This window comes from Streptomyces griseus subsp. griseus, assembly GCF_003610995.1.
Taxonomy (GTDB): Bacteria; Actinomycetota; Actinomycetes; order Streptomycetales; family Streptomycetaceae; genus Streptomyces.
Genome location: NZ_CP032543.1, coordinates 3,039,251 through 3,154,593, shown reverse-complemented (window position 1 = coordinate 3,154,593; position 115,343 = coordinate 3,039,251). Strand labels below are relative to the sequence as shown.

The following is a 115,343-nucleotide window of genomic DNA, read 5'->3' as shown; positions in this document are numbered from 1 at the left end:
CTCCCTCGACCACGACGAGGAGGTCATGCTCGCGGTCATGGACTGCGACTTCACCGACGCGCTGGACGCCCATTTCGACGAGGACCGCGAGAAGAGCGTGCTGATCGACCGTGGCCGGTGGAAGCGGCGCGATGTCCTCCAGCGGGTGCGGGAAGCGGCCGTCGTGCCGATCCGCCGCTACCTCTGAGGCCACATCCGCGCGTGTGCCCGGGGGCTGACCGGGCAGGTGGGGAGAGCAGCGTCCGTCATGTGAAGGGAAGGGCCCATGAGCGTCTCAGCCGACACCTCGCCGGCACCGGCAGCCGCGGTGATCACCGAGCCCCTGCCCGACCTACAGCTCCAGCTCCTCATCCAGCTCCTGGACGAGGATCCGCGCTCCAGCCTGCCCCTCACCCTCACCCACCCCGGCGGTCTGCTGCACGGCGATGTGATCGGCCACGAGCAGTGGAAGGCCGAGTGGGCCAGGACCCTGCGCCAGGTCGAGGGCGAGGGCGCCAACCTGCTGGCCGAGTTCCCGGAGACCGTCGACCAGGGCGTACGGGAGATGCGGCAGCAGGAGCAGGGCGCGGAGACGGCCCGGCTGCCGCGCTGGATCCATCTGCGGGATGTGACGCTGCTCGGCGGGGCGATGAGCGCGGTCTCGCTGCCGCTGTGGCGCGGACGGCTCTCGGACGTCTCGGGGTGGGCGCTGGGGCGCCCGCAGTGATGTCGTGGATACGTCGCCCTCGATGACGTGGGGCGTACGCGGTCGGCCCCGGCACCTGTGCAGGTGCCGGGGCCGACGTACGTACCTCTCACGCGGTCAGAGGCGGCCGGGCGTCCGGATGCCGAGCAGCGCCATGCCCTGGTGCAGGGTCCGGGCGGTGAGGTCCACCAGGAGGAGCCGGTTCTCCACGACCTCGGGCGCGTTGTCCGGGCTGAGCACCTGGCACTGGTCGTAGAACGTGGTCAGGTGCGAGGCCAGCTGGTACAGATACGCGGCCAGCTTGTGCGGCTCGTAGCCGGAGGCGACCTCGCCCAGCACCTCGCCGAACTGGTCCAGGTGCAGGCCGAGCGCGCGCTCCGCCGGGGCCAGCGCCAGCTCCGGGTGGGCGGCCGGGACCGCGTCGCCCGCCTTGCGCAGGATCGACTGGATACGGGCGTACGCGTACTGGAGGTACACCGACGTGTCACCGTTCAGCGACACCATCTGGTCCAGGTCGAACTTGTAGTCCCGCACCGCCGAGGTCGACAGGTCCGCGTACTTCACGGCCCCGATGCCGACGTACCGGCCGTTCTCCACGATCTCGTCCTCGGAGAGGCCCACCTTCTCGGCCTTCTCCCGCACGACCGCCGTGGCCCGGGAGACCGCCTCGTCGAGGAGGTCCTCCAGCCGCACGCTCTCGCCCTCACGGGTCTTGAAGGGCTTGCCGCCCTTGCCGAGCACCGTGCCGAAGGCGAGCTGCACGGCCTTGACGTCCTCGTTCAGCCAGCCTGCCCGGCGGGCCGTCTCGAAGACCATCTTGAAGTGCAGCGACTGCCGGGCGTCGACCACGTACAGCAGGGTGTCGGCCTTGAGGTGCTGCACCCGGTCGCGGATGGCGGAGAGGTCGGTGGCCGCGTAGCCGTAGCCGCCGTTCGTCTTCTTCACGATGAGCGGGACCTTGTTGCCGTCCGGGCCCTTCACATCGTCGAAGAAGACGCAGAGCGCACCCTCGGAGCGGACGGCGACACCCGTCTCCTCCAGGATCCGGCAGGTCTCCTCCAGCATGTCGTTGTAGCCGGACTCACCGACGATGTCGGGGTCGCGGATCTCCATGTCCAGCTTGTCGAAGACGGAGTGGAAGTAGATCTTCGACTCGTCGACGAAGCCCTGCCACAGCTCCAGCGTCTGCGGGTCCCCGGCCTGGAGGGCCACCACCCGGTCCCGCGAGCGGGCCTTGAACTCCTCGTCGGAGTCGAACAGGGCACGCGACGCCTTGTAGACCCGGTTCAGCGTCGACATCGCCGCCTCACCGTCCGCCGCGTCACCCTCGTGCTTCAGGGCGCCCGGGTGCTCGGTCAGATACTGGATGAGCATGCCGAACTGGGTGCCCCAGTCGCCGATGTGGTGGCGCCGGACCACGCTCTCGCCGGTGAACTCCAGGATCTTGACCATCGCGTCACCGATGACCGCCGACCGCAGGTGGCCGACGTGCATCTCCTTGGCCACGTTCGGCTGGGCGTAGTCGATGACCGTGGTCCCGGCCGCCGCGTCCACCGGCACGCCGAGGCGGCCCTCGGTGTCGGCGGCCCGGGCGGCCAGCGTCTCGATGATCGCCTTGTCCGCGAGCGTGATGTTGAGGAAGCCGGGGCCGGAGACCTCGATCTCCTGGATCAGCTCACCCGCCGGGAGGGCGGCCGTGACCTGGCCGGCCAGCTCTCTCGGGTTGCCCTTGAGCTTCTTGGCGAGCGCCAGGATGCCGTTGGCCTGGAAGTCGGCCCGGTCGCTTCGGCGCAGCAGCGGGTCCGCGGTGCCGGCCTCCGGCAGAGCTGCCGTCAGGGCGTCCGCCAGCTGCTGCTGGAGCGTGGAAGCGAGGGAAGGGACCGAGGCCATGGCTGGCTGCCGTTTCCGTAGGGGGTACGAGGGATTCTCTTGGGTGTCCAAGGGATCTCCCCAGTATCCCACGGGGCGTAAAGCCGTTTTCGCGCTGCGGGGGGTAGCTGGGAGAATGACCGGCAACCCATTGGGACCGACAGACGAGAGAAGGACGTGCCGACCGTGGCCGAGAGTCAGACCAGCACCGAGACCGACTGGGTCTCCCGCTTCGCGGACGATGTCATCGCCGAATCGGAGCGTCGTGCGCCTGGCAAACCGGTCGTCGTCGCCTCCGGCCTGTCCCCGTCGGGCCCGATCCACCTCGGCAACCTCCGCGAGGTCATGACCCCGCACCTGGTCGCCGACGAGATCCGCCGCCGCGGCCACACCGTGCGCCACCTGATCTCCTGGGACGACTACGACCGCTACCGCAAGGTCCCCAACGGGGTGCCGGGCGTGGACGCGTCCTGGTCCGAGCACATCGGCAAGCCGCTGACCTCGGTGCCCGCCCCGGCCGGATCGGCGTATCCGAACTGGGCCGAGCACTTCAAGGCCGCCATGACGGCGGCCCTGGACCAGCTGGGCGTCGAGTACGACGGGATCAGCCAGACGGAGCAGTACACCGCGGGGACCTACCGCGAGCAGGTCCTGCACGCGATGAAGCACCGGGCCGACATCGACGCCGTACTGGACCGCTACCGGACGAAGAAGGACCCGTCCGCCGCCGCCAAGAACGGTAGGAAGCCGCAGCAGCAGAAGAAGGTCGACGAGGCCGAGCTGGAGGCCGCCGAGGGCTCAGGCGCCGCCGACGAGGACGACGGCAGCGGCAACAGCGCCGGCTACTTCCCGTACAAGCCCTACTGCGGCAACTGCGAGAAGGACCTCACCGTCGTCACCTCCTACGACGACGACACCACCGAGCTGAACTACACCTGCTCGGCGTGCGGCTTCGCCGAGACGGTCCGGCTCAACGAGTTCAACCGCGGCAAGCTGGTGTGGAAGGTCGACTGGCCGATGCGCTGGGCGTACGAAGGTGTGATCTTCGAGCCCAGCGGCGTCGACCACTCCTCGCCCGGCTCCTCCTTCGTCGTCGGCGGCCAGATCGTCCGCGAGGTCTTCGACGGCGTGCAGCCCATCGGGCCCATGTACGCCTTCGTCGGCATCTCCGGCATGGCCAAGATGTCCTCCAGCAAGGGCGGGGTCCCCACCCCGGCCGACGCGCTGGAGATCATGGAGGCGCCGCTGCTGCGCTGGCTCTACGCCCGCCGCAGGCCCAACCAGTCGTTCAAGATCGCCTTCGACCAGGAGATCCAGCGGCTGTACGACGAGTGGGACTCGCTGGGCCGCAAGGTCGCCGACGGCACGGTGCTGCCCGCCGACGCCGCCGCGTACTCGCGGGCCGTCCGCACGGCGGCCGGGGAGCTTCCCAGCACCCCGCGCCCGCTCCCGTACCGGACGCTCGCCTCGGTCGCCGACATCACCGCCGGCGCCGAGGACCAGACCCTGCGCATCCTCAGCGAACTCGACCCGGAGAACCCGCTGACCTCGCTGGACGAGGCGCGCCCGCGCCTCGACCGCGCCGAGAACTGGATCACCACCCAGGTCCCGGCCGAGGCCCGCACCATCGTCCGGGACGAGGCCGACAAGGAGCTCCTGGGCTCCCTCGACGACCAGGGCCGCGCGTCGCTGCGCCTCCTCCTGGAGGGGCTGGACGCGCACTGGTCGCTGGACGGGCTCACCACGCTCGTCTACGGCGTGCCGAAGACGCTGGCGGGACTGGAGCCGGACGCCAAGCCGACGCCCGAGCTGAAGGCCGCCCAGCGCTCCTTCTTCGCCCTGCTCTACCGGCTGCTCGTCAGCCGCGACACGGGGCCCCGCCTGCCCACGCTGCTGCTCGCGGTGGGGGCGGACCGGGTGCGCAGGCTGCTGGGCGCGTAACTCCGCGGTCCGTACGGAAAGGGCCGCCGCCCGGGAACTCCTCCCGGGCGGCGGCCCTTTCCTTCTTCCGTCCGTACGCTGCCCGTCAGGCGCTCTGGTCGGCCGTGGCGCGCTGCGCGTAGATCCCCTTGAACTGCGGCATCAGGTCCTGGAGCAGCTGGGTCGAGCGCGGGTGGTGCACATTGCGCCGGTCGGCCAGGTGGATGTCGAGGGTCTCGACGTTCGGGTATTCACCCACCTCGTCCGTGTACGCGCTGAACTCCTCGTACGCGCGGTCGGCGAAGTCGTTGTCCTCCTGGGACCACTCCTCCAGCTGCGGCGCGTCCTCGGGGCCGGGGGCGGGCACGGCGGGCGGCTCCTCATCGGCGGCCTGCGGCACGGGCTGCACGGGCTCCGCCTGTTGCAGGGCTTCCGCCTGTTGCAGGGCTTCCGCCTGCTGCTCGGCCTCCGCCTGCTGTACGGCTTCTGCCTGCTGTACGGCTTCTGCCTGTTGCAGGGCTTCCGGGGCCTCGCGGCGGGGGTGCGGGACCGCGCCGATCGTGCCGACGTTGCCCAGGGGGCGGGTGCGGCCGGGGCCCAGCGGGACGGCGGCGGGGGTGGGCTCCAGGCCCTCGGCGTGGTGCGGGTCGTACGCGCTCGCGTGCGGACCCTCCGGCAGCTTCTGGGCGGCGAACCAGGGGCTGTCATGGGTGGGCGGCACCTGGGTGACCTGCTCGGGGAGGTGGGCCTGCGCCTGGAGCTGTTGCTGGGGCTGTTGGGGGGCCTGGGGCTCCTGTTGGGGCTCCGGCTTCTGGAGCGACATCGGCTGCTGTTGCTGCTGCGGGTGCTGCTGGGCCTGCTCCTGCTGCGGCTCGTAGGGGAGTTGCGGCTTCGGGGCGGGCGGCAGCAGGGCCGGTTCGATCCCGGCGGCGGCGAGTCCGGCCGGGGCGGTCTCGGCGAGCGGGACGCCGTACTTCGCCAGCCGCAGCGGCATCATCGACTCGACCGGCGCCTTGCGCCGCCAGTTGCGGCCGAACCGGGCCTGGAGGCGCGCCTGGTAGATCAGCCGCTCCTGTTCGAGCTTGATGACCTGCTCGTAACTGCGCAGCTCCCACAGCTTCATGCGGCGCCACAGCTTGAACGTCGGTACGGGGGAGAGCAGCCAGCGGGTGAGGCGTACGCCCTCCATGTGCTTGTCGGCCGTGATGTCCGCGATCCGGCCCACCGCGTGGCGGGCGGCCTCCACGGAGACGACGAAGAGGACCGGGATCACCGCGTGCATCGCGGTGCCGAGCGGGTCGGGCCAGGAGGCGGCACCGTTGAACGCGATGGTCGCGGCGGTCAGCAGCCACGCCGTCTGGCGCAGCAGCGGGAACGGGATCCGCATCCACGTCAGCAGCAGGTCCAGCGCCAGCAGCACACAGATACCGGCGTCGATGCCGATCGGGAAGACCAGGGAGAACTGGCCGAACCCCTTGGCCTCGGCCAGCTCGCGCACGGCCGCGTAGGAGCCGGCGAACCCGATGGCGGCGATGATCACCGCACCCGCGACGACGACTCCGATGAGTACCCGGTGCGTGCGTGTCAGCTGCATGGCGGCCACCGGCGCTCCCCTCCCCGACTCTTCTCTCCGTCCGGCATCCGACGTCCGGCGCTGGCACAGCCTGGCACATGTGTACGAGTGCCGTTGCGCGGGGATGGGGGGAGCCCGGCCCCAGGTGGAGGGCCGGGCTCCGGAAAAACCCTGTGTGGCCTGGGAGTTCGAGGCTCCGGGCCGTCTCAGGTCACGACTTGGGCGTGGCCTCCGGCTCGGGCTTCTCGTCGCCCTTCTTGTCGTCCTTCTTGGCGCCCCCGGCCGACGGGGTGGCCTCCGCGCTGCCGGAACCGGCGGTGGCGTCGACCTTGCCGACCGCCTCCTTCGCCGCCTTCTGGGCGCCCTTGAGGATGTCCGCGGCGGAGGGGGTCTTCGCCCCCGCGAAGCCCGCGCCGTTGTAGGTCAGGGTGACGACGACATTGCCGGTACGGGCCACGACCGTGGCGTACTCGAAGTCCTCGTCCGTCTTGTTGAGGTCGTACGTGATCGCGGTGGCCTCGTCGCCGATGCCGGGGGCGGCAGCGGCGGCGACCTTCTGGGCGCCCTCGCTCGCCTTCTCCTTGGCGACCTGCTTCGTGTAGTCCTCGTTGGCGCGCGCGGCGCCGCTGCCGAGCGACTGGTCCGAGTCGAAGCGGGTGAAGGAGACGGAGAGCCAGCGGTACTGCGAGCCCTTGACGCCCTTGTCCTCCAGACCGTTCCACGAGCAGCTGCCGCGCACCGAGAGGTCGCTGGAGCGGCCTGCGGTGCCGCCCTTCTTCTTGGCGTCGGGAACCAGGTCCTCGATGGTCTTCTTCGCGATCGAGGAGCACGCGTCGGGCAGGTCGGTGAACTTCGCCGGCTCCACCGCGGGCTTCGTCGGCTCGGCGGCGGCGGACGACGACGAGGAGCCCGCGCTCTTCTCGGCGTCCGAGCCGGAGCCGGAGTCCGAGGAGCAGCCGGCGGCTACGAGCATCACCGGAACGGCGGCGCAGGCGAGTATGCGGGACAGTCGCGGAGCTGATCGGTGCATGGTTCCTTCACTCGGACGGCACGGAGGTCTCGTTCGTGGTGCCACGTTACGACGGGCGGCGCCCCCGCCGCGTCCTCGTCCCGGACCCGGGCGGCCCGCGGACCGGCCGCCCGGAGGCCCCGTGAGCGGCCCTACTCGCTGATCACCTCGGCCAGCTTCCGGGCCAGTGCCTGGGCCTTGTCCTGCAGTTCCTTGCTGTCGGGCACCTTGGTGACGAGGGCCGGCTGCTCGCCGTACCGGACGGTCACGAGCACGTTCGATGTGCGGAATACCACGCTCACCGTGCGGTGCTGTGCGGTGGAACCTGCCCGGGTGAGGAGATCGTCCAGAAATGCGGCATCCGCGAGCCCGCTGAGCACCCGAGGCCGGAGCTCCTCGCCGGGGGAGCCGGGCGCACCCGGGGTGCCGGAGGCGGAGGCCGAGGACCCGGCGGAGCCCTGCCCGTCGCCGGATTTCCCGCTCCCCTTCGCCTCGCCCTCTCCCCCCGGGCTCCTCGTCGCGCCCTTCTCCGGGGCCAGGCCCGGGGTGGCGGAGCCCGGCAGCTCGGCCGCGTTCTCCTTCTTCACGTACAGCGCGCGGGCGAGGTCGTCGTCGCTCACGGTGGGGTCGTACGACACCACGCGCTCGAAGTCGATCGAGAGGTTCCGGGAGGAGTCCGGGGCGTCGGACTTCCAGCTGCAGCCGACCCTGCGGTCGGTGTCGTACGTGATGGTCGCCGACCCCCGCAGCGCCCTCTCCTGCTGCTGCCGGGACAGCTCCGCGACGCCCGGCAGCAGATCCTTGAGCGTGGAGCCCGGCACGGCACGGCAGGGCGCGGGCAGGGTCCGGTACTTGCCCGGGGCCGCGATGGTGGCGGTGGGGCTGCCCGGCTTGCTGTCGGCGTCGCCGGTGCCGCCGTCCGAGCCGGCGCTGCAGCCGGCGGCGAGCGCCGCGAGGAGCGCGACGCCGGGTACGTACGCCATGTGTCGCACCGTCCCAGGCTCCCTTCGGTACGGAAAACATGTTGCCGCTCGGAGGCGGCCGATGGACACAATGTGTATCGCACGCGCCGCTGTGATTGCCGGTCGGCCGACTCGTTCGCCGACCTTGGGCCCGGTTTTGCGCTTTCAGTCTTTTCGGGGGAATCTCGGGGGAATCGAGGAGTTATGTCGTACGTAGAGGTGCCGGGGGCGAAGGTCCCCATCCGCATGTGGACGGATCCCGCGTCGGTCGAGGACGTGGCGATGCAGCAGCTGCGGAACGTGTCCACGCTGCCGTGGATCAAGGGTCTGGCCGTCATGCCGGACGTCCACTTCGGCAAGGGGGCCACGGTCGGTTCGGTGATCGCGATGCGGGGTGCGGTCTGCCCGGCCGCGGTGGGGGTCGACATCGGCTGCGGGATGTCCGCGGTCAGGACGTCCCTGACGGCGAACGATCTTCCCGGCGACCTGTCACGGCTCCGCTCCAAGATCGAACAGGCCATTCCGGTGGGTCGCGGGATGCACGACGGAGCCGTGGACCCGGGGCGGCTGCACGGGTTCCCGACGGCCGGGTGGGACGACTTCTGGGGGCGGTTCGACGGGATCGCGGAAGCGGTCAAGTTCCGTCAGGAACGGGCCACGAAGCAGATGGGAACGCTCGGATCGGGCAACCACATGATCGAGTTCTGCCTGGACAGTGATGGGAGCGTGTGGCTGATGCTGCACTCCGGCTCCCGGAACATCGGCAAGGAGCTGGCCGAGCACCACATCGGGATCGCGCAGAAGCTGCCGCACAACCAGGGCCTTGTCGACCGGGACTTGGCGGTCTTCATCTCGGACACCCCGCAGATGGCCGCCTACCGGAACGATCTGTACTGGGCGCAGGAGTACGCCAAGTACAACCGCGCGATCATGATGGGGCTCTTCCAGGACGTGATCCGCAAGGAGTTCAAGAAGGCGAAGCCGGTCTTCGAGCAGGAGATCTCCTGTCACCACAACTACGTGGCGGAGGAGCGGTACGACGGGGCGGACCTGCTGGTCACCCGCAAGGGAGCGATCCGGGCGGGCTCCGGCGAGTACGGGATCATCCCCGGCTCGATGGGCACCAGCTCGTACATCGTGAAGGGTCTCGGCAACGAGAAGGCGTTCAACTCGGCCTCCCACGGAGCCGGTCGCCGGATGAGCCGGAACGCGGCCAAGCGGCGCTTCACGGTGCGCGACCTGGAGGAGCAGACGCGCGGTGTGGAGTGCCGCAAGGACTCCGGCGTCCTGGACGAGATCCCGGCCGCCTACAAGCCGATCGAGCAGGTCATGGAGCAGCAGCGTGACCTGGTCGAGGTCGTCGCCAAGCTCAAGCAGGTCATCTGCGTCAAGGGCTGAGGTGAGGGGCGCCGTCGCCGGGGGCGGCGCGCCCCTCACCTGTGCTCGGGGCGTCTGCGTGCCGGGTGGAACGTCCTCGGGGCGCGGAACCTGTCCGGTCTTCAGCCGCCAGAGGCGTACCGAACAGCAGGCCCTGCTGTGGCCCGGTTCGCCGGCTGACGCGGTGTCGTCGTCCAGAGCCGGCGGGACGCGGTCCTCCCCACGAGGGCGGCCCTTGTCCCGTGCAGCCGATGGAGCCGTCCGCGTCGATGGCTCCGCGCATATGGTCGCGGCGGGAGGACTCCACCCGGGCGGGGTGAGCTGGGCGGCGCATGCGGCTACCGGGCAGGTGATCGGCGCTGATCACCCGTACGAGTGGTCGACGGGAGGCAGGGTTCTCAGAGCACGCGGTGGACCTTCGTGTTGGAGGCCTGGGCCCGGGGGCGGACCACCAGGAGGTCGATGTTGACGTGGCTGGGGCGGGTGACGGCCCAGCCGATCGTGTCGGCCACGTCCTCGGCGGTGAGGGGGGCGTCCACGCCCGCGTAGACCTTGGCGGCCTTCTCGGTGTCGCCGCGGAAGCGGGTGGTGGCGAACTCGTCGGTCCTGACCATGCCGGGGGCTACCTCGATGACGCGGACCGGGGTGCCGACGATCTCCAGGCGCAGGGTCTCGGCGAGGACGTGTTCGCCGTGTTTGGCGGCCACGTAGCCGCCGCCGCCCTCGTAGGAGGAGAGCGCGGCGGTGGAGGAGAGGATCACGATCGTGCCGTCGCCGCTGGCGGTGAGGGCGGGGAGCAGGGCCTGGGTGACGTTGAGGGTGCCGATGACGTTCGTCTCGTACATCTGGCGCCAGTCGGCGGGGTCGCCGGTGGCCACCGGGTCGGCGCCCAGTGCGCCGCCCGCGTTGTTGACCAGCAGGGCCAGGGAGCGGAACGCGGTGGCGAACTCGTCGACGGCCGCGCGGTCGGTCACGTCCAGGGCGTAGGCCGTCGCTTCGTGGCCGGCCCCGGTGATCTCGGCGGCGAGCGCCTCGATCCGGTCCTTGCGGCGCGCGGTGAGCACGACCCGGAATCCGGCGGCGGCCAGGGTGCGGGCGGTCGCGGCGCCGATGCCGCTGCTCGCGCCGGTGACGACGGCGATGGGGGTGGCGGTCATGGCGAGCTCCTCGGGCAGCTGATCGGTAACGGGGAAAGGATAGGCAGCCGTTGCCCGGTCGGTCCGGGGTGTCCAAGGTTCGCGATGCGTGAACCACATGATCCGCGTGGGCTGTGCGGGTGGGGCAGAGCGCGTCGCACTCATCGTTACATAAGATTATCGGTTGGTATCCGTATCTTTCGGGCATGGGACTGACGCGTAGAGGACTGCTGATGCCGCTGTCCGTCGCCGCGGCGACGGCGGCGGCGATGACCGTACTGGGGGCGGCCACCTCGGCCGACGCCTCCCCTGAGGCGCCGACAGCCGGGGCGCCCGCCGCTGCGGTGCGCGCCGACGGGGCGTCTGCCGACGTGGTGCCCGCTCCCGGGGCCGCCTCCGCCCCCGCGCCCCGGGCCGACCTCTCCCACCACGGGTCTGTCTCCCTCTGGGGCGACCGCGTCGCGATCCGGATCCGCAGCGAGAACCTGGGGCCCTCCGATGTGACCGCCTCGACCGTCCGGCTGCGCTTCTCCGCACCGCTGGCCGCGAGCCAGGAGCTGCCGTACGGCTGCCTCCGGGGCGGGGAGACCACCGTGCTCTGCGAGACGGGCGGGCTGCGGTCCGCCGGCGGGGCCCGGCAGACCGCACTCGACCTGACGCTCGCGGGCGGCCCCGACGAGGTGGTCGTACGGCTGGACACCGTCTGGAACGGCGGGGCGCGGGACGCGGACCGCAAGAACGACGTGCACGAGGTGCTCGCGCCCGCCACGGGGGACGCGTACGCCTTCTGACCGAGCCCGGTGAGCCTTCGGCTACGCCGCCGTGCCGCCGAACTCCCGTACCGCGTCGGCCACGATCGTCTCCAGGTGGCCGTGGTGCGCGCCCCGCCAGTACACCCGGGCGCACCCCGTGCACTGGGCGAACACGTCGTACGCCTGTTGCGTGCCGTGCTCCAGCTGGTCGCTCACCGTGTCCTTGTCGGCCTCCGCCAGCGTTCCGTTGCAGGCGGTGCAGCGGGTCCACGGGGCGAGAGACGGGGTGAAGCGGCCGAGGACATCGCGGAGTTGTTCCTGGGGGCGGTCGCTGTAGACGTACGCCCCCGCCCAGATCTCCCGGCGGCGCAGCAGCCCGCGGTCCCGGGAGAGCAGGACGCGACGCTCCCGCGCGGAGAGGGCGGCGAGCGCGGGGTCGCCGATGTCCTCGCTCTCGTACGCCGCGTCCACGCCCAGCAGCCGCAACCGCCTCGCCAGCGTGCCGAGATGGACGTCGAGGAGGAAGCGCAGGGGTGCGCCGGGGACCTGCTGGGGGCGGTCGACCGCCCGTACCTCGATGTGTTCGTCCGGCCCCGGGATGTGGGAGCGGGCCACCGGGGCGCCGTCGGCCAGGAGCGCCCCGGCCTCGGTGAGCGGGACGCCGAGGGACTCGATGACATGGCCGAGGGTGGAGGCGCCGTCGGTGGTCAGCGCCGTGGGGCCCTGACGGCGGTCGTGCGGGACGAAGAGCCGCAGCTCAGGGGCTACTTCGAGGGTGATCTCGGGTCCGTTCACCCGGTCAGGATGCCACCGGGGCGGGGCGGGCAGCCAGGGAGTTGGGAGGGGGCTTGGGCGGTGTCGGGGCTCCTACGGCTGTGGCGCGGCGAACGCCGTCGGCGGCACGCCCACCGTCGCGGTGAAGTCCCGAACGAGGTGGGCCTGGTCGCTGTAGCCGAGGTCGGCCGCCAGCCGCGCCCAGTCCACCGCCGGATCGGACTCCGCGCGCTCCAGCGCCTCGTGGATGCGGTAGCGGAGGATGACCCACTTGGGGCCCACCCCGACGTACGTGTGGAAGAGGCGTTGCAGGGAGCGCGGGGTCAGGCCCGCGTCCCGGGCGAGCTGTCCGGTCCGGCGCACCGAGCGGTCCGTGCGCACCCGGTCGACCAGCTCCATCGCCAGCGTGGCCTGCGGGTCGGTCCGGGGCTCCAGCGCGAGCAGGCCGGCGTCCAGGGCGGCGACCCGGGCGTCCTCGTCGGCCGGGTCCAGGACCGCGCCGACGGGCGGGGGCGTACGCAGCACCTCGGCGGCGTCGATCCGGCGCCCGGTCAGGTCGCTCAGGGCGTGGTCCGGCGCGAACGGCCGGAAACCGCCGGGCCGGAACTGCACCCCGCAGACCCTGCCGCGCCCGGTGAGCTTCTGGGTGAAGAGCCCGAGGCCGATGCCCGCCACCTCGGCGTACCCGGCCCGCTCGCGGGCGCTGGCCCCGGCCTCGTACCGCTGGAGGACGAGGTTGACCGACGGGTGCGGGACGACATGGGCGGCGTACGGCTGGTCGAGCTCCCAGTCGATGAGCCAGTAGTGCTCCAGGTACGGGCGGAGCGCCGGGGCGGGCTCGCGGCGGCGGAAGTGGACGCGGGTGAACAGGTCCGGGGCGTCCACGATGCCCCGGGTGTCGCGGCGAGGTCCGGCGGCCATACCCCGATCCTAAGGAGCGCGCGGGGGCCTGTCGCGTTTCTTCAAGACGTGGGCGGCCGGGCGGGGGAGCGTGGGATGCATGACACAGAAGATCAGTGAACTGCTGGAAGCCGCCGCGGGCCGGGCCCTGCCCGTCGTGCGGGGGATCGACGACGGGCAGCTGGGCCTGCGTACGCCGTGCGCGGAGTACGACGTACGGGCGCTGGTGAACCACCTGTTCCAGGTGGTCGTGAACTTCCAGGCCCTCGCGGCCCGTGAGGAGGTGGATTTCAGCCAGGAGCCGGAGTTCGTGACGGGTGGTTGGCGGACCGGGTTCGGGGTGGAGACCGCCCGGTTGGTGGCGGCGTGGGACGCGCCGGGGGCCGAGGAGGGCACGACCGGGCAGATGGGGCTGCCGGCCCGGACGGTGGGGCTGATGGTGCTGGGCGATCTGACCGTGCACGCGTGGGACCTGGCGCGGGCGACGGGCGCGGAGTTCGTCCCGGACCCGGATGTGGTCGAGGAGGTGGGGCCGGGGCTGGCGGCCCTGGCGCCGCAGGCCCGGGAGATGAAGGTGTTCGGTGAGCCGTTCCCGGTGGGGGAGGGGGCTACGGCTTTTGAGCGGGTGCTGGCGGTGACGGGGCGCGATCCGGGGTGGCGTCCGGCCGGGGCTTGAGGCCGGCGGACGGGTCGGCCGGGGCCTCGGCGGCCACCGGGCGGTCATAGAGCGGGCCGAGCGCGGCGTACGCGTCGTCGACGATCTCCTCGGCCCGCAGCAGCATGTCCCGCTCGGCGAGGCGGGCCGCGCGGTGGGTGTACGGGGACGGTGGCGCCGGGTGTCTGCGGCGCCACCAGCAGTCGCAGGCCGCGTAGACGCCACTGGCGGAGACGACTACGGGGATGGAGAGAGCCAGCAGCACATCGACCACGGCGGGCCTCCTGGAGGATCGTCGTCCTCTGCATCGGCGGATCGGGCCGGTGGGCTGAAGATCGGACTTCAGCCAATCATTGGCGCGATTCAACCGAATAGGTGCACGTGGGACGGGGCGTTCCCCCTGCTCCGAGCCGTCGAGGCCGGACGGGGCGGCGTCAGGGCCGGACCAGACGGCCGGTCAGGGCCGGACCGGGCGGCGTCGAGGCCGGTCCGGGCGGCCGTCAGGGCCAGACCAGGCAGTACGCCTGATGTCCCGCGTCGTGCAGGCGGTGGGAGAAGTCCTGCCACTCGTGGAGCAGTTGGTAGACGTTGAAGGCGTCGCGCGGGCCGCCGCGGTCGGGGACCGTGGACCAGATGAAGGCCGCCGCGCCGACGGATTCCTCGCCGACGCCGCGCAGCGGGTCGACGACGGTCATGGGGAGCTTGACCACCGCGTAGTCGGGGTGGAGGACGACCAGCTCCAGCGGGGGGACCTTGTGCAGGGGTATGCCCTGGATGCCGGTCAGCACCATGGCGGCCACCGTCTCCGGCTTGATCTTGGTGAACATGCCGCCCATGCCCAGCTCGTCACCGCCCAGCTCCTCCGGGCGCATCGAAATGGGCACGCGTGCCGCAGTCGCTCCGTCCGGGGCGCCGAAATACTTGTAGGTCACCCCCATTGCGCCACTGCTCCTGCTCCCGGGGGGGCGGTGTGCTCTCCGCGCCCCTGCCCTGTGCGCGCTCGGCCCTTCGCCGGTGCCGCCCTCGCCGGGCAGGCTCGGGCCCCAGGTCGTCGGTCCCTTCGCCCACTCCGCCACCGCGATGCATATCTCATCCACCCGACTACTTCTTAGGAGACACAGCCCCCGCCGCGCAACCCGATCATCGTGTCAGTGACCTCCCCCACGGGCGTGCGGTGAAACACCTGTCCGCAAGACCGTCCGTGCCTCTGACACCATGGCATGTGTGAGCTTTCCCTATGTCGCCCCAGTTTCGCAGACGTGAGGGCGCCGACGCTCTTCCGTGATACGAGGGGAGCGCGCTCCCTGCTCACCGGTGGCCGGGATTACCTTGGATTCTCCGGCCCGGCCTCCCGACACCCGAATCGCAGATCAGGACCAAAGTGGCGTATTCATACGAAGCCCCAGTTTCGCAGTCGCTGTTCGACCGGGCGTCCGTCGTGACGCCCGGCGGCGTGAACTCACCCGTGCGTGCCTTCCGGGCCGTGGGCGGTACGCCCCGGTTCATGGTGTCCGGCACCGGTCCGTACCTCACCGACGCCGACGGCCGTGAGTACGTCGACCTCGTCTGCTCATGGGGGCCGATGATTCTCGGCCACTCCCACCCCGAGGTCATCGCCGCCGTCCAGGAAGCGGTCTCCCGGGGCACCTCCTTCGGTACGCCGGGGGAGGGCGAGGTCGCGCTGGCCGAGGAGATCGTGGCGCGGATCGCACCGGTGGAGCAGGTCCGGCTGGTCTCCTCCGGCACCGAGGCGACGATGTCGGCGATCCGGCTGGCCCGCGGCTTCACCGGCCGGGCCAAGGTCGTGAAGTTCGCCGGCTGTTACCACGGCCACGTGGACGCCCTGCTCGCCGCCGCCGGGTCCGGGCTCGCCACCTTCGGCCTCCCCGACACCCCGGGCGTCACGGGCGCCACGGCCGGGGACACCGTCGTGCTGCCGTACAACGACCTGGACGCGGTGCGGGCCGCCTTCGCCGCGCACCCCGGCGAGATCGCCTGCGTGATCACCGAGGCCTCGCCCGGAAACATGGGCGTCGTCCCGCCCGCCGACGGGTTCAACGCCGGGCTCAAGGAGCTCTGTGCGGCCGACGGCGCCCTGTACATCTCCGACGAGGTCATGACGGGCTTCCGTACGTCGAAGGCCGGCTGGTACGGCGTCGACGGCGTCCGCCCCGACCTGATGACCTTCGGCAAGGTCATGGGCGGCGGCTTCCCCGCCGCGGCCTTCGGGGGCCGCGCCGACGTGATGGCGCACCTCGCCCCGGCCGGCCCGGTCTACCAGGCGGGCACCCTCTCCGGGAACCCGGTCGCCACCGCCGCCGGCCTCGCCCAGCTGCGGCTCCTGGACGACGCCGCGTACGCGAAGATCGACGCGGTCTCCGCCGAACTGCGCTCCCTGGTGGGTGACGCGCTGACGAAGGAAGGCGTCGCGCACACCGTCTCCTCGGCGAGCAACATGTTCTCGGTCTTCTTCACCGACCGGCCCGTCCGCGACTACGACGACGCCAAGAAGCAGGACGCCTTCCGCTTCACCGCCTTCTTCCACTCGATGCTGGAACAGGGCGTCTATCTGCCGCCCTCCGCCTTCGAGTCCTGGTTCGTCTCCACCGCCCACGACGAGCGGGCCGTGGAGCGGATCGCCGCCGCCCTGCCCGCCGCCGCCCGCGCCGCATCGGAGGCCACCGCATGAGCAGCGAGAACAACGGTCGCAAGGACATCACCGTGGTGCACCTGATGCGCCACGGCGAGGTGCACAACCCGGACGGAGTGCTGTACGGGCGGCGCCCCGGCTACCACCTCTCCGAGCTGGGCCGCCAGATGGCCGACCGGGTCGCCGACCACCTGGAGAAGCGCGACATCACCCATGTCGTCGCCTCCCCGCTGGAGCGCGCCCAGGAGACGGCGACGCCCGTCGCCAAGTCGCACGGCCTGGACCTGGCCACCGACGCCCGGCTCATCGAGGCCGGAAACGTCTTCGAGGGCAAGACCTTCGGCGTCGGCGACGGGGCGCTGCGCAAGCCGGACAACTGGAAGCACCTCACCAACCCGTTCCGGCCGTCCTGGGGTGAGCCGTACATCGAACAGGTCGTCCGCATGGTGGGCGCGCTGGACGCGGCCAAGGACGCGGCGCGCGGGCATGAGGCGGTCTGCGTCAGCCACCAGCTGCCGATCTGGATCGTCCGCTCGTTCGTGGAGCGCCGCCGCCTCTGGCACGACCCGCGCAAGCGCCAGTGCACGCTGGCCTCGCTGACCAGCTTCACGTACCAGGGCGACACGATCGTCTCGGTGGGCTACTCGGAGCCGGCCCGCGACCTGGTGCCCGCGCACCTGCTGGCCGGAGCGAAGCCGGTGAAGGGGAAGTCGAAGGCCTTCGGCGCGTAACTCGCCCCGTACGCCGTGAACATACGGGACCGACTGCCACCGCGGTCGGTCCCGTTCTTCGTCGCGGGCTCCGGGCGGGCGGCGTACGCGCACCGTACGGGCGCAGTGCGCGTCCCTGACGGGCGCTGGACGGCATCGCATGGGGCGGCGAGTTAGGTTAGGCTAAGCTAAGTTTGCTGTCATGAGAGCGGTGGAGCAATGACGCGCACGGCCCCGACCACCATTCCCGACCCGAGACCGGCACCGCGGTCCAGCCCGGTGAGGCGGCCCGCCGATGAGTGACCGTACGGACGCGGACGCCGTGCCCCGCCCGGTCACCGGCCCCCGTATCGCCCGGCTCGCCTCCCAGCTCGAAGCCGCGCCGGACACCGCCGCCCGCGACGCCCTCACCGAGGCCTTCTGGGCCGAGGCGACCCGCACCGGCACCCCCCTCGTCGAGACCCTCGACGACGACCCCGGCCACCGGGCCGTCACCTTCCTGTGGCGCGGCCACCGCGCCACCCGCCGGGTCCTGCTGATGGCCGCGGGCATCACCGACCCCGAGCGGCTCGCCGACTCGCTCCTGCACCGGCTGCCGGGCACCGACGTCTGGCACCTCGGCCGCCGGCTACGCGCCGACCACCGCGGCTCCTACCGGATGGTGGCCGACATCTCCGCCGGATCCGCCCCCACCGATCCGGCCCTGTTCCAGCGGCGGCTGCTGGCGCTGCGGGCGCACGGTGGGGCCGACCCGCTCAACCCGGCCCGGATGGCGGCCCGTTGGCGTGACGTACAGGATTCGGTCTTCGCGCTGCCCGAGGCCCCGCCCCAGCCGTGGGCCGGGCGGCGTGCCGCCGTGCCGCGCGGTGGTGTGGAGCGGCACACCGTCGCGGCCGGGGTCCTGGGTGCCGAGCGGGACGTGTGGGTCTACCTGCCGCCGGACGCGGTGCCGTTCCGGCCGGCGTACGAGCCCGGGGAGCAGGGGCGGCTGCCGCTGCTGGTGCTCTGCGACGGGGACATGTGGTTCGACCGGCTAGGCCTCCAGGACACGCTGGACGCCCTGATCGCCGACGGGGTCCTGCCGCCGCTCGCCGTCCTCGCCCCGGACGCCGTCGGCACCGCCACCCGTCGGCTGGAGCTGGGCGGACGGGCGAGTTACGTCTCCTTCCTGGCCGACGAGGTGGTGCCCTGGGCGGGCGCCCGGTGGCCGCTGACCACGCGGGCCGACCGGACGGTGGTGGCCGGTCAGGGGCTCGGCGGGATGACCGCGCTGTACGCCGGACTCACCCGGCCCGAGCGGTTCGGCGGGGTCGTCGCGCAGTCCCCGTCGCTGTGGTGGCGGCCGGGTCTGGAGCCCGGGGCCGTGGCGCCGGACACGGTCGGGACGCCGTGGCTGGCCACGCTCGCCGCAGGACTCCGCGACGGGGTGCCGGGCGGCGCGCGCGGGACCGCCGTCCACTTCGACGTCGGCCTGCACGAGGGGGCCCTGGCGGAACACACCGAGGCCCTTCAGGCGGTGCTCCGCGCCCGGGGCCACCGGGTCACCCGCAACCTCCACAACGGCGGCCACGACTACGCCTGCTGGCGCGGGTTCCTGCCGGACGCCCTGGTGGAGCTGCTGGGGACCGGCCTTGACGTGGACGCGGCAGAGTCGCAGGGTGGGGTGGGTCCGGCCGGCCGTTCGGCCGTGCGCGGCTGAGGGCTGCCCGGAAGTCCCGCCGCAAGGTAAAGCGTAAAGAAAGTCCCCAATTGCACGGAACCGTCGCGTCGCTCAGGGCCTCTCACTGTCCAGCAGTTTGTATGGCCTTGAGATAAAACGACCGCAGATGGGGACGACATGCGCGACATCAATCGAAGGGGACTGCTCGGCGCGGGGCTCGGCACGGCGGCGGCGATCGGGCTCGCCGGCTGCGGTTTCTCCAGTTCCTCCGGTTCTTCGGAGGGTGGCAGTGAGAAGGGCGACACCGGTGCCGGCGGCAAGGGCGACACCGGCAGCGGCGGCAGCGGCGGAAACGACGCGCCGAAGGACAAGGTCCGGCTGATCGGCGACGGCTCCACCGCCGACACCGGAAAGCAGCCCCACCAGCCCACCGCCCCCGTTCCGCTCGAACCCGGCGAGACCCCGCCGCAGTTCGTGATCTTTTCCTGGGACGGTGCGGGTGAGGTCGGCAACGGCCTCTTCCCGCGCTTTCTGAAACTGGCCAAGGACCATGACGCGGCGATGACCTTCTTCCTCTCCGGGCTGTACCTGCTGCCCGAGTCGAAGAAATCCCTCTACCGGCCCCCGAACAACCCGCGCGGCGCCTCCGACATCGGCTATCTCACCGACGGCCATGTGAAGGACACGCTGAAGTACGTACGCCAGGCCTGGCTGGACGGCCATGAGATCGGCACCCACTTCAACGGGCACTTCTGCGGCGGTTCCGGTTCCGTCGAACGCTGGACCCCCGCGCAATGGCAGAGCGAGATCGATCAGGCTGTGTCGTTCGTCACGGAATGGCGGACCAATACCGGCTGGAGCGACGAGGACCCGCTGCCGTTCGACTACCGGAAGGAGTTGACCGGCGGTCGCACCCCCTGTCTGCTCGGCCAGGACAACCTCCTGCCGACCGCGAGCAAACTGGGATGGCGTTACGACGCCAGCTCGCCCGGCGGCCGCCAGACGTGGCCCGTCAAGCGCGGCGGCGTCTGGGATCTGCCGCTCCAGGCCATGCCGTTCCCGGGCCACTCCTTCGAGGTCCTCTCGATGGACTACAACATCCTCGCCAATCAGTCGCAGAATTCGACCAAGGGCATGCCCTCGCGTTATCCGGGCTGGCGCAAGCAGGCCACCGGCGCCTATCTCAACGGTTTCGAGCGCGCCTACACGACCAATCGCGCGCCCTTCTTCATCGGCAACCACTTCGAGGAGTGGAACGGCGGCATCTATATGGACGCCGTGGAAGAAGTGATCAAGAAGACGGCCGGTAAGAAGGATGTGCGCCTGGTCTCCTTCCGGCAGTTCGTCGACTGGCTGGACGTGCAGGATCCCGAGGTCCTCGCCAAGCTCCGCACGCTGGAGGTCGGACAGTCCCCCGCGGGCGGCTGGAACTCCTTCTTTAAACAGGCCTGACAAGGGGCTTTACGGGCACCGAGGGGGGTGCGGGAGATCCCCGGAACTGCCATGCGAAACTTTTCACATGAGCTTTGGCCGCCCGTTCCGACGCCGCTTCACCCTGCTCGCCGCCACCGCCGTGGCCGGTGCCCTGACGCTGACCGCGTGCGGGGACGGCAACAAGGCGCAGGGCGGCGGCAACACCAATTTCGTCACCGGCAGCGGGGGCATCTCCACCGTCGCCAAGGGCGAGCGCCCCGACGCTCCGAAGCTCCAGGGCGAGAGCCTGGACGGCAAGCCCCTCGACCTCGCCGACTACAAGGGCAAGGTCGTCGTGCTCAACGTCTGGGGCTCCTGGTGCGGCCCCTGCCGCCTGGAGGCGAAGTACTTCGCGAAGGTCTCCGAGGAGACCGCCGACCAGGGCGTGCAGTTCCTGGGCATCAACACCCGGGACGCGCAGAAGGACCCCGCGATCAACTTCGAGAAGGACTACGGGGTCACCTACCCGAGCTTCTTCGACCCGATCGGCAAGCTCATCCTCCGCTTCCCCAAGGGCACCGTGAACCCGAAGGCCATCCCGTCCACCGTGGTGGTCGACCGGGAGGGGAAGATCGCGGCCCGCACGCTCCAGCCGCTGGACGCCGAGCAGCTGCACGAGATGATCGACCCGATCATCGCGGAGAAGTGACCCGGTGATCCCGCTCGCCCCCTACAGCGACACCGTCACGCTGGCCTCGTACAACGACACCGTCGTCAGCGGGGCCCTGCTGCTGGCGGTGCCCATCGCCCTGCTCGCCGGGCTCGTCTCCTTCTTCTCGCCCTGCGTCCTGCCGCTCGTCCCCGGCTATCTGAGTTACGTCACCGGGGTCAGCGGCACCGACCTGGCCGACGCCCGGCGCGGCCGGGTGGTGGCGGGCGCCGCGCTCTTCGTCCTCGGCTTCACCGCCGTGTTCGCCTCCACGGGGGCGCTCTTCGGCTACTTCGGCGACGAGCTCCAGATGCACTCCGAGGTGCTCAACAAGGTCCTCGGCGGACTGATGATCCTGATGGGCGTCTTCTTCATGGGGCTCCTGCCCGGGGTGACGCAGCGCGAGTTCCGCCTCCACAAGCGGCCGGTGGCCGGGCTGGTCGGCGCGCCGCTGCTGGGAGCGCTGTTCGGGATCGGCTGGACGCCGTGCATCGGCCCGACGCTCTCCTCGGTGCTGTTCCTCTCCGCCGAGAGCGCCACCGCCGGGCGGGGCGCGATACTGACCGTCGCGTACTGTCTCGGACTCGGCGTCCCGTTCATCCTGGCCGCGGTCGCCTTCCGCAAGGCGCTCGGCGCGTTCGGCTGGGTCAAGCGCCACTACGCGTGGGTCATGCGGATCGGTGGCGGCATGATGATCGTGACCGGACTCCTGCTGCTGACCGGTGTGTGGGCCACCCTGATGCAGCAGATGCAGACCTGGTCCAGCGGCTTCGTTGTGGGGATCTGAGTTCATGAGCAAGGCGAACAGCACGGACACCGGCGCGCGTACCGACGCCACCGGCGGCGGGACCGCGGCCGAGCGCGAGCAGGAGCGCGTCGACCACGCGGCCGGCGAGCGGCTCTCCACCGCCCCCCGCGAGGAGCGCCCCGAGACCGAGCCCGGCACCGGCACCGGCGTCCCCGCCATGGGGTTGGTCGGCTGGATCCGCTGGTTCTGGCGTCAGCTCACCTCGATGCGGGTCGCGCTGATCCTGCTCTTCCTGCTCTCCCTCGGCGCCATCCCCGGCTCCCTGATCCCGCAGACCAGCGTGGACGACCTCAAGGTCCAGAACTTCAAGGACCAGCACACCACGCTCTCCCCCATCTACGAGAAGTTCCAGCTCTTCGACGTCTACAGCTCGGTGTGGTTCTCCGCGATCTACATCCTGCTGTTCGTCTCGCTCATCGGCTGCATCGTGCCGCGCACCGGCCAGTTCGTCTCCCAGCTCCGCAGCCGCCCGCCGGGCGCCCCCAAGCGGCTGAACCGGCTGCCCGCGTACACCACCTGGCGCACCGAGGCCGAGCCCGAGCAGGTCCGCGAGGCGGCCCTCGGCGTGCTGGGCAGGCGGCGCTTCCGGGCGCACACGGTGGGCGACGCGGTCGCCGCCGAGAAGGGCTACCTCCGCGAGGCCGGGAACCTGGTCTTCCACATCGCGCTGATCGTCATGCTGGTGGCCTTCGCCGCCGGGCAGCTCTTCAAGTCCGAGGGCGGCAAGCTGGTCGTCGAGGGCGACGGCTTCGCCAACACGCTCACCCAGTACGACGACTTCAGGTCCGGCTCGCTCTACGACTCCGACACGCTGGCCCCCTTCAGCTTCGTCCTGGACAAGTTCGTCGGTACGTACGAGGAGAGCGGCCCGCAGCGCGGCACGCCCCGCACCTTCGAGGCCCGGGTGACGTACACCGAGGGGGCGGAGGGTCCCGAGCGCAAGGGCGTCATCCGCGTCAACGAACCGCTCGTCGTGGACGGCACCAAGGTCTATCTGATCGCCCACGGCTACGCCCCGGTCGTCACCGTCCGGGACGGCACGGGCAAGGTCGTCTCACGGAACTCCGTACCGCTGCTGCCGATCGACAACAACATCACCTCCACCGGCGCGATCAAGGTGATGGACGGCTACCGCGACAAGAACGGCGACAAGACGCAGCTGGGCTTCAAGGCCTTCTTCGTCCCGACCTTCGCGGGCCACGGCAAGGGCCAGATGTTCTCGCAGTTCCCGGGCGCGGAGTTCCCGGTGCTGGCGCTGAGCGCCTACAGCGGCTCCCTCGGGGTGGACTCCGGGCTGCCGCAGAACGTCTACCAGCTCGACACGTCCAAGATGAAGGAGTTCAAGAACGCGGACGGCGAGCTGCTCAAGAAGATGATGCGGCCCGGTGAGAAGCTGGACCTCCCCGACGGCGGGGGCTCCATCACCTTCGACGGGATCGAGGAGTGGGCCAGCTTCCAGATCTCGCAGCAGCCGGGCAGCGGCTGGGCGCTCGGTGGTGCCGTCGCCGCCATCGCCGGACTCGCCGCCTCGCTGTTCATCCAGCGCCGCCGGGTCTGGGTGCGGGCGGTCCGCGGTCCGGACGGGGTGACCGTCGTGGAGATGGCGGGCCTGGGCCGCAGCGAGTCCGCGAAACTCCCCGAGGAGCTGGGCGACCTCGCGGCCGCCCTCGTCACCACGGCTCCGGTCGCGCCGGAGAAACCTGAAGCGCCGGAGAAACCAGAAGCGCCGCAGAATCCTGACGCGCCGGAGAATCCTGACGCGAACGAGGCCGGGAGCCGGCCCGTACACCCTGCTGAAGCACCTGCCGAAGGGGCTGAGAAGTGAATCTCGCCGCCGCTACCAACGAGAGCCTGGCGCACACCAGCAATGTGCTGATCTATTCGTCGATGGCCGTCTACACCCTGGCCTTCTTCGCGCACATCGCGGAGTGGGTCCTCGGCAGCCGCAGCAAGGTCGGACGCACGGCCGCCGCGCTGTCCGGCTCCGCGGCCGGCGCCGCCGCCCCGGTCGTCGTCGCCCAGGGCGGCTCCACCGCCGTGCTGGAGCGGCCGAAGGTCGTCACCCGTGCCGCCACCGGGACCCGGGACGTGCCGGACGGCCCCGGCGCCGCGGGCGGCACGTTCAAGGGCGACCTGTGGGGCCGGATCGCGGTCTCGCTGACCGTGGTGGCCTTCGCCGTGGAGGCGGGCGGTGTCATCACCCGCGCCCTGTCGGTGCAGCGGGCCCCGTGGGCCAACATGTACGAGTTCTCGATCACCTTCTCCACCGTGGTGGTCGGCGCGTACCTGGTGCTGCTCGCCCTGAAGAAGAACGTCCGCTGGATCGGCCTCCCGCTGGTCACCACGGTCCTGCTGGACCTCGGCATCGCGACCACCACGCTCTACACCGACAGCGACCAGCTGGTGCCCGCGCTCCACTCGTACTGGCTGTGGATCCACGTCTCGACCGCGATCATCTGCGGGGCCGTCTTCTACCTCGGCGCGGTCGGCACGGTGCTCTATCTCTTCCGCGACAGCTACGAGAACAAGCTCGCGGGCGGCGGTACGCCGGGGAAGTTCGCAGCCTCCGTCATGGAGCGGCTGCCCTCCGCCTCGTCGCTGGACAAGTTCGCGTACCGGATCAACGCGGCGGTCTTCCCGCTCTGGACGTTCACGATCATCGCGGGCGCGATCTGGGCGGGTGACGCCTGGGGCCGGTACTGGGGCTGGGACCCCAAGGAGGTCTGGTCCTTCATCACCTGGGTCGCCTACGCCGCCTATCTGCACGCCCGCGCCACGGCCGGCTGGAAGGGCCGCAAGGCCGCCTACCTGGCGCTGGTCGCCTTCGGCTGCTGGCTGTTCAACTACTACGGCGTGAACATCTTCGTCACCGGCCTGCACTCCTACGCCGGGGTCTGAGCGACCGCAACCACGAGGGCGCCCCGGGCCTCGGCCCGGGGCGCCCTCGTACGTCGTCAGCCCAGCGGGGTGTCCAGGACCGCCTTGCGGTGGCTGAACGTCTCCAGGGAGTACCGGCCGTGGTAGCTGCCCATGCCGCTCTCGCCGACCCCGCCGAACGGCAGGTCCGAGACGGTCAGATGGGCCAGCGGCAGCCCGATGCCGACCCCGCCCGACGAGGTCTCGGCCAGCAGCCGCTCCCGTACGGCGGGGGAGTCGGTGAACGCGTACAGCGCCAGCGGCTTGTCCCGGTCGTTGATGAAGGCGATCGCCTCGTCCAGGCCGTCCACCGTGACCAGCGGCAGGATCGGGCCGAAGATCTCCTCGCCCATCACGGGCGCGTCCGGCGCCACATCGGCCAGCACGGTCGGCGCGATGTACTTGCTCTCCCGGTCGTGGGCGCCGCCGGTCACCGTACGGCCGGAGTCCAGCAGTCCGGTCAGCCGGTCGAAGTGACGCTCGTTCACGATCCGCCCGTACTCCGGGTGCTCGGCCGGGTCCGCACCGAACAGCCCCTCCACCGCGCCCGCCAGCGCCTCCGCGAGGGCCGGGGCGGTCTCCGGGTCGGTCAGCACGTAGTCGGGGGCCACACAGGTCTGCCCCGCGTTCAGGAACTTGCCCGAGGCGAGCCGCCCCGCCACGGCCTTCAGATCCGTACCCCGGTCCACGAAGACCGGCGACTTGCCGCCGAGCTCCAGCGTGACCGGCGTGAGGTGTCCGGCGGCGGCCGCCATGACGATCCGGCCGACCGTGCCGTTGCCCGTGTAGAAGATGTGGTCGAAGCGCTGCTCCAGCAGGGCGGTGGTCTCCTCGACCGCGCCCTCCACGACCCCGACCGCGTCCGGGTCCAGGTACCGCGGCAGCAGCCGGGCCACGGCGGCGGAGGTCGCGGGCGCCAGCTCACTGGGCTTGGCCACCACACAGTTCCCGGAGGCCAGCGCGCCCACGACGGGGGCGAGCAGCAGCTGCACCGGGTAGTTCCAGGGCGCGATGACCAGGACGACCCCGAGCGGATCCAGCACGGTGTGCGCGGTGGCACCGGTGGGCGCGAGATGCGGCGGTACGGGGGCGGGCTCGGGCCGCAGCCAGTCCGCGAGGTGCTCCAGGGTGTGGTCGATCTCCCGGACCGTGAAGTCGATCTCGGTCCGGTAGGCCTCCTTGCGGCTCTTGCCGAGGTCGGCGCGGAGGGCGTCCGCCAGGTCGTCGCCGTGTTCGGTGAGCAGGGCGCGCAGCCGCTCCAGCTGGCCGGTGCGCCAGGTGAGGTCCTTGGTGCGGCCGGTGCGGAAGGTGGCGCGGAGGCGGTCGACGAGCTCGGCGGGGGTCTCGGTGGGGGTGGCGGGCATGTGGGGGCTCCTCAGGAGGGTCACGCGTGCCCGTAGAAGAAGGACGCGCGCTGCTTTACCCCTTCGAGGATGGCCGACGCCACCCCTCCCACGCGCCCACCGCGCCGGTCGGAAAGATCACCCCCGCCAGGAGGAATAGCCCGTCACGGAGTGGGCGGGGTCTTGTCGTCGGGGCTGCTGCCGTCCTCGCTGCGTCGCCGCTCCTCCTCGTCGGCGGCCGTCCGCTCGGCGTCCTTGTCGTCCTTGAGGGACTTCAGGAAGTCGGGGTTGTCGTCCGGGGCCACCCACTGCTGCCGCCTGCCGCCCGGCTGCCAGGAGGACAGCCCCGCGCCTCCGGCCGCACTGTGCCGCACCTTGCCGGCGAAGAGCCAGCCGATGGAGCCGACCACCCAGAACAGCAGGATGATGAAGACCCAGGCGATCTTGGGCAGATGCTTGGTGTCCTCCTCCGAGGTGTTCAGGCAGTCGATGAAGGCGTAGATCATCAGCGCCAGCGGCAGGATGAACATCAGGGCTCTCATGGCGCGTCCCCCAGTGGAGCGGGCGGCGGGGCTCGGTGTTCCCCGGTGTCGCGGCCAGGGTACCGGCTGGCCGCCGCGAATCCGGGGCCAGGAGCCGGGGGAGCCCCGGCGGGGCCGCGCGGGCGGGGATGACAAACTGGACCGCATGGCTTACGACGATCTCCGCTCCCTGCTCCGGGCTCTTGAACGCGATGGTGATCTCAAGCGCGTCAAGGCCGAGGTCGATCCTCACCTGGAGGTCGGCGAGATCGTCGACCGGGTGAACAAGGCGGGCGGCCCCGCCCTGCTCTTCGAGAACGTCAAGGGGTCCTCGATGCCCCTGGCCATGAACGTGTTCGGCACCGACCGGCGCCTCCTCAAGGCGCTCGGGCTGAAGTCGTACAGCGACATCAGCGACAAGATCGGCGGGCTGCTGAAGCCGGAGCTGCCGCAGGGCTTCGTCGGCGTCCGGGAGGCCTTCGGCAAGCTCGGGTCGATGGTCCACGTACCGCCGAAGAAGGTGAAGTCGGACGACGCGCCGGTCCAGGAAGTCGTGCTGAAGGGCGACGAGGTCGACCTGGACCAGCTGCCCGCGCTCTTCACCTGGCCCGGCGACGGCGGCTCCTTCTTCAACCTGGGCCTCACGCACACCAAGCACCCCGAGACCGGCGTACGGAACCTGGGGCTCTACCGGCTCCAGCGCCACGACAAGCGCACGATCGGGATGCACTGGCAGATCCACAAGGACTCCGCCAACCACTACCAGGTCGCCGCCCGGCGCGGTGAGCGGCTGCCCGTCGCCATCGCCTTCGGCGCCCCGCCCGCCGTGACGTACGCCTCCACCGCACCGCTGCCCGGCGACATCGACGAGTACCTCTTCGCCGGGTTCGTCCAGGGCAAGCGGATCGAGATGGTCGACTGCAAGACCGTGCCGCTCCAGGTGCCCGCGCAGGCCGAGGTCGTCATCGAAGGGTGGCTGGAGCCGGGCGAGATGCTGCCGGAGGGCCCGTTCGGGGACCACACCGGCTTCTACACCCCGCAGGAACCGTTCCCCGCACTGACCATCGACTGCGTCACCATGCGGAAGCGGCCGCTGCTCCAGTCCATCGTGGTGGGCCGGCCGCCGACCGAGGACGGGCCGCTGGGCCGGGCCACGGAGCGGTTCTTCCTGCCCCTGCTGAAGATCATCGTGCCGGACATCGTGGACTACCACCTCCCCGAGGCGGGCGGCTTCCACAACTGCGCGATCGTCTCGATCGACAAGAAGTACCCGAAGCACGCGCAGAAGGTGATGAGCGCGATCTGGGGCGCGCACATGATGTCGCTGACCAAGCTGATCGTGGTCGTCGACTCCGACTGCGACGTCCACGATCTCCACGAGGTCGCCTGGCGGGCGCTCGGCAACACCGACTACGCCCGGGACCTCACCGTCACCGAGGGCCCGGTCGACCACCTGGACCACGCCTCGTACCAGCAGTTCTGGGGCGGCAAGGCAGGCATCGACGCCACCCGCAAGCTGCCCACCGAGGGCTACACCCGGGACGGGGGCTGGCCGGAGATGGTCGAGTCCGACCCGGAGACGGCGGCGAAGGTCGACCGCCGCTGGAAGGAGTACGGACTGTGAGCAGCGCGGCAGAGGCGGCGGCGTCCGTACCGGGGGCGGCGCCGTCGGGCAGCAAGGTGAAGTCCTTCCTGCGGCTGGTGATGATCGAGCACTCGGTCTTCGCGCTGCCCTTCGCGTACATCGCCGCGCTGACCGCGATGTTCCAGCTGGACGGCACGATCCACTGGGGCGTCCTGCTGCTCGTCACGCTCGCGATGGTGGGGCTGCGGACCTTCGCCATGGCCGCCAACCGGATCATCGACCGGGAGATCGACGCCCGTAACCCGCGCACCGCGGGCCGTGAGCTGGTCACCGGTGCGGTGTCGGTGAAGTCGGCCTGGACGGGGGCGCTCGTCGCGCTGGCCGTCTTCCTGGGCGCCGCCGCCCTGCTCAACCCGCTCTGCCTGATGCTCGCGCCGCTCGCGGTCGTGCCGATGGTGGTCTACCCGTACGGCAAGCGGTTCACGAACTTCCCGCACGCCATCCTCGGGCTCGCACAGGCCATCGGGCCGATCGGCGCCTGGCTCGCGGTGACCGGCAGCTGGTCGTGGGACGCGGTGATCCTGGGGCTGGCCGTCGGCATCTGGATCGGTGGCTTCGACCTGATCTTCGCCTGCCAGGACGTCCAGGCCGACCGGGCCCACGGGGTGCTCTCCTTCCCGGCGCGCTTCGGTATCCCGGCGGCGCTCTGGGGCGCCCGGGTCTGCCATGTGGTCACGACGGGGCTGCTGGTCTGGTTCGGTCTGGCGACGGACGCCGAGGTCTTCTACTGGATCGGCATGGCGATCGTCGCGGTGGCCTTCGTCTACGAGCACCGCGTGGTGCGGCCGCACGACCTGTCCCGGCTGAACCGCGCCTTCTTCTCGGTCAACGGCTTCATCGGCATGGCGCTCTTCGCCTGCGCGCTCCTGGACCTGCTGGTGCGCGGCCTGACCCCGTAGCGCGGCAACGCTCAGACGGTCACCAGGTTGTCCGGGCCCCGGCGCGCGGGCGGCCGGCGGAAGAAGAAGGCCGCCGCCACGCCGCCTATCAGGCCGAAGAGGTGGCCCTGCCAGCTGACGCCCGAGTTGGTCGGCAGCACGCCCCAGAGCAGCGAGCCGTAGACCACGGCGACGCCGATGCCTATCAGGACGTCCCAGGGCCGGCGGTCCACGAAGCCCCGGACCAGCAGATAGCCCAGCAGCCCGAAGACCACACCGGAGGCGCCGAGCGTCACCGTGTACGCCGGGGCGGTCAGCCAGACGCCCATACCGCTGAACAGGATGATCGTCACGACGACGGCGGCGAACCTGCGCAGCCCGCCGAGGGCGGCGATGAAGCCGAGGACCAGCAGCGGGACGCTGTTGGACGCGACATGCTCCCAGCCGCTGTGCAGGAAGGCGGCGGGCACCACATCGCGCAGCTCCGCGATCTCGCGCGGGCTGATGCCGTAGGTGTCGAGTGCGTTTCCGGTCGCCACGTCGATGGCTTCGAGGATCCACAGCAGCGCGACCCAGCCCACCATGATGAGGCCGGCGGTGAGCGCCCGTGCGCTGCCGGTCGTCGTGGAGCCGGTGTTGCGGCCGGTTGTCCAGTAGTCGCCCATGGTCTGCCCCTGCCCCCAGGTTGCCGTCATCAGGGGAACGTCCCGGGCCGCCGCCCGGTTCCGGGTGCGGGGTGCCGGGGTGTGCCGGATAGGCTCGCAGGTGTGGAATCCGAGACTTCAGTGACTCATCAGCAGCGGCGGCCTTGGATTGTCGGGGTATCCGGTGCTTCGGGGACCCCGTTCGCCGCCGCCGTCCTGCGCGGGCTGCTGGCGGGTGGCGAGAGCGTGGACCTGGTGGTGAGCCGGGCCTCGCGGCTCACCCTGCTGGACGAGACCGGCATCGCGTTCCGGGACGGGCACTGGCGCGAGGACCTGCGCTGTTGGCTGGAACGTGGCGCCGACGGGAAGCCGGACGCCTTCACGGTGGGCGATGCGGAGCTGGAGCGCGTACGCCACTGGCCGGCCGGTGATCTGGCCGCCGGGCCGTCCTCCGGGTCGTACCCGGCGAAGGGGATGCTCATCGTGCCGGCCTCGACGGCCTGTGTGGCCGGAGTGGCGCTCGGTCTGTCGAAGGATCTGCTCCAGCGGGCCGCGAGCGTGACGCTCAAGGAGCGCCGTCCGCTCGTCGTCGCGGTGCGCGAGACCCCGCTGAGCGGCCAGACGCTGAAGCAGATGGTGGCCCTGGACGAGGCTGGGGCGGTCGTGCTGCCCGCCTCTCCGGCGTTCTACGCGGGCGCGACGCACATCCAGGACCTGGTGGACTTCGTCGCGGGGCGGGTGCTGGACGCGGCCGGGGTGGAACACCGGCTGTACCGCCGCTGGGAGGGAGAGCTCGGTGGCGGCTCCCGCAGTCCGGCCGAGTAAGGGGACCGAGAGGTCCGGGTCAGCGCTTCTTGGTGGCGCGCGGGGCGTGGGTCTTGTCGACGCGGTGCGCGGCGGCGGGCTGGTGGGCACGCGAGCGGTTGGCCAGGTCCTGCAGCTCGCGCATCCGGGCGTAGGCCATCTCGATCGTGTACACGGTGAAGTTCACTCCTGAAGATTCGAAAGCGTTTCTTGGATGTTCTAGAAGATTTGCAGGGTCTGGACCCTGCATGCCTTAGATTCTACACGTAAACTCGCGGTACTGCTGAACAATGGAAGGTTTCAGTCATATGGACGCGGTGGACAGGCAGCTCATCCAGGCCCTCAGGGAGAACGGCAGGGCCTCGTACGCCGAGCTGGGACGGCTCGTGGGGCTCTCCGGGCCCAGCGTCACCGACCGCATCAACCGGCTGGAAACCGCCGGTGTCATCACCGGCTACCGCGCCACCGTCGACTCGGCCTCGCTCGGCCTCGGCGTCACCGCGCTGATCGGGATCTCCCTCTCGGACGCCGCGGACCACGAGGACGTGGCGCACCGGCTGAAGGACCTCGCGGAGATCGAGGACTGCTGGTTCATCGCGGGCGACGACTCGTACATGCTCAAGGTCCGGGTCGGTGACGTGGACGGGCTGGAGAAGACGATCCGGCGCCTGAGCGGCACGAAGGGCGTCTCCCGGACCCGTACCACGATCGTGCTCTCCACCAAGTGGGAGAACCGGGTCGGGGAACTCCCCGAGGAGTCGTAGGCGCGGAGCGCGTGAAGGGGGCCCCTCCCGCCCCAGGGGTGGGGGAGTACGGTTGGTCCGGTCTGTTTGTACGGAGGAAATGGGAGGCGGCCAGGTGGACGCGGGACTCAAGCGCGAGCTGGAGCAGAAGGTCCGGGCCGGCGAGCGGCTGACCCGCGAGGACGGGATCGCGCTCTACGCGTCCGACGACCTGGCGTGGCTCGGCGGGCTGGCGCACGAGGTGCGCACCCGTAAGAACGGTGACGTCGTGCACTTCAACGTCAACCGCCACCTCAACATGACCAACGTGTGCACCGCCTCGTGCGCGTACTGCTCGTTCCAGCGCAAGCCGGGCGAGAAGGACGCGTACACGATGCGGATCGAGGAGGCCGTCAGCCTGGCCAAGGCGATGGAGGGCGAGAACCTCACCGAGCTGCACATCGTCAACGGGCTGCACCCGAACCTCCCGTGGCGCTACTACCCGCGCTCGCTCAGCGCGCTGAAGGAAGCCCTGCCGGATGTGGCGCTGAAGGCGTTCACGGCGACGGAGATCCACCACTTCGAGACGATCTCGGGCCTCAGCGCCTCCGAGATCCTCGACGAGCTGATCGAGGCCGGTCTGGAGTCGCTGACCGGCGGCGGCGCGGAGATCTTCGACTGGGAGGTCCGCCAGCACATCGTCGACCACCGCACCCACTGGGAGGACTGGTCGCGCATCCACCGCCTCGCGCACGAGAAGGGGCTCAAGACCCCGGCGACGATGCTGTACGGGCACATCGAGGAGCCCCGTCACCGCGTCGACCACGTGCTGCGGCTGCGTGAGATGCAGGACGAGACCGGCGGCTTCCAGGTCTTCATCCCGCTGCGCTACCAGCACGACTTCGTGGACATGAAGGACGGCAAGGTCCGCAACAAGCTCCAGGCGCGCACGACGATGGCGACCGGCGCCGAGGCGCTGAAGACCTTCGCCGTCTCCCGGCTGCTGTTCGACAACGTGCCGCACGTCAAGGTCTTCTGGGTGATGCACGGTGTGCAGACCGCCCAGCTCGCGCTCCAGCACGGCGCGGACGACATGGACGGCTCGGTCGTCGAGTACAAGATCACGCACGACGCCGACGACTTCGGTACGCCGAACAAGCTCGGCCGTGAGGACCTGCTGGACCTGATCCGCGACGCCGGTTTCCGGCCGGTGGAGCGGAACACCCGGTACGAGATCCTGCGCGAGTACCCGGGCCCGGAGGCGGACCGGCGCGAGTCGCCGCAGCCGATGCGGGTCTGACGCCTCGCACATAGGTCCGCCCCTGTACGGAAGAAGAAGCCCCGCTACGTGAGAAGCAGCCCCGGCCGACGTCCCCGGCCGGGGCTTTCCCGCGTTCCGGACAGGGTTGAGCGGGCGGACAGGTAATAGTTACTCTCCTGCTATGCCTCTTACGTTCGAGCTGGATCCCGCGTTCTCGCCCGCCCTGCGCGACGGCATCACCGCCCTGTGGGCCGATGTCACCAACGCGGGTGGTGCCGTCGGCTTCGTCCCGCCGGTCACGGCCGAGGAGGTCCGGCCCGAGCTGCTCAAGCACCTCGTCGCCATCGAGGAACGCCGCACCCGGCTGCTGGTCGGCCGCGACGAGGACGGGGCCGTCGCCGCCACCGCCTTCCTCACCCTCAACACCCACCGGCTGATGAGGCACTGGCTCTGGCTCTACACCGTGATGGTCCACCCCCGCCACCAGGGTCAGGGGTACGGCCGCGACCTCATGGCCGCCACCGCCGACGCCGCCCGCTCCATGGAGGGCATCGAGGCGATCCGCCTCACCTGCCGCGGCGGCACCGGTGCCGACCGCTTCTACGCGGCCTGCGGCTACAAGGAGGTGGGCCGGGTCCCGGGCTCCATCCGGGTCGCCCCGGGCGACGACCGCGACGACATCGTCATGCTGCTGCCCCTGGGGCCGGCGACCGTCTGACCGGGCCCGGCGACCGGTTGGACAGGGCCCCGGGAACCCCCTGAACCCTGAGAATTCGGACCATGCTTCACTGGACGGGCAGGAGTGGTGTCGAGAGTTCATGGGAAGAGAGGGCCTGCCGTGTCCGCTGCCAAGCCGAGCGCGATGATCCGGTACACGGCGTTGCGCCTGTTGATCTTCGTCGGCTGCTTCTTCGTCGCCGGTGTCGCCGTCCACTTCGGGCTGGTGCCCTCCGGTCTCGGCGGCTCCAACGTCGTCTGGGTGATGCTGCTCGGCCTCGTCCTCTCCGCCCCGCTCAGCTTCGTCCTGCTGCGCAAGCAGCGCGACGAGATGTCCGCGCAGATCGTCACCAAGGTCGACCGGACCAAGGCGCGCCTGGACGCCAACCGCACCCGCGAGGACGCTGTCCAGTAGGTCGGTAATCTTCCTCACACAGCGGCCCGTACGGGCCGCGCCCCGCGAACTTCCCGCAGACCCCGGCCTCCGGAGCATCTCGCTCCGGAGGCCGGGGTCTGCGGCGTTTCCGACGCTCTCCGGGGCCTCGGGGGTGGGCCGCCCGCCGTTCCATGGTCAAAGAAAGGCTTTGAGGATCCCAAAGTTCAAGTGTTAACGTGTTCGACGTGAAGACAGCAGTGCGCCTCCGTCACGCCGCGAGCCCTCCGCTCGTGGCGCGCCTGCACGTCGATCTCTGCCGCTGTATGTCCGCGGTCTGTTGCCGCGAGGTCTGATTACGGCATCATGCAGCGGCGCCGCCCTCAGACGCGGGCGCCGCGACCCCGTCCCCGTTCCACCGCACGTCCGTACGCCTGTCCTCGTACGTCCTGATGCGTCCCCCACTGGAGTGTGTCCGTGTCCGCGAATTCCGCGTCCGCCGCCCCCGAGGCCGAGCAGCCGTCCACCGGTTCCGGCCCCGGTCCGCGTATACCCAAGGTCCCGTTCTGGGCCCAGATCGTCGCCGGTCTGGTGCTCGGTGCCCTGCTCGGCTGGATCGCCCGCAGCCAGGACGTCTCCTGGCTCGTCACCACACTGGACAAGATCGGTTCGATCTTCGTCCAGCTGCTGAAGCTGGCCGTCGCCCCGCTGGTCTTCTTCGCGATCCTGGTGTCGATCACCAACCTGCGCAAGGTCAACAACGCCGCCCGGCTGGCGACCCGCACCCTGCTCTGGTTCATGATCACGTCGCTGATCGCGGTCGCCATCGGCCTCACCATCGGCCTGCTGACCAACCCGGGCTCCGGCACCGGCCTCACGCCGAAGGACGGCAAGCTCCCCGAGCGCACCGGCAGCTGGATCGACTTCCTGACCGGCATCATCCCGAACAACGTGATCCAGCCGTTCGCCGAGCTGAACGTGCTCCAGATCGTCTTCCTGGCGGCCGTCGCCGGTATCGCCGCCCTCAAGCTCGGTGAGAAGGCCCAGCCGATCCTGACGCTCAGCCAGTCCATCCTGGAGCTGCTGCAGAAGGCCCTGTGGTGGGTCATCCGCCTGGCCCCGCTCGGCACCGTCGGCCTCATCGGCTACGCCATCGCCACCTACGGCTGGGACCTGATCGGCAAGTACGCGACGTTCACCGCCGACGTCTACATCGGCTGCCTCCTGGTGATGTTCGGCGTCTACCCGCTGCTCCTGGCCACCGTCGCCAAGGTCAGCCCGCTGCAGTTCTTCAAGGGCGCCTGGCCCGCGATCCAGCTCGCCTTCGTCTCCCGCTCCTCGGTCGGCACCATGCCGGTCACCCAGCGGGTCACCGAGCGCCTCGGCGTTCCGAAGGAGTACGCCTCCTTCGCCGTCCCGTTCGGGGCGACCACGAAGATGGACGGCTGCGCCGCGATCTACCCGGCGCTGGCGGCGATCTTCGTCGCGCAGATCTTCGACGTCCAGCTGGGCATCGGCGACTACGTGCTCATCGCCTTCGTCTCGGTGATCGGCTCCGCGGCCACCGCCGGTCTCACCGGCGCCACGGTCATGCTGACCCTGACCCTCTCCACCCTGGGCCTCCCGCTGGAGGGCGTCGGCCTGCTGCTGGCCATCGACCCGATCCTGGACATGGTCCGCACCGCCGCCAACGTGGCCGGCCAGGCGCTGGTCCCGGTCCTCGTGTCGGCCCGCGAGAAGATCCTCGACCACGACAAGTACAACTCGGCCTCGTCCTCCTCGATCGACGCGTTCGGCCCGTCCGACGACGACGGCTGGGACGTGGACCGCGACCGTACGAAGGACGCGGTCCCGGCCACCGTCTAGCGGCCGCCGCCCTCGTACGGCCCGAAGCGCCCTCGACCCGCCTCTCCGGCAGGTCGAGGGCGCTTCCGCTTTCCGCCTGGGCCGCCCGTCTCCCCAGGGGGGTGGGAGGGGGCAGTTCTGGCCAGGGAGATCGGGGAGCGGGCGGGGAAAGGCGGACTTTGTCGCACTTGGTCCCCCGGCCCGCCGTGCGTACAGGCCACAGGTTGGTGGTCCAGACCATTGACTCGATCGGGCTTCTCCTCCTACCGTGTCGCATGCCTGAGGCCGACAGCTCCAGGGGACTCCGGAACGGTTCTCATCCGGCCCCTGACCTGCTTTCTGACGGTCCGTCGGCATCTCCGTCCGGTGCTGTCCGATGCCCTCAGCGGCGTCGGCACCGGCGTTGGCAGCAAGGGGGGCGCAGCGCGTGATCGACACACTCGGCGGAACCACGGCCACCGGAGGCCTCGTACCGAGTCATGGGCAGGAACGGCTCTGGTTCCTGCACCAGTTGGACCCCACGGACGCGTCGTACAACATCCCCCTGGTGCTGCGGCTGACCGGCGCCCTCTCCGTACCCGCCCTCGTCGCCGCGTTCGAGGGGACCGTCGCCCGGCACGAGGCCCTGCGCACCCGCTTCGCGGATGTCGACGGGCGGCCGGTCGCCGTCGTGGACGCGCCCGGGCCGGTGCGGGTCGAGACCCTCGACCTCAGGAGCCGCCCCGGGGACGCCGGACCGCTCCTGGCCGAGCGGACGAACGGCGCCTTCGACCTGGCGGAGGGCCCGCTCCTGCGGATCGCCCTGCTGCGGACCGACGAGGACGAGCACCTGCTCTGCCTGGTCCTCCACCACATCGTCGCGGACGGCTGGTCGCTCAACCTGCTCCGCACCGAACTCGCCACCCGGTACGCCGCCCACCTCGCCGGCCGCCCGGTCGAACTGCCCGAGGTCCTGCCGTACACGGAGTACGCACGGCGGGAGCGGGAGGCCGCGCGGGGACCGGAGGCCGAAGCGGCGCTCGACCACTGGCGGGAGCGGCTCGCGGACGCCCCCGTTCTCGACCTGCGGCCCACCGTGGGCGGCCCGCCGGGCAGCGGGGCCGGCGGTGCCTTCCACACCCGGCGGATCACCGGGGCCGGCGGCGCCGTCGACGCCCTGGCCAGGGAGAAGCGGTGCACGCCCTTCATGGTGCTGCTCGCCGCCTACCAGGTGCTCCTGCACCGCTGGACCCGCCAGGACGACTTCTGCGTCGGCGTACCGGCGGCGGGCCGGGGCGAGCCCGAACTGGAGCCGGTGATCGGCTACTTCTCCACCACCCTCGTGCTCCGCGCCGAGCTGGCCGGTGACCCCGCCTTCGGTGACCTGCTGCGCCGGGTCCGCCGCTCGTCCCTCACCGCCTTCGCCCATGACCGGGTGCCCTTCGAGCGGCTCATCGACGCCCTCGGCATCGAACGCCGGCTCGGCTCCAGCCCGCTCTTCCAGACCCTGCTGACCGTGCACACCCAGGACGGACCGGACAGCGGGGAGCGGGAGTTCGGCGGCCTGGAGTGCGCGGACGTGGACGGTGGCCACGCGGCCAGCAAGGTCGATCTGATGCTGGACCTGCGCCGCGAGGGCGACGACCTGATCGCCGTCCTCGGCTACCGCACCGACCTCTTCGACGCCCCCTGGGCCGCCCGGCTCGCCCGTCACTTCGAGACGCTGCTGCGCGGGGCGCTCGCCGCCCCCGACACCCCGGTCTCCGAACTGGAGCTGCTGACGCCGCCCGAGCGCGACGAACTGCTGGCCCTGGGTACCGGCGCGCCGGAACCGCCGGGTGGCGCGGTGCCGCTGCCGGTCGCCCTGGCCCGGGCGGCCGAGCGGTACGCCGGGCGGACGGCGGTGCGTGCCCCGGAGGGGGAGCTGACCTACCGGGAGCTGTGGGACGCGGCCGGCGCGCTCGCCGTGCGGCTGCGGGCCGCCGGTGTACGCGGCGGTGACACCGTGGGCGTCCTGCTGCCACGCGGCCGGGCGGCGATCACCGCCCTGCTGGCGACCTGGCGGGCCGGGGCCGCCTACCTGCCGCTCGACCTCGACCACCCGCGCCCACGGCTGGACTTCATGATCGCCGACACCGTCGTGCGCGTGGTGGTCGCGGACCCCGCCGCCGAGGGGACCGCACAGCTCGCCGAGGGCGTCGTGGTGGTGGCCCCGGACGGTGCCGGCCCGGGGACCGCGGACTGCGACCCCGGCTGGCAGGCCGGCGCCGGCGACCCCGCGTACGTCATCCACACCTCCGGCTCCACCGGCACGCCCAAGGGGGTCGTCGTCCCGCACGGGGCCCTCGCCGCCCGGATCGCCTGGATGCGCGCGGACTACGGGATCACGGCGGCGGACGAGGTGCTGCAGTTCGCCTCGCTGAGCTTCGACACCCACGCCGAGGAGGTCTTCCCCGCGCTCACCGCCGGGGCCACCCTCACCGTCGCCGGGCCCGGCGCGACCCTGCCCGACCACCTCGCGGACGGGCGCGGCGACCGGCTGACCGTCCTGGACCTGCCCACCCCGTACTGGCACCAGCTGGCCGACGACCTCGACGCCGTCTCCTGGCCGCCCGGACTGCGCCTGCTCATCCTCGGCGCCGACCAGGTCCAGCCCACCGCCGTCGCCGCCTGGCGGGCCCGCTTCGGCGACACCGTACGGCTGGTCAACTCCTACGGCCCCACCGAGACCACCATCATCGCCACCACCGCCGAGCTGGGCCGCGCCGACGCGGTGCACCGCCCGCCCATCGGCAGCCCCACCGGCTCCACCACGCTGACCGTCTGCGACGCGGCCGGGCGGCTCATGCCGTACGGGGCCGCCGGGGAACTCCTCGTCGGCGGCGCGGGCGTGACCCTCGGCTACGGGGGGCGGCCCGGCGCCACCGCGCGCGCCTTCGTGCCCGACCCCCACGGTCCGCCCGGCGCCCGCCGCTACCGCACCGGGGACCTGGTGCGCTGGCGGGCGGACGGGCAGCTGGAGTTCCTGGGACGCATCGACGACCAGGTGAAGGTGCGCGGCTTCCGCGTCGAGCCCGGTGAGGTGGAGGCGGCGCTGCTGGCCCTGGAGGGGGTGGGCGGGGCGGCGGTGATCGCGCGGGACCAGGCGCTGGTCGCGTATGTGGTGGCGGCGTCGGACGCTGCCGGGCAGGCCCGGCCCGAACTGTCACCGGCGGGTCTCCGGGCGGCTCTCGCCGCACGGCTCCCGGCCCACCTGGTCCCCAACGCCGTGATGGTCCTCCCCGCCCTGCCGCTGACCCCGAACGGCAAACTCGACCGCCGTGCCCTGCCCGCGCCCGACCGGCGGCCCGACCTGGGCGGTGGTTACGTCGCCCCGCGCACCGACGCCGAGGAGCTGGTGGCGGAGGTGTGGGCCGAGGTGCTGGGGCTGGACCGGGTCGGTGCGGCGGACGACTTCTTCGAGCTCGGCGGCCACTCGCTCCTCGCCACCCGTGTCGTCGCCCGGATCAGGGCCGCGACCGAGGTGACGGTCCCCCTGCGCACGCTGTTCGTCCACCGCACCACCGAGGCGTTCGCGCTCGCGGTGGAGGAGCTGCTGCTCGCCGAGATCGAAGCCCTGACCGACGAGGACGCCGGGCGCCTGCTCGCCGCCGAGTCCGCAACTCCCAGAATCGGAACGCAGACGGCATGAGCAGCAGCACGGACCAGTACCCCGGTGACACCGCGGCGCCGAGCGGTGCCGACACAGGACCGCCTCCCGCACCCGAGCCCGACGCGGGTCCTCCCCCCGCCCGTGGCCGGGCCGGCGGCGCCCCGCTCTCCGAGGCCAAGCGCGCCCTTCTCGCCCAACGGCTGAAGGGCCGGGCACGGGCCGTACGGGCGGTCCCGAGGCGGCCGGACGGCACCGCGCCACCACTCTCCTTCGCGCAGGAACGCCTGTGGTTCATGGAGCAGTTCGCGCCCGGCACCGCCGCGTACAACATCCCCGTGGCCCGCCGGCTGCGCGGCCCGCTGGACCGAACCGCCCTCCAGCGGGCCCTGGACGCCGTGGTCGCCCGCCACGAGACCCTGCGCACCCGCTACCCGGCCACCGACGACGGCCGACCGGTCCTGGAGATCGCCGACCCCGCCCCCTTCGGCCTGCGCACCGCCGACGCGGACGACGAGGAGCACGCGGCCCGGCTGGTGGACGAGCTCGGCGCCCTCCCCTTCGACCTGGTCACCGGCCCCCTGACACACGGCCTGCTGGTTCGCATCGCCGACGACGACCACGTCCTCCTCCTCGTGGTGCACCACAGTGTCAGCGACGGCTGGTCCAGTGAGGTGCTGGTCTCCGAGGTGCTGCGCGGCTACGCCGCCCAGGTCGCGGGTGGTCCCGACCCGCTGCCCGAACTCCCCATCCAGTACGGCGACTTCGCGCTCTGGCAGCGTGAGCGGCTGACCGGCGGGCGGCTGGCGCAGGAGGTGGCGTACTGGTCCCGTGAACTGGCCGGCGTACGCCCCCTGGAGCTGCCCACCGACCGCCCGCGCCCCGAGCGGCAGACCTTCGAGGGGGCCGGTTACGGCTTCGACGTCGCCCCGGAGCTGCTGGCCCGGCTCACCGCCCTCGGCAAGGAGCACGGGGCGACCGTGCACATGGTGCTGCTCGCCGCCTTCCAGGTGGTGCTCTCCCGGTTCGCCGGGCAGCGGGACTTCGCCGTCGGCTCACCCGTGGCGGGCCGGCCGGAGCCCGAACTCGAAGGCCTCATCGGGATGTTCGTCAACGTCCTGGCGCTGCCCGCCCGGCTGGGCGGTGATCCCTCCTTCACCGAGCTGCTGGGGCGGACCCGGGAGACCTGCCTGGAGGCCTACGCCCACCAGGAGCTGCCGTTCGCCCAGTTGGTGTCCGAGCTGAACGTCGAGAGGGATGTCACCCGCTCCCCGGTCTTCCAGGCGGTCCTGGCGATCCAGAACTACGCCTCGGCCGCGGACGCCGGGGGGACCGGCGAACTCCCGCTGGAAGTCGAGCCGTTCGGCCTCCATGCCGCCGGGACCCGGTTCGACCTGGAGCTCTTCCTCATGGAGGGGCAGGGCGGTCTGCGCGGCGCCTTCAACTACAACACCGACCTCTTCGACGAGTCCTCCATCGCCCGGATCGCCGCTCACCTGGGCCGGCTCCTGCGGGCCGTCGCCGACGACCCCGGCGCGCCGCTCTCCGCCCATGACGGCCTCGACCCGGCCGAGCGGCACCGGATGCTCACCGAGTGGAACGACACGGCCTTCGAGGCCTCCGGCACTCCCGGCGCCGGGACCCTGACGGCGCTGGTCGCCGCGCAGTGCGCCCGGACACCGGAGGCCGTGGCCGTCGAGTTCGGCGGCGACTCGATGACGTACGCGGAGCTGGACCGGGCCGCCGAGCGGATCGCCCGCCGGCTGGCCGGTGCGGGCGCCGGGCCCGGGAGCCTGGTGGCGGTGAGCGCCGAACGCTCGCTCGGCCTGGTCGTCGGGCTCCTCGGCGTCCTCAAGACCGGGGCCGGCTACACCCCGCTGGACCCGGAGTACCCCGCCGAGCGTCTCGCCTTCATGCTGGCCGACAGCGGCGCCGCCATCCTCCTCACGCAAGCCGGACTGCCGGTGCCCGAGGGGTGCGCGGCGCGGGTCCTCCTGATGGACGAGGAGGCCGAAGAGCGTTTGCACGAGGGCGAGTTGGCGGAGCCGTGCGCCGACGACATCGCGTACACGATCTACACCTCGGGCTCCACGGGCCGCCCCAAGGGAGTGCCCAACACCCACCGCGCCATCGTCAACAGGCTGCGCTGGATGGCCCGTCGCTACGAGGTCGGGCCCCAGGACGCCCTGCTCCAGAAGACCCCCACCGGGTTCGACGTCTCCGTGTGGGAGCTGTTCCTGCCGCTGATCACGGGCGCCCGGCTGGTCGTGGCGCAGCCCGGCGGGCACAAGGACGCGGCCCACCTGCGGGACACCATCGCCCGGCACGGCGTCACCGTCGCCCACTTCGTGCCCGCCATGCTGGACGTGTTCCTCGCGGAGGAGGACGTCGAGCGGTGCGTCTCGCTGCGGCGTGTGGTGTGCAGCGGCGAGGAGCTGGCCCCGCACACCGCCCGCGCGTTCACCGCGCGGCTGCCCGCGTGCGCGCTCGCCAACCTCTACGGGCCGACCGAGGCCGCGGTGGACGTGACGAGCTGGGAGTGCGAAGGAGAGCTCGCGACCGTCCCCATCGGCGCGCCGGTCGACAACACCCGGCTGTACGTCCTGGACGCCGAGCTGCGTCCGCTGCCGCCGGGCACCCCGGGCGAGCTGCACATCGGCGGGGTCCAGGTCTCCCTCGGCTACCACCGCCGGCCGGGCCTGACCGCGGCCCGCTACGTCCCCGACCCGTTCGGCCCGCCCGGCTCCCGGCTCTACCGGACCGGCGACCTGGCGCGCTGGCGGGAGGACGGGCAGCTGGAACACCTGGGCCGGATCGACCAGCAGGTCAAGATCCGGGGCCAGCGCATCGAGCCCGGTGAGATTGAGGCCGCGCTGCTGGCCGAGCCGGAGATCGCCGCGGCTGCCGTGATCGTCCGGGAGGACCAACCGGGCGACAAGCGGCTGGTGGCCTATCTGGTGCCGGCGGAGCCGACGGCGTCTGCCGGGGCTGTCGAGGCTCCGGGGGCGTCCGCGCCCGCCGGTGCCGGTGAGCCCTCCACGCCGGACGGGGACGCGGGGGCGCAGGTCTCCGGTGAGACCGCAGGGGCGCCCGCGCCCGCCGGTGCCGGTGAGGCCCTCGTGGCCGGTGTGCCCGAGCCCTGGGAGCCCGACCCCGCCGCCCTGCGCACCGCCCTCCGCCGCACGCTGCCCGACTACATGGTCCCCGCCGCCTTCGTGGCCCTGGAGGCCCTGCCGCTCTCCCCGAACGGCAAACTCGACCGGCGCGCGCTCCCGGCACCGCAGGCCCGCCGGACCGGGGGAGCGCTCGCCGCCCCGGAGACGGAGACCCAGCGGGTGCTGGCCGAGGTGTGGGCGGAGATCCTGACGCTGCCCGAAGTCGGTGTGGACGACGACTTCTTCGACCTCGGCGGCCACTCGCTGCTGGCCACCCAGGTCATCGCCCGCGCCCGCAAGCGGCTGCCCGAGGTGGGGGCCCGCCCGGTCAGCGTGATGGACCTCTTCACCTCCCGTACGGTCCGTGAACTGGCCGCCCTGGCCGACCTGGACGAGTCCGAGCGCGGCCCCCGCCACCTGCTGCACCGGCTGACCCGCCCCGTCCCCGCCGACTCCCGGGTCCTGTCCTACGTCTGCATCCCGTACGGCGGTGGCAGCGCGGTCGTCTACCAGCCGGTGGCCGACGAACTGCCGCCCGGCCACGACCTGTGGTCCGTCGCCATCCCGGGCCACGACATGGGCATCACCGAGGAGCACCTGCCCTTCGACGAGCTGGCCGCGAAGATCGCGGCCGAGATCCGCGAACGGGTCGAGGGCCCCATCGCCCTCTACGGCCACTGCGCGGTCGGCAGCGCGCTGACCGTCGCCGTCGGCCGCCTCCTCGAAGCCGCCGACCGGGAGGTGGAAGCCCTCTACATCGGGGCGCAGTTCCCCTTCGCCCGGCCGCGTGGCCGCATCCTCGGGCTGCTCAGCCGCGTCTCGGCGCTGGATCCGCTGCTCAACGACCGCGTCTACTTCAACTGGCTGCGGTCCATGGGCGCCGAGGTCGGGGACCTCGACGAGGCCCAGATGAAGTTCATGATCGGCAACATGCGCGCCGACTCGCGGGCGGCGGAGGAGTACTTCACCGAGGTGCTGGCCGAGGTGGAGGAGGGCGGAGCCCTGCTGCGCGCGCCGGTCATCACCGTGGTCGGGAACCGCGACCCGGCCACCGACTTCTACCAGGAGCGCTACCGGGAGTGGCAACTGCTGGCGGAGAAATCGGCGTTGGCCGTTCTGGACGAGGGCGGTCACTTCTTCCTGAAGTACCGGGCCCGGGAGCTCGTCGAGATCATCACCCGTACGCACCCGGCTGTCCTGGCCGGTACGGCCTCCCACGAACTGCCGGGCCGGGCCGAGGACGGGCCGTGGTGGTTCCACGGGGTGAGCGGCGGGGACGGTCCGGCCGTGGCCGCCGCCGATGACGTACGGCCGCAGGAGTCCGCACCGGCGGACGGCGACGGCTCCACCGCCGCGCCGACTGAGGCCGCCCCCGGCCCCGCGCCCGGCATGGGCCGGTTCCTGGCCGTCGCCCTGGGCCAGTTGGTCACCATCACCGGGTCCGCGCTCACCGAGTTCGCGCTGCCCGTGTGGATCTACATGGAGACCGGCTCGATGGGCAAGTACGCCCTCTACGCCGTGATCGGGATGCTCCCCGGCATCCTCGTCGGCCCGCTGGCCGGCGCGGTCGTCGACCGGCTGGACCGGCGCCGGGTCATGCTCGCCGCCGGCGCCGTCGCCGGGACCACCCAGGGCGGGCTGCTCACGTTGCTGCTGAGCGGCAGCCTGCACTCCTGGCACATCTACGTGCTCCTCGGCATGCTCTCGGTCGCGCTCACCTTCCAACGGCTCGCCTACGCCTCCTCCGTACCGCAGCTGGTCCCCAAGCGGTATCTCGGCCACGCCAACGGCATCACCCAGATGGCCTTCGGCTTCGCCCAGTTCATCGTTCCGCTGGCGGCCGTGGCACTGATGGCCGGCATCGGGCTCAAGGGCATCCTCATCCTGGACGTGACCGGCTACGCCGTCGCGATCACCGTGCTGATGCTCGTCAAGTTCCCGAAGACGCTGCCCTGGACCCGCCGCGAGTCGCTGGTCGCCGAGATCAGGAACGGCTTCGCCTACTCCTGGAAGAACCGGGGCTTCCGGGCCATGCTCCTCTGGTTCGCCGCGCTGAACATCTTCCTCTCACCGCTCTTCCTGCTCGTCACGCCGCTGGTGCTCTCCTTCGACTCGCTGGAGTCCGTGGCCCGGGTCGCCGTGGCCGGTGGCGCGGGCGCCATCCTCGGCGGGATCGCGATGGGTTTCTGGGGCGGACCCCAGCGGAACCGGATGCAGGGCATGCTGGGCCTCGCCGGGCTGCTGGCGGTGGCCAGTGCGCTGGTCGGCGTCCGGGCCGACCTGTGGATCATCGGCATCGGCGCGTTCGGCATGTCCTGCGCGCTCTCCATGGTCAACGGCGTCTACACGACGATCGTCCAGATCAAGGTGCCGCAGCGGTTCCACGGCCGGGTGTTCGCCCTGAACACCCTGGTCGCCTGGTCGACCCTGCCGATCGGCCACGGGATCATCGCCCCGGCCGGCTCCGCCTTCTTCGGGCCGATGTTCGAGGACGGCGGTTCGCTGACCTCGACGGTCGGAGCCCTCATCGGTACGGGGCCGGGGCGCGGGATCGGCTTCATGTACCTGCTGTTCGGGGCGGCGATGCTGGCCCTGGTCGTGGTCGGCCTGCGGCTGCCGGTGCTGGCCCGCTTCGACCTGGACGTACCGGACGCGCTGCCCGACGACCTGGTGGGCATCCAGGAGCGCGAACGCCGGGTTGCGGCGCGGGCGGTGAGGACGCGGGGCGCGCCGAAGGGCCCGGCGGCCACAGCGGGTCCGGCCGGTGCGGTGGACGGCGGGAGCGACGGTGGGAACACCGCCGAGGCCATGGAGGCCACCCGGTGACCGCCCACCCCCGCCACGCCCCCGCGTCGGCTTCCCGGGCCCACGCGCCCGCCACCCTGTCCGCCCTGCTCGCCCACCGTGCGGGCACCGAGCCGGAGCGCACCGCGCTGATCTGCGGCCCGCGCACGCTGACGTTCGGCGAGTGGTACGAGCGCGCCGGGCACCTCGCGGCCGGACTGCGGTCCCGGGGCCTGGAGCCCGGTGCGCGGATCGTGCTCCGCTACGGCAGCGGCGACTGGACCGCGTACGCCGTCGCCTTCTGCGGTGTCCTGCGCGCCGGCCTGGTGGCCGTACCGCTCTCGGACCGGCAGGCCCCCGCGGTGGCCGCCCATGTCCTCGCGGACAGCAGTGCCTCGGCGCTCCTCCACCCGGCCGGCGCGCACCTCCCTCCCGGTGTGCTGCCCACGGGGGTGTGGGCGGCACCGGACGCGGAGCTGGTGACGGAGGGCGCGGCCCGAACGGCGGTGCTGCGCGCCCCCGACCCCGGCTCCCTCGCCCAGATCCTCTACACCTCGGGTACCACCGGCACGCCCAAGGGGGTCACCGCCGCCCACGCCAACCTGGCGCACGGCTGCACCCTCGACGAGCGTCGCCGCCCCCTGCGCCACTCCCGTCACTTCCTGCACGCCTTCCCGGTCGGCACCAACGCCGGGCAGACCATGCTGGTCAACGCACTCGACTCGGCCGCCACGGCGGTGGCCGCACCCCAGTTCACCCCGGGGCGGTTCGCCCGGCTCATCGAGAAGTACGAGGCGGGCAGTGTCTTCCTCGTCCCGTCCATGGCCATCGAACTGCTCGGCTCCGACTCCGCCCGCCGGTACGCCACCGACAGCGTGCGGCTCGTCGGGTCGACCGCCGCCGCCCTGCCGCAACCGGTCGCACTCGGCCTCGCCCGCGCCTTCCCCCACGCCCAGGTCGTCAACTACTACACCTCCACCGAGGCCGCGCCCGCCCAGCTCACCCTCCTCTTCGATCCCGAACGCCCCGACTCCCCGGGCCGCCCCGCCTCCGCCAACGGCCTGCGGATCACCACCCCGGACGGGGACCCGCTGCCGGCCGGTGAGCCGGGCGAGGTCTGGCTGCGCTCCCCGGCCCTGCCGCGCGCCTACCTCGAACCGGCCGACGGCGCGACGACGGCCGGTCCCGAGGTCTTCCAGGGCCGGTGGGTGCGCATGGGGGACCTCGGGATGCTGGACGAGGAGGGGTATCTGCACCTGCTGGACCGGGAGCGGGACGTGATCAAGTCCGGTGCCTACAAGGTCTCCACGATCCAGGTGGAGGACGCGCTCCACGCCCACCCGGCCGTCGTGGACGCGGCGGCCCTCGGTGTCCCGCACCCCGTGCTCGGCTCGGTCGTCGCCGCCGTGGTCGTGGTGCGCGAAGAGCTGAGCGCACCCGCGCTGCGGACCTTCCTGCTCGAACGGCTCGCCCCGCACGAACTCCCCACCCGCCTGCTGTTCCGCCCCTTCCTGCCCCGCAACGAGGGCGGCAAGATCCTCAAGCGCGAGCTGCGCCTGCTCCTGGACGACGAGGCCCTGCGATGACGACGACCTTCCCCTCCCGACCGCTCAGCCCGGCCCAGCACGGCCTGTGGGTCAACGAACAGGTGCTCGCCCCCGGCGCCGCCCACCACCTCGCGCTCACCGTCCGGTTCCCCGCCCCGCCCGACGCCCGGGCGCTGGCCGACCGCTGCGCCCGCCTCCTGGACCGGCACCCGGTGCTGTGCTCACGGGTCGACCCGGACGGGCCCGCGCTCGTCCCGGCGGCCGGGCCCGCGCCCGTACCGACCGAGCTGACCTGCGCCCCGGGCGAGCTGGACGCCCTCCTCGCGGAGCTGAGCACCCGGCCGTTCGACCTGACCGGCGGACCGCTCGTGCGGTTCGCGCTGGTGACGGCCGGGGACGGGCCCCGGGTGCTGCACGTCGTCGTCCACCACCTGGTCTTCGACGGAACGTCGAAGGACGTCCTGCTCGCGGAGGTCCTCGGCCTGGACACCCACCCCGCTCCTCTCGACGTCACGGTCGGGGCCGCCGAACCGGACGCCCGGCAGGTCTCCCTGGCCCGGGAGTTCTGGGCGGACCGCTGGCACGACCCGGCCCCGCCCTCCCTCCCCGGCCTGGCCGCCTCCGTACCGGACGCCACCCGGCCCGCGCCGGGCGCCGCCCACGGCTTCACCCTCGGCCCCGGACCCGACGCGCGTCTCACCCAGACCGCGCAAGCCCTCGGCGTCACCCGCTTCGAACTGCTCCTCGCCCTCTGGCACACCCTCCTCTTCCGCTACGGGAACCAGGTCCCCACCACCGCCCTGGAGCTGTCGACCCGGCTTCCCGGCAGTCCCGAACACATCGGGCTGCACGTCAACGAGCTGCCGGTCTCCTCCCACCCGGACCCCGAGCGGCCGTTCGCCGACTTCGCCCAGGAGGTCCGTACCGAGCTGCGGGCGGTCTACGGACACCGCCCCGTGCCGCTCGGCCGGGCGGTCACCGCCCTCACCCCGCGCACGGCGCTCACCCCGCTCTCGGTCAGCTACCGCCGCCGCACGGGCTGGGAGGCGGAGGGGGCGCCGGGTTCGGAGATCGACTGGATCGGCTTCACCCACGCCGTACGCAACCTCGCCCACCTCCAGTTGGTGGACGGGCCGCAGGGCCTCGAAGGCTCTCTCCAGTACCGGGCCGAGGCCTTCGCCCCCGGCGCGCCCGCCCGGATCGTGGACCACTTCCGTACGCTTCTCGACGCCGTGGTGACCGCGCCGGGAGCCACCGAGGCCCCGCTCCGCGCGCTGCCGCTGCTGGCGGGCGAGGAGCTGGCGGGGGCCCTGCCCGTGAGCGGTGAGCGGCCAGCCGCCTGCCCGGCGGGTGCCACCGTGGTGTCGATGTTCGCGGAGCGGGTGGTGGCCGACCCGGCCGCCGTGGCCGTGGTGACGCCGGACGGCGGGGAGCTCTCCTACGGCGAACTGGACGCACAGGTAGCGGACTTCGCGGACCGGCTCGCCTCGGCCGGCCTCTCCACCGGGGATCTGGTGGGCGTCCAGGTGCCCCGGTCGGTGCAGGAACTGATCGCTGTCCTCGGTGTGTTGAGGGCGGGAGCGGCGTACGTTCCCCTCGACCCCGGGTACCCGGTGGAGCGGCTGGAGTTCGTCCGGGCCGACGCGGGCCTGGCCGCACTCGTCATCGAGGGTCCGGCGCCGGGCGGGCTGCCGGTCCTCCTCCCCGGGGCGCCGGGGAAGAGGCGCCGTCGCGTCCGTCCCCGGCCCCGGGGGCCCGTCCGGCCGCTCCGGCGGCCGGGGACCCGGCGTACGTCATCTACACCTCGGGTTCCACGGGACGGCCCAAGGGCGTCGAGATCCCGCACAGCGCGCTCGCCAACCTGCTGGCGACGATGGCGGACCACCTCCGGGCGGGCCCCCGGGACCGCTGGCTCGGGCTCACCTCGCTCTCCTTCGACATCTCCACCGTGGAACTGCTGCTGCCCCTGACGACCGGCGCGCGCGTCGTCCTCGTACCGGAGGGCCGGCAGCGCGACGGCGGAGCCCTGATGAAGCTGATCGACGCCCACGAGGTCAGCCACGTCCAGGCCACGCCGAGCAGCTGGCGGCTCCTGCTGGCCGCCGGCTTCGACCACCCGGACCTGGTGGCCATCGCGGGCGGTGAGGCGCTTCCTACCCCGCTGGCGGAGGAACTGGCGCGTGTGTGCGGCCGGTTGGTGAACGTCTACGGCCCCACCGAGACCACCGTGTGGTCCACCCTGGCCCACTTCACCACCGGCGCCCCCGTCGCGATCGGCCACCCCCTGGCCGCGACCCGGGCCTACGTACTCGACGTGCGGGGCGAACCCGTCCCCGACCACCTCCCCGGCGAACTCCATCTCGGCGGCGCGGGGGTGGCCCACGGATACCGGGGGCGGCCGGGGCTGACCGCGCGGTGCTTCGTCCCCGACCCCTGGGGCCCGCCCGGTGCCCGGCTCTACCGCACCGGTGACCTCGTGCGCCGACTGCCGGACGGGCGGCTGGAGTTCGCGGGCCGCCTGGACAGCCAGGTGAAACTGCGCGGCCACCGCATCGAGTTGGGGGAGATCGAGGCCCGCCTCGCCGAACACCCCCAGGTGTCCCAGGCAGTGGTGGTCCTGGACGACGGCACGGACGAGGACGAGGCACGGCTGGTGGCGTACGTCGTCGGGGCGCCGGAGGCTCCGGCCGCCGACGAGCTGCGCCGCCTGCTGGCGCGCACCCTGCCCGCGGTGATGGTGCCCGCGGCCGTGGTCCCGCTGCCCGCACTGCCCCTGACGCCCAACGGCAAGGTCGACCGGTCGCGGCTGCCCGAGCCGCCGAGGCTCCGGCCGGACGCGCCCGCGACGCCCGTGGCCGCCGTGACGCGGGGAAGCGCCGCCGAAGTGGTGCGGGAGATCTGGCAGGAGGTGCTGCGGCTGGACGACATCGGACCCGACGAGGACCTCTTCGACCTCGGCGGCCACTCGCTGACGATCACGGCCATCGCGGCCCGCATCCGTAAACGGCTCGGCGTCGAGGTCCCCCTCGACGTCTTCTTCGACACCCCCACGCTCACCGGCGTCTCCGACGCGGTGGACGGACTCCAGCAGACAGCGGCGGACAGCGCGGCAGTGAGGAAGAGCGGCGATGAGTGACACGACGGTGTACCAGGTGGTCGTCAACGACGAGGAGCAGCACGCGCTCTGGCCCGCCCGGACGGCGCCGCCGGCCGGCTGGCGGGTGGAGGGGTTCCAGGGCTCGGAGGAGGAGTGCATGGCGCACGTCGACCGGGTGTGGCCGGACATCCGGCCGCTCTCGCTGCGCCGCCGTCTCGCGGAGCAGACCGGCCGGGCGGCCGGGGCGGTGGACGGATGACGGCCGGGGCGGAGAGCCTCTCCGTGCTGCGCGCCCGGGTCGCGGAGCTGGTCTCCGGGGCGACGGACGGCGAGGTGACCGAGACCGAGATCCTGGAGGACGGCGGTTCGCTGACCGCGCTGGGGGTCTCCTCGCTGGCGTTCCTCCGGCTGATCGACGCCGTGGAGGAGGAGTTCGGGATCATCCTCGACCTCGACGGCCCGTTCCGCTTCCTGGACGACCTCGACGGCCTGGTGGACCACATCGCCGAGCTGACCGGGGGCGGCGATGACGATGGCTGAGCCGCGTGCGGTGGCCGAACGGGGGGCCCGGACCGGGGCCGGGGCGGACGTCGCGGCCCGTGTCGGGGCGGAGACCGGACCGGCCTCGGCCGGAGTCGCCGAGGAGGCGGCCACCGGAGCGGCCGCCAGGGGCACGGTCCCTGTCGCCGCGGAATCGCTCTCCACCGGGGAACCCGTCGTCGCCGGGGAGTCCGCCGTCACCGAGCCCGCCACGGTCACCGTGGAGTTCGGCGGTGACCGTGACGGGCGGGCGCCGCTGACCTGGGGGCAGCGGGCGATCTGGCACGCCATCCGCCGCACCGCGCCCAACGACCACTACTTCAACATCGGCCGGACCCTGCCGCTCGCCGACCGGGGGCGCCCGGTGACGGTGGCGGAGGCGGTCCAGGGCCTGGCGGCGCTGATGGGGCGTCATGAGGCGCTCCGTACCCGGCTGGAGCTCTCGTCCGACGGCCGGGACGCCGGGCAGCGGCTCGCGGCCACCGGCCTGCTCCCGGTCACCCTCGTCCGCGTCCCGGACCCGGCGGACGCCGCACACGAGGCCCGGGCCCTCGTGGACCGGCTCTCCGCCACCCGCTTCGCCTACTCCTCCGAGTGGCCGGTGCGGGCCGCCCTGGTGGCGGTCGGGGACCGGGTCACCCATGCCGTCCTGGTCCTCTGCCATCTGGCGGCCGACGGCCACGGCGCGGAGGTCCTCGTCCGGGACCTGCGCCTTCTGATCCGCCGGGGTTCGGCCGGACGCCCGCCCGCCGCCACCCCCCTCGACCTGGCCCGGGAGCAGCACGGCGACACGGGCGGGCGGCGCGGTGCGGCGGCCCTGGCGCACTGGGAGGCGGGCTACCGGGCCGCCCCCGCCACGATGTTCCCCGAACCGGTCGCGGCCCCCCGCGCCCCCCGCTTCTGGACCGGCCGGATCGTCTCACCGGCCCTGGCGCGTGCGGTCGCCGCGGTGGCCACCGCCCATCGGGTCAGCGGTTCCACGGTGCTGCTCACGGCGGCGGCGGTGCTGGTGGCGGCCGGGCAGGGGCACCGTACGGCGGCGGTCATGCCGATCGTCGGCAACCGCACGGCCCCCGGCCACCGGGACCTGGTCACCACGCTGTCGCAGGACGGCCTCTTCGTCCTGGACCTGGAGGCGGCCCGTACACCTGATCCGTCCTTCGCCGACCTGCTGCCCGCCGCCTACCGGGCGGCCCTGCGCTCCTACCGGGCCGCCGTGTACGACCCGGTGGAGTGGGACGTGCTCGGTGAGCGGATGCGTGCGGAGCGGGGGGCCGAGGTCCACCCGTACTGCTGCTTCAACGACATGCGGCTGGTGGAGCGCGCGGCCCCGCCCGGTCCCGCGCCCACCGTCGCCCAACTGGCGGAGCTGCGCGGCCGGACGGTCTTCGGGTTCCCGGCCACCCAGGAACGGGTGGCGTGCCGCTACTGCCTGCACATCACCGAGGAGGACGACGCGCTCGCGGTGTCGTTGACCGCCGACACGGCCTATCTCCCGCCGGAGACGATCCGGGCGCACCTGTACGGGATCGAGGAGCTGGTCGTCGCGGCGGCGTGCGGGCGGGCGCCGCTCCTGAGCGGGGTGGCAGAGCTGTTGGACACGGCGGGGAGGGCACGGACGTGACCGGGGGAGACGGCGGCGGCACGGGCGGGACCGGGGGAGACGACGGCGGCACGCGCCCGGCCCCCGAGGCGAGGACGGCAGGCCCCGTCGCGCCCGGTCCCGCCACCGGTGAGCCGCTCCGCGCCCGGGCCGACCGGACCTCCTGTGCCCAGGGCGACGACCTGGCCTTCCATCTGACGGGAGCCGCCGGGGCTGCCGTACGGGTCACGGTCACCGAGGTCATCGGTGAGCAGGTCCGGCTCACCGCCACGCTCCGCGCCCCCGACTGGACGCTGACCGTCCCCGAGGAGTGGCCCAGCTCCCTCTACCGCGCCACCTTCGACGTACCGGAGGAGAACCGGCCCCCACCTGCGAGGCCGAGCACGAGGTCTGGTTCGCGGTGCGCGCCGCCCGCCCCGGCACCGCCTCCCGCATCCTCGTCTCGATCCCCTTCGCCACCTGGCGGGCCTACACCCACGCCGGTCAGCCGCACCGGGGCCTGTACTACGCCGAGCAGCCCTACCGCGCGGCCCGCGTCCCCTTCGACGCCCCGGGAGGCGGCCCGCCCCCCGAGCGCTGGGAGGAGGGGTTGCTGCGCTGGCTCCCCGGCGCCGGCTACCAGGTGGACTTCTGCTCCGGCCTCGACCTGCACAACGGCGACGAACTGCTCTCCCACTACCGCATGCTGGTGGTGAACGGGCATGACGAGTACTGGTCGATGGAGATGCGCGACAGCGTCGAGGCCTTCGCCCGGCGCGGCGGCAACGTCGCCTTCTTCGCGGCCAACACCGCCTGGTGGCAGATGCGTCTGGAGGACGACGGGCGCACCATGGTCTGCCACCGGGACGCGGTGAGCGACCCGATGACGGCGATCGACCCGCGCCGCACCACCGTGGAGTGGTCCAGCGCCCCCGTCGACCGCCCGGAGAACACCATGACCGGCCTCAGCTTCCGTCGGGGTGCGGGCGCCTGGGGCGAGGGCATGGCGGTGATGGGGAAGGAGGCGTACACGGCCCGGTTCGCGGACCACTGGGCCTTCGAGGGCACCGGCCTCACCGACGGCGAACCCTTCGCGCGCGGAGCCCTCGGCTACGAGACGGACGCCTGCGCGCTGGAGTGGACCGACGGGGTGCCGAGGGCGACGGGTGTGGACGGCACCCCCGGTTCCTTCGTCGTGCTGGCCACCGCCGACCTGCGGCACTGGCGCGAGTACGGGCAGGGCGGGGCGGCCACGATGGGCGTCTTCCGGCTCGGCGCGGGCACGGTGTTCAACGCGGGGACGATCAACTGGGGGAGCGTCCTGGCGGACGACCCGGTCGTCGACCGGGTGACCCGCAACGTGCTGGACCGGCTGAGCGGCGCGGCCCCCGGCGGCGGCTGGGACGTGGCGGGCGGGCCGGACGAGGTGCGGGCGCTCGCGGCCTGCGAGTCCGTCCTGTTCGGCGCGGACACCCGGGGCAGGCTGCTCTGCCGGGCGGTCTCCGGGCAGAACCTGCCCTGGCGCCCGGTGGGGACCGCGCCGCGCGTCCTGGCGATGGCCGCGGGGCGCGAGGCGGCCGGCGGGCTGCCGCTGGAACTGTACGCGGCCACCGAGGACGGCCGGCTGCTGCGTCGCGCCCCGGAGGCCGCACCCCACGAGGAGGAGTGGGCCGAGGTGGGCGAGGTGCCCCCGGGGACGACCGGGCTGGCGCTCTGCGACGCCGGGATCTTCGCCGTGACCCCGCACGACGACACTCTGCACCACCTGTCCGCCCTGGCCCCGGACGGACCGTGGCGGGTGCTGGGGGACGCGGGCGGCGCCCTCGCCCTGGCCACGCTGAACTGCCGGCTCTGGGCGGTCACCGCCGACGGCCGGCTGCGCACCCGGCTCCCGGCGGGTCCGGCCGACGGCCCCGTCCCCTTCACGGACGCGGGGGCGCCGGGTCCGCCGCCCGGCCCGCGCACCGCCCTCGCGGCCCACGCCGGAGTCCTGTACGCGACGGTTCCGGGCGGCCCGCTGCTGGTGTGCGGGAGTCCCGCGCTGCCCGCCCGCTGAGGGCTCGCTCACGGCGGCGCGGCCGGGGGAGCCGTACCCTGGCCAGGTGCAGGGTGGCAGGGACGGGGAGGACGTCGGACATGGGTGTGGTGGCGTGGGCGCGGTGAAGAGCAAGCGGATGCCACGCGCCGTGCGGGAGCGGCAGATGATGGACGCCGCGGTGCAGACCTTCGGCCAGCGCGGTTACCGGGCCGCCTCGATGGACGAGATCGCCGAGCTGGCGGGCGTCTCCAAGCCGTTGGTCTACCTCTACCTGCACTCCAAGGAGGACCTGTTCTCCGCCTGCATCCGGCGCGAGGCGCAGGCCCTGGCGGAGGCGGTACGGGCCGGGGTCGACCCGGAGCTGCCCCCCGACGGCCAACTCTGGTCGGGGCTCCGGGCGTTCTTCACCCACACCGCGGAGAACCCGGACGGCTGGGCGGTCCTGCACCGCCAAGCGCGGTCGCACGGGGAGCCGTTCATCGGCGAGGTCCTGGGGATGCGCGACGAGATCGTCGCCTTCGTGACGGGCCTGATCGGCGCCGCCGCCCGCGAGGCGCACCGCGACCCCGCCCTCGCGGACCGCGATGTGGCGGGCCTCGCGCAGGCGTTGGTGGGCGCGGCCGAGTCGTTGGCGGGCTGGGCCAACGACACCCCGGGCGTCTCGGCGAAGGAGGCCGCGGCGACCCTGATGAACTTCGCCTGGGCGGGCCTGGAGAACCTGATGCACGCCCGCCCGTGGCAGCCGCCGGTGGACGACGCGCCGTAGGAGTCCGTACGCGGTTCAGAGCGGCCGGACGCGGGCGCGCAGGAGACAGAACTCGTTGCCCTCCGGATCGGCCAGGACGTGCCAGCTCTCGTTGCCGGTCTGCCCGACGTCGGCGGTCCTGGCGCCGAGGGCTAGGAGCCGCTCCAGTTCGGCGTCCTGGTCGCGGTCGGTGGCGCTGACGTCGATGTGCAGCCGGAGCTGCCCGGTCCGTGGCTTGCTGTTGGGGCTCAGGACGAGGGTGGGCTGCGGTCCGCCGAAGCCGGTGCCGGGCGGCCCGATCTCGATGGACCCGTCGCTCTCCCGGCCGATCTCGACATAGCCGAGGACCTCGCTCCAGAACGCGGCGAGCCGCTCGGCGTCGGCGGCTTCGATGACCAGTTCACTGATGCGGCATGCCATGGCGGCCAGTGTAGGAACCCGGCTTCTCAGAGCGCTCGCGTCACCGTCCCGGTGAGGTGGACGCGCCCGCTCGCGCTCCGCAGGGCGAAGGCGTTCCCGGCCGGGTCGGCGGCGTACGTCACGGTGGTGGGCAGCAGGACAGGAGCCCTGAAGTCGGCTCGTACGGTGCGGAGTTCACCGGCCCGCTCGTCGGGCCGGCCCTCGGCCTCCGCCAGGCAGCGGGCCACCGTCCACATGCCGTGCGCGATGGCCCGGGGGAAGCCGAAGAGGCGGGCGGTGAGGGGGTGGAGGTGGATGGGGTTACGGTCGCCGGAGACGGCTCCGTACCGCCGCCCGAGATCGCCGGGCAGCCGCCACTCGGCGGAGGCGGGGAGTTCGGGAGCCTCCTCCTTCGGGGCCGCTGCCGCCTTCGTCGCGTGCCGCGACAGATACCCGCTGCGCGACTCCCACACCAGCTCGCCGCTCACCCGCGCCTCGGTCACCATGGTGACCTCGGTGCCGCGCCGGTGAGGCGTCAACGCCTGTGCGTAGACAGTCAGTGCAAGCTCCTCGGTGTCCCGCACCGCCCGGCGGGCGGTGATCTCGATCCAGGTGTGGACGAGCCCGACCACGGGCAGCGGGAAGCCCCGCCCGGTCATCAGCCGCATGGCGAGCGGAAAGGCCAGGACATGGGGGTACGTCAGCGGGAGCGGCCCGGTCGCGGGGAAGTCGCAGATCCTGCGGTACGCGGCCAGGGGGCCGGGGGCGGCGGGGGCCGCCGGGCGGGTGAGGCGGTCGGCGGGCAGGGTGGCGCCCGGCCGCCCGGCGCGCCGGAAGGGCGAGGTGACGGCTCCGCGTACGAGGGAGGAGGTGAGGGAGGCCACCGTGCTCACGCCCCCAGCAGACTCTGGCCGCAGACCCGCAGCACCTGGCCGTTGACGGCGGTGGAGCCGGGCTGGGCGAACCAGGCGACGGCCTCGGCGACATCGACCGGAAGGCCGCCCTGGGAAAGGGAGTTCATGCGGCGGCCGGCCTCGCGGATGAAGAGGGGCACGGCCGCCGTCATCTTCGTCTCGATGAAGCCGGGCGCGACCGCGTTGACGGTCACGCCGTGGTCGGCGGCGGCGCGCGGGCCGAGCGAGCGGACGAGGCCGATGATTCCGGCCTTGCTGGCGGCGTAGTTGGTCTGGCCGGTGTTTCCGGCGATGCCGGCGATGGATGCGGTGGCGACGATCCGCCCGCCGGGTGTGAGGGTGCCCGCCTTGAGGAGTGCGTCGGTGGTGCGGAGCACGCTGTCCAGGTTGACCTCGATGACCGAAGTCCAGCGCTCGGCTGGCATGTTGGCGAGGCGGCGGTCGCGGGTGATGCCCGCGTTGTGGACGAGGACGCCGAGCCCGTCGGGTGCGGCGGCGCTGATGCGGTCGGCGGCGTCGGGTGCGGTGATGTCCAGCGGGAGGGCGGTGGCGCCGAGCCGGTCGGCGGTACGTTCCAGCTCCTCGCGGGCCCCTGGTACGTCCAGGGCGATGACCTGGGCCCCGTCGCGGGCGAGCACCGAGGCGACGGCCGCGCCGATGCCCCGGGCGGCGCCGGTGACCAGGGCGGTGCGCCCGGCGAGGGGGGCGGCCGGGTCGGCGACGGGGTCGGGGTCGGCGGAGGTGAGTTCGACGACCTGGCCGCTGACATAGGCGGAGCGCGGGGAGAGCAGGAAGCGGAGGGTGGACTCGGCGGCGTGGGCGCTCGCCCCGCCCGGAATCCGTACGAGTTGCACGGTGGAGCCCCGCCCGATCTCCTTGCCCAGCGACCGCACGAACCCTTCCAGCGCCTGCTGGGCGGCGGCCTGATGGTGGTCGCCGGCCGACGGCACCGCACCGAGGACGACGATCCGCCCGCCCGGCGCTAGGGAGCGGACGACGGGGTGCAGGGCGGCGTGGACGTCCCCGAGCCCGGTGGTGGTGGCGACCCCGGTGGCGTCGAGGACGATCGCGGCGGGCCGGTCGGCGCGGTCGGTGAGGGGGAGCCCCGTCCGGGAGAGCGCCTCCGCCACCCCCGTGACCGCCGGTGTCCCCGCCGTGAGGTGCAGCAGCGGCCCGTCCAGGTGCGGGGTCTCCAGGGTCCAGCGGCGCAGCGGGGCGGGCTGCGGGAGGCCGAGGCGACGGGTGAGGAAGCGGCCGGGTGCTGTGCCGGTGAGGTGCAGATAGCGATCGGCCATTGTCCTGACTCCCTGCTCGGTCGTAGATTTACTCCAGAGTAAGGTTACTCAAGAGTCAGGAGCTGGTCGAGATGAACAATCCCGGACGGACCGCCCCCGGACGGACTCCATGAACATCTCCGCCCCGCGCCGCGTCGCGGTCGTCGGCGGCAGCCGTACCCCCTTTGCCCGCTCGGACGGCCCGTACGCGACCGCCTCCAACCAGGACCTGCTCACTGCCGCGCTCGGCGGACTGGTGGAGCGGTACGGCCTGGCGGGGGAGCGGGTCGGCGAGTTCGTGGCGGGCGCGGTCCTCAAGCACAGCCGCGACTTCAACCTCGCCCGCGAGACCGTCCTCGGCTCGGCGCTGGACCCGCGCACCCCGGCGTACGACATCCAGCAGGCCTGCGGTACGGGCCTCCAGGCCGTGATCGCCGCCGCCAACAAGATCGCCCTGGGTGCGGTCGACTCGGCCATCGCGGGCGGCTCCGACACGGCGAGCGACGCCCCGCTCGGCGTCAACGACGAGCTGCGCCGCATCCTGCTGGCGGCCCGCCGCGCGAGGTCGACGAGGGCCCGCCTCAAGGCCCTCTCGGCCGTACGCCCCCGCCACCTGGTCCCGGACATCCCGCGCAACGCCGAGCCGCGCACCGGCCTCTCGATGGGCGAACACGCGGCCCGCACCGCCCGCCGCTGGTCGGTGAGCCGCGAGGACCAGGACCAGCTGGCCGCCACGAGCCACCAGCGCCTGGCGGCGGCGTACGAACGCGGCTTCCTGGACGACCTCGTCGTCCCGTACCAGGGCCTGACCCGCGACCAGAACCTCCGCCCGGGATCGACCGCCGGCAAACTGGCCACCCTCAAGCCGGTGTTCGGTACCTCCGACCCCAACCCCACCATGACCGCCGGGAATTCGACGCCCCTCACGGACGGCGCGGCGACGGTCCTCCTGGCCTCCGAGGAGTGGGCGCGGGAGCGGGGCTGGGAGCCCCTGGCCTACCTCACCCTCTACGAGACGGCGGCGGTGGACTACGTCGACGGCGACGAGGGCCTGCTCATGGCCCCGGCGTACGCGGTGCCGCGTCTGCTGGAGCGAGCGGGGCTGGGCATCGAGGACTTCGACCTGTACGAGATCCACGAGGCGTTCGCCTCCCAGGTGCTGGCCACCCTCGCCGCCTGGGAGAAGCAGGGCCTGCCGCCGCTGGACCGGGACCGCCTGAACGTGGCCGGCTCCTCGCTGGCGACGGGCCACCCCTTCGCCGCCACAGGAGCACGGATCGTCGCCACGCTGGCCAAGCTGCTCGCGGAACGGGAGGCCCCGGGACGTGGGTTGATCTCGATCTGCGCGGCGGGCGGCCAGGGGGTGACGGCCATTCTGGAACGCCCGTAAGGACTTCTGCGACCTGCCGGACGGACGACCCGGCGACGAAGACCCGCCCGACCCCCCGCCCCTGAGGAGCCGCACGTGTCAACGCCTTCAGCCGCCCCCACGCCCACCCTGGTGGAACCCACGAAGAAGAGAGGCCCGGACGGCCGGGTCCAGGAGGTCTCCGTACCGGCGTTCGCGCCCCCGGTCCTGCGGGGCTCGCTGGCCGAGATCCCGTTCGACAACGCCCGTGAGGCCCCGTCCGAGGCGGTGCTGAGCCGTAAGGACGCCGAGTCCACCTGGCACGACGTGACCGCCGCCGAGTTCGCCGCCGAGGTGCTGGCGGTGGCGAAGGGGTTGATGGCGGAGGGGCTGCGCGCGGGGGACCGGGTCGCGATCATGGCCCGTTCGACGTACGAGTGGACGCTGCTGGACTTCGCGGCCTGGGCGGCCGGCCTGGTGACGGTCCCCGTCTACCCCACCTCCTCCGCCTTCCAGACCCGCTGGATCCTCCAGGACTCGGGCGCGGTGGCGTGCGCGGTGGAGACGAAGGAGCAGGGCCGCCTGATCAGCCAGGAGCGCAAGCAGCTGGGCGATCTGGCGCACCTGTGGCAGTTCGACACGGGGGCGATCGGCCACCTCAAGTCGCTGGGGAAGCACATCCCCGACGAGGCGGTGTCGGCGCGCCGCGCAACGTTGGAACCGGACAGCCCCGCCACCCTGATCTACACCTCGGGCACGACGGGCCGCCCGAAGGGCTGTGTCCTCACCCACGGCAACTTCTTCGCCGAGGTGGACAACGCGATCGAACTCCTCCACCCGGTCTTCAAGTCGGTCTCCAAGGACCCGGCCTCCACGCTCCTCTTCCTCCCCCTCTCGCACGTGTTCGGGAGGATGGTGGCGATCGGCTGCATGCGGGCGAGGGTCCGCCTGGGCCACGCCCCATCGATCCAGACGGAGGACCTCCTGGCCGACCTGGCGGGCTTCCGCCCCACCTTCCTCCTGGCCATCCCGTACGTCCTGGAGAAGGTCTACAACACGGGCCGGGCGACGGCGGAGAAGATGGGCCGGGCCTCGTCGTTCGACCGCGCGGCCCGGATAGCGCAACGCTACGGCAAGGCGGTCGAGGCCGCCGAACACGGCACGGGCCCCGGGCCGGGCCTCGGCCTGCGCGCGGCCCGCGCCCTCTACGACCCCCTGGTCTACCGCCGTATCCGGGCGGCACTGGGCGGCAAGGTCCGCTATGTGATCTGCGGCGGCTCCCCGCTGGGCCGCCGGCTCGCGGCGTTCTACGAGGGCGCGGGCATCGGCATCTTCGAGGGGTACGGCCTCACGGAGACGACGGCGGCCCACACGGTGACCCCGCCCCTCAAACCCCGTCTGGGGACGGTGGGTTGGCCGCTGCCCGGTACGTCGGTACGCATCGCGGACGACGGTGAGGTGCTGCTCCGGGGCGGCCAGGTGTTCCGGGGCTACTGGGACACGGAACGCGCGGAGCCGGTCCCGTACCTGCTGGACGGCGACTGGTTCCCGACGGGCGACCTGGGCGCGCTGGACGAGGACGGCTACCTGACGATCACGGGCCGCAAGAAGGACATCATCATCACGTCGGGCGGTAAGAACGTCACCCCCGCCCCCTTGGAGGACTGGCTCCGCGCCCACCCCCTGGTCAGCCAGTGCATGGTGGTCGGCGACAACCGCTCGTACATCACGGCCCTGATCACCCTGGAGCCGGACGGCCTCCAGCACTGGCGCCAGATGGTGAAGAAACAGGACGTGCCGCTGAGGGAGTTGGTCCACGACGAGGACCTCCGCACGTCCTTGCAGAAGGCGGTGGACGAGGCGAACCGCCTGGTGTCGCGCGCGGAGTCGATCCGGAAGTTCACGGTGCTGCCGGTGGACTTCACGGAGGAGAAGGGCCACCTGACGCCGTCGCTGAAGCTGAAGAGGGATGCGATCGCGCGGGACTTCGCGGGGGAGATCGAGGGGTTGTACCGGCGGTGAGGGGGGTGGGCACAGGTCGGCTCCTTCTCCTCCCGGGCGCTCATCGAGGAGCGGGCCCGCGCCTGCGGTGCCGTGCTGGTCTTCGAGGGGGCCGCCGACGGGGGAGCCCTGAAGACCGCCCGCAAGGGCTGCGGCGCGTTCCAGGTCTCCGTCGCGGGCCGGGCCTCGCACGCCGGGCTGGAGCCGGAAGCCGGGATCAACGCCCTCGTCGAGGCCGCGCACCAGGTGCTGGACATCGCCGCACTCAGCCGTCCCGAGCTCGGGACGACGGTCACCCCGACCGTCGCGTCCGCCGCCCTGGGCGTGCCGACGCCGGACGGCCTGGGAGCGGTCGGCGGCGGTGCCCGCGCCGACCACGAGTACGTCGTCATCGACGCCATGGCCGAGCGCACAGCCGGCGGCCGGGCTGGTGAGGGCCATTCGCCGGGCTCAGGGGCGTCCGGTCCAGGCCTCTCCGGTCAGCGTGTCGGAGTAAATTCGCTACCGCCCCGGCCGCCGAGGACGGAGACTCGCCTCATGGCGGACATGGAGGAGTTCCGGGAGGCGGTCACCGCATGGGCCGCCGGCGACCCCGGCGCCCCCGCCCGTGACCTGGCCGGACAGCTCACCGTACGGACCGCCGTCCTACTCGAAGGCCCGAGCGACGCCGCCGCCGTCAACGCGCTGGCCGAGAGCCGTGGCCGGGACCTCGCCGCCGAAGGGGTCTGCGTCCTCCCCATGGGCGGCGCGATGAGCGTCGCCCGCTTCGCCGGCCTTCTCGGGCCCTCCGGCCTGGGCATCCGCCTCACCGGCCTCTGCGACGAGCGGGAGCGCGGCTTCTACGCGCGAGGGTGGGAGCGGGCCGGGGCGGGGGCGGAGCAGGAGTTCTTCGTCTGCGCGGCCGACCTGGAGGAGGAGCTGATCCGTGCCCTCGGTGTGTCCCGGGTCGAGGAACTCATCGAAGCCGAGGGTGATGTGCGCGCCCTGCGGATCTTCCTGCGCCAGCCGGCCCAGCAAGGCCGTTCCCCGCAGCAGCAGTTGAGGCGGTTCCTCGGCACGAAGAAGGGGCGCAAGATTCACTACGGCCGCGTCCTGGCCGAAGCCCTCGACGCCGGCCGCGTGCCCGCCCCACTCGACGACCTGCTCGCCCACCTCTGACCCGAGGGTTCCCAGGTCACGCGGTCTGTCCAGCCGGCCCGGATTGCGGCACCCTGGAGTCCGTTCAACTCGCGTAGACTCCATGGCACTTCGCACACCCCGCACCCCACTGCACGGTTGTCGACCCGGAGGATCCCCGCCCATGCGCCGCTCTCCCCGAGTACGTTCCCGTACGCGTACGAGCCTCCTCGCCCTGCTCACACTCCTCGGCGGACTGCTCACCGTCACCGCCACCGCGTCCCCCGCCGCCGCAGCGCCCAACTTCAAGGCGCCGTACGCCTGCGGCCAGCAGTGGACCTACAGCCACCACTCCGCCGAGGTCAGACGGGCCCTGGACTTCGTCCGCACCGACGGCGGCGCCACCGCCGGCTCCCCGGTCCTCGCCTCCGCCCCCGGCACGGCCTACCGCCACTCCCAGCCCAGCGGCGCGGGCAACTACATCTCCATCGACCACGGCGGCGGCTGGCAGACCTACTACTTCCACCTCAACGCCTTCTCCGTCGCCAACGGGGCCCAGGTCGGCCAGGGCCAGCAGATCGGCACCACCGGGTCCACCGGCAACAGCTCCGGCGCCCATATCCACTACGAGCAGCTCCTCAACGGAGTCGGCCAGAACATCGTCATCAACGGCCAGTCGCTGAGCCCCTATCCAGGCTCGTACTACGCCAAGTACCTGACCAGCGACAACGGTTGCGGCGGAGGCGGAAGGTCCTGGGTCGACACCTTCGCCAACGCCACGGGTTACGCCGCCCCCAACACCGCGGACGCGCAGGGCACCCTCAACGCCGGCACGAACTACGTCTACTGCAAGGTGTGGGGCGCCCGCGTCGGGACGGCGACCCAGTTCAACCACTGGTGGCTGCGCACCGACCTGGACTCGGTGTACCCGGGCAAGAACGGCCGCAACGCCTACGTCTCCGCGTACTACCTCTCCCGCTGGGGCAACGACGAGGCCCGTGACAACAACGGCGCGGTGATCCCGAACTGCTGACCGCACCCTCCCCATGATCCCGTGCACGGGAGGGCCGCGGCGGCTTCCTTCCCGTGCACGGCCTGCCCGACAGCGCCTGGGTGAAAGTCCTCTTACAGCGGCGACAACGGCGGGACGTGCGTCGAGACCCAGCCGATGCCGGATGTCCCTGGTGACCGCATAGCCCCCGGTCATGCGGTCACTGGCCGTGGGCTACCGCCCGTGACCCGCAGGCATCGGTACCCAGTGGACCATCCCCCGGCGCAGAAGCCGACGGTGATCGGCGATCCGGTCGTCCGGCGGTACGAGCGGGACCCGCACGGTGACCATGGACCAGCCCTCGTCCTCCACGACCACCTCGGGGCACTCGCGCTCGCCGGTCAGTCGGATGAACAGGGACGGGCCGCGGCTCATTTCCCTCCGGGCCGCGTCCTCGCCGACGTCCGGCCGGTCCAGGACGGCATGGAGCACCGGATCGGCGCCCTCGGCCTCGCCCTCAACGCCCTGGTCTCCTGTCACACCGGGTGTCAGCCGCCCGGCGTACGGTCTGGGCATGGCTAGTCAGAAATCCTCCGGGCAATCGATACATGACTTCGCGACCTGGCAGCCCGTGCTGAGGCTCTTGCGGGCCGCCAAGGCGGACAAGACCGGTGCCGAGCCCATACACGTGGCGGGTCGCATCGGGCGAGGCGGTTGGAGTCTGGCCCTCCCGCGCCCGTTGCCGCCACCCGGTCGAGCCTCCCAGGCCGAGGACATACAGGACGAGCTCGACGCGGTGGAGCGGGTGCAGACCGCGATGGTCGGTGTCGACGACGTCTCATTCTCGGCGGAGATCGAACCTACCGGGACGACCGTGCTTCGTCTGCTCGGCTCCAGCCCGGCGGTGGAGCCCGGGATCGGAACCCCTCATCCTGGCGCACTCATCCTGGTCGAAGACTCTCTTCCCGAGCCTTGGCGCCGCCTCCCCGATCCGACGCGTGAAGCGAGGCCGGCCTCCTCGGCGGACCCGATCGTGCTGGAGCGGACGCTGCGGGAACGGCTACCCGACGCCATCGGCGCGACGGAGGAGGAGATCGCCGCCGCCGAAGCACGCCTGGGCGTCCGCCTGCCAGAGGAACTCAAGGTGCTCTACCGGGTGACCCGGGCGCGCTGGGAGGACTGGGGCGACGACCACGAGACCGCAGATGCCGTCTTCGAAGCGGTGCGCTGTGAGCTCTCCTCCGTGGACGACCTGTACATCGCCGAGGCCTCGACCCGCGACTGCCGCTGGGAGCACGCCGCCATGGAGGCGGTCGTCACGCGCCCCGACGCCCTGGTACAGGGCGTCGTCGGGTCACCCGGGTGGATCGTTTTCGGCGAGAACGGCGGAGGAGACCAGTTGGCGGTCGACCTGACGCCAGGCCCGCGCGGACACACCGGGCAGATCATCCTGCTCAGTCACGAAGAGAGCATCGGGGCCGAGTTGCTGGCCGACTCACTCACCGACTGGGTCCAGGACCGGGAGGCGCACGAGCGTAGGCACCGCACAGACGAGTCACCGTTCGTGGCCTACGTCAACCACGCGAGCATCACGAGCGTCCGGGAAGCCGCCCACCCCGGCCTGGAAGTCCTCTCGATAGGGGTGTGGGACGGCGCACCCTTCAGCCTCGCCCCGGTCTTCGGGCTGCCCCGCCTGCGCACCCTCACCGCGTACGCCGGAACGCTCGCCGACCCGCTGGAGATCGCCGAGCTCACCGGCCTGGAATTCCTGGAACTCGGCCCGCAGGATTGGCGCGTCCTTCTGGACTCCGGCGCCGTCCCCCGGAGCCTGTCGGCTGCGTCCATCAAGGCGTACGGCGACCAGGACCCCCTGCCCATCGTGGCCATCGCCAACGAGATTCTGGCTCTCTGGGACCGGCCCCAGATCATCCAGACTGTTCTGGAGGGAAACCTCGGACCCCTTGCATAGGGTCGCAAGGCCAGGATTCCCACTCCTCCAGCTGAGGCGGTCGAGGACCTCCTCCGCGCCGCCCGGCAGCTCGACTCCCTCGACTCGCTCACCGACACCGGGGTGGAGCGGCTCGTCGTCGAGGGGTAGGCGAGGTGGCGACGAGGGGGGCTTCGGGGCAGTTTCCGGGCGCCCCCTCACTCGAAGAACTTCAGGCTCCACCCCGTGTCCGCGTTGGGCCCCGGCACGTTCGCCCGCGAGTACGTCGTGTTCCCCCACCACACGAACGACCCGGTGTACCAGTACCGGTTGGCCCAGGAGTACGGCGTGCCCTTCGGGACCGCGTGGAACATCGACGGGAACCTCTGGCCCGCCGGCGGGCTCGTGTCGATGTCGCCGTTCAGCAGTACGAACGTGTGGTGGCCGGGGCCGTTCACGTACAGCGTCGGGTCCCAACCCGCCATCATTGTGGACCGGTTGGAGCCGAACAGGCAGCCGTTCGACTTGTACCAGTCCCATACGTTCGTGGGGTCGCCGCCTGCCCGCAGCCGCAGGTCCGCCAGGCAGTACTGCTCGCTCCAGCTGCCGTTGGCCGAATAGACGATGTGCAGCTGGCCGTTCGGGTCCTTGATGGCCTCCGGGCTCTCGTTGATGAACGGGTCGCCCACCACCCGCTCCCAGCTCTCGCGCGGCTGGGAAATGATGTACCGGGCGCCCGTGGGCTGCGTCGGGCTGCTCATGCGGGCGATGTAGAGGTTCTGCTCCACGTTCGTGTCGCCCGCCCAGCCCGACCAGACGAACCAGCGCTGCCCGTTGAAGGTGAACAGGGTGCCGTCGATCGCCCACTTGCCGTCCGGCAGGGCGAGTTGCGTCTCGGCGCCGTAGCCGCTGTCGGAGGTGGCGGAGCTGATCACGAACATGCGGTGCGCCGCGCCCCGGCCCGCCGTGAAGTAGATGTAGTACCGGCCGCCGTCCATCACGATCTCCGGGGCCCACACCTCGCCCCGGTCGCGGGTGTCCGACCAGACCTGGCGGGCGGGGGCCGTGGCCAGGCCGTCCGTCGACGACGCCTGGCGTACGGCGATGCCTCCGCCGGTCGACTGGACGCCTACGTACGTGCTGCCCACCCGCAGGACGCTCGGGTCGGCCGCCCGCAGACTCGTCTGGCCCTGCGGGGCCAACTCGGCCGCGGACGGAGCGCCTTGGGCTGTGGTGGGGGAGGAGAGGAAAAGGGCGGCCATGAGGACGCCGGCCAGTGCCAGGACGCCCAGGGCGGAAGAGCGGCGGAACGGACTCATCGGTTGGGCTCGCTCCCTCGTGTGCCTCCGGTGGTTGGTGCTCGGGCTGGGGCGCGGGAGCGAATGGAGGCTGCGGGGGTGGGGGGCGGCCCTGCCCGGTGCGCTCGGCCAGGTGGGGTTTACATCGATGGAAGAGCGCTCTCGCAGCATCCCGCCGGCGGGTGAGAGTGTCAACGGGCCGTGCGCGAAGTTGTGTTGGGCCCCGGGTCAGTGCGGCCAGATCGGCGGGTCCGTGACGAAGTGGCCGCCCACCCCCGCGTGCGCCGGGTTCGCCGGGTCCAGCTCGCCCTGCTCGGCCACCAGCTTCGCCGCGTACGGCTCCGAGTCGTCCTGCGGGGCGTAGCCCAGTGCGCGCGCCGTCGACAGGTCCCACCACAGGCGGGTGTTGGCGGACGAGCCGTAGACCACCGTGTGACCCACCGCCTCGGCGGTCAGCGCCGCGTGGAACAGGCGCGCCCCGTCGGCCGGGCTCATCCAGACCGACAGCATCCGTACGGAGGTCGGCTCCGGGAAGCAGGAGCCGATCCGGACCGACACCGTCTCCAGGCCGTACCTGTCCCAGTAGAGCTGTGCCAGGTCCTCGCCGAAGGACTTCGACAGGCCGTAGAAGGTGTCCGGGCGGCGCGGGGTGTCGATCGGGACCGGCGGGTCGCCGGGTCGGGGGCGCGGGGTGTAGCCGATCGCGTGGTTTGAGGATGCGAACACGATGCGGGCCACGCCCTCCTCGCGGGCGGCCTCGTAGAGGTTGTACGTGCCCTCGATGTTCGCGCGCAGGATCTTGTCGAAGGTCGATTCCAGGGAGATGCCCGCCAGGTGGATCACCGCGTCGACCCCGCGCACTGCCGCGCGTAGTGCCTTTTGATCCGCCAAGTCAGCGGTGATGGCGGTTGGTTCGCCCTTGACCGGGACCAGGTCGAGGAGCCGGAGCTCGTATCCGTACGCCGGCAGCAAGGCCCGCATCAGGGTGCCCAGGCCGCCTGCGGCGCCGGTCAGCAGGATGGTGCGGGGGACAGGCATGCGGGGTCTCCTCGGTGCGGAGCGCCGGGGGTCCGACCGGCTCTCGCCCTCGGCGGCATCGTCAGTATCGCGGACGTTGTCCACATGCGTGAGCAAGCTAGGAGAGTGTCGACGGGCACGTCAACCCCTGTGAGGGTGCCCCTGTCGGCGGTCCGCACAGGGCTGGGGGCTGATCCGCCGGCGCCAAGGCCCGGCCGTGGGGCGGAGGAGCTCCCCGCGCGACGTGCACCCCTGAACAGCGGCTCTGTCGTCCTGGCACACCGGCCCCTAGCATGCTCGGCATGTTGCTCAACGGGGGAATCTCAGGCGACGTCATCGTGCCGTTGCTGCTCATCGGCGGAGTCATAGCCCTGCTCGTGCGGTACGAGGGGCGCAAGGACCGCCTCGACGCCGTGACCAGCTCAGGCTGCGGAGGCTGCCTGATCGTGGTGCTGCTGTTGTTCCTGGTGCTGGTGGCCCTCGGAGGCGCCGCCGAGCGCTAGCCGCCCAACATCGATCACCGCTCACCCACTACCGATCGCAGGCCGCAAGGCCGATCCCGAGCCGCAGGCCCAGGCGTACGGCCCAGGGCCCAGGCGTACGGCGCGGAACCGCAAGCCCGCCCGTACGCCGAAAGGGCCCCACCGCAGCGAGCGATGGGGCCCCTCCTGGTCACACACGTACGCCTCAGGCGTCGGAGCCCACCTTGCGGCGGCGCACCACGAACATCGCGCCCGCACCGAGTGCCAGGGCCGCACCGCTCGTCAGGGCGAGCTGCGTGGTGGTGTCGGAGGAGCCGGTCGCGGCGAGGGTGCCGCCCGTGGTGTCCACCGGGACGCTCGAACCCGAGCCCTGCGGGGTGGCTCCGGAGCCTGCGGCCGGGGTGCTGGTGCTGGGCGTGGGGGCCGGCTTGGCGCCGGGCTTGCCGGTCGCCGCCTTGATGTCGAACTCGTTGACGGCCGCGTCGGGCGTCAGGCCGCAGGAGCCGTCCTTGTTGAAGTAGTCACCCGCGATGAAGGTGAGGCCCTGCCCGGCCGGCGTCTTGGCATCGACGTCCAGGCGCAGCTTGATCTCCGCCTGCTCGCCGGGCTTCAGCGCACCGATGGCGTCGATGTAGAGGTCACCGTCGACGGTCTGCCACTTCGGGGACTTCTCGGTCGACCACTTCAGCTTCAGGTAGGTGGCGATGTCCTTGGAACCGCCCTTGTCGGTGGCGTGGAGGCTCGCGTACGTGAGGACCTTCTCCATCTCCTTGTCGCTGCCGTTGGCCACCCGCACGGAGAAGGCGGTCCTGGTGCCGGCGGTGACCTTGGAGGGGAAGCCCTTCACGACCGTGGTGAGGCCGGGCTCGTCGACGCAGTCGCCGCCGCCCGGGTTCTCCTCCTCTTCCCTCTTTGCGCGCTCCAGGGCCGCGTCGGCGGCCGTGGAGGCGGCCAGCGCCTTCTTCGTGGCGTCCTGCGCCGTGCTGAGGGCCCTGAAGGCCTCGACCTTCGCATCGTCGGAGAGCTTGCGCGCCGCCTTGGCGTCGGCCTCGGCGGTGGTGGCCGTCGTCGCCGCGGCCTCGGCGGCCGTCTTGGCGTCGGCGAGGGTCTTCTCCGCGCCGGCCCTCTCCGCCTCGGTGGCCTCCTCGGTCAGGGCGTCGAGGACGTCCTGCGCGTCCGTGACCGCCGTGTCGGCCTTGAACTTCGCGGTGGCGGCGTCGTCCGCGGCCTTCCGGGCGGCCTTGGCCGCCACGGTGAGGGGCGCGGTGTCGGAGACCGCGTCCTCCACGGCCTGGTAGGCGGCCTTCTCGGCCGCGAAGGCTTCCTCGTACGCCTTCTGCGCCTCGGCCGCCGCCTTTTCGAGCTCCTTGACGGTCGGCTTGGCCGGCGTCTGTGCGCCGGGCTTCGTGTCGGCGAACGCGGGCGTGACGGAGAGTATGACGGCAGGCGTCGTCACGGCGACGGCGACGGCCGTGGCGAGAATGCGGCGAATCTTCACATGAGCCCTTTGTGATCCGGGACGAGGAATGGGAGCGGCCGTCCCGGCAGTAGGGATCATGCGGGTGGCCTGCGGTGATGGTAGGGCGGACCTATGGGCGTACGGGGGCAATTACCCCGTCGCGGCGGACGGGCCGGTGCCGCTCCTGCCAGACAGAGAGAGCCAAAAGGGGCAGTTGCTCTCCGGTGCTGTGCTTTTCCTGTGATCAACGCCATGGAAAAGGGATTCGGGAATCCGTGTCGCTGGTGCGCCTGCATTTTCCGTCCACCCAACCGGAGCTGCGCATGCACATTTACCAAGGGGGAGTGCGGGCGGTGCCGGCACCCTCACCCCTTGTCTGATGGACCGTCAGGTACGACGATGGCGGCCGTCACCCGGGGCGGGGAGCGCCCCGGGGCGCCAGGGGAAGGAGGCCGCCGTGCCGGTATCGCCACCGTCACCGCCACGCCCGCCGTTGCCCACACTGCCGTCAGCCGATGGGCCGCTGACGTACGGGATGCAGCTCCCGGTCCAGTCGCAGAGCGTCATCTACGCCGAGCCCTGGGAGGCGGCGGCGACCCCCGCCGACCTCGTCCGGATCGCCAGGGCCGCCGATCTCGGCGGCTTCGCCTACATCGCGAGCTGCGACCACATCGCCATCCCGCGCCGGCTCGCGGAGGGGATGAGCACGGTCTGGTACGACCCCGTCGCCACGCTCGCGTTCCTCGCCGGGACCACCGAACGCGTGCTCCTGATGAGCCATGTCGCCGTCGTCGGGCTGCGCCACCCGCTGATCACCGCCAAGCAGTACGCCACCCTCGACCACCTCAGCGGCGGCCGGCTGATCCTCGGCGTCGGCGCCGGGCACGTACAGGAGGAGTTCGAGGCGGTCGGGGCGGACTTCGACGGGCGCGGGCGGGTGCTGGACGAGACCATCGACGCGCTGCGGGCGGCGCTGGGTCCGGAGGAGTACCCGGAATTCGCCGGGGAGCGGTTCTCCTTCACCGGCCTCGGCCAACTGCCGCGCCCCGCTCGGGAGAAGGTGCCGATCTGGGTGGGCGGCTCCTCGCCCGCCGCCATACGCCGGGCTGCCGTACGCGGGGACGGCTGGCTCCCGCAGGGCGACACCCGCGACCAGCTGCCGGCGCAGATAGCCCGGTTGCACGCCCTGCGGGAGCGGGCCGGGGTCCAGGAGCCCATCGTCATCGGCGCGATCACCGAACCGCTGTACGTCGGTGGGCCCGGGTGGTCCGTCGGGCGCCGCACCCTCGCGGGGAAGCCGGAGGAGCTGGCGGAGTCGCTGCGGGAGTACGCGGCGATCGGCGTGCACCAGATCCAGGTGCGGTTCCGGAGCCGGGACATGGACGAACTGACCGACCAGATGGCGGCGTTCGGTGCGGACGTGGCCCCACTACTCGCGGCATAGGGAGAGCGTCATGGGCAAGCTGGACGGGCGGGTCGTGCTGGTCACCGGGGCGGCGCGCGGGCAGGGCGAGCAGGAGGCGCGGCTCTTCGCGGCGGAGGGCGCGCGGGTGGTCATCGCCGATGTGCTGGTGGAGCAAGGGGAGGCGCTGGCAAAGGAGTTGGGGGAGGGGGCCGCCCGGTTCGTGCGGCTGGACGTGGGGCGGGAGGAGGAGTGGGCCGAAGCGGTGAGCGTGGCCCGGGACGCCTTCGGGAAGATCGACGGGCTCATCAACAACGCGGGCATCCTCCGCTTCAACGAGCTGGTCCACACCCCGCTGGAGGAGTTCCAGCAGGTCGTGCAGGTCAATCTGACGGGGGCATTCCTCGGCATCCGGGCCGTGGCGCCGGAGATCGAGGCCGCGGGCGGCGGGACGATCGTCAACACGTCCTCGTACACCGGTCTGACGGGTATGGCGCTGGTGGGCGCGTACGCCGCGACCAAGCACGCCGTCCTGGGGCTGACCAAGGTCGCCGCCGTGGAGCTGGCGGGCAAGGGGATCCGGGTCAACGCCATCTGCCCGGGGGCCGTCGACACGGCGATGAGCAACCCGGCCCTGCTGGACCCGGACGCCGAGCTGAGCCGGTCGGAAGCGGCGCTGGACGCGTACTACCGCAAGCTCGTGCCGATGGGGCGGATCGGCCGGCCCGAGGAGGTGGCCGCGCTGGCCCTCTTCCTGACCGCCGAGGACTCCTCGTACATCACCGGGCAGCCGTTCGTCATCGACGGGGGGTGGCTGGCGGGGGTGAGCCTGTTCTGATCGCGGCGTCTGACAGTCCGTCAGGTATTGACGGGTCGCGGTGGCGGTGGAACAGTCGGTCGCATCACAATCTGACGATGCGTCAGAAAAACTTGAGGACGGTGAACCTCCGTGGAATTCGGGCTCTTTGTTCAGGGGTACGTGCCCGCCGCGCGCGCCGAGGTGGACCCCGAGGCAGAGCACAAGGCACTGATCGAGGAGACCGAGTACGTCATCCAGGCGGACAAGTCCGGCTTCAAGTACGCCTGGGCCTCCGAGCACCACTTCCTGGAGGAGTACTCGCACCTCTCCGCCAACGACGTGTACCTCGGCTATCTCGCGCACGCCACCGACCGCATCCACCTCGGCTCGGGCATCTTCAACCCGCTCGCGCCCGTCAACCATCCGGTGAAGGTCGCGGAGAAGGTCGCGATGCTGGACCACCTCTCCGAGGGTCGCTTCGAGTTCGGCACCGGGCGGGGGGCGGGGAGCCACGAGATCCTCGGGTTCATGCCGGGGATCACCGATATGAACCACACGAAGGAGCTGTGGGAGGAGACGATCGCCGAGTTCCCCAAGATGTGGCTCCAGGACGAGTACGCCGGGTTCCAGGGCAAGCACTGGTCGCTCCCGCCGCGCAAGATCCTGCCGAAGCCGTACGGGGGTGCGCACCCCGCCATGTGGTACGCGGCCGGTTCGCCGTCCTCGTACGCCATGGCGGGGAGGAAGGGGCTCGGGGTACTGGGCTTCAGCGTGCAGAAGGTCTCCGACATGGAGTGGGTCGTCGAGTCCTACAAGAACGCGGTCAAGGACGCGGAGCCGGTGGGGGCGTTCGTCAACGACAACGTGATGGTGACGTCCACCGCCATCTGCGCCGAGACGCATGCCAAGGCGGTGGAGATCGCAGTGGGGGGCGGGCTGAACTACCTTCAGTCGCTGCTGTTCCGCTACCACGACACGTTTCCCCGGCCGGAGGGGATTCCGGAGTGGCCGCAGCTGCTGCCGGAGTACACCGAGGAGATCGTCGAACTCCTCATCGCGGAGGAGCTGATGATCTGCGGGGATCCCGATGAGGTGCTGAAGCAGTGCCGGCGGTGGGATCAGGCGGGGGCGGATCAGTTGAGCTTCGGGTTGCCGATCGGGATCAGTCCGGAGGACACGATGACGACGATTCGGCTGATCGGGGAGCACGTGATTCCGAAGATCGATACGGATCCGGTGCATCGGACCTCGCGGTTCCGGGCCGCGGGCTGAGGTTCTCCGCCTGCCCGGGGCCTGGCCCCGAGCCCGGCTCCTCCATCGCCGGAGGGGCTTGTTCCCGGGGCTCCGCGCCGGACCCCGCGCCTCAGGCGCCGGCGGGGCCGGGACGGGGCGGCGTCTTCCCGGACCGTCGCCCGGTGAGCCGGGGTACGTACCGCGGCCGAAAGCGTACGTACCCCGGCTGTCCCACCGCGCCGAAGAGGGAAACCACCAACGCCCAAGAGGGAACCCACCAACAGAAGGAACCCACCAACGCCCAAGAAGGAACCCACCAGAAGGGACTCCGTCATGCTCGACCACCTCATCCGCCGCGCGACCGTCGTGGACGGCACCGGCGGTCCCGCCCACACCGCCGACGTCGGCCTGCGCGGCGGCCGGATCGCCGTCATCGCCGAGCCGGGGACCATCACCGAGGAGGCCGTGACCAGTGAGGACGCCGACGGGCTCGTCCTCGCCCCCGGTTTCGTCGACCCGCACACGCACTACGACGCCCAGCTCTTCTGGGACCCTTACGCCACCCCCTCCATGAACCACGGCGTCACCACCGTCGCCGGAGGCAACTGCGGGTTCACCCTCGCGCCCCTCCACCCCGACCGGCCCGAGGACGCCGACTACACCCGCCGGATGATGTCCCGGGTGGAGGGGATGGCCCTCGCCGCCCTGGAGGAAGGCGTCGACTGGACCTGGTCCACCTTCCGCGAGTACCTCGACGCCCTCGAAGGCCGGATCGCCGTCAACGCCGGGTTCATGGTCGGGCACTGCGCCCTGCGGCGGCACGTCATGGGCGCCGAGGCCGTCGGCGGGCAGCCGACCCCCGCCCAGATGGACGCCATGCTCGCCCTCTTCCACGACGCCATGGACGCGGGCGCCTGGGGGCTCTCCACCACCCAGTCCTCCACCCACGCCGACGGTGACGGCGAACCCGTCGCCTCCCGGCACGCCCTCCCCGAGGAGCTGCTCGCCCTCTCCCGGGCGGTCGGCGAGCACGAGGGGACCCAGCTCGAAGCGATCGTCGCCGGGTGTCTGGACCAGTTCTCCGACGAGGAGATCGACCTCTTCGTCGACATGAGCGCCGCCGCCGGACGCCCGCTCAACTGGAACGTCCTCACCATCGACGCCGCCGTCCCCGAACGCGTACCGCGCCAGTTGATACCGAGTGAGCGAGCCCGCCGCGCCGGCGGCCGGATCGTCGCCCTCACCATGCCGATCCTCACGCCCATGAACATGTCCCTCGGCACCTTCTGCGCCCTCAACCTCATTCCCGGCTGGGGCGAGATCCTCGCGCTCCCCGTCCCCGAACGCGTCGAACGCCTCCGGGACGCCGGCACCCGCGCCGAGATGCTGCGCCGCGCCGACAGCAAGGAGGCCGGGGTCTTCCGGCGGCTCGCCGACTTCGGCCGGTACGTCATCGGGGACACGTACAGCGCCGCCAACGAGGGGCTCAGCGGGCGCGTCGTCAACGACATCGCGGCCGAACGGGGCCAGGACCCCTTCCACTGCCTGGTCGAGATCTGCGCAGCCGACGACCTGCGTACGGTCCTGTGGCCCATGCCCACCGACAACGACCCGGACTCCTGGGCCCTGCGTCGGCGCACCTGGGAGCACGAGGACGTCATGCTCGGCGGCTCCGACGCGGGGGCGCACCTGGACCGGATGTGCGGAGCCCCGTACACCACCCGCTTCCTCGGCGACTGTCTGCGCGGGCGCAAGCTCCTCCCGCTGACCGCCGCCGTCAAGATGCTCACCGACGATCCCGCCCGGCTCTTCGGGCTGCGCGAGCGCGGCCGGGTCGAGGAGGGCTTCCACGCCGACCTCGTCCTCTTCGACCCCGAGCGGATCGACGCCGGTCCCGCCACCCTCGTCCACGACCTGCCGGGGGACAGCCCGCGCCTGGACTCCAAGGCCATCGGGATCGTCTCCGTACGCGTCAACGGGGTCGAGACCCTGCGCGACGACAAGGTGACCGGGGCGGTGCCGGGGACGGTGCTGCGCTCGGGCCGCGACACCCGGACGGTGAGTACGGCGTGAGCTCCACCGGACCGCAGAAGCTCTTCATCGGCGGTGCGTGGGTCGAACCCGCCGACGGGCACTACGAGGTCATCGACCCCGCCACCGAGGAGGTCGTCGGCCTCGCCCCCGAGGCCGGTCGCGCCCAGGTGTACGAGGCCGCCGCAGCCGCGCGGCAGGCCTTCGGCCCCTGGTCACGCACCCGCCCCGAGGAGCGCGCCGCGATCCTGGACCGCGCCGCCGACCTCGTCCAGCGCGACTTCCTCGCGCACGCCGAGATCGCCCGGCGGGAGAGCGGAGCCACCGCCTCCACCGCCCGGGGCATGCAGGTCGGGGTCGGTATCGCCCGCTTCCGCCGGTACGCGCGCGGCGCCCTGGAGCCCGTCGAGGAGGCCGTCGCGCCGCAGGTCAACGAGGCCGGGCCGATGGGGAAGGCCGGGGTCTTCGGGGCGCTGGCCGTCCGCCAGCCCGTCGGTGTGGTCACCTGCATCACCTCGTACAACAACCCCTGGGCCAACCCCGCGGGCAAGATCGCGCCCGCCCTCGCGATGGGCAACACGGTCCTCGTGAAGCCCGCCCCGCAGGACCCGCTCTCCGTCTACCGGATGGCCGCCGCCCTCGCGGAGGCGGGCGTTCCGCCGGGGGTCGTGAATGTCGTCACCGGGTCGGGCGCGGAGGCGGGGGAGGCGGCCGTCGACTCCCCGGACGTCGACATGGTCAGCTTCACCGGCTCCACCGCCGTCGGGCAGCGCATCGCCGAGGTGTGCGGGCGAGGCATGAAGCGGCAGCTGATGGAGCTGGGGGGGAAAGGTGCCGCGCTCGTGCTCGAGGACGCGGACCTCCACTCCGCCGTCGCGGGCATCGGCACCACCTTCTCCTTCTACAGCGGACAGATCTGTACGGCTCCGACCCGCGTCCTGGTCCACCGGTCGCGGCAGGACGAGCTGATCGCCCTGCTGGCCGCGTACGCGAACGCGCTCACCGTGGGCGACCCGGCCGACCGGTCCACCGTCGTCGGCCCCGTCATCTCCGCCGCCCACCGCGACCGCGTGGAGGCGTATGTGGAGCTGGGGCGGAAGGAGGGCGCGCGGGTCGTCGCCGGTGGTGCCCGCCCCGCCCACCTGGACCGGGGCTTCTATGTCGCTCCCACCCTCCTCGCCGACTGCACCCCCGACATGCGGGTCGTCCGCGAGGAGATCTTCGGGCCGGTCGTCGTGGTCGTCCCCTTCGACGACGAGGAGGAGGGCGTCGCGCTCGCCAACGACAGCGACTACGGCCTCATCGACTACGTCTGGTCCGGCGATGTCGCCCGCGCCTTCCGTATCGCCCGGCGGCTGCGGGCGGGCGGGGTCGGCGTCAACACGGTCGGGCGGAACATGGAGGCCCCGTTCGGCGGGTTCAAGAAGAGCGGTGTGGGCCGGGACGTGGGCTCGTACGCGCTGCATGCCTACAGCGAGACGCAGGCGATCGTCTGGCCCGGCTGACCACGCTCCCACGAGGCGTGGGAAAATTTTGAATCTGGACATAACGGACGGCGCTGCGATTACCGTACGTGGTCACCACTCTATGACCGGCGCACATTGCAAGGCGTGATCTGCGAATGACCTTGAATTCATGAAGTGTTCATCGAGGTTCGGTCGGTGTAACCAAGGTGGAGGCGTTGGAGTCTCGACCTCCGGATGTGGATATCGCAGCGCATAACGTCCCTCTCATGACTCAGCTGGACGCGCGGCCGCAGGCCGGAGACACGGTACGGGGAAGCGCCCCGGCCGACGGTGGTGACGGAGGCGTACGCCGCAAGGGCCTCGGCGGGAACTCCGTCGGCCTGATGGGCAGCGCCGTCATCGGTGTCTCCACCGTCGCCCCCGTCTACTGCCTGACCTCGACCCTCGGCTCCACCGCCGGTGAGGTCGGCGTGCAGATGCCCGCCGTCTTCATCGCCGGGTTCCTGCCGATGCTGCTCGTCGCCTTCGCCTACCGCGAGCTCAACAAGGTCATGCCGGACTGCGGCACCTCCTTCACCTGGACGGTGAAGGCGTTCGGCCCGCGCGTCGGCTGGATGTGCGGCTGGGGCCTGGTCATCGCGACGATCATCGTCCTGTCCAACCTGGCGGGCGTCGCCACCTCGTTCTTCTGGCTGCTGGCGGGCGAGGTCACGTCCAGTCCGGCGGTCGCTGCCCTGGACGACAACAAGGTCGTCCACATCGGCACGTGCCTCGCCCTGATCGCCGCCGCCACCGCGATCAGCTACCGGGGGATGACCGCCACCAAGGGCATCCAGTACGCCCTGGTCGGCCTCCAGCTCGCCGTGCTCGCGCTCTTCGTGGCGATGGCCCTGAACAAGGCGGGCAGCGGCGGAGCGGACTTCGCCACCTCACTCGACTTCTCCTGGTCCTGGCTGAACCCGTTCGCCGTCCAGTCCTTCGCGGCCTTCACCGCCGGCCTCTCCCTCTCCATCTTCATGTTCTGGGGCTGGGACACCTGTCTGACCGCCAACGAGGAGACCACCGGCAGCGACAAGACCCCCGGCCGCGCCGCCCTCATCGCCATGGTCGTCCTGGTCGGCGCCTACCTGGCCACCGCCGTCGCCGCCCAGATGGCCGTCGGCTCCGGCACCACCGGGCTCGGCCTCGCCAACCCGGACACCGGTGAGAACGTCTTCGCCGCCCTGGCCGGGCCGATCATGGGCTCCGGGCTCGGCGTGCTGCTCTTCGTCGCCGTCCTCGCCTCGGCCGCCGCCAGCCTCCAGACCACGTTCATCCCGGTGGCCCGCACGGTCCTCGCGATGTCGACGTACGAGGCGATGCCCGCCTCGTACGCGAAGGTCCACCCCCGCTTCAAGACACCCGGCCGGGCAACGGTCGTGGCGGGCATCGGGACCGGCGCCTTCTACACCGTGATGACCCTGGTCAGCGAGCATGTGCTGATCGACACCATCTACGCGCTCGGCCTCATGATCTGCTTCTACTACGCGCTGACCGCCTTCGCCTGCGCCTGGTACTTCCGCGCCGAACTGCGCCGCTCCACCCGGGACCTGGTCTTCAAGGGCCTCTTCCCGGCGGTCGGCGGACTGCTGCTCGCCGCCGTCTTCGCCAAGACCCTCTACGACATGTGGGACCCGGCGTACGGCTCCGGCTCCTCGGTCCTCGGCGTCGGCTCGGTCTTCGTCATCGGGGTGGGGCTGCTGCTCCTGGGCGTGGTGCTGATGGTCGCGATGGAGCGCCGCAGCCCGGCGTTCTTCCGGGGGCAGGTGCTGACGAAGGAGACCCCGGCCCTCGTGGTCGAGGACTGAGGTCTCCGGGTCCTGCGCGCGGCGCCGTCACGGGCGCCAGTAACCCAGCGCGTTCACCCGGTCCTTGGGCAGGCCCAGCTCCTTGCGGAGGTACGCCGACAGGGTCCGGGTGGTCGACGTGTCGCAGGCGACCCAGACGTACGCGTCCGCGTGGTCCTCGCCCAGCAGCCCCGGCAGGGCCGCCTTCACCTCGGCCACCAGGTGCGCACCGCCCTCGCGGCGCTCCACGTGGTGCAGGGTGTGGTGGGCCCCGTCGAGGCGGAACGGCAGTTTCCGGTCGGCCTCGTCCGAGGACTCGAACCAGATGGTCGCCGGGGTCTCCGGGGCCGCGTCCAGCAGCGAGTTGATCGCGGGGAGCGCGGCCGGGTCACCGATCACGAAGAGCCGTTTCGGCGCCGGGTCGGGCAGCGTGAAGCCGGTGCCCTGGAGTGTCGCGTCGATCGTGTCGCCGGCCTCGGCTGCCTTCGCCCAGTCGCAGGCGGGGCCCTCGTGGAGGGCGAATTCCAGGCTGAAGGTCCCGGCCCCGGGGTCCGGGTCGACCAGGGTGTAGGCGCGCTGGTGCGGCTTGCCGTCCTTCTCGAACCAGAGCCGCACCCACATCGTGGGGTGCGCCCCGCCGGTCGCGGCCAGCAGCCCTCCATCGGTCACGTGCACCCGCCGGAACCGGTCGGTGACGTGCTCCGCGCCGGTCACGGTGAACGTGAAATCCCGGCCCCGGAACAGTTTGAGAACGACGCCTTCCCAGCCATGCCCCACGGTGTCTCCCACCTTCCCCTGGTGCCCCGGCCTACCGCCCGAAGGCTCACTTTGGTTAGGCTAACCTAAATTCCGAGGGTCGGGGAGTGGCTGAAAACCACCGGAGCAGGGGATGGGCCAGACGATGACCGCCGATGTCGACACCGAGAGACCGGGTGCGGGCGCCGAGGGCGGCTCCGGGCCCCACGAGGACTTCGAGGACTGCGAGGGCTTCGAGGTCTTCCGGGACGACCGGGGGATACCCCACCTGAAGGCCGGCAGCGCGCTCGCCCTCGCCCGGGCGCAGGGCCACAACGCCGCCCTGGACCGTGCCTGGCAGCTGGAGACCGAGCGCCACCGGCTGCTCGGCACGACCGCCGCGTACCTCGGTGCCGAGGCCCTCGACTGGGACCGGTTCGCCCGGCGGGCCCGGCTCGCCGACACCGCCCGCCGCTGCTACCGGCGGCTCGCGCCCGAGACCGCCGCCTGGGTGGACGCGTACGTCGACGGGGTCAACGCGGGGCTTGCCGAAGGGGCCTCCCGTGCACCGGAGTTCGCCGCCGCCGGGCTCGCTCCGGGCCGCTGGGAGCCCTGGACCCCGCTCGGCGTCTGGCTCTCCACGCACGTCCTCTTCGCCGGGTTCCCCACCAAACTCTGGCGCGAGGAGGTCGCCCGCAGGCTCGGCGACGACCGCGCGACCCTCTTCGCCACCGACGGCCCCGGCACCTCCGGCTCCAACGGCTGGCTGCTCACCGGCGCCCGCACCACCACCGGGGCCCCGGTCATCGCGGGCGACCCGCACCGCTTCATCGAGGCCCCGGGCGTCTACCAGCAACTCCGTCTCGCCTGCCCCGAGTTCGACGTGCTGGGCCTCGCCGTCCCCGGTGTGCCGGGCATCGCCCACTTCGGGCACGCGGGGGGCGTCGCCTGGGCGATCACCAACGCGATGGCCGACTACCAGGACCTCTACCGGGAGCGGCTGCGTCGCACGGCGGACGGCGGGGTGGAGGCGCTCGGGCCGGACGGCTGGTACCGGGTCCACGCCCACACGGAGGCCGTCGAGGTGGCCGGGGGAGAGCCGGTGACGGTCGAGGTCGTGGAGACGGACCGGGGGCCGGTGATCATCGGGGACGTGACCGGTGAGGCCGGGGACGAGGTCGCGGACGCGCCCGTCATCAGCCTCCGCCACCCGCCCCGCGTCAGGGGCGACCTCGGTTTCGACGTGCTGCCCGCGCTGCTCCGGGCCCGTACGGTCGCCGATCTCGACACCGCCCTCGACGGCTGGGTCGAACCCGTCAACGTGGTCCTGGCCGCCGACACCACCGGGGCCACCCTGCACCGGGTCGCCGGACACGTCCCCGTACGCCCCTACGAGAACCGGCTCCGGGTCGTCCCCGCGCACGATCCCGCGTACGCCTGGCGCGAGGGCGCCGAGCCCACGCCCCGTACCGAGGTCGACTCCGCCACCGGCACCGCCGTGATGGCCAACGAGCGGGGCCTCGCCGCCCCGCTCGGCATCGAGTTCGCACCCCCGCACCGGGCCCACCGCATACGGGAGTTGCTCGGCGTACCCCCGGGTGAGGGCGCGAGCGGGCTCACCGGCCCGCCCTGGTCGGCCGCCGACATGGCCGCCGTCCACACCGACACCCGCCTCGCCTCCTCCCGCCGGCTCCTCTCCCTGCTCGCCTGGGCCCCCGGCCTCGGCCCCGAGGCCGAACGCCTCCGGGACCGGCTGCTGCGCTGGGACCGCCACATGGAGGCGGACAGCACCGACGCCACCCTCTACTCCCGGCTGCGCGCGGACGTCGTCCACCGGCTGGCCGCCCACCCCGCCCTGCGGGCCGTCACGGGCGACGCCGACCCCGGGCGCTCCGCCGCGTACCCGCCCCTCTTCCGCCCCTGGCTCGCCGCCGTATCCCGGATCGGCTACGCCCTGGAGACCCTGCTGACCGTCGGACTCCTGCCGTACGAGGACCGGTTGGCGATCGTCGCCGCCTCGGCCGAAGCGGTGGCCGCCACGCACGCGGAGAGCCCTTGGGGTCAGGTCCACCGGGTCTCCCCCTGGCGGGCGCTGCCGGACGCGACGCCCGAGGAGGAGTGGCCGGGGCTCGGGGGCGACCACGACTGCGTGCTCTCCACCTCCAGCGTCCCCGGCATCACCGACCTCTTCGCCCGGGGCCCCGCCGCCCGGTACGTCTGGGACCTGGCCCGCCGCGAGGACAGCCTCTGGGTGGTGCCGTTCGGCGCGTCCGGAGTGCCGGGCTCCGCCCACCACCGCGACCAGAGCGAACTGTGGGCGAGCGGCCGGCTGTCCCCGGTGGTCACCGACTGGAGCCTGCTGCACCGCACCGAACGCCGTACCGGACTCCGTACCGCACCCCGCATCGAACCCCCTGCCGGACTCCGTACCGAGGAGAGCACCACCATGAACCCCGCCCTGCGCCCCGCCGTCCACGAACAGAAGGTCGAGGGCTTCGGCGTGGTCCGCATGGTCCCGGTCGACCCGGCGGCCGACGCCGAGCTGCTGCACCGGTGGGTCACCGAGGAGCGCGCCCGGTTCTGGGGCATGGCCGACCACACCCGCGAACAGGTCCGGGAGATCTACGAGTTCGTCGACTCGCTCCCCACCCACCACGCCTACCTGGCGCTGCGCGACGGCGCCCCGGCCGCGCTCCTCCAGACGTACGAACCGGACGCCGACCCGGTGGGCGAGTGCTACGACGTCCGGCCGGGCGACCTCGGTATCCACCTGCTGATCGCGCCCGCCGAGGGCGACGGGGCGGTGAAGGGGTACACCGACACCCTGCTCACCGCCTTCGTCGCCTATGTCTTCAGCGACCCGGCGCACCTGCGGGTCGTCGTGGAGCCCGACGCCCGCAACGAGAGGGCGATCGCCCGGATGGTGCGGATCGGGTTCGAGCTGGGCCCGGAGATCGAGAAGCCGGAGAAGACGGCCCGGCTGGCGTTCCTGTCGCGGGCGGTGGCGCTGAGCCTGGCCTGATGGCCGAGCGCCGAGCGCTGTCCCTGTGCCCTTGCGCCCTGCGTGCCTAGGGGCTCATGGGCCGTTCCGGGCGTGTCGGGGATGAGGGGGAATACATGCAGTTCTCGCGTCTCGCCAAGGTGACCGCCCTTTCCGTGACGCCGTTCGCGCTCGTCGCGGGCGGATTCCAGGAGACCGCTCTCGCCTCGGGCTCCACGGTCTCCTCCGACCGGACCGCACCGGCGTTCGCCGTGTCGCAGCTCTCCGCCAAGTCGTACGGCGGGCTGAAGGACGTGACCGGCTTCGGCGCGGGCGGCGCCCAGGGCAAGGCCCTTGAGGCCCAGGGCCTCGGCGTCGTACGGGCCGTCTCCGGCGAGACCGCGGTCGTCGACACCTCCTCGGCCGGCGAGGGCATCACCGCCGCGGCCGGCCAGGGCTTCGTGGAGCTGTCCTGGAAGGTTTCGAGAAGGTGGACGCCCCGCCGGCCGGCTGCGACTACACCCAGGGCTACCAGTACGGCGGCGACGGCCGCTCCAAGTTCGACCGGAAGTCGGACAATTACCGCGCGGCCCTGCACGCCACGGTGACGTGGAGCAACAAGAAGGTGGTGGGCAACAAGTCCGTCAGGCCCACCCACGTCCACAGGAAGTCGGCCGGCAAGAAGGTCGCCACGAAGACGGCCACGGACAAGCACATGACCGCCAAGAAGCTGGGGTCGGGCAAGAACTCCGTGGGCATCCGGTTCGTCATGCACGCCGCCAACCCATTCCGCAAGGGTCTCGGCGCCTGCCCTGCCTGATCGGCTCGGTCCTGTGCACGGAGGCGGACCTGACGGGCCGCACGGCAAGTTCTGACCTCCGGAACCCCTGCCATCGAGGCGCGAGCCCTCTGCACCGCACGCGCGGCTACAGGGGGCTCGTCCCGTCCGGGTTCAGCTCGCCGCCCTCCCGGAACAGCCGCCGCGCCACCACATGGCCGCGCCCGGCTGCCATCCGGAACCACGGCTCCGCCTCCGCCAGCCCTCGCGCTCCTGGACCAGCCGGCCCAGCTCCCACATCGACTCCACGTCCCCGGCCCGCACCGCCTGCCGCAGCATCCGCTCCGCCGCGTCCGGCCGCCCCTGGCTCCGCGCGTCCAGGGCGAGCGTCCGCAGCCCCCGCACCGCCCGGGCGTCCCCGGCGGCAGCGGCGGTGGCCAGCTCGCGGGGGTCCGGCGGGCGGCGGTAGCGCTGGGCGATCAGCAGCAGGACACCGGCCACCCACATGATCCAGCTCAGGTTGATCAGCGTGTCGTTGCCCAGGAACACGCCGGTCAGGCTCAGCACCCCACCTGCGGGCAGCAGGAAGAACCCCAGTCCCATCCCCATCCCACGTCCTTTCCCCGCGGCCCGCCGGCGGGCGGCCGGCCACCGTGGCCTCAGGCTATGGGCGACATGGTCTCGGATTTCACCGACGCACGGCTTACCTTGGCCCTTCGCACGGACGACGCACGGACGACGGAGGTGCTCTCGATGCGGATCGCCACAACGATCTTCCTCACCGACGAGACGGTGACACCCGTGAGGCTGGCGCGCGAGCTGGAGCAGCGCGGGTTCGCGGGTCTCTACCTGCCCGAACACACCCACATCCCGGTGAGCCGCCGCACCCCCTACCCGGCGGGCGGTGACCTCCCCCGCGAGTACGGCCGGACCCTGGACCCCTTCGTGGCGCTCGGCCAGGCGGCGGCCGTCACCGAACGGATCGGGCTCGGCACCGGGATCACGCTGGTCGCCCAGCACGACCCGGTCGACCTGGCCAAGCAGGTGGCGACCCTGGACCACCTCTCCGACGGCCGGTTCACGCTCGGCGTCGGCTACGGCTGGAACGTGGAGGAGGCCGCCGACCACGGGGTCGAGTGGTCCGCGCGCCGGGAGCTGGCGCGCGACCGGATGGCGCTGATGCGGGCGCTGTGGTCGGCGGAACCGACGGCGTACGAAGGGGAGTTCGGGTCGGTCCAGGCGAGCTTCGCGTTCCCGAAGCCGGTGCAGGCGCCGCGCGGCCCGGTGGTCGGCCCGCGCACGCTGATCGGCGGTGGGGCGGGCCCGAAGCTGTTCGCGGCGATCGCGGAGCACGCGGACGGCTGGCTGCCCATCGGCGGCCGGGGCCTGACGGAGTCCGTCCCGAAGCTGCGGGCGGCCTGGGAGGCGGCGGGGCGCGACCCGAAGGGGCTCCAGGTGGTGCCGTACGCCGTGCTCCCCGATCCGGGGAAGCTCGCCCACTACGCGGAGCTGGGCATCGAGGAGGTCGTGCTCCAGCTGCCCCCGGCGGGGGAGCGGGAGGTGCTGCGGGTCCTGGACGGGTACGCGGCGTACCTCTGAGCCTTCCTTTCCCGGTCCCGCCCCGTGCAACCGGGGGCGTCGGCAGGGCATCCTTACCCTCAGGGATCGCATACGCGGGCACGGTCCGCACGCGCTTTCGTGCGTGCGGGCGGTGGACCCGCCTGGGTGGGGAGTGGAATGAACAGGCCGTTGCGGCACATAGCCATCTTCTGCGGGCTGCTGATGCTGGGGCTGCTGCTGCGGGCGAACTGGCTGCAGCAGGTCGACCGCGTGGAGCTGTCCCAGCACGAGAAGAACGCCCGGGTCCGGTTTGAGCGGTTCTCCTCCCCGCGCGGCGACATCATCGTCGGCGGCAAGGCGATCACCGGCTCGAAGGAGACGGCCAGCAGGGACTACACCTTCCGGCGCACCTGGAAGGAGGGCCCGATGTACGCGCCCGTCACCGGTTACGCCTCCCAGGCCCAGGGCACCTCGCTGCTGGAGCGGACGTACGACAGCGTCCTCAGCGGCCAGGACGACCGCTTCGCCTTCCGGCACGCCAAGGACGTCCTCACCGGGCAGCCGAGGCGCGGCGGCAACGTGATCACCACGATCGACGCCAAGGCGCAGAAGGCCGGCTACCAGGGGCTGACCGACCTGGGCGCCCGGGGCGCGGTCGTCGCCCTCGATCCGCGTACGGGGAAGGTGCTGGCGCTGGTCTCCACACCCTCGTACAACCCGGAGGTCTTCGCCGGGATCTCGTTCAAGGAGAGCGACCGCTTCAAGTCCCTCCTGGAGGACAAGGGCAAGCCGCTGGCCAACCGGCCGCTGCGTGAGACGTTCCCGCCCGGCTCCACCTTCAAGATCCTCACCGCGGCGGCGGCGCTGGAGCACGGGGTGGTCTCGGACGTGGACGCCCCGACGAAGGCGGTCTCGCCGTATCCGCTGCCGCTCTCCCGGAACAAGATCGGCAGCGAGGCGGGGGACGCGGTCTGCGACAAGGCGTCGATGAAGACCGCCATGCAGTATTCCTGCAACAACGTCTTCCTCGACGCGGCGGCCGAGCTGGGCGAGGACCGGATGCGGGAGACGGCCGAGAAGTTCGGCTTCAACGAGGACGTGTACGCCGAGGAGTTCGGCGACATGCTCGCCACGAAGAGCCTCTACCCGCCGAAGCTGGACAAGCCCGGGACGGCTCTCACCGGTATGGGCCAGGGCAGCCTGACGAGCACCCCGATGCAGATGGCGATGGTGACGGCGGCCCTCGCCAACGACGGCAAGCTGATGCAGCCGTACATCGTGGAGGAGCTGCGCGGCCCGGACCTCTCCATGCTGGAGAAGAACGAACCGGCGGAGATGAGCCAGGCCGTCTCGCCCGAGACGGCGAAGAAGGTCCAGGAGATGATGGAACACACCGCGAAGGAGGGCAGCGCGCAGCGCGCCCTGATCGACGGTGTGACGGTCGGCGGCAAGACGGGCACCGCCCAGCGCGGGGTGAACGTGCGCGACGAGGTCCCGTACGGATGGTTCGTCAGCTACGGCAAGGCGGACGACGGGCGTTCGGTCGCCGTCGCGGTCTTCATCGACCCGACGGACATGGACATCTCCCGCTCGGACATCTCCGGTGGCCGCCTCGGCGCGCCGATCGCGAAGAAGGTCATGGAGGCGGCGCTGGGGAAGTGAAGTAGGGCGCAAGGGGCTTGAATTGGTCCGTGCGTTGGCCTAGGCCAACGCACTCCAGCCCCCGTACCCTCATCCGTAGCCAGTGGCACACGCCCCCCACCCCGGTTGCATGCTGGCGCGGGCACCCCCACCGAACTCTGCCCCGAGCAGCCAGGGTGAACTCCCCCACTCGCCGCCTCCAGGAGGCCACGGTGAAAGTTCGCACCAGAAGCTCGGCGCTCATCGGCGCACTGTTCCTCGCAGCATCCCTCACGCTGACCACGGCATCGGCCGACGAGCCCCCGACCGCCCCCTCGGCGGAGGTCGTCCTGACGGAAGTGGCCAAGGCGCAGGGCCCCTCCGCGGGCGCGGCCGGCCCGGACGGCAAGGTCTGGATAGCCGAACGCGCAGGCACGGTAAGGGTGCTGGGTGAGGACGGCCTGGGCGCCCCGGTCCTCGACATCTCCGACGAGACCACCACCGACGGCGAACGCGGCCTGCTGGGCGTGGCGTTCGACCCGGAGTTCGCGCACTTCTACATCTCGTACACGGATCTCGAAGGCACCAGCACCATCGACGAGTTCGCGGTGCAGGGCGGAGAACTCCAGCCCGACACACGGCGGACGGTTCTCACCCAGGAGCAGCCGTACCCGAACCACAACGGCGGCGACATCAAGTTCGGCCCCGACGGCTACCTCTACATCGCGTTCGGCGACGGCGGCTCGGGCGGCGACCCGCACGGCAACGGCCAGAACCTCGACACACTGCTCGGCAAGCTGCTCCGCATCGACCCGAGCGGCGGGGAGCCGTACGCCATCCCGTCCGACAACCCGTTCGTGGCGGAAGAGGGCGCGAAGGACGAGATCTGGGCGTACGGGCTCCGCAACCCGTGGCGCTTCTCGTTCGACGCGGGCACGGGCGACCTGCTCATCGGCGACGTGGGCCAGAGCGAGTGGGAGGAGATCGACTGGGCCCCCGCGAGCAGCAAGGGCGGTGAGAACTACGGCTGGTCCTCGATGGAGGGCAACCACCCGTTCCGCGGCGGCACGGAGCCGGCGAACCACGTGCCGCCGGTCCACGAGTACGACCGCAGCGGCCTGGGCTGCTCGGTGACGGGCGGCTTCGTCTACCGGGGCGAGGCGATCACCGCCCTCGCGGGGAGCTACGTCTACAGCGACTACTGCGACGGCACGCTCCGCACGCTGACCATCGAGAACGGCGAGGTGACGGACGAGGGCGACCTGGGCGTCCAGGGCGGCGAGGTGATCTCGTTCGTGGAGGCGGGTGACGGGGAGCTGTACGTGCTCGCTATCGGCGGCACGATCTCGCGGATAGACCCGGCGTAGAGGGCTGAGCCTGCGGGCCCGTCCTTTCGGCCCGTCCGGCCCATCCCTTCAGCCCATCCGGTGTCTGTGGAGGGGCCCGGGGCCCTTCCGCCCTGTCGAGCCCGGCGTTTGAGGGCGGGGACCGGGCCCATTCCAGCCCGCCGATCCCGGCGTTTGAGGACGGACCCGGGCCCATTCCGCCCCGCCGACGCCGACGCCGACGACTGAGGACGGATCGGGGCCCATTCCAGCCCGTCCGGCGTTTGAGGACGGAAGCCTTGCTGGGGTGGGCCCGGGGCTCAGAGGCCCCTGAGGTACGAGACCTTCGCAGCGCGCCCGGAACCCACCGCCCCGCTCCCGTCCTCAGACGCCGGACGGGCCGGGTGGGGCCCGCTCACGCCCTCGGGGGGACGGCCCTCCGGCGCCGGACGGGCCGGGCCAAGGTCCCCGGGCGTCGGGCGGCCCGGCGCGGCTCCCGCCACCCCCACCAGCTCCGTCAACGCGTTGACCCGGAAGTCCGCCGTTCCCACGACATCCGGATGCTCCGCCCACCAGTGCCCGTACGCCCCCCGCCGCAGATGCGCCGTCCGCAGCCCCGCCGCCGCGGCGGGAAACAGGTCGTCCGCCGGGTGGTCGCCCACGTACAGCGTCGCCCCCGGCTCCGCCTCCGACGCCTCCACCACCCGTGCGAAGAACGCCGGGTCCGGCTTCCGTACGCCCCACTCGTCCGAGGTCACCACCAGGTCCGCCGGCAGGTCCAGCGCCCGCAGCAGCTCCCCGGCCCGCACCGTCCCGTTCCCCGCCACGACCACCCGTACCCCCGCCGCCCGCAGCTCCGCCAGCGCCGGCCGTACGTCCGGGTAGAGGTCCGACTCGTCGAGGTGCTCCCCGCGCCCGGCGGCCGCCCGGGCGCGGTAGGCCTCCTCGACGTCCATGTCCGGCCGCAGCACCCGCAGCGCGTCCGTCGCCTCGCGGCCCTGGGCGACCGCCGCGCCCACCAGCGCGCTGAGCGTGTGCGCGGGCACGCCGAGCCAGTTGGCCCAGGACGCCCAGTGGCGGTCGTCGCGTACGAGGGTTTCGCCGATGCCGAGCACGATCGTTTCCATCATCGTGCCGACACTAGGCGTGAGGATGCCGTGGCAGGGCGCTCATTCGGTGAGTCGGCCCGCACGAGTGACCAGGAGCACCCCGTGGCCTGCGCAGGGAGGCCCCGGGCCCTGGTCACGTGCGGGCGCCTCGCTCGTATGCTCGGTTCATGACCGATCCTGATCCTCAGAGCGGACGCCCCACCTCCAACGCCATGCGGCGCGCGCTGAAACGTGCCCGTGACGGTGTCGCCCTCGACATCACCGAGGCCGCCGTCCTGCTCCAGGCGCGCGGCGACGATCTGACGGACCTCGCGGCCTCCGCCGCCCGCGTCCGGGACGCGGGCCTTGAAGCGGCGGGCCGGCCGGGCGTGATCACGTACTCGCGCAAGGTCTTCATCCCGCTCACCCGCCTCTGCCGTGACAGGTGTCACTACTGCACCTTCGTCACCGTCCCCGGCAAGCTCCGCCGCGCGGGCCACGGGATGTTCCTCTCGCCCGACGAGGTGCTGAAGATCGCCCGTGAGGGCGCGGCGATGGGGTGCAAGGAAGCCCTGTTCACGCTCGGCGACCGTCCCGAGGACCGCTGGCCCGAGGCACGGGAGTGGCTGGAGGCGGAGGGGTACGACGACACCCTCGCGTACGTACGGGCCATGGCGATCCGGGTCCTGGAGGAGACGGGCCTGCTGCCCCACCTCAACCCGGGCGTCATGACCTGGACCGACCTCCAGCGCCTCAAGCCCGTCGCCCCCTCCATGGGGATGATGCTGGAGACGACGGCGACCCGCCTCTGGTCCGAGCCGGGCGGCCCGCACCACGGCTCCCCGGACAAGGAACCGGCCGTACGGCTGCGCGTACTCGAAGACGCGGGCCGCTCCAACGTCCCCTTCACCACCGGCATCCTGATCGGCATCGGCGAGTCGTACGAGGAGCGCGCCGACTCCCTCTTCGAGCTGCGCAAGACGGCCCGCGCCTACCACGGCATCCAGGAAGTCATCGTGCAGAACTTCCGCGCCAAGCCGGACACGGCGATGCGCGGGATGCCCGACGCGGAGCTGGAGGAGCTGGCCGCCGCCATCGCGGTGGCCCGGCACATCCTCGGCCCCTCGGCCCGCATCCAGGCCCCGCCGAACCTGGTGGACGCCGAGTACGCGCTGCTCATCGGCGCGGGCATCGACGACTGGGGCGGGGTCTCGCCGCTGACCCCCGACCACGTCAACCCGGAACGCCCCTGGCCGCACATCGACGAACTGGCGCAGAAGACAGCGGACTCGGGCTTCACGCTCCGCGAACGCCTCACCATCTACCCGGAGTTCATCCAGCGAGGGGAGCCCTGGCTCGACCCCCGCCTCCTCCCGCACGTCCGCGCCCTGGCCGACCCGGAGACGGGTCTCGCCCGCGAAGGGGCACTCCCTGTCGGGCTGCCCTGGCAGGAGCCGGACGAGGGCTTCACCTCCTCCGGCCGCACCGACCTCCACGCCACCATCGACACCGAAGGCCGCACCGGCGACCGGCGTAACGACTTCGACGAGGTGTACGGGGACTGGGAGGCGCTCCGTGAGGCGGCGGCCCCCGGCATGGTCCCGTCCCGCATCGACGCCGACGTACGCCAGGCGCTCAGCCAGGCCGCCGACGACCCGACGAAGCTCACCGACGACCAGGCCCTCGCCCTGCTCCACGCGGACGGCCCGGCGCTGGACGAGCTGTGCCGGATCGCGGACGCGCTGCGCCGGGACGTGGTCGGCGACGACGTCACGTACATCGTCACGCGGAACATCAACTTCACCAACGTCTGCTACACCGGCTGCCGCTTCTGCGCCTTCGCCCAGCGCCGCACGGACGCCGACGCGTACACGCTCTCCCTGGACCAGGTCGCGGACCGGGCCGCGCAGGCGTGGGACGTGGGCGCGGTCGAGGTCTGCATGCAGGGCGGCATCCACCCGGATCTGCCCGGGACGGCGTACTTCGACATCGCGCGGGCGGTGAAGGAGCGCGTCCCGGGCATGCATGTGCACGCCTTCTCGCCCATGGAGGTCGTCAACGGTGCGACCCGCACCGGCATGTCGATCCGCGACTGGCTGACGGCGGCCAAGGAGGCGGGACTCGACTCGATCCCCGGTACGGCGGCGGAGATCCTGGACGACGAGGTCCGCTGGGTCCTCACCAAGGGCAAACTCCCCACGGCCACCTGGCTGGAAGTCATCAGGACCGCGCACGAGGTGGGCCTGCGGTCGTCCTCGACGATGATGTACGGGCACGTGGACCAGCCCCGCCACTGGCTGGGCCACTTCCGTACGCTCTCCCGACTCCAGCAGGAGACCGGCGGGTTGACGGAGTTCGTCACCCTCCCCTTCATCCACACCAACGCCCCGGTCTACCTGGCCGGCATCGCCCGCCCGGGCCCGACCGACCGCGACAACCGCGCGGTCACGGCCATGGCGCGGCTGCTCCTCCACCCGCACATCACCAACATCCAGACGAGCTGGGTGAAGCTCGGCACGGAGGGCGCGGCGGAGATGCTGCGCTCGGGCGCGAACGACCTGGGCGGCACGCTGATGGAGGAGACCATCTCCCGTATGGCGGGGTCGAGTTACGGCTCGTACCGCTCCATCCAGGATCTGAAGGCGATCGCCGAACTGGCGGGCCGCCCGTCCCGCCCCCGTACGACGCTGTACGGCGAGGTCCCGGCCGAACGCGTCGCGGCGGCCACGGCTTCGGACGGGCACCTGCCGGAGCTGCTGCCGGTGGTGCCGAGCTGAGGGGTGGGGGAGGGGAGGGTGCAGGGGCTTGGGCTCCTGCACCCACGCCTGGGGGTCACGAGCGGCAGCCCTCGGCCTCCATGGCGATCGGCAGTTGGGAGCGCAGGAACCCTTCGAGCAGGCGACGGCGTTCTGCGGTGTCCTTGGGGTCCTCCACGCCGTCGATGGACAGTACGTACTGCATCTTCTCGCCCTTGTACGTGCACGCCTGCAGGGCCATTGCCCCGTGGTCCGCGATGGTGGCACCGTCGCCGATGTCGGCCGGTGCCGGATTGCCCAGCCGCAGCATGACCGACTTCTTGACTTCCAAGGGCTTGACGAACGGCTCGACCACGTCCCCTCGCAATCCGACCTGTTCCTGCCCATCGACCGCGAACTCGCAGCGGAACTGCTTCGGTTCCGAGAAGGCGCCGTCGGACTTCAGGTCATCGCCCCTGGGCAGGAGCCGGCCGATCAGTTCGGGGTCGAACTCTGTGCCGCAGGCCTCCGAGATCTTGAAGGCCTCGGGTTCGCCGCAACCGGTGGCCCCCACGAACAGCGCGACGAGCAGCACAGTGCCGCCCACCGACCGCAGGACGTTCTTCCTCATCGATCTCATCACCCTCCGCCCGCCAGACCGCTGGCGCGGTTGTTCCCGTCGTACGCCGCACCGTTGATCTCGGTCGTGAGCGTGTAGCGAGTGTTGGAGTGGCCGGGGTTCGCCTTGGCCCACTCGTCGGCAAGCGCCTGCAACTGCTGCTCCCTGCCCTGGAAGACTTCCTTGTTGTCCTGCACGTGAACGGCGTCGATCCGCTTCTGTTCCTGCGTCTGCCATTCGTAGGCCACCGCGTCGATCCCCCGCTGGGCGATGTCGCCGACTCCCGGTACGAAGTTCGCGATGCTGCCGAATCCGTGGTAGAGCCACTTCGCATCCCAAGCGGGATCGTCCTTGTCCATCACCAGGGCCTGGTAGCGGGCCTGTTCCAGGAAACCGACGGTGGCGCCCCCGCGTAGCAGCGTCTCCTTGGGGTCCTTCGGGCTGTCCTCGTGGATGTCCCTGACGATCTCCCGGTTCAATCCCTCGTTGAGCATGCCGTAGGCGTTCTGATCGCGGGAGATCTGCTTGGAGACCTCCAGCAGCTGGTCCCGGTCCAGCAGTCTCGCGTCCTTCGGGTCATCGGCCAGCGCACTGGTGGAGTGGTGCACCACGTCCCCGTGGTTCGTCAGGACGATGGCCATGTCGTCCCGTAGCTCCGCGGGGAAGTCGTCGCCCCGCTCCGCGAGGTACTTGAGCGAGCTGTCGAGCACCTGCCGGTGCGCTCCGGTGTGCTCGACCGGCCGCGCGGACCTGTCGTCCGGGTCGACCCCGGTCGCGGCTGCGACGAGGGCGTCACCGGTCGCCTCGTAGCTCGCGTTCGGGCCCGTGTAATCGCTCGCGGACTTCCCGTACCCCAGGGAATCGGGCACCACGTCGTTGAAGGGCTTGCGGTCCTTGAGGACGTGCTGGGCGTTGTCCTGCGGGTCGGTCGAGCTGAAGAAGTCCGTTGCCGCTTCGGGGTTGTGGGCCAGGGCCTTCATGAACCCGGTCATCGGATCCGTACCCGCGTCGTTGGTGTCGCCGTAGTGGAGCTGGTCGATCTTCGCGTATGACGGGAGCCTGTCCCAGGGCAGCACGTCCTCACGGCGCTTGCCGCCGGGTCCCGGGTCCTTGACGTCCCCGGTGTTCTCCTTCTCGAACGAGACGAGCGCGTTGCCGTAGTCGTTGAGGAAGCCGCCCTCGTACGTGCCGTGGCGCATGAGGTTGCTCATCGCCTGGAACCCGTGGACGCGGGTCTGGCCGGTGCCCTTGCCGTTGCCGACGTCCTCGCCGCCGAGGGCGACGACCCGCTCCTTCCACGCCTCCATGCCCTCGCTGGTGGAGTGGGATGCGGTGGCCAACGTGGTGCCGAGCTGCTCCTCCAGCGTGCCGAGCAGCTCCATGCGCTTCTCGCGGTCCTCCCGCGTGCCGGCGGTACCGCCGTCGCGGTTCTCCCAGCTGTCCAGGTCCACGGCCCCGGCGAAGAACTTCAGCGTCCCTTCCGGGCCGAGGCCGAGGGCCACGCGCTCGGCGAGGACGGGGTCGTTCGGGTGGGCCTTCAGCAGGGTGTTGAAGCGCTCCAGCTGCTCGTTGGTGATCTTGCTGGGGTCCAGCTTGCCGAGGGCGATGAGCTCGTCTGAGTCGTCGATGGACTTCTGCGCCGCGTCGAAGCTCTTGAAGCCGTTCGACTCGAATCCGTGCTTGTCCTTGGCGTGGAAGCGCAGCGCCGTGGCGGCCGTACCGTCGGTCTCGGCCGCCGCGGTCAGGATGGCGCTGATCTCCCTGGCCACCGCGTCGATCTCCGCCTGCGTCGGCGGTTCGATCTTCGCGTCCCCGGCCGCCTGCGGCGAAGGGACGGCGGCGTTCACCATGCCCTTGTCGTTCACGTAGATGTTCTTCTTGGCGGCCCGGCTCACCGCGTCGGCCAAGTCGCCCTTGTGCTGGGTCAGTTTGGTGTGCGCGCCGCTCAGGATCGTGTGCACGCTCCGTGCGACGGTGACGACGTCGCCGAACTCCCGCGCCGTGACGGTGACGAAGTCCTTGGTCACCGTCGCGTTCTGCCCCTTCCAGTCGGCCGCCTTGGCCTTGCGGTCCATGTCCGCCGCGCTGACCGCTCCGCCACCGCCGTCGGCCACCTTGACCAACTTGTCGATCATCGTCTGCCAGTCCGTCACCGCCGCCTGGAGCTGGCTCAGCCGCAGATCGTTGAGCTCTTGGAAGGTGACCATGCCGTTCGCCCCCGTGGTTCGCCGTGCTGGTTACGTGTAGTAGTCGCGGATACGTGAGACGGAGAGGTCGTCCCCGTCGGCGGTGCGCAGGTCCGTGGCGATCTTGACCTCGTCCTTCGCGCGCTCGGCGCGCGAGTAGTCGAGGTGGTTGGAGATGTGCGCGCAGGCCTGCTTCAGCGTTCCCGACTTCGTGATCCAGGCGTCATGCAGTTCGGTCAGGGCGGAGCCCATGTCCAGTCCGTCGTTGAAGAGCTGGACGGACGCGTCGAAGGTGTTCTGCCGGGCGTGGTCGGACGCGGTCGAGAACTGCTGCCGCAGACCGTACGCCAGGTTGCCCAACGCCCCCAGGACGTCGTTGTGGACGACCAGGTCCCCCTGGCCGCCGCCCCCGCCGCTGCCTTCGGGTGCGACCTGGTTCAGCCGCATGGACGCATCCTGCCCCGCCCTGGCCTTCGCCTGCTCCCACTCGTCCCACGCCATAGGTCCTCCGTGAAGCCGTACGCCGATTCTTCTTCCGCCGTGAGGCTGCCTCTTGCTCCACGTTATCTTCGCTCCTTGATCGTTTGCTGAAGGGGTGCCGGGCGGGCACCTGGGAGCCGGTCTTCCGTTTCTATCTGTCATGACCCGGGCAATTCTTGCGGTGGTCATCCCTGCCGTCACGTGCTGTTGAGACAGGAGCGAGAAAACATGCGAACCCTGCCGATACCGGTATTCGCCGGCAAAGTCCGTCGCCAGGCGCACACGACCGCGAACGCCTCTCTTCACCCGCGCAACCGCCGGGCCACCCGCACTGCCACCGTCCTCGCCGCCGCCGGCCTCCTCGTGCTCGGCACCGCGTCCGCCGCCCATGCCGACCCGCCGCAGCACCTCCCGCAGAACGCCGGAGGGTACGAGCAGAGCTTCTCGCCCGCCTTCGACTACGACGGAGACGGCTGCTACGCCACCCCCGCCATCGGTCCGGACGGCACCCTCGCGACCGGGCTCAAGACCACCGGCGCCATCAACGGGAGCTGCCGGGACCAGTGGGATCTGGACAACTCCCAGACGTACGCCCGCTCCAAGTGCAACAACGGCTGGTGCGGCATCGTCTACGCGAGCTACTTCGAGAAGGACCAGGCCGTCCACGGCAGCGGCCTCGGCGGGCACCGCCACGACTTCGAGCACGTCGTCTCCTGGGTCAACCAGGCCTCGAACCAAGTGGAATACGTCTCCACTACCCAGCACAGCAAGGTCAAGACCTATCCCCGCTCCCAGGTGCGGTTCGACGGATCGCACCCCAAGGTCGTCTACCACAAGGACGGCCCCAGCACGCACTTCTTCCGCCTCGCCAACAACAACGACGAGCCGCCCGAGAACCACTACGGCAACTGGCGCTACCCCCCGATCGTCGACTGGAACGGCTTCCCCACCACCGCCCTGCGCGACAAGCTCATGAACGCCGACTTCGGCGCCGCCACCATCAAGGTCACCGACAAGGACGACCGCTTCCGCAACCTCCTCAACAACTCCAAGCCTGGCGGCATCCCGTTCGATCCCTGGGCCTGAGCCCTGACCGAAGCCCCTCGCCGCCGCCCGTGCTCCGGGCTCCGTGCTCCGGCCGGCGAGGGGGCGCGGCTCGCCCGCTACCCTATTGACTTTCGATAGCTATCGATCGACACTCGATAGATGCACAGTCTCCTGGTGGCCATCCTCCGCATGGGCATCGCGGCAGCGGTCCTCTTCGGTCTCTTCGCCCAGGCCGTCATCATCCCGACGACAGCCGCCGACGAGGTGGACCTCTTCCCTCCGTACGAGCCCTACGCCCTGCCGTACGCCGTCGCGTCGATCCTCGGCGTCGCCTGCGTGCAGGTCGCCCTCGGTGCGGTCTGGATGCTGCTCTCGATGGTCGAACGGGACGCCATCTTCACGCGCTCCGCGTTCCGTTGGGTCCACACCGTCATCGGTGCGGCCGTGGTGGCGACCGTGATCGCCCTGGGGGCGGCGGTGCACCTGGCCTTCGACGCCATCCCGTCACCCGACGACGGGATGAACGTCGAGGGTGCGCTGCTCGCCGCCCTGGCGTGCGGGGCGGTGGGGGCGGCGTTCTCCATGCTCATGGTCATCATGCGCACGCTGCTCGGCAAGGCGATGGACATGCGGTCCGAGCTCGCCGAGGTCATCTGATGGCGATCGTCGTCGAGATCGACGTGCTGCTCGCCGAACGGCACATGTCGGTAGGCGAGTTCGCGGACGCCGTGGGTATCACGCCCGCCAACATCGCCGTCCTCAAGAACGGCCGGGCGAAGGCGGTGCGGTTCGCGACGCTGGCGGCGATCTGCCGCGTACTGGAGTGCCAGCCGGGGGACGTGCTGCGGTACGTCCCCGACGAGTGACCGCCGCACCGTCGGCCTTCGGCGTTCAGCGCAGGGCGGGTTGGAGGTGGTCCGTCTCCCCGGGAGCCGGGTGGCCGGGTGCTCCGTCTGCCCGCTGCCGCTGAGGCTCTTCTCGAACTCCGTCGCCGCGTGCGCTCTCGGAGCGAAGAGCGCGACGAAGGCCATCACCGCGTTCCAGCAGCCCTGGAGCCACCGCGAGCCGTCGGCGGGCGGGGTGTCTGCTGCGGCGGTTGCCTCTTCCGTGTGCGTAGCGGCCACGGTAGGAGGCGGACGCCGCGTGATCATGAGCGTTCGTGTTCAGGGGCGGTTGCGCAGGCGCGAGCGGGCGGGGCGACGGGATGAGGCAGGCCGGATGCGAACTCCACGGAGGCCGCCCAGGCGGGAGCGGCTGCCGGATGCCGGGGTCCGCTGACAGACTGGGCCCCATGTCCGCGACCCCGCCCCGCCGTCTCTCGCTCCAGCAGATCGTCGAAGGGCAGCGGCGCGCCGCCTTTGTTGGGCGGGAGGCCGAACTCGGCCTCTTCCGGAGGAACTTCGCCATCCCGCCCGAGGACCCCCGGCACCGGTTCGTCTTTCATGTGCGGGGCAACGCGGGGGTCGGTAAGACCTCGCTCGTACGGGAGTGGCAGCAGGCGGCCGTGGAGTTCGGGGCGCTCACCGCGGCCGTGGACGAGGGGGCCGAGTCCGTTCCGGAGGTCCTAGCCGCCGTTGCCACGCAATTCGGCGAGCAGGGGACCCCGTTGAAGGCGCTGGAGCGGATGCTGGCCACCTACCGTCGCGCTCTGCACACCGCGGCCGACCGGCTCGCGGCCGAGAGGGACGACCCCTCGCCAGGGGCCCTTGCCGCCGCGCAGGCCGGGCTCATCGCCGTGGGGACGATACCCGTCGTCGGGGCGCTGGCCGGGGGCGTCGACCCGGTGGTCGTGGCGCGGGGCGCCGGTGGGCTGCGGGCCGTGTTCGGAGGGCGGGCGCGGCAGCAGGAGGAGGCGCGGCTGTTGGCCGATCCCGTACGGGAGTTGACGCCGGTGTTCGTCGCCGAGCTGGGGCGGGTCGCGGACTCCGTGCCGTGGGTCGTGCTGTTCCTGGACACGTACGAGCGCACCGCGCCCCTGCTGGACCGGTGGCTGGCGGACCTGCTGCTGCCCGGGCGGTACGGGGAGCTGCCCGCGAACCTGGTCCTCACCCTGGCCGGGCAGCGGCGGCTGGATCCCGCGCACTGGGGCGACCGGGGCCGCCTGGTGGCCGACGTTCCGCTGGGGGCGTTCACGGAGGCGGAGTCGCGCCAACTCCTGTCCGGGCGCGGGGTGGTGGAGGAGTCCGCCGTGCGGGAGGTGCTGCGGCTCTCCGGCGGCCTGCCGGTCCTGGTGTCGACGCTCGCGGCCAACCCCGGCGCGGCCGGTGAGGCGAACGCGACCGCCGTCGAACGCTTCCTGGCCGGCGAGCGTGACCCGGACCGCCGGGCGGCCGCCCTTGCGTGCGCGCTGCCACGGCGGTTCGACGAGGACCTGGTGGCCGTGGCCGCGCCGCGCCCCGTCCCCGGGCTCTACGACTGGCTGCACGAGCTGCCGTTCGTCGTCGCGCCGCACTCGGGCCGCTCCCGCTACCACGGCGTCGTACGCGCCCCGATGCTCCGGCTCCAGCGCACCGGCTCCCCGCAGCGGTGGGCGGCGGCCCACGACCGGCTGGCCGACGCCTTCGCCGAGCGGCGGGAGGTGGCGGCCGAGGGCGTCGACCCGGACCGGCTCTGGGCCGACGAGCCGTGGCGCCGGGCCGCCCTGGACGTGCTGTACCACCGGCTCTGCGCCCGCCCCCGCACCGCGCTGCCCGACGCCCTGCGCGCCGGGATCGGGGTGTGCGGGCAGCAGCCGTCCGCCGCCCGTCACTGGGCCCGGACCCTGGTCGAGGCGGGCGAGGACGCCGACAGCGCCGTACTCCGCGACTGGGGCCGGGACCTGCTCGCCGCCCTCGCCGACCACGGCCCCCGCCCCACCGCCGTACTCGGACTCCTGCTCACCCGGGCCGAGTTGACCGACACCGACAGGGCGGCCGCCCTGGTGGCGCGGGCCTGGGACCGCTTCGGGGCCCGGGAGTTCGAGGCCGCGCTCTCCGACCACGGGCGGGCCATCGCGGTGGAGCCCCGCAGCGAACGGGCCTACCAGGGGCGGGCGGTGATCCTGCGCGCGCTCGGGCGGTACGAGGAGGCCCTCGCCGATCTGGACCGGGCCGAGGAGATCGCCCCGGCCTGGGCCTGGGCGGTGCGGGAGCGGGGGGAGACGTACCGGCGGATGGGGCGGCTGGAGGAGGCCCTGACCGTGCTCGACCGGGCGCACGCGATGGACCCGGCCGACGCGGTGCCGCTCGGCAGCCGGGGCCTGGTCCGGCACCGGCTCGGCCGCAACGAGGAGGCGCTGGAGGACTTCGACCGGGCGCTGGGGCTGTGGCCGGAGTACGCGTGGGCGCTGGTGCGGCGGGCCCGGGTGCGTACGGCGCTGGGCGACCCGGTGGGTGCCCTCGCCGACCTGGACCGGGCCGAGGAGCTGACGCCCGGGCTCGCGGGGACGCAGGGGGAGCGGGGCGAGGTGTGCCGGGCGACGGGGCGGTACGAGGAGGCCGTGGCCTGCTACGGGCGAGCGCTGGCCCTGGACCCGGAGTACGCCTGGGCCCACGGCAGCAGGGCGCTGGCGCTGGAGGCCCTGGGGCGGATGGCGGAGGCGCGGGCCGACCTGGACCGGGCGCTGGAGCTGGACCCGGAGTACGGGTGGGCGCGGGCGCAGCGGGAGCGGCTGGGGGAAGCGACCGGGGCGTGACCCCCCTCCTGCGGTGGGCGGTGGCCGCCGGGGGAGGTGACCGGGGCGTGAACCCTCTCTCTCGGTGGGCCCGGATCGGGGACGCGGCGGGCCGTAGGGTCGGGGCATGCGTGATCTGCGGGTGGTGCTGATCGGCGGGACCTCGAACACCGGGAAGTCGACTGTCGCCCAGGCGGTGGCCGAGCGGCTCGGGTCCGAGCACCGCTCCACGGACGGGCCGGCCCGCCACCCGGGACGGCCCTGGCGGACCCCGGACCACGAGGTGCCGCCCCATGTGGCCGAGCACTACGCGACCCTCACCACCGGCGAACTCGTCGCCTCCGTCCTCGCGCACTACGGACGGCTCTGGCCGCGTATCGAGGAGTTGATCGCCGCCCACGCCCGGCCCGGCGCACCGGGTCTCGTCCTGGAGGGCTCGGCCCTCCTGCCCGAGCGGGTCGCCCGGCTGGCGGTCCCCCGTACGGGTGCCGTGTGGCTGACCGCCGATGACGCGGTCCTGCGCGACCGGGTGCGGGCGGCGGGGCGCTACGAGGAGGCGACGGCCGAGGAGCAGCTCCTCATGGACCGGTTCCTGGCCCGTACCGTCCGCTATCAGGCGCTGACGGTGGACGCTGTCGAGACGCTCGGTCTGGACCGGGTCCATGTCGGAGGGGGCTGGGCGGTGGGGGAGGCGGCCGACGCCGTGCTCGCCGTGGCTGCGGCCCAGGTGGGTCCCGGCCGTTCGCGCCGCCCCGGCGGAAGCCCGTTCGGCACGGACTAGGAGACCTGCGACCTGGGCGGCCCCGTCATGCGTGAGGATGCCCACCGTGCCGTGCCATGGCGAGGTGGCGGGGGAGACGGCCGGACCGCAGGGAGGCTGGCCCCCGGCTCCTGGGGCGGAACCCCCTCCCCGCCGGCCCAAAAGCGACCTGCGGGACGTCCGTCGACATACCCGCACGTACCCCGGCCGTGCGGACGGTCGCCCCCTCTACCCCCCGTTCCCGTTCGATTACAGTGCTGGGGGCGGTCGCCCGCAGAGGCCCGCACAGGCGGTGACCATGCGGTGGCGGGAGGCGGCGGGGTGAGTACAGGGACCACGGCGGTCTGGGGACGGGCCGAGCAGCAGGACTTCCGCAGCCGGGTCCGCGGGGCGCTGCTCGGCGGGGCCGTCGGGGACGCGCTCGGCGCCGGGGTCAGCGGGCTCGCGCTGGAGGAGATCCGTGCGGCCCACGGCGCCGAAGGGGTCACCGACTACGTTCCCGCGCACGGCAGACGCGGAGCCGTCACCGCCCTCACCCAGCTCACCCTCTTCACCGTCGACGGGCTGATCCGCGCCCAGGTCCGCCGCGACACCGGCGCCTGGCACCCGCCCACCGATGTGCACCGTGCCCACCTGCGCTGGGCCGCCACCCAGCACGACTGGGGGCCCGACGAGCGGCGCAAGGACAACGGGTGGCTGGCGGCCGAGGAGTGGCTCTACGCCCGCCGCGGGCCCACCCGGGAGTGCCTGGGCGGCTTCGGCGACACCGTCATGGGCACACTGGAGCGGCCCAAGAACCCCACCGCCCGGGACGCCGGTGCGCTGACCCGGTCCGCGCCCTTCGGGCTGCTCGTGGGGTGGGAGCCGCAGCTCGTGCTCCAGCTGGCCGTCGAGTGCGCGGCGCAGACCCACGGCCACCCCGCCGCCCAACTCGGCGCCGGAGCCTTCGCCGTACTCGTGCACGGGCTGGCGCGCGGGGAGACCCTGGACGCCTCCATACAGCATGCGATGGCGCTGCTCGGCGAGCGCCCCGGCCACGAACCGGTGACCGAGGCCCTGCAACAGGCCCTCGGGTCGGTGCGGCAGGGCATCCCGGGTCCCGCCCTCATCGAGGCGCTGGGCGCGGGCGACGCCGCCGAGGAGGTGCTCGCCGTCGCCGTGTACTGCGCCCTGGTCAGCGAGGACGTACGGCACGGGCTGCGGCTCGCGGTGAACCACGGCGGGCCCTCCCGCGCCACCGGGTCCGTCTGCGGGGCGCTGCTCGGCGTGCTGCACGGCGAGACCGAGCTGCCGCCGGCCTGGCTCGCGGAGCTGGAGGGGCGCCCCACACTCCTCGAACTGGCCGACGACTTCGCGATGGAGATGACCCAGGGCCCGGCCCTGCACAGCCCGACCGCCGCGGCCCCGGGGTGGCTGGCCCGCTACCCGCGCGGCTGAGGCGGCCTGTCGGCGGGCCCGGCCGGGCTTCCGCCTCGCATCCGTCAGCGCATCAGCTCCCCGGCGTTGACCAGCAGGGACTGGCCGGTGATCGCCCGGGCCCGGTCGGAGGCCAGGAAAGCGACGGCCTCCGCCACATCCCCGTCCGTGGCCAGCTCCGGCAGGGCCATCCGCTCGGTGAGCCGGGCCAGCACCTCGGACTCCGGTACGCCCTCGGTGTGCGCGGTGAACCGGACGTACGCCTGCACCGGCGGCCCCCACATCCACCCCGGCAGCACGGTGTTGACCCGGATGCGGTTCGGGCCCAACTCCCTTGCCAGGGAGTACATCGCCGAGGTCAGCGCCCCCTTCGACGCCGCGTACGCCGCCTGCCACACCTGGGAGGGCGCGGCCACCGCCGACTGGGTGCCGATCACCACCACCGAGCCGCCGCGCTCCTTGAGGGCGGGCAGGCAGGCCCGGGTCATCCGCAGCGTACCGAGCAGGTTCACATCGAGGACCGACTGCCAGGTGGTGAAGTCCGCGTCCTGGAGCCCGCCGAAGTAGCTGTCCCAGGCGGCGACATGGACCACCGCGTCGATCCCGCCGAACCGTTCGACCGCCAGCGCGGCCAGCGCCTCGCACTGCGCCTCGTCGGTGATGTCGGTCGCGAGGTGGGCGGTGTGCCGGCCCTCCGGATCGATCTCCGCCGCGCTCCTGGCCAGGTTCGCCGCTGTACGTGCCCCGAGCACCGCGCGACCTCCGTCCCGTACGACGGTCTCCGCGACCCGGTGGCCGAGCCCCGCGCCGACGCCCGACACGATGACGGTCTTTCCCGTGAGCAGCATCCCGGCGCCTCCCGGCCCTGGAAGTTTCTCTGACGGAGCGTCAGAGTAGGTGCCCGCAGGGGCCGATGGAAGGGGAAGGGGTGCGGGAGATGGCGGACGAGGGCGAGGGGACGCGGGGCGCGGGCTATGCCGAGCTGGCGGCGGTGGGGCCGTACGGGGTGCACCCCGGGCACGCCCTGATCACCATGGTGGAGCCGCATCCGGGCCATGAGTACGCGTACAACCGCTGGTACGAGGACGACCACTACTACGCCGGGGCGACGGCCATGCCGTGGATGTTCGCCGGGCGGCGCTGGGTGGCCACCAAGGACCTCCAGGAGCTGCGCTACCCGGCGGAGTCGGCGGTCGCGCGGCCGGTCGGGACGGGGTGCTATCTGTCGACGTACTGGGTGACCGAGGGCCGCTACGACGAGCACATGAAGTGGACCGTCGCCATCAACAGGCGGCTCAACCGGGACGGCCGGGTCTACCAGGACCGTACCCATGTCTTCACGGCCTTCCAGGACCACGAGGCCACCGTCTACCGCGACGGGGCCGCCGGGCCCCGGGACTTCCACGCCCTCGACCACCCGTACGCGGGCCTCGTCCTCCAGGTCGTCGACGCCGAAGGGCCCGAGCAGCGCGCCGAGTTGCTGGAGTGGCTGAGGTCCCGGCATCTGCCGAAGCGGCTGAGCGGGTCGCCGGCGGCCATGGTGACCGTCTTCCGGCCGACGCCCCTGCCCGGCGACCGGATGACGTACGTGAAGCAGGTCGAGGGGGTGGAGACCCGGCTGACGCTGCTGTGGTTCCTCCAGAAGGACCCCCGTACCTGCTGGAAGGCGCACTTCACGGGGCTGGACGCGGCGGTCGCGGAAGCGGGGCTGGGGCGGGTCGAGCTGGTCGCGCCGTTCGTCCCGACCGTGCCGGGGACCGACCGGTACGTCGACCGGTTGAGGTGACGGCCGCCGGGTGCGGGGCGGCATGCCGAGCCCCCTCGGCCAGGACGGCGAACCGGTCGAGAGGGCTCCATCAGGTGGTGCGGTGTTGCTGTTGTTGCGGTGCTGCTCTGCTGCGGCCTGCGTTGCGGACAGGCGGCTTTCGGACGGCAGGCGAGCGCCCTTGGCCGGAGGTTCGGTCAGGCGTCGACCGGGCTCGTGGCGACATCGCGCACGAACGCGTTCCACGCACCGGGGACGAAGGTGAGCGAGGGGCCCTCGGGGGCCTTCGAGTCACGCACGGCGATGGACAGAGCGACCGGGGACTTGACCTCGACGCACGCGCCGTTGCCCCCGGAGTACGACGACTTCGTCCACATGTCCGTAGCACCCTGAAGAATTGCCATGTTCACTCCGGTTCAGAGAGTTGGGTGAGTCGCACCAACCTGATTCCGGTTGGCGTGATCGACGCTACTCGCCAAGCCGCTTCCGTGAGATGGCCGTTCACTCGACCGGGTGTTATTTAGCCGGTAACTCTTACGTTGTGAGTCGGCGGCGGTGTATCGTGCCGCCGCCGCTCACTCGACGCCGTTCGGGTGTCCTGATCCGACTGGTGTCGGCCGTGTTGGCCGGTGTCAGCTCGTGGTCGGCCGGTATCGGCCGGTGTCAGCTCGTGTACGACTTGGCGATCTTGGTGATGAACTCCCGCGTCTGCTCGACGTTCAGAGCCTGCGCCCGCAGGTGCTCGTACATCACGCTGTAGCGCTGCACGTCGTTCGCCTTCTCCAGATAGAGGTCGCTCGTGACGCCCTCGATGTAGACGACGCTGGAGTCCGCGGCGTCCGGGAATTCGAGGATCGCGTACTGCCCGTTGATCCCGGGGTGCGCGCCCATCTCGAACGGCAGCACCTGCACGGTCACATGCGGCAGATGCGACTGCTCCACCAGGTGCTCCAGCTGGTCGATCATCACCTGGTTGTCACCGACCCGCCGGCGCAGCGCCGACTCGTCGATCACGGCCCACAACCGGAGCGGGTTCTCCGGTGCGTTGACCCGGTCCTGGCGCCGGGACCGTACGTTGACGCGCTTCTCGATGTCCGACGGCGGCGCCTCGGGCAGCGCGCCGCTGATCAGCGCCTCCGCGTACGCCCGGGTCTGGAGCAGGCCCGGAACCATCTGGGGCTCGTAGACCCGCAGGGACTCCGCGTCCGTCTCCAGGCCGATGTAGACGCTGTACGGAATGTCGCCGAAGGCGTGCCACCAGCCCTGCTGGCGCGAGTCCTTGGCCATCTGCATGAGCGAGTCGACGATGCGGACGTCCTCGACCTCGTACACCCCGCAGAGGTCACGCACGTCGCGCTGGCTGATGGAGCGGCGGCCGTTCTCCAGGCGGCTGATCTTCGACTGCGAGACCAGCAGGCGCTCCGCCACCTCCTCGGCCGTCATGCCTTTGAGTTCGCGCAGGCGGCGCAGTTCCTGGCCCAACCTGCGTCGCCTGACTGTGGGATTGACGTTGGACGGCACGGAAAGTGCACCTCCGGCTATGTAGCTGTGCGTATCTACTGCTCAGCAGATTGCCACCCCTTGCCCCGGCCGCGCTGGGAAACGGCCACAAGCAGGTGCATGCGGTATAAGCCCCCGGCCGCGCACCGGAGCACACACCGGCGCGTGCGAGAGCGTGCGCTACGGCGCGCAAGCGCACGGGGCAGCCGGTCGAAACCGGCTGCCCCGTGCGTGGTGCGGCTCCCGAACCGGGTCCTGTGACGACGGTACGGCGGTGTGCGATTGTCCGCGCGGTCCTCTGCACGGGTCCTGCTCGGGCCCTCCGGATCAGCTCGCGGCGATGTGCGCCATGCCGCTCCGGCGTGCCTGTGCTTGCGGCTGCAACGGAACGCCCGCTGCCTGCTGCGTACGGCGTGGCTGGACCGCCACCCCGTTCTGGACGTCCATCACGGCGTGCGCCACGAGGCCGCCCATGGGGTCGTGCCTGATCAGATCCCGGAGCCGGGAGCGCGATGAACGCCCCTCGTTCCCGGGGTACAGGTGCTTGCCGAGTCCGACCGCGTGGGCCAGTGCGGCGAGCGCCGCGGTCCGCGGGTCCGGTGGTACGCCGGTGCGGATCGCGCTGTCCAGCCGGACTCTGATGTCCCGGCTGATGGCTGTCTCCGTCGCCTGGTAGCGAGTCGTCGGCAGCACTCCGCACATCTGGCCCGCCACGGCATGAACCATGCCGCACCGCTCCAGATGGGCGAGATAGATCTGGCGCAGCCCCAGCCGGGGCCCGCCGATCCAGTGGACCGCCCGGACCGGGCTGCCACGACGGCGCAGCAGCTCCAGTGCGGAGTCCAGTGTCGGATCTCCGGTCGGCCGTGGCATCACCACGGCGATACGATCCCCGTCAGGGGCTATCCGTCCTGCCAGAGCCAGCTCCACTAGCTGTGCCCCGGCCAGGCCGAGGTCGAGCGACTGCGGCTGCGCTGTGGTACCCGTGGTCGGGTCCAGAGCGAGCAACAGAAGCTCCTCCGGGATTGTTCTGCGGCTCCTGCCCATCCATGCCTCCCCGCGTGGATGTCTGACAGGGTGACCCCTCTCACATTCATCTGTCGAGAGCGCCTGACTGCTTTGTACGGGAACCGGTAGGTATGTCGTTCTCGTCTAGCAGCTCGGCCAGGGGTTCACACAGGACACTGGTAGATGGTTCGGACAGCGCGGGGGTTGCCCCGCGGCGCATGAGGAGGCATCGGTGGCGGGCGAGTCCCCCGACAAAACGGAGCAGCGGAAGTCGTCGGGGACGGCTGCGGAGGAACGCGACCCGCGCTTTGCGGTGTTCCGCGAACCCGGTGCGGACGGGCCCGGTGCGGACGCGGCCGGTGCGGATGCCGCCGAGGGCGTGGCTGCCGACGAGGTGACGTCGGACACGGCTACGGCTGTTTTCCGGCCGCGGCTTCCGGAGGACGAGGCGGGGCGGCGTACGTCGGAGGTGTCGGCCGAGGCGCCCGCCGGTGAGCCTGCCGGGGAGTCCGCTCCGGCTGAGGGGGAGTCGGAGTCCGGCTCGGCTGAGGACAAGCCTGGGTCCCGCTCGGCTGAGAAGGAGCCGGCGTCCGCTGGGAAGCCCGCTTCCCGTGAGACGGAGCCTGCTTCCGCCGAGGAGGAGCCCGCGCAGGCCCCTGAGGGCGCTGTAACGCCCCAGAAGCCCGCAGAGGACCCCGAGCACCCCGAGAGCCCTGACGTGACCGCGGAGGCCCCTGAGGGCGACGCGGCCGACACGGCCGGCGCCGCTGCGGATGAGGCGGAGTCCGACGAACCCGAGCCCGGTGACGTACGGCTGCGCGCTGCGGTGACCGCGTGGGTCGATGCGGCGGCCGAGGGCGAGGGTGATGGGGAGGGCAAGGGCGAGGCTGGGGCCAAGCCCGAGTCCGGCGGGGAGCCCGAGCCGGCCGATGAGCCGAAGGCCGTCGAGGAGCCCGAGGCCAAGGAGCCCGAGGCCGCTGGTAAGTCGGTGGCCGCCGGGAAGCCGGAGTCCGCAGCCGACCCCGAGCCCGACTCCGAGCGCGACCCCGAGCCCGATTCTGGCGCCGACGAGGCCCCCGGCCCCGCCGCCGAAACCGGCGACGACCTGCGAGGAACCGACCAGCCCACGGCCGTCTTCAAGGCGCCCGCGCCCGCCAAGCGGGTCGACCGGCCGACCACCGCGCTGAAGCTGTCGCCGCAGGAGCTCCAGGAGCTCCAGGCCGCGGGCGACAAGCCGCAGAAGGACGAGCCGGAAAAGGGCAAGCCGGAGAGCGCCGTCGAGCGCACCAGCACCTTCGTGCCGCTGCGCTCCGACGACGTACGGCCCGCCCCCGCGCCCCGCGCGCCGGAGACCGAGGCGTCGACGGGCAAGCCGGACACCGACGCGGCGACCCCGGCATCGGCTTCGGCCACCCCGGCCGCGGCCCCCGCCCCCGCCGCCCCGTCCTGGGCGGCCGCCGAGCGGACCCGGCAGCAGCCGTTGCCGCCCAAGCCGCCCCTCGACCTGCTCGCCGAGCTGACGAACACCCCGCCGCCGGCCGAGACGCCGGTCCGCACGGCGGTCCGGCGGGTCAAGATCTGGACCCCTCTGGTCCTCCTCCTGCTGATCGTCTTTGCGATCGTGCAGGTGATGCGCCCGCTGCCGGAGCCGTCCCTGGAGCTCACGGCGGAGCCGGCGTACACCTTCGAGGGCGGCGAGACGAAGCTGTCCTGGCCGGGCCAGGGCCAGTCCGCCGTGCTGGTGGACGGCGTCGGGTCGCTCGGTTCCGAGGGGGCGCAGAAGCCGGCGCCCATCGCCAGCGTCGCGAAGGTCATGACCGCCTACGTGATCCTTGAGGGCCACCCCCTCAAGGGCGACGAGCAGGGCGAGACGATCACCGTCGACCAGAAGGCTGAGGACGAGTCCAAGCGCCCCGACGAGTCGACGGCGCCCCTGACCAAGGGCCAGCAGCTCACCCAGCGGCAGATGCTCCAGCTGCTGATGATCCCCTCGGGGAACAACGCGGCGCGGCTGCTCGCCCGCTGGGACGCGGGCGGCGAGGACAAGTTCATCGACAAGATGAACGACGCGGCCAAGGACCTCGGGATGACCAACTCGACGTACACGGACCCGAGCGGCCTGGAGAAGACCACCGTCTCCACCGCGGCCGACCAGCTCAAGCTGGCCCAGGCGGTCATGGAGAACGACGTGTTCCGGGAGATCGTGGACATGCCCGAGGTTGAGATCGAGGGCATAGACGGCAAGATCTACAACAACAACACGCTGCTCCTTCAGGATGGTGTGAGCGGCATCAAGACCGGCTCCTCCACCCCGGCGGGCGGCAACCTGCTCTGGTCCGCGAACACCAAGGTCGACGGCAAGGTGCTCTGGATCTACGGAGCGGTCATGGGGCAGCAGGCCGGTACGGGCAGGGTCTACGACAGCCTGGAGCTGTCCCTGCAGAACAGCCTGAAGCTGATCAAGGACGCGCAGAAGGCCCCCACCTCCGCAACCGTGGTCAAGAAGGGCGACGTGGTCGGGTATGTGGACAACGGGTTCGGCGCACAGACCCCGGTGATAGCGACCAAGAACCTCAAGGCGGTGGGCTGGCCCGGCCTGGAGGTGGAGCTCAAGGTCACCGACAGCGGCAAGGGCATCGCGCACTCCGCGAAGGCCGGCAGCGAGGTCGGCATGGTGACCGTGGGCACCGGCACCGGGAAGGTCACGGCGCCGGTGGTGCTGCAGGACGACCTCACCGAGCCGGCCTTCGGCGACAAGCTGACCAGGATCGGCTGAGCGCGCGGCGGCAGGGACGGTCGTGGAGCGGGGTGAGCGACGCCGCTCACCCCGCTCCACGTCACGGGTATGTGTCGGAGGTACGTGTTAGCGTCCCCGGACAACTGAAGGGCGCCGGGACGCGTCCTGAAAGGCGTACGGGGCCGGCGGGAAGACGGGGAGAGCCGTAGTGACCACCGCGGAGCCGAGACCCGGCCGCGAGGCGGACAGCACCACCGGGGAGATCGCCGACGGCGCCACCCCGCGCACGCTGCTGCCGTCCCCCCGTACGCCGGAATCCGGAACACCGGAATCCGGCGCGCCGGCACCCTCCGCGGCCGGAGCGCCGGAGACGGGAACGCCGGACTCCGCGGCGCCGGAATCCGGAGCATCGGAACCCGGGACGCCCGCCCCCTCCGAGCAGACCCCCCTGAACTCCGAGCAGGCCACCACCCCCCTGACCCGGCGGCTGCTGCGCCACCCCGTCACCATCGCCACGGCGGCCGCGGCCGTCACCCACGTCCTGTGGTTCCTCTTCTTCGCCAACAGCGGCGGCGACATCGCGGCGCAGGACGCCTGGGCCGAGTTCGTGGGCCGGCACCCGGGCACCGCGTACAACCTCGCCTGGTACGGGGGCATGCACCCCGTCTCGTACAGCGTGGTCTCGCCGTATCTGATGTCGGTGCTCGGCGTCCGCTCCACGATGATGATCGTGGGGACGGTCTCGGCGGCGCTGACCGCGCTGATCCTGGTCCGGGTGCGGGCCGTGCGCAATCCGCTGGCCTGCTCGCTGGCCGGGGTCTTCGCCTATCTGTGCAACGCGCTGTCGGGGCGGGTGACGTTCGGGCTCGGCATGATGTTCGCCGTCGGTGCCGTCGCCGCGGTCTTCTGCTGGCCCCACCGCTGGCGGTACAAGCGGTGGGCCAAGGCGGCCGTCGCCGCCCCGCTCGCCGGCCTGGCCACCGCCTCCAGTCCGGTCGCCGGGCTCTTCCTCGGGGTGGTCGCGGCCGCGCTCTTCCTCCACAAGCGGCGCCCCGGCGCGTACGCGATCGGGCTCGCCCCCGTGGCCGTGGTGGCGCTGTCCTCCCTCCTCTTCCCGTTCTCCGGTACGCAGCCGATGTCGCTGGGCACGGTGTCGCTGCCGTTCCTCTTCTCGGTCCTGGTCTTCGTCCTCGTACCGCGCGACTGGTCCACGGTCCGCACCGCCGCCGCGGTCTACGGCTTCGGCACGGTGCTCACCTACTTCGTCGACTCGCAGATCGGGTCGAACGTGACCCGTATGGCGATGCTGTTCGCGGGGATCGTGCTGCTCGCCGCCCTGCCGTACACGAGGCCGCGCAGCCGCCGCTGGTACGCGCTGGTCCTGGCGTTCGCCGGGCTGAACTTCTGGATCGGCTTCAAGGGCGTCGACGACATCGTCCGTACCACCCCGGACGCCTCCTGGGCCCGTTCGCTGGCCCCCCTGGTCAACCAGCTCCAGCAGGTCGGGGCCGAGCGGGGCCGGGTCGAGGTGGTTCCCGCGAGCAGCCACCGGGAGGCCTCGGCGCTGGCCACGTACAACCTGGCCCGTGGCTGGAACCGGCAGGCCGACATGAAGCGCAACCCGCTCTTCTACGACGACACGCTGAACGCGGTCAACTACCGCCAGTGGCTGGACCGCTGGGCGGTCCACTACGTGGTGCTGCCCACCGGCCGGCCGGACGGCGGGGCTCAGAGGGAGACGGAACTCGTCGGCAAGGGGCTCTCCTACCTCCGTGAGATATGGGGCGACGAGAACTGGAAGCTCTACCGCGTCCTGGAGCCGACCCCGCTCGCCGATCCGCCCGCGACGGTGGAGAAGGCGGGCGCGAACGAGCTGACGATCCGTGTCGAGTCGGCGGGCCGGGTGCTGATCCGGATCCCGCACTCGCGCTGGCTCGCCCTCGTCGACGAGCAGGGCAGGAGCCTGGAGCGGCCGGAGGAGACCGAGGAGTCCAAGCTGCGGACGCAGGAGGACGAGACGGCCCCCAGGACCTTCGACAACATCCACGGCTGCCTGAACAAGGTCGAGGACGAGGGGCCGTACGGCGACGAGTGGACCGAACTCCTCGCACCGAAGCCGGGGGTGTACCGGCTGGCGGCCCCGTACCAGCTGCCGCCGGGGACGCCCTGCCCGGAGGAGCTCAGCTGAGCGGGCGGCTCGCGTGAGCGGAGGGGACCGGCCGGGCGGAGGCGCTCGGCCGGGCGGAGAGGGCCGGTCGAGTGGAGGGGTCGGCTGAGCGGAGAGGGCCGGCCGAGTGGAGAGGGCCGGCCGAGTAGAGGGGGCGGGCTGAGCCGAACCGGCCCTTTCTGCAAGGGCGTTGCATGTCCGGCCCCTGCAACGGCCGCGATTCCGGTACGTCCCTGATCCCTGTACGGGCCATCGGTCGTGGGCCCTCCCTCTGCGGGCGCCACCCTGGCAAGGTGTCCTGTCATGAAGTGCCAACACTGCGGTGGTCAACGCGGCGCCCTGCCGGGGATGGTCTGCCCCGGCTGTGGAGCGGCCCGTTCCGGGGCAGCGGCCGGCGAAGGCTCCTGGGTCGCGAACGAGACCTTGACCGGCCGTGTCTCGACCTTGCCCCGACGACGTAAGGCCTTGCTGACAGCGGGAGTCGTGGTGGCCGCCGGCGGTCTGGCGACGGTGGCCGCGCTGCTCCTGTCGGGCGGCGGAAGCGTGGCTGGCGGCACGAGCCGTACGGACGCGGCGGGCCGGACGGGCGCCCTGCCGGACCGGATCGGGGGCGGGGCGCCGACCCGTATCGGCCCGGGTGAGGACGCCACGGGCGAGCCTGCACCCGAGGAGCCGCCGTCGGAGGAGCCGGAGGCCCCGGTTCCTCCCCCTGAGGAGGGCGGCCACCGCTTCACGGGGTGGGCCGGCCCGGGGTGCACGGTGGGGGAGTACCGGGAGTACGGCCGCTTCGAGAAGGGCGAGGCGGGCTGGTACGGGGTCGCCTCCGGGGGCTTCACCGGCGGCGGCTGCGACGGCCGGTTCAGCGCCGTCCCGATGTCGGGCAGCCCCACCGAGGACCGGGGCTCCACCGCCACCTGGTCCTGGCACCTCGGCGAGGGGTTCAGCGAGTGCGCGCTGACGGTGTTCGTGCCGGAGGGCCGCACCCGCGACGTGGCGGGCGACCCGACGGTGTACCGGGTGCTCTCCGATCCGGCCGACGCGGACAGCGCGTACACCGGGTTCGCGGTGCGTCAGACGCAGCACCGGGGGAGCCCGGTCGAGGTGGGCAACTACCCCGTGAAGAGCGACACGTTCGCGGTGCTCCTCATCGACCGGGGCCGTGACTGGGGGGCGGCGGACCGGGTGGGGGCGCACCACGCGGCGGCACAGATGGGGGTGGTGTGCAGGTGAGGGTGCGCGGCGGAGGAACCCCGTACGCCGGTGGCGCGGCCTGCACTCCAGCAGAGGACCCCGTACTCCGGCGGCCGGACGAACGACGTTGTGCCGCCCCGGACCCACCTGGTTCACTCGCCGGATGACCCTCCACTCCGCGTCCCTCGACTCCGCGACCCTCGTACGCACGCTGATCGCCGCCCAGTTCCCGCAGTGGGCGGACCTCCCGGTGGAGGCGGTCGACGCGAGCGGGACGGCGAACGCGATCTACCGGCTGGGCGACGACAAGACGGTACGGCTGCCGCGTACGGAGAGCAGCGCGGCGGACGTGCCGACGGAGCACCACTGGCTGCCCCGGCTGGCCCCGCAACTGCCCGTACCCGTCCCGGCGCCGCTGGCTCAGGGGGCGCCGGCGGAGAACTTCCCCTGGGCCTGGTCGGTCCGCACCTGGCTGGAGGGCGCGAACCCCGCCCCCGGCGAGCGCACTTGGGCACCGGAGCTCTTCGCCGCTGACCTGGGGGAGCTCGTCCTCGCGCTGCGCCGCATCGACGTCACGGACGCCCCGCCGTCGTACCGGGCCGAACCCCTCGCCTCCCGGGACGCCGGGACGCGGAAGGTGATCGCGGAGCTGGACGGTGTCCTCGACGCCGGGGCGGCGGCCGAGGCCTGGGACAAGGCGCTGACTACCACGCCCTTCACCGGCGCGCCCGTGTGGGTGCACGGGGACCTCCAGCCGGGCAACGTCCTGGTCGCGGACGGCCGCCTCGCCGGAGTGATCGACTTCGCCTGCATGGGCCTGGCCGACCCCGCCGTCGACCTGATCGCGGCCTGGTACCTGCTGCCGGCCGGGGCCAGGGAGACCTTCCGTACGGCGGTCGGGGCCGACGACGCGAGCTGGGAGCGGGGTCGCGGCTGGGCGCTGTCCATAGCGGTGATGGAGCTCGCCGCCTACCGGGAGTCGAACCCGGTGATGGCGCGGAACGCGTGGTGGGTGCTCGGGGAGATCCTCGCGGGGTGACCGGCGGAGGGGCCGGGCCGAGGAGGAGCTGACCCCCCTGCGAACAGGGGTGTCAGCCGTAGTGAGTGCGAACGCCCGGGCTCATAGCGTCTGTTGCATGAGATACGCAGAGAAGATCAGGATCCCCCACAGCCCGGCGGCCCGCACCGCCGCAGCCGCAGGGCTGGCACTCGCCGTAGGTCTCACAGCGCCACCGGCCCTGGCGGCGCCCACCCGCGTACGCCACGACGCCCCGTCCCTGATAGTCGCCGCCACCGGAGACCCCCGCACCACGTACCGGGGCAGCGTGGCCCTGCACGACCAGCTCCCCAGCTCCGGACTCCTCACCCTCCAGGGAGCCAACCGCCACGCGCTGTACGGGGAGTACGGCAACGCCTGCGTGGACACCGAGGTCAACCGCTACCTGGCGACGGGCAAGCTGCCCAGGAAGGACGAGACCTGCGTCAAGTAGGCGGCCGCCCACTCCTCACCCGGCTGAAGGGTCCCCCACTCAACGGCGACGGCCCCGGACGGGGAGTCCGGGGCCGGGTGAAAGCTCTCCCTGGGGGGATAATCCCCAGGTCAGAGCCGTAACGCGTTGTGCCCCCGGCAGGATTCGAACCTGCGACACCCGCTTTAGGAGAGCGGTGCTCTATCCCCTGAGCTACGAAGGCCGGGATCTGTACAAAAATGTGTCTAAAACGGCGCAATGCATGGAGCCGATTCTTGACATGTTTTGGACAGGTTGGTGATCGACCTGTGAGGGTCTGCTCGCCGCCGCCAGTGTAGCGGGTGGCGTGCTCGATGTACGGGGTGTGTGGCGGGCTGGGGATCTTGTCCTGGGGTCGGGTGCTGGGGTGGGGTGGCCTGCGGAGGGTGTCAGGAGTGGAGTGCGTTGAGTGCTCGGGTGATCGAGTTGTTCAGCCAGGCGTAGCCGAGGTAGATCAACAGGGCTCCCCGGGCGCCATATGCCGGGACTCGCTCATGGGGGTAGGCCTGGTCGAAGCGGGAGTGGATGGACTCGCTGTCCTGGCGGAAGCCTTTCAGGCGGCGGCCGGCGGGGGTGCTGGGAGGTACCTGGCGGAGATGTTCGGTGCGGTTGAAGCGCTGCTTCTTCGTCTTCGGGTCGACCTGCCTGTCCTCGTCGGTCTCGTCGACGCGAATCCGGATCTGGTGTGTCTTGGTGGGGCAGGGGATGGTGATGCGGTGGTAGAAGCGGGTGCTGTTCTTTCCATCACGGCACTCGAGTTCTTCGACGGGCAGAGGCGTGTAGAGCGTCTCGTTGCCGTCGATGAAGCGGCGCTCGCACACTCTGCCCTCGGCGACGTAGAGGTCGTGGGAGCAGGAGCCGTCCTTGTGGCGCAGGAGCGACTGGGGCGTGAGCCCGTCGTGCTGTGGGGTGAACACGACGAGGCCTTCGGCGATGAGGGGTGCGCGGTGCTTGCCGCGCAGGGCGGCGTCGTAGGTGACGGCCTTGGTGCCGCGGGCGCGCTTGAGGATGCGCTTGACCATGGCGACTAGGGCGACGCCTTCCGATTCGCGTTCGGGGTCTTCCTTCACAGATTTGTGGCGGATGGATTCCAGGGCGAGGATCACGCGGCTGTGAGGGGTGGCGGCCAGGCGCACGGCGGTGGAGAGGAACTTGTTGCCGTAGACCTGCTTGCCGCCGCCTTCGATGCAGATGCCGGCGTCTTCGTCGACGCGGCGCTGGCGGATCTCGCCGGTCCTCTTGTCGACCGTCTCGTGTTCGGAATGCCCGGAGGGAGGTCTTGCGACGGTGGCGTCGCCGTGGAGGACCTGCTGGCGCTCGGGGCGGACGCGGCTGGTTCTTTTGCTGGTTTCGCAGAGCATGCCGTGCGCCAGGGCCTGCTCAATCCACAGGTCGCTGCTGATGTCACGGATCTTGTCGTGAGCGGGCTTGAGGTGCCGCCGGAAGTAGTGATTCCAGTTGCTGCGGGTGGGGCCGGTCGGCCTCAGTGCGTCTGCGGCCTCGTCGCCCAGGTGTGTGCGGATTGCTGAGCGGATGCGCTTCCACCAGTCCTCATCCTGGAAGTGGGCAGCGGTCGCGCGTGCGGAGCCGAAGACGGAGATCGAGCACAGGAAGATCAGGTAGATGACGGGGGGATGGTGCGGAGGTCGGCCGACCGGTCGGGGCCCGGGCAGGGTATCGGCCGCGGCGTAGAGGTCCGGGTTATTGATCAGGTAGGCGAAACGGCGGTCGGTGATCAGGTGCGGGGCTTGCGGCCCGTGCAGTTCTGGTGGGTCGCTCTTCGCTCCGAAGGTGTCGTCGGGGATCGTTCCGTAGATGTACGGCGGCGAGGTGTTCTTGGGCTTGCGGGTGGTCTTGGACGTGCGCTTGGGGCGCGTGGCCCTGTGGGGTGTCATCGCGGATCTCCGCCGATCTTCCAGGCCAGTCCGGCGAGGTCGGCGGCGTTGTCTAGGGACGAGAGGCCGAGCCTTCGGGCGACTTCGGAGATCTGGCCGGTCTGCAGCAGCACCTGGCGGGCGACGTAGCGGGTGATGTCGCGGGGTTCGACCCTGCGGGCGGTGGTGGCGAGGCCCGAGAGCCGTGCGATGTCGTTGAAGCCAGCGCCGACGCTGGCCTGCGCCGCGTACGGGGTGGAGGAGTCGCTGGTGACGAGGCGGCGCTGGCCCGGCCGGTGCTCGGCTAGGTAGTCGGTGCGCAGGCGGAGGGCGCGGACGGCCCAGGGGCTGAGCGGGCAGGTTCGGGGGGTGGTGCGCGAGCTGCCTTCGGTGGTCACGGTGGCTAGTGCGAGGTCCAGGTCGCCGGGGGTCGCCTGAGCGGTCTCGGCGCTACCGAGGCCTGACAGCAGCAGGGCCAGCAGGGCAGCATGCCGGGTCGCAGGCATGCCGCGTTCGGAGTGGAACTGGAGTTCCTCGATTTCCGCGTCGGTCAGTTCGGCGCCTGTGCTGCGAGGCGGCCGCGGGATGGGAGGGGAGTCGAGCAGGGGCACGGCCTGGGTCATGCCGAGGGCCCGGGCGTGCGCGAAGAGGGAGGCGAGGGCGGAGCGGCGCTGCCGCCGTGTGCCGTCTTTCGGAACGAGGGTGATGTTGTCGTGGCGGTCGCGGCCGGGCGCGTCCATGAACGAGTCGGTCAGTTGTCCGGTGACATCGTCCATTCGGTGGATACCCTGGGCGTCGGCGAAGACGTCGAACCGTTCACTGATCTGGATGTAGAGGTCGACTGTCTCGATGGCCATGTCGCCGTCGGCTGCCTGCTGCAGCCACTGACGGCTGACTTCGAGCAGCACCCGGCGGATGGTGGGCCTAGCCATGCCGGACCAGCCCCTGAAGAGGGCCGGAACTCGCGCGAACGTGGGCGGGCCCGCGATCGATCGCGCTACGGTGGTTGTTCCTCGCCTTGTGTGAGGACATGCCGAAGCCCCTTCCTGCACGGCGCTGCCGGGCGGGTCGTCGGGTGGAGGTGGGAGTCCGGCAGCGCCGCACCGGCCAAGGAAGCTGGCGCTGCCGGACTGTTTTTGTGTCCCGGGGCCTAGGTGACGCGATGGCCCCGGAGTTTGGCGGTGAGGGCCGTGACGGCCGTCAGGTGACTGTGGAGTTCGAGGACCTCCGCCGAAGTCAGATGAGTCAAGTCCGCCAGCAGAACCGGTGGCAGCAGAAGCGA

General features: G+C 71.9%; 92 protein-coding genes, 1 tRNA gene and 6 pseudogenes (2 of these 99 running past the window's edge). 65 read left to right on the top strand and 34 right to left on the bottom strand.

What is annotated here, in order from left to right; genetic code table 11:
* Positions 1 to 187, top strand: the 3' end of a protein-coding gene (locus D6270_RS14195; protein ID WP_202419498.1) for a phospholipase D-like domain-containing protein. 1,061 nt of this gene lie to the left of the window's left edge; the window shows 187 of its 1,248 coding nt (coding positions 1,062-1,248); its start codon lies beyond the left edge, outside the window; it ends in the stop codon at positions 185 to 187.
* 78 nt (positions 188 to 265) lie between these two features.
* On the top strand, positions 266 to 706 hold the full coding sequence (locus D6270_RS14190) for a GvpU-like protein (RefSeq protein WP_109165060.1): 441 nt from the start codon (positions 266 to 268) through the stop codon (positions 704 to 706).
* Between the two features lie 96 nt (positions 707 to 802).
* Here the strand turns inward: D6270_RS14190 and argS are convergent, their stop codons facing one another.
* Complete coding sequence (gene argS / locus D6270_RS14185; RefSeq protein ID WP_151414677.1) at positions 803 to 2,575, bottom strand: arginine--tRNA ligase; 1,773 nt, start codon at positions 2,573 to 2,575, stop codon at positions 803 to 805.
* A 156-nt stretch (positions 2,576 to 2,731) separates the two neighbouring features.
* Here argS and lysS point away from each other — a divergent pair, with 156 nt between their 5' ends.
* Positions 2,732 to 4,495: a lysine--tRNA ligase gene (gene lysS, locus D6270_RS14180; RefSeq protein ID WP_204117119.1), complete on the top strand. Its 1,764-nt coding sequence runs from the start codon at positions 2,732 to 2,734 to the stop codon at positions 4,493 to 4,495.
* Between the two features lie 85 nt (positions 4,496 to 4,580).
* Here the strand turns inward: lysS and D6270_RS14175 are convergent, their stop codons facing one another.
* The 3 genes from D6270_RS14175 to D6270_RS14165 form a co-directional block, all read right to left on the bottom strand.
* Complete coding sequence (locus D6270_RS14175) at positions 4,581 to 6,077, bottom strand: DUF2637 domain-containing protein (RefSeq protein ID WP_109165062.1); 1,497 nt, start codon at positions 6,075 to 6,077, stop codon at positions 4,581 to 4,583.
* 181 nt (positions 6,078 to 6,258) lie between these two features.
* Positions 6,259 to 7,077, bottom strand: coding sequence for a DUF3558 domain-containing protein (locus D6270_RS14170; protein ID WP_109165063.1), 819 nt, complete (start codon positions 7,075 to 7,077; stop codon positions 6,259 to 6,261).
* Between the two features lie 131 nt (positions 7,078 to 7,208).
* Positions 7,209 to 8,039, bottom strand: a complete 831-nt coding sequence (locus tag D6270_RS14165) for a hypothetical protein (RefSeq protein WP_109165064.1) — start codon at positions 8,037 to 8,039, stop codon at positions 7,209 to 7,211.
* A gap of 183 nt (positions 8,040 to 8,222) precedes the next feature.
* On the opposite strand from D6270_RS14165, the gene D6270_RS14160 reads away from it, so the two are divergent.
* Positions 8,223 to 9,416 (top strand): RtcB family protein, encoded by a 1,194-nt coding sequence (locus tag D6270_RS14160; RefSeq protein WP_109165065.1) that lies wholly within the window; start codon positions 8,223 to 8,225, stop codon positions 9,414 to 9,416.
* A 377-nt stretch (positions 9,417 to 9,793) separates the two neighbouring features.
* On the opposite strand, the gene D6270_RS14150 is transcribed toward D6270_RS14160, so the two are convergent.
* Complete coding sequence (locus D6270_RS14150; protein ID WP_109165066.1) at positions 9,794 to 10,552, bottom strand: SDR family NAD(P)-dependent oxidoreductase; 759 nt, start codon at positions 10,550 to 10,552, stop codon at positions 9,794 to 9,796.
* A gap of 185 nt (positions 10,553 to 10,737) precedes the next feature.
* On the opposite strand from D6270_RS14150, the gene D6270_RS14145 reads away from it, so the two are divergent.
* Complete coding sequence (locus tag D6270_RS14145) at positions 10,738 to 11,322, top strand: hypothetical protein (protein ID WP_376202270.1); 585 nt, start codon at positions 10,738 to 10,740, stop codon at positions 11,320 to 11,322.
* A 21-nt stretch (positions 11,323 to 11,343) separates the two neighbouring features.
* On the opposite strand, the gene D6270_RS14140 is transcribed toward D6270_RS14145, so the two are convergent.
* Positions 11,344 to 12,078: a Mut7-C RNAse domain-containing protein gene (locus D6270_RS14140; RefSeq protein WP_109165068.1), complete on the bottom strand. Its 735-nt coding sequence runs from the start codon at positions 12,076 to 12,078 to the stop codon at positions 11,344 to 11,346.
* Positions 12,079 to 12,150: 72 nt separating this feature from the next.
* Positions 12,151 to 12,978, bottom strand: a complete 828-nt coding sequence (locus D6270_RS14135; protein WP_109165069.1) for an AraC family transcriptional regulator — start codon at positions 12,976 to 12,978, stop codon at positions 12,151 to 12,153.
* 79 nt (positions 12,979 to 13,057) lie between these two features.
* Between D6270_RS14135 and D6270_RS14130 the strand changes: the two genes are divergently transcribed.
* Positions 13,058 to 13,633, top strand: a complete 576-nt coding sequence (locus tag D6270_RS14130; RefSeq protein ID WP_109165070.1) for a TIGR03086 family metal-binding protein — start codon at positions 13,058 to 13,060, stop codon at positions 13,631 to 13,633.
* On the opposite strand, the gene D6270_RS14125 is transcribed toward D6270_RS14130, so the two are convergent.
* Both D6270_RS14125 and D6270_RS14120 read right to left on the bottom strand, forming a co-directional pair.
* Entirely contained in the window at positions 13,566 to 13,886 is a 321-nt protein-coding gene (locus tag D6270_RS14125) for a hypothetical protein (RefSeq protein WP_109165071.1), read from the bottom strand. The genes D6270_RS14130 and D6270_RS14125 overlap by 68 nt on opposite strands.
* A gap of 226 nt (positions 13,887 to 14,112) precedes the next feature.
* Positions 14,113 to 14,550: a hypothetical protein gene (locus D6270_RS14120; protein WP_003968390.1), complete on the bottom strand. Its 438-nt coding sequence runs from the start codon at positions 14,548 to 14,550 to the stop codon at positions 14,113 to 14,115.
* Between the two features lie 443 nt (positions 14,551 to 14,993).
* On the opposite strand from D6270_RS14120, the gene hemL reads away from it, so the two are divergent.
* The 8 genes from hemL (at position 14,994) to ccsB (ending at position 24,460) form a co-directional block, all read left to right on the top strand.
* Positions 14,994 to 16,301 carry a glutamate-1-semialdehyde 2,1-aminomutase gene (gene hemL / locus D6270_RS14115; protein WP_204117120.1) on the top strand — a complete coding sequence of 436 codons (1,308 nt, stop codon included), beginning with the start codon at positions 14,994 to 14,996 and terminating at the stop codon, positions 16,299 to 16,301.
* Positions 16,298 to 16,993 carry a histidine phosphatase family protein gene (locus D6270_RS14110; protein ID WP_109165072.1) on the top strand — a complete coding sequence of 232 codons (696 nt, stop codon included), beginning with the start codon at positions 16,298 to 16,300 and terminating at the stop codon, positions 16,991 to 16,993. Before hemL ends, D6270_RS14110 begins: the two co-directional genes overlap by 4 nt.
* 274 nt (positions 16,994 to 17,267) lie before the next feature.
* The gene (gene fes, locus D6270_RS14105) at positions 17,268 to 18,671 is read left to right on the top strand and encodes an enterochelin esterase (RefSeq protein WP_109165073.1); all 1,404 of its coding nucleotides are present in this window, start codon (positions 17,268 to 17,270) and stop codon (positions 18,669 to 18,671) included.
* A gap of 138 nt (positions 18,672 to 18,809) precedes the next feature.
* Positions 18,810 to 20,084 carry a hypothetical protein gene (locus tag D6270_RS14100; RefSeq protein WP_109165074.1) on the top strand — a complete coding sequence of 425 codons (1,275 nt, stop codon included), beginning with the start codon at positions 18,810 to 18,812 and terminating at the stop codon, positions 20,082 to 20,084.
* Positions 20,085 to 20,151: 67 nt separating this feature from the next.
* A complete protein-coding gene (locus D6270_RS14095) occupies positions 20,152 to 20,754 on the top strand; it encodes a TlpA family protein disulfide reductase (RefSeq protein ID WP_109165075.1) in 603 nt (200 codons plus the stop codon).
* 4 nt (positions 20,755 to 20,758) lie between these two features.
* Positions 20,759 to 21,541 carry a cytochrome c biogenesis CcdA family protein gene (locus D6270_RS14090; protein WP_109165076.1) on the top strand — a complete coding sequence of 261 codons (783 nt, stop codon included), beginning with the start codon at positions 20,759 to 20,761 and terminating at the stop codon, positions 21,539 to 21,541.
* Positions 21,542 to 21,545: 4 nt separating this feature from the next.
* Positions 21,546 to 23,387, top strand: a complete 1,842-nt coding sequence (locus D6270_RS14085) for a cytochrome c biogenesis protein ResB (RefSeq protein WP_109165077.1) — start codon at positions 21,546 to 21,548, stop codon at positions 23,385 to 23,387.
* Positions 23,384 to 24,460 carry a c-type cytochrome biogenesis protein CcsB gene (ccsB, locus tag D6270_RS14080; protein ID WP_109165078.1) on the top strand — a complete coding sequence of 359 codons (1,077 nt, stop codon included), beginning with the start codon at positions 23,384 to 23,386 and terminating at the stop codon, positions 24,458 to 24,460. Before D6270_RS14085 ends, ccsB begins: the two co-directional genes overlap by 4 nt.
* Before the next feature lie 56 nt (positions 24,461 to 24,516).
* Here the strand turns inward: ccsB and D6270_RS14075 are convergent, their stop codons facing one another.
* Together D6270_RS14075 and D6270_RS14070 are read right to left on the bottom strand one after the other, a co-directional pair.
* Positions 24,517 to 25,842: an aldehyde dehydrogenase family protein gene (locus D6270_RS14075; protein ID WP_109165079.1), complete on the bottom strand. Its 1,326-nt coding sequence runs from the start codon at positions 25,840 to 25,842 to the stop codon at positions 24,517 to 24,519.
* A 143-nt stretch (positions 25,843 to 25,985) separates the two neighbouring features.
* The gene (locus D6270_RS14070; protein WP_204117216.1) at positions 25,986 to 26,351 is read right to left on the bottom strand and encodes a PLD nuclease N-terminal domain-containing protein; all 366 of its coding nucleotides are present in this window, start codon (positions 26,349 to 26,351) and stop codon (positions 25,986 to 25,988) included.
* Between the two features lie 157 nt (positions 26,352 to 26,508).
* On the opposite strand from D6270_RS14070, the gene D6270_RS14065 reads away from it, so the two are divergent.
* Together D6270_RS14065 and mqnP are read left to right on the top strand one after the other, a co-directional pair.
* Entirely contained in the window at positions 26,509 to 27,966 is a 1,458-nt protein-coding gene (locus tag D6270_RS14065) for a menaquinone biosynthesis decarboxylase (protein ID WP_109165081.1), read from the top strand.
* On the top strand, positions 27,963 to 28,886 hold the full coding sequence (mqnP, locus tag D6270_RS14060; RefSeq protein WP_109165082.1) for a menaquinone biosynthesis prenyltransferase MqnP: 924 nt from the start codon (positions 27,963 to 27,965) through the stop codon (positions 28,884 to 28,886). Before D6270_RS14065 ends, mqnP begins: the two co-directional genes overlap by 4 nt.
* Before the next feature lie 11 nt (positions 28,887 to 28,897).
* Here mqnP and D6270_RS14055 read toward each other — a convergent pair whose 3' ends face one another.
* Complete coding sequence (locus D6270_RS14055) at positions 28,898 to 29,530, bottom strand: rhomboid family intramembrane serine protease (protein ID WP_109165083.1); 633 nt, start codon at positions 29,528 to 29,530, stop codon at positions 28,898 to 28,900.
* A 120-nt stretch (positions 29,531 to 29,650) separates the two neighbouring features.
* Between D6270_RS14055 and D6270_RS14050 the strand changes: the two genes are divergently transcribed.
* A complete protein-coding gene (locus tag D6270_RS14050) occupies positions 29,651 to 30,334 on the top strand; it encodes a UbiX family flavin prenyltransferase (protein ID WP_109165084.1) in 684 nt (227 codons plus the stop codon).
* A gap of 19 nt (positions 30,335 to 30,353) precedes the next feature.
* On the opposite strand, the gene D6270_RS32515 is transcribed toward D6270_RS14050, so the two are convergent.
* Positions 30,354 to 30,500 (bottom strand): hypothetical protein, encoded by a 147-nt coding sequence (locus D6270_RS32515; protein ID WP_158070726.1) that lies wholly within the window; start codon positions 30,498 to 30,500, stop codon positions 30,354 to 30,356.
* A gap of 121 nt (positions 30,501 to 30,621) precedes the next feature.
* Here D6270_RS32515 and D6270_RS14045 point away from each other — a divergent pair, with 121 nt between their 5' ends.
* The 16 genes and pseudogenes from D6270_RS14045 (at position 30,622) to D6270_RS13980 (ending at position 54,368) form a co-directional block, all read left to right on the top strand.
* Positions 30,622 to 31,077, top strand: coding sequence for an Lrp/AsnC family transcriptional regulator (locus D6270_RS14045; protein WP_030803885.1), 456 nt, complete (start codon positions 30,622 to 30,624; stop codon positions 31,075 to 31,077).
* 94 nt (positions 31,078 to 31,171) lie between these two features.
* Positions 31,172 to 32,335: an aminofutalosine synthase MqnE gene (mqnE, locus tag D6270_RS14040; RefSeq protein ID WP_109167452.1), complete on the top strand. Its 1,164-nt coding sequence runs from the start codon at positions 31,172 to 31,174 to the stop codon at positions 32,333 to 32,335.
* Between the two features lie 142 nt (positions 32,336 to 32,477).
* The gene (locus D6270_RS14035; protein WP_109165085.1) at positions 32,478 to 33,014 is read left to right on the top strand and encodes a GNAT family N-acetyltransferase; all 537 of its coding nucleotides are present in this window, start codon (positions 32,478 to 32,480) and stop codon (positions 33,012 to 33,014) included.
* 120 nt (positions 33,015 to 33,134) lie between these two features.
* A complete protein-coding gene (locus D6270_RS14030) occupies positions 33,135 to 33,428 on the top strand; it encodes a DUF4229 domain-containing protein (protein WP_109165086.1) in 294 nt (97 codons plus the stop codon).
* A 435-nt stretch (positions 33,429 to 33,863) separates the two neighbouring features.
* Positions 33,864 to 35,252, top strand: coding sequence for a dicarboxylate/amino acid:cation symporter (locus tag D6270_RS14025; protein ID WP_109165087.1), 1,389 nt, complete (start codon positions 33,864 to 33,866; stop codon positions 35,250 to 35,252).
* A gap of 355 nt (positions 35,253 to 35,607) precedes the next feature.
* Positions 35,608 to 38,901 (top strand): non-ribosomal peptide synthetase, encoded by a 3,294-nt coding sequence (locus D6270_RS14020; protein WP_109165088.1) that lies wholly within the window; start codon positions 35,608 to 35,610, stop codon positions 38,899 to 38,901.
* On the top strand, positions 38,898 to 44,840 hold the full coding sequence (locus tag D6270_RS14015; protein ID WP_109165089.1) for a non-ribosomal peptide synthetase/MFS transporter: 5,943 nt from the start codon (positions 38,898 to 38,900) through the stop codon (positions 44,838 to 44,840). The genes D6270_RS14020 and D6270_RS14015 overlap by 4 nt, the downstream gene beginning before the upstream one ends.
* Positions 44,837 to 46,384: a class I adenylate-forming enzyme family protein gene (locus tag D6270_RS14010; RefSeq protein ID WP_109165090.1), complete on the top strand. Its 1,548-nt coding sequence runs from the start codon at positions 44,837 to 44,839 to the stop codon at positions 46,382 to 46,384. The genes D6270_RS14015 and D6270_RS14010 overlap by 4 nt, the downstream gene beginning before the upstream one ends.
* Positions 46,381 to 47,952, top strand: a pseudogene (locus tag D6270_RS33065) (condensation domain-containing protein); the annotation flags it as partial. The gene D6270_RS14010 and the pseudogene D6270_RS33065, both read left to right, overlap by 4 nt.
* 185 nt (positions 47,953 to 48,137) lie before the next feature.
* Positions 48,138 to 49,076: pseudogene (locus tag D6270_RS33060) on the top strand (amino acid adenylation domain-containing protein); the annotation flags it as partial.
* 3 nt (positions 49,077 to 49,079) lie between these two features.
* On the top strand, positions 49,080 to 49,481 hold the full coding sequence (locus tag D6270_RS33055; protein WP_264081546.1) for a phosphopantetheine-binding protein: 402 nt from the start codon (positions 49,080 to 49,082) through the stop codon (positions 49,479 to 49,481).
* A complete protein-coding gene (locus tag D6270_RS14000; RefSeq protein WP_109165092.1) occupies positions 49,474 to 49,701 on the top strand; it encodes an MbtH family protein in 228 nt (75 codons plus the stop codon). The genes D6270_RS33055 and D6270_RS14000 overlap by 8 nt, the downstream gene beginning before the upstream one ends.
* Positions 49,698 to 49,982 (top strand): phosphopantetheine-binding protein, encoded by a 285-nt coding sequence (locus D6270_RS13995; RefSeq protein WP_109165093.1) that lies wholly within the window; start codon positions 49,698 to 49,700, stop codon positions 49,980 to 49,982. Before D6270_RS14000 ends, D6270_RS13995 begins: the two co-directional genes overlap by 4 nt.
* A complete protein-coding gene (locus tag D6270_RS13990) occupies positions 49,975 to 51,606 on the top strand; it encodes a condensation domain-containing protein (RefSeq protein WP_225976848.1) in 1,632 nt (543 codons plus the stop codon). The genes D6270_RS13995 and D6270_RS13990 overlap by 8 nt, the downstream gene beginning before the upstream one ends.
* A 161-nt stretch (positions 51,607 to 51,767) precedes the next feature.
* Positions 51,768 to 53,620: pseudogene (locus D6270_RS13985) on the top strand (N,N-dimethylformamidase beta subunit family domain-containing protein).
* A 118-nt stretch (positions 53,621 to 53,738) separates the two neighbouring features.
* Complete coding sequence (locus tag D6270_RS13980; protein ID WP_202418951.1) at positions 53,739 to 54,368, top strand: TetR/AcrR family transcriptional regulator; 630 nt, start codon at positions 53,739 to 53,741, stop codon at positions 54,366 to 54,368.
* A 15-nt stretch (positions 54,369 to 54,383) separates the two neighbouring features.
* Here D6270_RS13980 and D6270_RS13975 read toward each other — a convergent pair whose 3' ends face one another.
* The 3 genes from D6270_RS13975 to D6270_RS13965 are packed head-to-tail and all read right to left on the bottom strand — an operon-like array spanning position 54,384 to position 56,955.
* The gene (locus tag D6270_RS13975) at positions 54,384 to 54,767 is read right to left on the bottom strand and encodes a VOC family protein (protein WP_109165095.1); all 384 of its coding nucleotides are present in this window, start codon (positions 54,765 to 54,767) and stop codon (positions 54,384 to 54,386) included.
* A 26-nt stretch (positions 54,768 to 54,793) separates the two neighbouring features.
* Positions 54,794 to 55,630 (bottom strand): MaoC family dehydratase, encoded by an 837-nt coding sequence (locus D6270_RS13970; protein WP_109167454.1) that lies wholly within the window; start codon positions 55,628 to 55,630, stop codon positions 54,794 to 54,796.
* A gap of 5 nt (positions 55,631 to 55,635) precedes the next feature.
* Positions 55,636 to 56,955, bottom strand: coding sequence for a 3-oxoacyl-ACP reductase (locus tag D6270_RS13965; RefSeq protein WP_109165096.1), 1,320 nt, complete (start codon positions 56,953 to 56,955; stop codon positions 55,636 to 55,638).
* A 109-nt stretch (positions 56,956 to 57,064) separates the two neighbouring features.
* Here D6270_RS13965 and D6270_RS13960 point away from each other — a divergent pair, with 109 nt between their 5' ends.
* From D6270_RS13960 to D6270_RS13945, 5 genes and pseudogenes are all read left to right on the top strand, one after another.
* Positions 57,065 to 58,324: an acetyl-CoA C-acetyltransferase gene (locus D6270_RS13960; RefSeq protein WP_109165097.1), complete on the top strand. Its 1,260-nt coding sequence runs from the start codon at positions 57,065 to 57,067 to the stop codon at positions 58,322 to 58,324.
* A 75-nt stretch (positions 58,325 to 58,399) separates the two neighbouring features.
* Positions 58,400 to 60,304, top strand: a complete 1,905-nt coding sequence (locus D6270_RS13955; protein WP_109165098.1) for an AMP-dependent synthetase/ligase — start codon at positions 58,400 to 58,402, stop codon at positions 60,302 to 60,304.
* 72 nt (positions 60,305 to 60,376) lie between these two features.
* Positions 60,377 to 60,577, top strand: a pseudogene (locus D6270_RS33050) (peptidase dimerization domain-containing protein); the annotation flags it as partial.
* Between the two features lie 243 nt (positions 60,578 to 60,820).
* The gene (locus tag D6270_RS33045) at positions 60,821 to 61,441 is read left to right on the top strand and encodes a TOPRIM nucleotidyl transferase/hydrolase domain-containing protein (RefSeq protein ID WP_225977052.1); all 621 of its coding nucleotides are present in this window, start codon (positions 60,821 to 60,823) and stop codon (positions 61,439 to 61,441) included.
* A gap of 142 nt (positions 61,442 to 61,583) precedes the next feature.
* On the top strand, positions 61,584 to 62,432 hold the full coding sequence (locus tag D6270_RS13945) for a M23 family metallopeptidase (protein WP_109165100.1): 849 nt from the start codon (positions 61,584 to 61,586) through the stop codon (positions 62,430 to 62,432).
* A 192-nt stretch (positions 62,433 to 62,624) separates the two neighbouring features.
* Here the strand turns inward: D6270_RS13945 and D6270_RS13940 are convergent, their stop codons facing one another.
* On the bottom strand, positions 62,625 to 62,966 hold the full coding sequence (locus D6270_RS13940; RefSeq protein ID WP_109165101.1) for a DUF5959 family protein: 342 nt from the start codon (positions 62,964 to 62,966) through the stop codon (positions 62,625 to 62,627).
* Here D6270_RS13940 and D6270_RS13935 point away from each other — a divergent pair.
* The gene (locus D6270_RS13935) at positions 62,965 to 64,359 is read left to right on the top strand and encodes an SMI1/KNR4 family protein (RefSeq protein ID WP_162600274.1); all 1,395 of its coding nucleotides are present in this window, start codon (positions 62,965 to 62,967) and stop codon (positions 64,357 to 64,359) included. The two genes, D6270_RS13940 and D6270_RS13935, sit on opposite strands and share 2 nt — an antisense overlap.
* Positions 64,360 to 64,535: 176 nt before the next feature.
* Here D6270_RS13935 and D6270_RS13930 read toward each other — a convergent pair whose 3' ends face one another.
* Positions 64,536 to 65,636: a glycoside hydrolase family 43 protein gene (locus tag D6270_RS13930; RefSeq protein WP_109165103.1), complete on the bottom strand. Its 1,101-nt coding sequence runs from the start codon at positions 65,634 to 65,636 to the stop codon at positions 64,536 to 64,538.
* Between the two features lie 207 nt (positions 65,637 to 65,843).
* The gene (locus D6270_RS13925) at positions 65,844 to 66,653 is read right to left on the bottom strand and encodes an NAD-dependent epimerase/dehydratase family protein (protein ID WP_109165104.1); all 810 of its coding nucleotides are present in this window, start codon (positions 66,651 to 66,653) and stop codon (positions 65,844 to 65,846) included.
* Positions 66,654 to 66,934: 281 nt separating this feature from the next.
* On the opposite strand from D6270_RS13925, the gene D6270_RS13920 reads away from it, so the two are divergent.
* A complete protein-coding gene (locus tag D6270_RS13920) occupies positions 66,935 to 67,135 on the top strand; it encodes a hypothetical protein (RefSeq protein WP_158650517.1) in 201 nt (66 codons plus the stop codon).
* Positions 67,136 to 67,319: 184 nt separating this feature from the next.
* Here the strand turns inward: D6270_RS13920 and D6270_RS13915 are convergent, their stop codons facing one another.
* Positions 67,320 to 68,612 (bottom strand): peptidase, encoded by a 1,293-nt coding sequence (locus D6270_RS13915; RefSeq protein WP_109165106.1) that lies wholly within the window; start codon positions 68,610 to 68,612, stop codon positions 67,320 to 67,322.
* Positions 68,613 to 69,108: 496 nt separating this feature from the next.
* Between D6270_RS13915 and D6270_RS13910 the strand changes: the two genes are divergently transcribed.
* The 6 genes from D6270_RS13910 (at position 69,109) to D6270_RS13885 (ending at position 77,351) form a co-directional block, all read left to right on the top strand.
* On the top strand, positions 69,109 to 70,017 hold the full coding sequence (locus D6270_RS13910; RefSeq protein ID WP_204117217.1) for a TIGR03619 family F420-dependent LLM class oxidoreductase: 909 nt from the start codon (positions 69,109 to 69,111) through the stop codon (positions 70,015 to 70,017).
* A gap of 10 nt (positions 70,018 to 70,027) precedes the next feature.
* Positions 70,028 to 70,813 carry an SDR family NAD(P)-dependent oxidoreductase gene (locus D6270_RS13905; RefSeq protein ID WP_109165107.1) on the top strand — a complete coding sequence of 262 codons (786 nt, stop codon included), beginning with the start codon at positions 70,028 to 70,030 and terminating at the stop codon, positions 70,811 to 70,813.
* A gap of 111 nt (positions 70,814 to 70,924) precedes the next feature.
* Positions 70,925 to 72,046, top strand: a complete 1,122-nt coding sequence (locus tag D6270_RS13900) for an LLM class flavin-dependent oxidoreductase (RefSeq protein ID WP_109165108.1) — start codon at positions 70,925 to 70,927, stop codon at positions 72,044 to 72,046.
* A 294-nt stretch (positions 72,047 to 72,340) separates the two neighbouring features.
* On the top strand, positions 72,341 to 74,080 hold the full coding sequence (locus D6270_RS13895) for an N-acyl-D-amino-acid deacylase family protein (RefSeq protein ID WP_109165109.1): 1,740 nt from the start codon (positions 72,341 to 72,343) through the stop codon (positions 74,078 to 74,080).
* Positions 74,077 to 75,543 carry an aldehyde dehydrogenase family protein gene (locus tag D6270_RS13890; RefSeq protein ID WP_109165110.1) on the top strand — a complete coding sequence of 489 codons (1,467 nt, stop codon included), beginning with the start codon at positions 74,077 to 74,079 and terminating at the stop codon, positions 75,541 to 75,543. Before D6270_RS13895 ends, D6270_RS13890 begins: the two co-directional genes overlap by 4 nt.
* A 227-nt stretch (positions 75,544 to 75,770) precedes the next feature.
* Positions 75,771 to 77,351, top strand: coding sequence for an APC family permease (locus D6270_RS13885; protein WP_109165111.1), 1,581 nt, complete (start codon positions 75,771 to 75,773; stop codon positions 77,349 to 77,351).
* Positions 77,352 to 77,378: 27 nt separating this feature from the next.
* Here the strand turns inward: D6270_RS13885 and D6270_RS13880 are convergent, their stop codons facing one another.
* Positions 77,379 to 78,107 carry a siderophore-interacting protein gene (locus tag D6270_RS13880; protein WP_109165112.1) on the bottom strand — a complete coding sequence of 243 codons (729 nt, stop codon included), beginning with the start codon at positions 78,105 to 78,107 and terminating at the stop codon, positions 77,379 to 77,381.
* Between the two features lie 124 nt (positions 78,108 to 78,231).
* On the opposite strand from D6270_RS13880, the gene D6270_RS13875 reads away from it, so the two are divergent.
* From D6270_RS13875 to D6270_RS13865, 3 genes are all read left to right on the top strand, one after another.
* Positions 78,232 to 81,087, top strand: a complete 2,856-nt coding sequence (locus tag D6270_RS13875; RefSeq protein WP_391040328.1) for a GNAT family N-acetyltransferase — start codon at positions 78,232 to 78,234, stop codon at positions 81,085 to 81,087.
* A gap of 95 nt (positions 81,088 to 81,182) precedes the next feature.
* Entirely contained in the window at positions 81,183 to 81,653 is a 471-nt protein-coding gene (locus D6270_RS32510) for a hypothetical protein (RefSeq protein ID WP_158650516.1), read from the top strand.
* Complete coding sequence (locus tag D6270_RS13865) at positions 81,650 to 81,865, top strand: hypothetical protein (protein WP_158650515.1); 216 nt, start codon at positions 81,650 to 81,652, stop codon at positions 81,863 to 81,865. The genes D6270_RS32510 and D6270_RS13865 overlap by 4 nt, the downstream gene beginning before the upstream one ends.
* A 106-nt stretch (positions 81,866 to 81,971) precedes the next feature.
* Here the strand turns inward: D6270_RS13865 and D6270_RS13860 are convergent.
* Positions 81,972 to 82,426 (bottom strand): annotated as a pseudogene (locus D6270_RS13860) (sel1 repeat family protein).
* Between the two features lie 150 nt (positions 82,427 to 82,576).
* On the opposite strand from D6270_RS13860, the gene D6270_RS13855 reads away from it, so the two are divergent.
* The 3 genes from D6270_RS13855 to D6270_RS13845 all read left to right on the top strand — a co-directional run bounded on the left by D6270_RS13855 (position 82,577) and on the right by D6270_RS13845 (position 86,370).
* A complete protein-coding gene (locus D6270_RS13855) occupies positions 82,577 to 83,422 on the top strand; it encodes an LLM class F420-dependent oxidoreductase (protein ID WP_109167457.1) in 846 nt (281 codons plus the stop codon).
* Between the two features lie 138 nt (positions 83,423 to 83,560).
* Complete coding sequence (locus D6270_RS13850; RefSeq protein WP_109165116.1) at positions 83,561 to 85,045, top strand: peptidoglycan D,D-transpeptidase FtsI family protein; 1,485 nt, start codon at positions 83,561 to 83,563, stop codon at positions 85,043 to 85,045.
* 191 nt (positions 85,046 to 85,236) lie between these two features.
* Positions 85,237 to 86,370, top strand: a complete 1,134-nt coding sequence (locus tag D6270_RS13845) for a PQQ-dependent sugar dehydrogenase (RefSeq protein ID WP_109165117.1) — start codon at positions 85,237 to 85,239, stop codon at positions 86,368 to 86,370.
* A gap of 278 nt (positions 86,371 to 86,648) precedes the next feature.
* Here D6270_RS13845 and D6270_RS13840 read toward each other — a convergent pair whose 3' ends face one another.
* The gene (locus D6270_RS13840; RefSeq protein WP_109165118.1) at positions 86,649 to 87,455 is read right to left on the bottom strand and encodes an HAD family hydrolase; all 807 of its coding nucleotides are present in this window, start codon (positions 87,453 to 87,455) and stop codon (positions 86,649 to 86,651) included.
* A gap of 149 nt (positions 87,456 to 87,604) precedes the next feature.
* On the opposite strand from D6270_RS13840, the gene D6270_RS13835 reads away from it, so the two are divergent.
* Positions 87,605 to 90,193, top strand: coding sequence for a bifunctional FO biosynthesis protein CofGH (locus D6270_RS13835; protein WP_109165119.1), 2,589 nt, complete (start codon positions 87,605 to 87,607; stop codon positions 90,191 to 90,193).
* A gap of 55 nt (positions 90,194 to 90,248) precedes the next feature.
* On the opposite strand, the gene D6270_RS13830 is transcribed toward D6270_RS13835, so the two are convergent.
* The 3 genes from D6270_RS13830 to D6270_RS13820 are packed head-to-tail and all read right to left on the bottom strand — an operon-like array spanning position 90,249 to position 93,457.
* Positions 90,249 to 90,782 (bottom strand): hypothetical protein, encoded by a 534-nt coding sequence (locus tag D6270_RS13830; RefSeq protein ID WP_109165120.1) that lies wholly within the window; start codon positions 90,780 to 90,782, stop codon positions 90,249 to 90,251.
* Between the two features lie 8 nt (positions 90,783 to 90,790).
* Positions 90,791 to 92,977, bottom strand: coding sequence for a hypothetical protein (locus D6270_RS13825; RefSeq protein WP_109165121.1), 2,187 nt, complete (start codon positions 92,975 to 92,977; stop codon positions 90,791 to 90,793).
* Between the two features lie 30 nt (positions 92,978 to 93,007).
* Entirely contained in the window at positions 93,008 to 93,457 is a 450-nt protein-coding gene (locus D6270_RS13820) for a hypothetical protein (protein ID WP_109165122.1), read from the bottom strand.
* A gap of 207 nt (positions 93,458 to 93,664) precedes the next feature.
* On the opposite strand from D6270_RS13820, the gene D6270_RS13815 reads away from it, so the two are divergent.
* From D6270_RS13815 to D6270_RS13785, 6 genes are all read left to right on the top strand, one after another.
* Entirely contained in the window at positions 93,665 to 94,522 is an 858-nt protein-coding gene (locus D6270_RS13815) for an NPP1 family protein (RefSeq protein WP_109165123.1), read from the top strand.
* 120 nt (positions 94,523 to 94,642) lie between these two features.
* Positions 94,643 to 95,140: a DUF2975 domain-containing protein gene (locus D6270_RS13810; RefSeq protein ID WP_109165124.1), complete on the top strand. Its 498-nt coding sequence runs from the start codon at positions 94,643 to 94,645 to the stop codon at positions 95,138 to 95,140.
* The gene (locus D6270_RS13805) at positions 95,140 to 95,349 is read left to right on the top strand and encodes a helix-turn-helix domain-containing protein (RefSeq protein ID WP_109165125.1); all 210 of its coding nucleotides are present in this window, start codon (positions 95,140 to 95,142) and stop codon (positions 95,347 to 95,349) included. Before D6270_RS13810 ends, D6270_RS13805 begins: the two co-directional genes overlap by 1 nt.
* Before the next feature lie 425 nt (positions 95,350 to 95,774).
* Positions 95,775 to 98,156 (top strand): tetratricopeptide repeat protein, encoded by a 2,382-nt coding sequence (locus tag D6270_RS13795; protein ID WP_109165126.1) that lies wholly within the window; start codon positions 95,775 to 95,777, stop codon positions 98,154 to 98,156.
* A 106-nt stretch (positions 98,157 to 98,262) separates the two neighbouring features.
* Positions 98,263 to 98,916 (top strand): P-loop NTPase family protein, encoded by a 654-nt coding sequence (locus tag D6270_RS13790; RefSeq protein ID WP_204117121.1) that lies wholly within the window; start codon positions 98,263 to 98,265, stop codon positions 98,914 to 98,916.
* A gap of 300 nt (positions 98,917 to 99,216) precedes the next feature.
* Complete coding sequence (locus D6270_RS13785) at positions 99,217 to 100,332, top strand: ADP-ribosylglycohydrolase family protein (RefSeq protein ID WP_109165127.1); 1,116 nt, start codon at positions 99,217 to 99,219, stop codon at positions 100,330 to 100,332.
* A 44-nt stretch (positions 100,333 to 100,376) separates the two neighbouring features.
* On the opposite strand, the gene D6270_RS13780 is transcribed toward D6270_RS13785, so the two are convergent.
* The gene (locus D6270_RS13780; RefSeq protein WP_109165128.1) at positions 100,377 to 101,159 is read right to left on the bottom strand and encodes an SDR family oxidoreductase; all 783 of its coding nucleotides are present in this window, start codon (positions 101,157 to 101,159) and stop codon (positions 100,377 to 100,379) included.
* An 89-nt stretch (positions 101,160 to 101,248) separates the two neighbouring features.
* Between D6270_RS13780 and D6270_RS13775 the strand changes: the two genes are divergently transcribed.
* On the top strand, positions 101,249 to 102,097 hold the full coding sequence (locus D6270_RS13775; protein ID WP_109167459.1) for a hypothetical protein: 849 nt from the start codon (positions 101,249 to 101,251) through the stop codon (positions 102,095 to 102,097).
* Between the two features lie 176 nt (positions 102,098 to 102,273).
* On the opposite strand, the gene D6270_RS13770 is transcribed toward D6270_RS13775, so the two are convergent.
* The 3 genes from D6270_RS13770 to D6270_RS13760 all read right to left on the bottom strand — a co-directional run bounded on the left by D6270_RS13770 (position 102,274) and on the right by D6270_RS13760 (position 104,623).
* Positions 102,274 to 102,480 carry a DUF397 domain-containing protein gene (locus D6270_RS13770; protein WP_093692008.1) on the bottom strand — a complete coding sequence of 69 codons (207 nt, stop codon included), beginning with the start codon at positions 102,478 to 102,480 and terminating at the stop codon, positions 102,274 to 102,276.
* A gap of 259 nt (positions 102,481 to 102,739) precedes the next feature.
* On the bottom strand, positions 102,740 to 103,597 hold the full coding sequence (locus D6270_RS13765) for a helix-turn-helix domain-containing protein (protein ID WP_093692006.1): 858 nt from the start codon (positions 103,595 to 103,597) through the stop codon (positions 102,740 to 102,742).
* A gap of 306 nt (positions 103,598 to 103,903) precedes the next feature.
* Positions 103,904 to 104,623 (bottom strand): GOLPH3/VPS74 family protein, encoded by a 720-nt coding sequence (locus D6270_RS13760; RefSeq protein ID WP_109165129.1) that lies wholly within the window; start codon positions 104,621 to 104,623, stop codon positions 103,904 to 103,906.
* Positions 104,624 to 104,816: 193 nt separating this feature from the next.
* On the opposite strand from D6270_RS13760, the gene D6270_RS13755 reads away from it, so the two are divergent.
* The 5 genes and pseudogenes from D6270_RS13755 to D6270_RS13735 form a co-directional block, all read left to right on the top strand.
* The gene (locus D6270_RS13755; RefSeq protein ID WP_109165130.1) at positions 104,817 to 107,360 is read left to right on the top strand and encodes a D-alanyl-D-alanine carboxypeptidase; all 2,544 of its coding nucleotides are present in this window, start codon (positions 104,817 to 104,819) and stop codon (positions 107,358 to 107,360) included.
* 169 nt (positions 107,361 to 107,529) lie between these two features.
* Complete coding sequence (locus tag D6270_RS13750; RefSeq protein ID WP_109165131.1) at positions 107,530 to 109,509, top strand: DUF8823 domain-containing protein; 1,980 nt, start codon at positions 107,530 to 107,532, stop codon at positions 109,507 to 109,509.
* Between the two features lie 327 nt (positions 109,510 to 109,836).
* Positions 109,837 to 110,718, top strand: coding sequence for an adhesin (locus D6270_RS13745; RefSeq protein ID WP_109165132.1), 882 nt, complete (start codon positions 109,837 to 109,839; stop codon positions 110,716 to 110,718).
* A 124-nt stretch (positions 110,719 to 110,842) separates the two neighbouring features.
* Positions 110,843 to 111,718 carry an aminoglycoside phosphotransferase family protein gene (locus D6270_RS13740; RefSeq protein ID WP_109165133.1) on the top strand — a complete coding sequence of 292 codons (876 nt, stop codon included), beginning with the start codon at positions 110,843 to 110,845 and terminating at the stop codon, positions 111,716 to 111,718.
* Between the two features lie 208 nt (positions 111,719 to 111,926).
* Positions 111,927 to 112,169 (top strand): annotated as a pseudogene (locus D6270_RS13735) (alpha/beta hydrolase); the annotation flags it as partial.
* Positions 112,170 to 112,298: 129 nt separating this feature from the next.
* Here D6270_RS13735 and D6270_RS13730 read toward each other — a convergent pair.
* The 4 genes from D6270_RS13730 to D6270_RS13715 form a co-directional block, all read right to left on the bottom strand.
* Positions 112,299 to 112,371 (bottom strand) — tRNA-Arg (locus D6270_RS13730).
* 205 nt (positions 112,372 to 112,576) lie between these two features.
* Positions 112,577 to 114,082, bottom strand: coding sequence for a hypothetical protein (locus D6270_RS33040; protein WP_225976846.1), 1,506 nt, complete (start codon positions 114,080 to 114,082; stop codon positions 112,577 to 112,579).
* Positions 114,079 to 114,993, bottom strand: coding sequence for a site-specific integrase (locus tag D6270_RS13720; RefSeq protein ID WP_109165134.1), 915 nt, complete (start codon positions 114,991 to 114,993; stop codon positions 114,079 to 114,081). Before D6270_RS13720 ends, D6270_RS33040 begins: the two co-directional genes overlap by 4 nt.
* 218 nt (positions 114,994 to 115,211) lie before the next feature.
* Positions 115,212 to 115,343 carry the 3' portion of a hypothetical protein gene (locus D6270_RS13715; protein ID WP_109165135.1) on the bottom strand. The gene runs 741 nt beyond the window's last position, so 132 of the gene's 873 nt are visible here — the last part of the coding sequence; its start codon lies beyond the right edge, outside the window; the stop codon is at positions 115,212 to 115,214.

Bases quoted from the DNA above. Each gene is read 5' to 3' on its own strand.
- D6270_RS14190 (WP_109165060.1), top strand. From the start codon at position 266: ATGAGCGTCTCAGCCGACACCTCGCCGGCACCGGCAGCCGCGGTGATC.
- argS (WP_151414677.1), bottom strand. From the start codon at position 2,575: ATGGCCTCGGTCCCTTCCCTCGCTTCCACGCTCCAGCAGCAGCTGGCG.
- D6270_RS14170 (WP_109165063.1), bottom strand. From the start codon at position 7,077: ATGCACCGATCAGCTCCGCGACTGTCCCGCATACTCGCCTGCGCCGCC.
- D6270_RS14165 (WP_109165064.1), bottom strand. From the start codon at position 8,039: ATGGCGTACGTACCCGGCGTCGCGCTCCTCGCGGCGCTCGCCGCCGGC.
- D6270_RS14160 (WP_109165065.1), top strand. From the start codon at position 8,223: ATGTCGTACGTAGAGGTGCCGGGGGCGAAGGTCCCCATCCGCATGTGG.
- D6270_RS14150 (WP_109165066.1), bottom strand. From the start codon at position 10,552: ATGACCGCCACCCCCATCGCCGTCGTCACCGGCGCGAGCAGCGGCATC.
- D6270_RS14145 (WP_376202270.1), top strand. From the start codon at position 10,738: ATGGGACTGACGCGTAGAGGACTGCTGATGCCGCTGTCCGTCGCCGCG.
- D6270_RS14135 (WP_109165069.1), bottom strand. From the start codon at position 12,978: ATGGCCGCCGGACCTCGCCGCGACACCCGGGGCATCGTGGACGCCCCG.
- D6270_RS14130 (WP_109165070.1), top strand. From the start codon at position 13,058: ATGACACAGAAGATCAGTGAACTGCTGGAAGCCGCCGCGGGCCGGGCC.
- D6270_RS14120 (WP_003968390.1), bottom strand. From the start codon at position 14,550: ATGGGGGTGACCTACAAGTATTTCGGCGCCCCGGACGGAGCGACTGCG.
- D6270_RS14110 (WP_109165072.1), top strand. From the start codon at position 16,298: ATGAGCAGCGAGAACAACGGTCGCAAGGACATCACCGTGGTGCACCTG.
- fes (WP_109165073.1), top strand. From the start codon at position 17,268: ATGAGTGACCGTACGGACGCGGACGCCGTGCCCCGCCCGGTCACCGGC.
- D6270_RS14100 (WP_109165074.1), top strand. From the start codon at position 18,810: ATGCGCGACATCAATCGAAGGGGACTGCTCGGCGCGGGGCTCGGCACG.
- D6270_RS14095 (WP_109165075.1), top strand. From the start codon at position 20,152: ATGAGCTTTGGCCGCCCGTTCCGACGCCGCTTCACCCTGCTCGCCGCC.
- D6270_RS14085 (WP_109165077.1), top strand. From the start codon at position 21,546: ATGAGCAAGGCGAACAGCACGGACACCGGCGCGCGTACCGACGCCACC.
- D6270_RS14075 (WP_109165079.1), bottom strand. From the start codon at position 25,842: ATGCCCGCCACCCCCACCGAGACCCCCGCCGAGCTCGTCGACCGCCTC.
- D6270_RS14070 (WP_204117216.1), bottom strand. From the start codon at position 26,351: ATGTTCATCCTGCCGCTGGCGCTGATGATCTACGCCTTCATCGACTGC.
- D6270_RS14065 (WP_109165081.1), top strand. From the start codon at position 26,509: ATGGCTTACGACGATCTCCGCTCCCTGCTCCGGGCTCTTGAACGCGAT.
- D6270_RS14055 (WP_109165083.1), bottom strand. From the start codon at position 29,530: ATGGGCGACTACTGGACAACCGGCCGCAACACCGGCTCCACGACGACC.
- D6270_RS14045 (WP_030803885.1), top strand. From the start codon at position 30,622: ATGGACGCGGTGGACAGGCAGCTCATCCAGGCCCTCAGGGAGAACGGC.
- D6270_RS14035 (WP_109165085.1), top strand. From the start codon at position 32,478: ATGCCTCTTACGTTCGAGCTGGATCCCGCGTTCTCGCCCGCCCTGCGC.
- D6270_RS14020 (WP_109165088.1), top strand. From the start codon at position 35,608: ATGCCCTCAGCGGCGTCGGCACCGGCGTTGGCAGCAAGGGGGGCGCAG.
- D6270_RS14015 (WP_109165089.1), top strand. From the start codon at position 38,898: ATGAGCAGCAGCACGGACCAGTACCCCGGTGACACCGCGGCGCCGAGC.
- D6270_RS33055 (WP_264081546.1), top strand. From the start codon at position 49,080: ATGGTGCCCGCGGCCGTGGTCCCGCTGCCCGCACTGCCCCTGACGCCC.
- D6270_RS14000 (WP_109165092.1), top strand. From the start codon at position 49,474: ATGAGTGACACGACGGTGTACCAGGTGGTCGTCAACGACGAGGAGCAG.
- D6270_RS13995 (WP_109165093.1), top strand. From the start codon at position 49,698: ATGACGGCCGGGGCGGAGAGCCTCTCCGTGCTGCGCGCCCGGGTCGCG.
- D6270_RS13990 (WP_225976848.1), top strand. From the start codon at position 49,975: ATGGCTGAGCCGCGTGCGGTGGCCGAACGGGGGGCCCGGACCGGGGCC.
- D6270_RS13980 (WP_202418951.1), top strand. From the start codon at position 53,739: ATGCCACGCGCCGTGCGGGAGCGGCAGATGATGGACGCCGCGGTGCAG.
- D6270_RS13975 (WP_109165095.1), bottom strand. From the start codon at position 54,767: ATGGCATGCCGCATCAGTGAACTGGTCATCGAAGCCGCCGACGCCGAG.
- D6270_RS13965 (WP_109165096.1), bottom strand. From the start codon at position 56,955: ATGGCCGATCGCTATCTGCACCTCACCGGCACAGCACCCGGCCGCTTC.
- D6270_RS13960 (WP_109165097.1), top strand. From the start codon at position 57,065: ATGAACATCTCCGCCCCGCGCCGCGTCGCGGTCGTCGGCGGCAGCCGT.
- D6270_RS33045 (WP_225977052.1), top strand. From the start codon at position 60,821: ATGGCGGACATGGAGGAGTTCCGGGAGGCGGTCACCGCATGGGCCGCC.
- D6270_RS13945 (WP_109165100.1), top strand. From the start codon at position 61,584: ATGCGCCGCTCTCCCCGAGTACGTTCCCGTACGCGTACGAGCCTCCTC.
- D6270_RS13935 (WP_162600274.1), top strand. From the start codon at position 62,965: ATGGCTAGTCAGAAATCCTCCGGGCAATCGATACATGACTTCGCGACC.
- D6270_RS13940 (WP_109165101.1), bottom strand. From the start codon at position 62,966: ATGCCCAGACCGTACGCCGGGCGGCTGACACCCGGTGTGACAGGAGAC.
- D6270_RS13930 (WP_109165103.1), bottom strand. From the start codon at position 65,636: ATGAGTCCGTTCCGCCGCTCTTCCGCCCTGGGCGTCCTGGCACTGGCC.
- D6270_RS13925 (WP_109165104.1), bottom strand. From the start codon at position 66,653: ATGCCTGTCCCCCGCACCATCCTGCTGACCGGCGCCGCAGGCGGCCTG.
- D6270_RS13920 (WP_158650517.1), top strand. From the start codon at position 66,935: ATGTTGCTCAACGGGGGAATCTCAGGCGACGTCATCGTGCCGTTGCTG.
- D6270_RS13910 (WP_204117217.1), top strand. From the start codon at position 69,109: ATGCAGCTCCCGGTCCAGTCGCAGAGCGTCATCTACGCCGAGCCCTGG.
- D6270_RS13905 (WP_109165107.1), top strand. From the start codon at position 70,028: ATGGGCAAGCTGGACGGGCGGGTCGTGCTGGTCACCGGGGCGGCGCGC.
- D6270_RS13895 (WP_109165109.1), top strand. From the start codon at position 72,341: ATGCTCGACCACCTCATCCGCCGCGCGACCGTCGTGGACGGCACCGGC.
- D6270_RS13885 (WP_109165111.1), top strand. From the start codon at position 75,771: ATGACTCAGCTGGACGCGCGGCCGCAGGCCGGAGACACGGTACGGGGA.
- D6270_RS13875 (WP_391040328.1), top strand. From the start codon at position 78,232: ATGACCGCCGATGTCGACACCGAGAGACCGGGTGCGGGCGCCGAGGGC.
- D6270_RS32510 (WP_158650516.1), top strand. From the start codon at position 81,183: ATGCAGTTCTCGCGTCTCGCCAAGGTGACCGCCCTTTCCGTGACGCCG.
- D6270_RS13855 (WP_109167457.1), top strand. From the start codon at position 82,577: ATGCGGATCGCCACAACGATCTTCCTCACCGACGAGACGGTGACACCC.
- D6270_RS13850 (WP_109165116.1), top strand. From the start codon at position 83,561: ATGAACAGGCCGTTGCGGCACATAGCCATCTTCTGCGGGCTGCTGATG.
- D6270_RS13840 (WP_109165118.1), bottom strand. From the start codon at position 87,455: ATGGAAACGATCGTGCTCGGCATCGGCGAAACCCTCGTACGCGACGAC.
- D6270_RS13835 (WP_109165119.1), top strand. From the start codon at position 87,605: ATGACCGATCCTGATCCTCAGAGCGGACGCCCCACCTCCAACGCCATG.
- D6270_RS13830 (WP_109165120.1), bottom strand. From the start codon at position 90,782: ATGAGGAAGAACGTCCTGCGGTCGGTGGGCGGCACTGTGCTGCTCGTC.
- D6270_RS13825 (WP_109165121.1), bottom strand. From the start codon at position 92,977: ATGGTCACCTTCCAAGAGCTCAACGATCTGCGGCTGAGCCAGCTCCAG.
- D6270_RS13820 (WP_109165122.1), bottom strand. From the start codon at position 93,457: ATGGCGTGGGACGAGTGGGAGCAGGCGAAGGCCAGGGCGGGGCAGGAT.
- D6270_RS13815 (WP_109165123.1), top strand. From the start codon at position 93,665: ATGCGAACCCTGCCGATACCGGTATTCGCCGGCAAAGTCCGTCGCCAG.
- D6270_RS13810 (WP_109165124.1), top strand. From the start codon at position 94,643: ATGCACAGTCTCCTGGTGGCCATCCTCCGCATGGGCATCGCGGCAGCG.
- D6270_RS13805 (WP_109165125.1), top strand. From the start codon at position 95,140: ATGGCGATCGTCGTCGAGATCGACGTGCTGCTCGCCGAACGGCACATG.
- D6270_RS13795 (WP_109165126.1), top strand. From the start codon at position 95,775: ATGTCCGCGACCCCGCCCCGCCGTCTCTCGCTCCAGCAGATCGTCGAA.
- D6270_RS13790 (WP_204117121.1), top strand. From the start codon at position 98,263: ATGCGTGATCTGCGGGTGGTGCTGATCGGCGGGACCTCGAACACCGGG.
- D6270_RS13780 (WP_109165128.1), bottom strand. From the start codon at position 101,159: ATGCTGCTCACGGGAAAGACCGTCATCGTGTCGGGCGTCGGCGCGGGG.
- D6270_RS13775 (WP_109167459.1), top strand. From the start codon at position 101,249: ATGGCGGACGAGGGCGAGGGGACGCGGGGCGCGGGCTATGCCGAGCTG.
- D6270_RS13770 (WP_093692008.1), bottom strand. From the start codon at position 102,480: ATGGCAATTCTTCAGGGTGCTACGGACATGTGGACGAAGTCGTCGTAC.
- D6270_RS13760 (WP_109165129.1), bottom strand. From the start codon at position 104,623: ATGGGCAGGAGCCGCAGAACAATCCCGGAGGAGCTTCTGTTGCTCGCT.
- D6270_RS13745 (WP_109165132.1), top strand. From the start codon at position 109,837: ATGGTCTGCCCCGGCTGTGGAGCGGCCCGTTCCGGGGCAGCGGCCGGC.
- D6270_RS13740 (WP_109165133.1), top strand. From the start codon at position 110,843: ATGACCCTCCACTCCGCGTCCCTCGACTCCGCGACCCTCGTACGCACG.
- D6270_RS33040 (WP_225976846.1), bottom strand. From the start codon at position 114,082: ATGACACCCCACAGGGCCACGCGCCCCAAGCGCACGTCCAAGACCACC.
- D6270_RS13720 (WP_109165134.1), bottom strand. From the start codon at position 114,993: ATGGCTAGGCCCACCATCCGCCGGGTGCTGCTCGAAGTCAGCCGTCAG.